This is a genomic window from Sulfoacidibacillus ferrooxidans (assembly GCF_022606465.1).
Lineage (GTDB): Bacteria > Bacillota > Bacilli > Alicyclobacillales > SLC66 > Sulfoacidibacillus > Sulfoacidibacillus ferrooxidans.
On sequence record NZ_JALBUF010000001.1, the window covers coordinates 1 to 115343 of the forward strand.

123 protein-coding genes, 13 tRNA genes, 1 other RNA gene and 2 pseudogenes (1 of these 139 running past the window's edge) are annotated in these 115343 nt (G+C 44.4%); 39 read left to right on the forward strand and 100 right to left on the reverse strand.

All coding sequences use genetic code 11. The features are described from left to right. Positions 1-97: 97 nt before the first annotated feature. The 17 genes from MM817_RS00005 to MM817_RS00085 all read right to left on the reverse strand — a co-directional run bounded on the left by MM817_RS00005 (position 98) and on the right by MM817_RS00085 (position 19501). The gene (locus MM817_RS00005) at positions 98-853 is read right to left on the reverse strand and encodes a DUF881 domain-containing protein (protein ID WP_241711402.1); all 756 of its coding nucleotides are present in this window, start codon (positions 851-853) and stop codon (positions 98-100) included. Further along, positions 850-1584 carry a DUF881 domain-containing protein gene (locus tag MM817_RS00010; RefSeq protein ID WP_241711403.1) on the reverse strand — a complete coding sequence of 245 codons (735 nt, stop codon included), beginning with the start codon at positions 1582-1584 and terminating at the stop codon, positions 850-852. Before MM817_RS00010 ends, MM817_RS00005 begins: the two co-directional genes overlap by 4 nt. A gap of 2 nt (positions 1585-1586) precedes the next feature. Beyond that, a complete protein-coding gene (locus MM817_RS00015) occupies positions 1587-2351 on the reverse strand; it encodes a cell division protein FtsQ/DivIB (protein ID WP_241711404.1) in 765 nt (254 codons plus the stop codon). 109 nt (positions 2352-2460) lie between these two features. Then, positions 2461-3750 carry a UDP-N-acetylglucosamine 1-carboxyvinyltransferase gene (gene murA, locus MM817_RS00020; RefSeq protein WP_241711405.1) on the reverse strand — a complete coding sequence of 430 codons (1290 nt, stop codon included), beginning with the start codon at positions 3748-3750 and terminating at the stop codon, positions 2461-2463. Positions 3751-3755: 5 nt separating this feature from the next. Further along, positions 3756-4676, reverse strand: a complete 921-nt coding sequence (murB, locus tag MM817_RS00025) for a UDP-N-acetylmuramate dehydrogenase (protein ID WP_241711406.1) — start codon at positions 4674-4676, stop codon at positions 3756-3758. Positions 4677-4773: 97 nt separating this feature from the next. After that, the gene (spoVE, locus tag MM817_RS00030; protein WP_241712247.1) at positions 4774-5844 is read right to left on the reverse strand and encodes a stage V sporulation protein E; all 1071 of its coding nucleotides are present in this window, start codon (positions 5842-5844) and stop codon (positions 4774-4776) included. 65 nt (positions 5845-5909) lie between these two features. Further along, on the reverse strand, positions 5910-7280 hold the full coding sequence (gene murD, locus MM817_RS00035; RefSeq protein WP_241711407.1) for a UDP-N-acetylmuramoyl-L-alanine--D-glutamate ligase: 1371 nt from the start codon (positions 7278-7280) through the stop codon (positions 5910-5912). A gap of 18 nt (positions 7281-7298) precedes the next feature. Then, positions 7299-8255 (reverse strand): phospho-N-acetylmuramoyl-pentapeptide-transferase, encoded by a 957-nt coding sequence (gene mraY, locus MM817_RS00040; protein ID WP_241711408.1) that lies wholly within the window; start codon positions 8253-8255, stop codon positions 7299-7301. Between the two features lie 42 nt (positions 8256-8297). Next, positions 8298-9686: a UDP-N-acetylmuramoyl-tripeptide--D-alanyl-D-alanine ligase gene (locus MM817_RS00045; RefSeq protein ID WP_241711409.1), complete on the reverse strand. Its 1389-nt coding sequence runs from the start codon at positions 9684-9686 to the stop codon at positions 8298-8300. Further along, positions 9683-11167, reverse strand: coding sequence for a UDP-N-acetylmuramoyl-L-alanyl-D-glutamate--2,6-diaminopimelate ligase (locus MM817_RS00050; protein WP_241711410.1), 1485 nt, complete (start codon positions 11165-11167; stop codon positions 9683-9685). Before MM817_RS00050 ends, MM817_RS00045 begins: the two co-directional genes overlap by 4 nt. Positions 11168-11239: 72 nt before the next feature. Further along, the gene (locus tag MM817_RS00055) at positions 11240-13195 is read right to left on the reverse strand and encodes a penicillin-binding transpeptidase domain-containing protein (protein WP_241711411.1); all 1956 of its coding nucleotides are present in this window, start codon (positions 13193-13195) and stop codon (positions 11240-11242) included. Positions 13196-13279: 84 nt separating this feature from the next. Then, positions 13280-15418 carry a penicillin-binding transpeptidase domain-containing protein gene (locus tag MM817_RS00060; RefSeq protein ID WP_241711412.1) on the reverse strand — a complete coding sequence of 713 codons (2139 nt, stop codon included), beginning with the start codon at positions 15416-15418 and terminating at the stop codon, positions 13280-13282. Between the two features lie 2 nt (positions 15419-15420). Beyond that, complete coding sequence (locus MM817_RS00065; protein ID WP_241711413.1) at positions 15421-15813, reverse strand: hypothetical protein; 393 nt, start codon at positions 15811-15813, stop codon at positions 15421-15423. A gap of 14 nt (positions 15814-15827) precedes the next feature. Further along, positions 15828-16778, reverse strand: a complete 951-nt coding sequence (gene rsmH, locus MM817_RS00070) for a 16S rRNA (cytosine(1402)-N(4))-methyltransferase RsmH (RefSeq protein ID WP_241711414.1) — start codon at positions 16776-16778, stop codon at positions 15828-15830. A gap of 37 nt (positions 16779-16815) precedes the next feature. Further along, positions 16816-17247: a division/cell wall cluster transcriptional repressor MraZ gene (gene mraZ, locus MM817_RS00075; protein WP_241711415.1), complete on the reverse strand. Its 432-nt coding sequence runs from the start codon at positions 17245-17247 to the stop codon at positions 16816-16818. Between the two features lie 174 nt (positions 17248-17421). Beyond that, positions 17422-19053, reverse strand: coding sequence for a bacillithiol biosynthesis cysteine-adding enzyme BshC (gene bshC / locus MM817_RS00080; protein ID WP_241711416.1), 1632 nt, complete (start codon positions 19051-19053; stop codon positions 17422-17424). 184 nt (positions 19054-19237) lie between these two features. After that, on the reverse strand, positions 19238-19501 hold the full coding sequence (locus MM817_RS00085; protein ID WP_241711417.1) for a late competence development ComFB family protein: 264 nt from the start codon (positions 19499-19501) through the stop codon (positions 19238-19240). Positions 19502-19678: 177 nt separating this feature from the next. Between MM817_RS00085 and MM817_RS00090 the strand changes: the two genes are divergently transcribed. Then, entirely contained in the window at positions 19679-21034 is a 1356-nt protein-coding gene (locus tag MM817_RS00090; RefSeq protein ID WP_241711418.1) for a hypothetical protein, read from the forward strand. 59 nt (positions 21035-21093) lie between these two features. Here MM817_RS00090 and MM817_RS00095 read toward each other — a convergent pair whose 3' ends face one another. Beyond that, positions 21094-21783 (reverse strand): hypothetical protein, encoded by a 690-nt coding sequence (locus tag MM817_RS00095; RefSeq protein ID WP_241711419.1) that lies wholly within the window; start codon positions 21781-21783, stop codon positions 21094-21096. A 160-nt stretch (positions 21784-21943) separates the two neighbouring features. Between MM817_RS00095 and MM817_RS00100 the strand changes: the two genes are divergently transcribed. Then, positions 21944-22222 carry a hypothetical protein gene (locus MM817_RS00100; protein WP_241711420.1) on the forward strand — a complete coding sequence of 93 codons (279 nt, stop codon included), beginning with the start codon at positions 21944-21946 and terminating at the stop codon, positions 22220-22222. Between the two features lie 76 nt (positions 22223-22298). Here MM817_RS00100 and MM817_RS00105 read toward each other — a convergent pair whose 3' ends face one another. Genes MM817_RS00105 through MM817_RS00125 form a run of 5 tightly spaced genes read right to left on the reverse strand, consistent with a single transcriptional unit; the run spans position 22299 to position 27133 of the window. Continuing rightward, entirely contained in the window at positions 22299-23834 is a 1536-nt protein-coding gene (locus tag MM817_RS00105) for an acyl-CoA carboxylase subunit beta (protein ID WP_241711421.1), read from the reverse strand. Positions 23835-23843: 9 nt separating this feature from the next. Continuing rightward, on the reverse strand, positions 23844-24599 hold the full coding sequence (locus MM817_RS00110) for an enoyl-CoA hydratase-related protein (protein ID WP_419723362.1): 756 nt from the start codon (positions 24597-24599) through the stop codon (positions 23844-23846). A gap of 7 nt (positions 24600-24606) precedes the next feature. After that, entirely contained in the window at positions 24607-25530 is a 924-nt protein-coding gene (locus MM817_RS00115; RefSeq protein WP_241711423.1) for a hydroxymethylglutaryl-CoA lyase, read from the reverse strand. Between the two features lie 3 nt (positions 25531-25533). After that, on the reverse strand, positions 25534-25746 hold the full coding sequence (locus MM817_RS00120; protein ID WP_241711424.1) for an acetyl-CoA carboxylase biotin carboxyl carrier protein subunit: 213 nt from the start codon (positions 25744-25746) through the stop codon (positions 25534-25536). Between the two features lie 46 nt (positions 25747-25792). After that, positions 25793-27133, reverse strand: coding sequence for an acetyl-CoA carboxylase biotin carboxylase subunit (locus MM817_RS00125; RefSeq protein WP_241711425.1), 1341 nt, complete (start codon positions 27131-27133; stop codon positions 25793-25795). A 160-nt stretch (positions 27134-27293) separates the two neighbouring features. Here MM817_RS00125 and ymfI point away from each other — a divergent pair, with 160 nt between their 5' ends. Further along, positions 27294-28067 (forward strand): elongation factor P 5-aminopentanone reductase, encoded by a 774-nt coding sequence (ymfI, locus tag MM817_RS00130; RefSeq protein ID WP_241711426.1) that lies wholly within the window; start codon positions 27294-27296, stop codon positions 28065-28067. On the opposite strand, the gene typA is transcribed toward ymfI, so the two are convergent. Then, positions 28064-29893: a translational GTPase TypA gene (gene typA / locus MM817_RS00135; RefSeq protein WP_241711427.1), complete on the reverse strand. Its 1830-nt coding sequence runs from the start codon at positions 29891-29893 to the stop codon at positions 28064-28066. The two genes, ymfI and typA, sit on opposite strands and share 4 nt — an antisense overlap. 253 nt (positions 29894-30146) lie before the next feature. On the opposite strand from typA, the gene MM817_RS00140 reads away from it, so the two are divergent. After that, the gene (locus MM817_RS00140; protein ID WP_241711428.1) at positions 30147-30596 is read left to right on the forward strand and encodes a hypothetical protein; all 450 of its coding nucleotides are present in this window, start codon (positions 30147-30149) and stop codon (positions 30594-30596) included. Between the two features lie 11 nt (positions 30597-30607). Here the strand turns inward: MM817_RS00140 and MM817_RS00145 are convergent, their stop codons facing one another. Further along, entirely contained in the window at positions 30608-31876 is a 1269-nt protein-coding gene (locus tag MM817_RS00145; protein ID WP_241711429.1) for a Ger(x)C family spore germination protein, read from the reverse strand. Between the two features lie 134 nt (positions 31877-32010). On the opposite strand from MM817_RS00145, the gene MM817_RS00150 reads away from it, so the two are divergent. Both MM817_RS00150 and MM817_RS00155 read left to right on the forward strand, forming a co-directional pair. Further along, positions 32011-32469, forward strand: a complete 459-nt coding sequence (locus MM817_RS00150) for an N-acetyltransferase (RefSeq protein WP_241711430.1) — start codon at positions 32011-32013, stop codon at positions 32467-32469. A 116-nt stretch (positions 32470-32585) separates the two neighbouring features. Further along, the gene (locus tag MM817_RS00155) at positions 32586-33197 is read left to right on the forward strand and encodes a superoxide dismutase (protein WP_241711431.1); all 612 of its coding nucleotides are present in this window, start codon (positions 32586-32588) and stop codon (positions 33195-33197) included. 50 nt (positions 33198-33247) lie between these two features. Here the strand turns inward: MM817_RS00155 and MM817_RS00160 are convergent, their stop codons facing one another. The 3 genes from MM817_RS00160 to clpP form a co-directional block, all read right to left on the reverse strand. After that, positions 33248-33844 (reverse strand): RsfA family transcriptional regulator, encoded by a 597-nt coding sequence (locus tag MM817_RS00160; RefSeq protein WP_241711432.1) that lies wholly within the window; start codon positions 33842-33844, stop codon positions 33248-33250. A gap of 117 nt (positions 33845-33961) precedes the next feature. Continuing rightward, positions 33962-35020 carry an SAM-dependent methyltransferase gene (locus tag MM817_RS00165; protein WP_241711433.1) on the reverse strand — a complete coding sequence of 353 codons (1059 nt, stop codon included), beginning with the start codon at positions 35018-35020 and terminating at the stop codon, positions 33962-33964. Positions 35021-35085: 65 nt separating this feature from the next. After that, a complete protein-coding gene (clpP, locus tag MM817_RS00170) occupies positions 35086-35682 on the reverse strand; it encodes an ATP-dependent Clp endopeptidase proteolytic subunit ClpP (protein ID WP_272879634.1) in 597 nt (198 codons plus the stop codon). A gap of 287 nt (positions 35683-35969) precedes the next feature. Here clpP and MM817_RS00175 point away from each other — a divergent pair, with 287 nt between their 5' ends. Then, a complete protein-coding gene (locus MM817_RS00175) occupies positions 35970-36434 on the forward strand; it encodes an IDEAL domain-containing protein (protein ID WP_241711435.1) in 465 nt (154 codons plus the stop codon). A 39-nt stretch (positions 36435-36473) separates the two neighbouring features. After that, a complete protein-coding gene (locus MM817_RS00180) occupies positions 36474-36740 on the forward strand; it encodes a DUF3055 domain-containing protein (RefSeq protein ID WP_241711436.1) in 267 nt (88 codons plus the stop codon). Between the two features lie 12 nt (positions 36741-36752). On the opposite strand, the gene MM817_RS00185 is transcribed toward MM817_RS00180, so the two are convergent. Further along, positions 36753-37208 (reverse strand): DUF1292 domain-containing protein, encoded by a 456-nt coding sequence (locus MM817_RS00185; protein ID WP_241711437.1) that lies wholly within the window; start codon positions 37206-37208, stop codon positions 36753-36755. Between the two features lie 189 nt (positions 37209-37397). Here MM817_RS00185 and MM817_RS00190 point away from each other — a divergent pair, with 189 nt between their 5' ends. Then, on the forward strand, positions 37398-37610 hold the full coding sequence (locus MM817_RS00190; protein WP_241711438.1) for a hypothetical protein: 213 nt from the start codon (positions 37398-37400) through the stop codon (positions 37608-37610). Between the two features lie 137 nt (positions 37611-37747). Here the strand turns inward: MM817_RS00190 and MM817_RS00195 are convergent, their stop codons facing one another. Together MM817_RS00195 and MM817_RS00200 are read right to left on the reverse strand one after the other, a co-directional pair. Then, entirely contained in the window at positions 37748-38755 is a 1008-nt protein-coding gene (locus MM817_RS00195; protein ID WP_241711439.1) for an alpha/beta hydrolase family protein, read from the reverse strand. Between the two features lie 158 nt (positions 38756-38913). Next, positions 38914-40053 carry a GerAB/ArcD/ProY family transporter gene (locus tag MM817_RS00200; RefSeq protein ID WP_241711440.1) on the reverse strand — a complete coding sequence of 380 codons (1140 nt, stop codon included), beginning with the start codon at positions 40051-40053 and terminating at the stop codon, positions 38914-38916. Positions 40054-40269: 216 nt separating this feature from the next. Here MM817_RS00200 and MM817_RS00205 point away from each other — a divergent pair, with 216 nt between their 5' ends. Further along, positions 40270-40593 carry a DUF1292 domain-containing protein gene (locus tag MM817_RS00205; RefSeq protein ID WP_241711441.1) on the forward strand — a complete coding sequence of 108 codons (324 nt, stop codon included), beginning with the start codon at positions 40270-40272 and terminating at the stop codon, positions 40591-40593. A gap of 263 nt (positions 40594-40856) precedes the next feature. Here MM817_RS00205 and MM817_RS00210 read toward each other — a convergent pair. From MM817_RS00210 to MM817_RS00275, 14 genes are all read right to left on the reverse strand, one after another. Beyond that, a tRNA-Thr gene (locus tag MM817_RS00210) sits at positions 40857-40931 on the reverse strand. 9 nt (positions 40932-40940) lie between these two features. Continuing rightward, positions 40941-41017 (reverse strand) — tRNA-Met (locus tag MM817_RS00215). A 3-nt stretch (positions 41018-41020) separates the two neighbouring features. Further along, positions 41021-41113: transfer RNA gene (locus MM817_RS00220), tRNA-Ser, on the reverse strand. 121 nt (positions 41114-41234) lie between these two features. Beyond that, positions 41235-41645, reverse strand: coding sequence for a hypothetical protein (locus MM817_RS00225; RefSeq protein ID WP_241711442.1), 411 nt, complete (start codon positions 41643-41645; stop codon positions 41235-41237). Between the two features lie 157 nt (positions 41646-41802). Further along, positions 41803-43233 carry an anthranilate synthase component I family protein gene (locus tag MM817_RS00230; protein ID WP_241711443.1) on the reverse strand — a complete coding sequence of 477 codons (1431 nt, stop codon included), beginning with the start codon at positions 43231-43233 and terminating at the stop codon, positions 41803-41805. Continuing rightward, positions 43230-43880 (reverse strand): anthranilate synthase component II, encoded by a 651-nt coding sequence (locus tag MM817_RS00235; RefSeq protein ID WP_241711444.1) that lies wholly within the window; start codon positions 43878-43880, stop codon positions 43230-43232. Before MM817_RS00235 ends, MM817_RS00230 begins: the two co-directional genes overlap by 4 nt. A gap of 304 nt (positions 43881-44184) precedes the next feature. Beyond that, a tRNA-Ile gene (locus tag MM817_RS00240) sits at positions 44185-44261 on the reverse strand. A gap of 1 nt (position 44262) precedes the next feature. Further along, positions 44263-44338: transfer RNA gene (locus MM817_RS00245), tRNA-Met, on the reverse strand. A 32-nt stretch (positions 44339-44370) separates the two neighbouring features. Then, positions 44371-44445 (reverse strand) — tRNA-Val (locus MM817_RS00250). A gap of 39 nt (positions 44446-44484) precedes the next feature. Beyond that, a tRNA-Glu gene (locus MM817_RS00255) sits at positions 44485-44559 on the reverse strand. Between the two features lie 4 nt (positions 44560-44563). After that, positions 44564-44638: transfer RNA gene (locus MM817_RS00260), tRNA-Asn, on the reverse strand. Between the two features lie 5 nt (positions 44639-44643). Beyond that, a tRNA-Ala gene (locus tag MM817_RS00265) sits at positions 44644-44719 on the reverse strand. Between the two features lie 26 nt (positions 44720-44745). Then, positions 44746-44831, reverse strand: a tRNA-Leu gene (locus MM817_RS00270). Between the two features lie 6 nt (positions 44832-44837). Then, positions 44838-44914, reverse strand: a tRNA-Arg gene (locus MM817_RS00275). Between the two features lie 239 nt (positions 44915-45153). Between MM817_RS00275 and MM817_RS00280 the strand changes: the two genes are divergently transcribed. After that, complete coding sequence (locus MM817_RS00280) at positions 45154-45720, forward strand: NAD(P)/FAD-dependent oxidoreductase (protein ID WP_241711445.1); 567 nt, start codon at positions 45154-45156, stop codon at positions 45718-45720. Between the two features lie 155 nt (positions 45721-45875). Here the strand turns inward: MM817_RS00280 and MM817_RS00285 are convergent, their stop codons facing one another. The 10 genes and pseudogenes from MM817_RS00285 to MM817_RS00330 all read right to left on the reverse strand — a co-directional run bounded on the left by MM817_RS00285 (position 45876) and on the right by MM817_RS00330 (position 51056). Beyond that, a complete protein-coding gene (locus tag MM817_RS00285; protein WP_241711446.1) occupies positions 45876-46442 on the reverse strand; it encodes a class I SAM-dependent methyltransferase in 567 nt (188 codons plus the stop codon). 51 nt (positions 46443-46493) lie between these two features. Beyond that, the gene (locus tag MM817_RS00290; RefSeq protein ID WP_241711447.1) at positions 46494-46781 is read right to left on the reverse strand and encodes a metal-sensitive transcriptional regulator; all 288 of its coding nucleotides are present in this window, start codon (positions 46779-46781) and stop codon (positions 46494-46496) included. A 185-nt stretch (positions 46782-46966) separates the two neighbouring features. Next, positions 46967-47227, reverse strand: coding sequence for a metal-sensitive transcriptional regulator (locus MM817_RS00295; protein WP_241712248.1), 261 nt, complete (start codon positions 47225-47227; stop codon positions 46967-46969). Positions 47228-47298: 71 nt separating this feature from the next. Continuing rightward, a complete protein-coding gene (locus tag MM817_RS00300; RefSeq protein WP_241711448.1) occupies positions 47299-47685 on the reverse strand; it encodes a rhodanese-like domain-containing protein in 387 nt (128 codons plus the stop codon). A gap of 90 nt (positions 47686-47775) precedes the next feature. Beyond that, a complete protein-coding gene (locus tag MM817_RS00305) occupies positions 47776-48066 on the reverse strand; it encodes a rhodanese-like domain-containing protein (RefSeq protein ID WP_241711449.1) in 291 nt (96 codons plus the stop codon). A 17-nt stretch (positions 48067-48083) separates the two neighbouring features. Further along, a pseudogene (locus tag MM817_RS00310) lies at positions 48084-48287 on the reverse strand (thioredoxin family protein); the annotation flags it as partial. A gap of 12 nt (positions 48288-48299) precedes the next feature. Next, positions 48300-48728: a thioredoxin family protein gene (locus MM817_RS00315; RefSeq protein WP_241711451.1), complete on the reverse strand. Its 429-nt coding sequence runs from the start codon at positions 48726-48728 to the stop codon at positions 48300-48302. 114 nt (positions 48729-48842) lie between these two features. After that, positions 48843-49148 (reverse strand): rhodanese-like domain-containing protein, encoded by a 306-nt coding sequence (locus tag MM817_RS00320; protein ID WP_241711452.1) that lies wholly within the window; start codon positions 49146-49148, stop codon positions 48843-48845. A gap of 79 nt (positions 49149-49227) precedes the next feature. Beyond that, positions 49228-49617 (reverse strand): PadR family transcriptional regulator, encoded by a 390-nt coding sequence (locus MM817_RS00325; RefSeq protein ID WP_241711453.1) that lies wholly within the window; start codon positions 49615-49617, stop codon positions 49228-49230. Next, on the reverse strand, positions 49614-51056 hold the full coding sequence (locus tag MM817_RS00330) for an MFS transporter (RefSeq protein ID WP_241711454.1): 1443 nt from the start codon (positions 51054-51056) through the stop codon (positions 49614-49616). The genes MM817_RS00325 and MM817_RS00330 overlap by 4 nt, the downstream gene beginning before the upstream one ends. A 152-nt stretch (positions 51057-51208) precedes the next feature. Between MM817_RS00330 and MM817_RS00335 the strand changes: the two genes are divergently transcribed. Continuing rightward, on the forward strand, positions 51209-51649 hold the full coding sequence (locus MM817_RS00335) for a hypothetical protein (RefSeq protein ID WP_241711455.1): 441 nt from the start codon (positions 51209-51211) through the stop codon (positions 51647-51649). A gap of 64 nt (positions 51650-51713) precedes the next feature. On the opposite strand, the gene MM817_RS00340 is transcribed toward MM817_RS00335, so the two are convergent. Then, positions 51714-51992 carry a hypothetical protein gene (locus MM817_RS00340; RefSeq protein ID WP_241711456.1) on the reverse strand — a complete coding sequence of 93 codons (279 nt, stop codon included), beginning with the start codon at positions 51990-51992 and terminating at the stop codon, positions 51714-51716. Positions 51993-52507: 515 nt separating this feature from the next. On the opposite strand from MM817_RS00340, the gene lysA reads away from it, so the two are divergent. Next, a complete protein-coding gene (lysA, locus tag MM817_RS00345) occupies positions 52508-53812 on the forward strand; it encodes a diaminopimelate decarboxylase (RefSeq protein ID WP_241711457.1) in 1305 nt (434 codons plus the stop codon). Positions 53813-53912: 100 nt separating this feature from the next. Here lysA and MM817_RS00350 read toward each other — a convergent pair whose 3' ends face one another. The 3 genes from MM817_RS00350 to MM817_RS00360 form a co-directional block, all read right to left on the reverse strand. Further along, positions 53913-54521: a DUF2231 domain-containing protein gene (locus MM817_RS00350; RefSeq protein WP_241711458.1), complete on the reverse strand. Its 609-nt coding sequence runs from the start codon at positions 54519-54521 to the stop codon at positions 53913-53915. A 129-nt stretch (positions 54522-54650) separates the two neighbouring features. Further along, positions 54651-55403, reverse strand: a complete 753-nt coding sequence (locus MM817_RS00355) for an SDR family oxidoreductase (protein WP_241711459.1) — start codon at positions 55401-55403, stop codon at positions 54651-54653. A gap of 102 nt (positions 55404-55505) precedes the next feature. Continuing rightward, positions 55506-55596 (reverse strand) — tRNA-Ser (locus MM817_RS00360). Positions 55597-55731: 135 nt separating this feature from the next. On the opposite strand from MM817_RS00360, the gene MM817_RS00365 reads away from it, so the two are divergent. Both MM817_RS00365 and MM817_RS00370 read left to right on the forward strand, forming a co-directional pair. Next, positions 55732-57258, forward strand: coding sequence for a hypothetical protein (locus MM817_RS00365; protein ID WP_241711460.1), 1527 nt, complete (start codon positions 55732-55734; stop codon positions 57256-57258). A 3-nt stretch (positions 57259-57261) separates the two neighbouring features. Next, entirely contained in the window at positions 57262-58557 is a 1296-nt protein-coding gene (locus MM817_RS00370; RefSeq protein WP_241711461.1) for a cation:proton antiporter domain-containing protein, read from the forward strand. 7 nt (positions 58558-58564) lie between these two features. Here the strand turns inward: MM817_RS00370 and MM817_RS00375 are convergent, their stop codons facing one another. From MM817_RS00375 to MM817_RS00390, 4 genes are all read right to left on the reverse strand, one after another. Then, positions 58565-58981 (reverse strand): GtrA family protein, encoded by a 417-nt coding sequence (locus MM817_RS00375; RefSeq protein ID WP_241711462.1) that lies wholly within the window; start codon positions 58979-58981, stop codon positions 58565-58567. Positions 58982-59066: 85 nt separating this feature from the next. Beyond that, positions 59067-60290 (reverse strand): molybdopterin molybdotransferase MoeA, encoded by a 1224-nt coding sequence (locus MM817_RS00380; protein ID WP_241711463.1) that lies wholly within the window; start codon positions 60288-60290, stop codon positions 59067-59069. Between the two features lie 111 nt (positions 60291-60401). Beyond that, positions 60402-61517, reverse strand: coding sequence for a glycosyltransferase (locus MM817_RS00385; protein ID WP_241712249.1), 1116 nt, complete (start codon positions 61515-61517; stop codon positions 60402-60404). A 178-nt stretch (positions 61518-61695) separates the two neighbouring features. Beyond that, positions 61696-61779, reverse strand: a tRNA-Leu gene (locus MM817_RS00390). A 136-nt stretch (positions 61780-61915) separates the two neighbouring features. On the opposite strand from MM817_RS00390, the gene acpS reads away from it, so the two are divergent. Further along, positions 61916-62314, forward strand: a complete 399-nt coding sequence (gene acpS / locus MM817_RS00395) for a holo-ACP synthase (protein WP_241711464.1) — start codon at positions 61916-61918, stop codon at positions 62312-62314. A 43-nt stretch (positions 62315-62357) separates the two neighbouring features. Here the strand turns inward: acpS and MM817_RS00400 are convergent, their stop codons facing one another. Both MM817_RS00400 and MM817_RS00405 read right to left on the reverse strand, forming a co-directional pair. Beyond that, positions 62358-62504 (reverse strand): hypothetical protein, encoded by a 147-nt coding sequence (locus MM817_RS00400; RefSeq protein ID WP_241711465.1) that lies wholly within the window; start codon positions 62502-62504, stop codon positions 62358-62360. A gap of 13 nt (positions 62505-62517) precedes the next feature. Continuing rightward, entirely contained in the window at positions 62518-63054 is a 537-nt protein-coding gene (locus MM817_RS00405; RefSeq protein ID WP_241711466.1) for a hypothetical protein, read from the reverse strand. Positions 63055-63250: 196 nt separating this feature from the next. On the opposite strand from MM817_RS00405, the gene MM817_RS00410 reads away from it, so the two are divergent. From MM817_RS00410 to moaA, 6 genes are all read left to right on the forward strand, one after another. Further along, positions 63251-65587 carry a spore germination protein gene (locus tag MM817_RS00410; protein ID WP_241711467.1) on the forward strand — a complete coding sequence of 779 codons (2337 nt, stop codon included), beginning with the start codon at positions 63251-63253 and terminating at the stop codon, positions 65585-65587. Positions 65588-65589: 2 nt separating this feature from the next. Then, the gene (locus tag MM817_RS00415; RefSeq protein WP_241711468.1) at positions 65590-66747 is read left to right on the forward strand and encodes a GerAB/ArcD/ProY family transporter; all 1158 of its coding nucleotides are present in this window, start codon (positions 65590-65592) and stop codon (positions 66745-66747) included. After that, entirely contained in the window at positions 66677-67972 is a 1296-nt protein-coding gene (locus MM817_RS00420; protein WP_241711469.1) for a Ger(x)C family spore germination protein, read from the forward strand. The genes MM817_RS00415 and MM817_RS00420 overlap by 71 nt, the downstream gene beginning before the upstream one ends. Positions 67973-68000: 28 nt before the next feature. Beyond that, positions 68001-68183: a hypothetical protein gene (locus MM817_RS00425; protein ID WP_241711470.1), complete on the forward strand. Its 183-nt coding sequence runs from the start codon at positions 68001-68003 to the stop codon at positions 68181-68183. 71 nt (positions 68184-68254) lie between these two features. Beyond that, the gene (locus MM817_RS00430; protein ID WP_241711471.1) at positions 68255-69460 is read left to right on the forward strand and encodes an MFS transporter; all 1206 of its coding nucleotides are present in this window, start codon (positions 68255-68257) and stop codon (positions 69458-69460) included. A gap of 193 nt (positions 69461-69653) precedes the next feature. Next, positions 69654-70679 (forward strand): GTP 3',8-cyclase MoaA, encoded by a 1026-nt coding sequence (moaA, locus tag MM817_RS00435; protein WP_419723363.1) that lies wholly within the window; start codon positions 69654-69656, stop codon positions 70677-70679. Here moaA and MM817_RS00440 read toward each other — a convergent pair. Both MM817_RS00440 and MM817_RS00445 read right to left on the reverse strand, forming a co-directional pair. Beyond that, positions 70662-72461 (reverse strand): ABC transporter ATP-binding protein, encoded by a 1800-nt coding sequence (locus MM817_RS00440; RefSeq protein WP_241711473.1) that lies wholly within the window; start codon positions 72459-72461, stop codon positions 70662-70664. The two genes, moaA and MM817_RS00440, sit on opposite strands and share 18 nt — an antisense overlap. Further along, the gene (locus MM817_RS00445) at positions 72458-74173 is read right to left on the reverse strand and encodes an ABC transporter ATP-binding protein (protein WP_241711474.1); all 1716 of its coding nucleotides are present in this window, start codon (positions 74171-74173) and stop codon (positions 72458-72460) included. The genes MM817_RS00440 and MM817_RS00445 overlap by 4 nt, the downstream gene beginning before the upstream one ends. Positions 74174-74288: 115 nt before the next feature. On the opposite strand from MM817_RS00445, the gene MM817_RS00450 reads away from it, so the two are divergent. Both MM817_RS00450 and MM817_RS00455 read left to right on the forward strand, forming a co-directional pair. Continuing rightward, a complete protein-coding gene (locus MM817_RS00450; protein ID WP_241711475.1) occupies positions 74289-75092 on the forward strand; it encodes an ABC transporter permease in 804 nt (267 codons plus the stop codon). A gap of 14 nt (positions 75093-75106) precedes the next feature. Then, positions 75107-75616 carry a hypothetical protein gene (locus MM817_RS00455; RefSeq protein WP_241711476.1) on the forward strand — a complete coding sequence of 170 codons (510 nt, stop codon included), beginning with the start codon at positions 75107-75109 and terminating at the stop codon, positions 75614-75616. On the opposite strand, the gene MM817_RS00460 is transcribed toward MM817_RS00455, so the two are convergent. Next, positions 75603-76091 carry a PaaI family thioesterase gene (locus MM817_RS00460; protein ID WP_241711477.1) on the reverse strand — a complete coding sequence of 163 codons (489 nt, stop codon included), beginning with the start codon at positions 76089-76091 and terminating at the stop codon, positions 75603-75605. The genes MM817_RS00455 and MM817_RS00460 overlap by 14 nt on opposite strands. A 112-nt stretch (positions 76092-76203) precedes the next feature. On the opposite strand from MM817_RS00460, the gene MM817_RS00465 reads away from it, so the two are divergent. The 3 genes from MM817_RS00465 to MM817_RS00475 all read left to right on the forward strand — a co-directional run bounded on the left by MM817_RS00465 (position 76204) and on the right by MM817_RS00475 (position 78940). After that, positions 76204-77289, forward strand: a complete 1086-nt coding sequence (locus MM817_RS00465) for a type III polyketide synthase (RefSeq protein WP_241711478.1) — start codon at positions 76204-76206, stop codon at positions 77287-77289. A gap of 69 nt (positions 77290-77358) precedes the next feature. Continuing rightward, entirely contained in the window at positions 77359-77928 is a 570-nt protein-coding gene (locus MM817_RS00470; protein WP_241711479.1) for an isoprenylcysteine carboxyl methyltransferase family protein, read from the forward strand. Between the two features lie 46 nt (positions 77929-77974). Continuing rightward, positions 77975-78940, forward strand: a complete 966-nt coding sequence (locus tag MM817_RS00475) for an inorganic phosphate transporter (RefSeq protein WP_241711480.1) — start codon at positions 77975-77977, stop codon at positions 78938-78940. Between the two features lie 3 nt (positions 78941-78943). Here MM817_RS00475 and MM817_RS00480 read toward each other — a convergent pair whose 3' ends face one another. Continuing rightward, the gene (locus MM817_RS00480; RefSeq protein ID WP_241711481.1) at positions 78944-79375 is read right to left on the reverse strand and encodes a DUF309 domain-containing protein; all 432 of its coding nucleotides are present in this window, start codon (positions 79373-79375) and stop codon (positions 78944-78946) included. A 91-nt stretch (positions 79376-79466) separates the two neighbouring features. Further along, positions 79467-79897: RNase P RNA component class A (gene rnpB / locus MM817_RS00485), an RNA gene on the reverse strand. Between the two features lie 189 nt (positions 79898-80086). Here rnpB and MM817_RS00490 point away from each other — a divergent pair. The 4 genes from MM817_RS00490 to MM817_RS00505 are packed head-to-tail and all read left to right on the forward strand — an operon-like array spanning position 80087 to position 82556. Then, entirely contained in the window at positions 80087-80686 is a 600-nt protein-coding gene (locus tag MM817_RS00490) for an undecaprenyl-diphosphatase (protein WP_241711482.1), read from the forward strand. 34 nt (positions 80687-80720) lie between these two features. Further along, the gene (locus tag MM817_RS00495) at positions 80721-81239 is read left to right on the forward strand and encodes an RNA polymerase sigma factor (protein ID WP_241711483.1); all 519 of its coding nucleotides are present in this window, start codon (positions 80721-80723) and stop codon (positions 81237-81239) included. Positions 81240-81283: 44 nt separating this feature from the next. Next, complete coding sequence (locus MM817_RS00500; RefSeq protein WP_241711484.1) at positions 81284-81694, forward strand: hypothetical protein; 411 nt, start codon at positions 81284-81286, stop codon at positions 81692-81694. Between the two features lie 4 nt (positions 81695-81698). Further along, positions 81699-82556 carry a hypothetical protein gene (locus tag MM817_RS00505; protein WP_241711485.1) on the forward strand — a complete coding sequence of 286 codons (858 nt, stop codon included), beginning with the start codon at positions 81699-81701 and terminating at the stop codon, positions 82554-82556. Between the two features lie 7 nt (positions 82557-82563). Here MM817_RS00505 and MM817_RS00510 read toward each other — a convergent pair whose 3' ends face one another. The 6 genes from MM817_RS00510 to MM817_RS00535 form a co-directional block, all read right to left on the reverse strand. Beyond that, positions 82564-83361 (reverse strand): tRNA (adenine(22)-N(1))-methyltransferase, encoded by a 798-nt coding sequence (locus MM817_RS00510; RefSeq protein WP_241711486.1) that lies wholly within the window; start codon positions 83359-83361, stop codon positions 82564-82566. 163 nt (positions 83362-83524) lie between these two features. Beyond that, positions 83525-84667: an acyl-CoA dehydrogenase family protein gene (locus MM817_RS00515; RefSeq protein ID WP_241711487.1), complete on the reverse strand. Its 1143-nt coding sequence runs from the start codon at positions 84665-84667 to the stop codon at positions 83525-83527. Between the two features lie 212 nt (positions 84668-84879). After that, positions 84880-86025, reverse strand: a complete 1146-nt coding sequence (gene rpoD, locus MM817_RS00520) for an RNA polymerase sigma factor RpoD (protein ID WP_241711488.1) — start codon at positions 86023-86025, stop codon at positions 84880-84882. Then, on the reverse strand, positions 86022-87932 hold the full coding sequence (dnaG, locus tag MM817_RS00525) for a DNA primase (RefSeq protein WP_241712250.1): 1911 nt from the start codon (positions 87930-87932) through the stop codon (positions 86022-86024). The genes rpoD and dnaG overlap by 4 nt, the downstream gene beginning before the upstream one ends. A gap of 326 nt (positions 87933-88258) precedes the next feature. Next, positions 88259-89071 carry a pyruvate, water dikinase regulatory protein gene (locus MM817_RS00530; protein ID WP_241711489.1) on the reverse strand — a complete coding sequence of 271 codons (813 nt, stop codon included), beginning with the start codon at positions 89069-89071 and terminating at the stop codon, positions 88259-88261. A gap of 18 nt (positions 89072-89089) precedes the next feature. After that, positions 89090-89728: a transcriptional regulator CcpN gene (locus MM817_RS00535; protein WP_241711490.1), complete on the reverse strand. Its 639-nt coding sequence runs from the start codon at positions 89726-89728 to the stop codon at positions 89090-89092. 124 nt (positions 89729-89852) lie between these two features. Here MM817_RS00535 and MM817_RS00540 point away from each other — a divergent pair, with 124 nt between their 5' ends. After that, positions 89853-90065, forward strand: a complete 213-nt coding sequence (locus tag MM817_RS00540) for a hypothetical protein (protein WP_241711491.1) — start codon at positions 89853-89855, stop codon at positions 90063-90065. Between the two features lie 77 nt (positions 90066-90142). Here the strand turns inward: MM817_RS00540 and recO are convergent, their stop codons facing one another. From recO to MM817_RS00615, 15 genes are all read right to left on the reverse strand, one after another. After that, the gene (gene recO / locus MM817_RS00545) at positions 90143-90910 is read right to left on the reverse strand and encodes a DNA repair protein RecO (RefSeq protein ID WP_241711492.1); all 768 of its coding nucleotides are present in this window, start codon (positions 90908-90910) and stop codon (positions 90143-90145) included. Between the two features lie 30 nt (positions 90911-90940). Then, the gene (locus tag MM817_RS00550) at positions 90941-91093 is read right to left on the reverse strand and encodes a YqzL family protein (RefSeq protein WP_241711493.1); all 153 of its coding nucleotides are present in this window, start codon (positions 91091-91093) and stop codon (positions 90941-90943) included. 120 nt (positions 91094-91213) lie between these two features. Next, a complete protein-coding gene (gene era / locus MM817_RS00555; RefSeq protein WP_241711494.1) occupies positions 91214-92116 on the reverse strand; it encodes a GTPase Era in 903 nt (300 codons plus the stop codon). Beyond that, a complete protein-coding gene (locus tag MM817_RS00560; protein ID WP_241711495.1) occupies positions 92106-92522 on the reverse strand; it encodes a cytidine deaminase in 417 nt (138 codons plus the stop codon). The genes era and MM817_RS00560 overlap by 11 nt, the downstream gene beginning before the upstream one ends. After that, positions 92512-93006, reverse strand: a complete 495-nt coding sequence (locus MM817_RS00565; protein WP_241711496.1) for a diacylglycerol kinase family protein — start codon at positions 93004-93006, stop codon at positions 92512-92514. Before MM817_RS00565 ends, MM817_RS00560 begins: the two co-directional genes overlap by 11 nt. Positions 93007-93009: 3 nt before the next feature. After that, the gene (gene ybeY, locus MM817_RS00570; RefSeq protein ID WP_241711497.1) at positions 93010-93495 is read right to left on the reverse strand and encodes an rRNA maturation RNase YbeY; all 486 of its coding nucleotides are present in this window, start codon (positions 93493-93495) and stop codon (positions 93010-93012) included. A gap of 51 nt (positions 93496-93546) precedes the next feature. After that, complete coding sequence (locus MM817_RS00575) at positions 93547-95670, reverse strand: HD family phosphohydrolase (RefSeq protein ID WP_241711498.1); 2124 nt, start codon at positions 95668-95670, stop codon at positions 93547-93549. After that, positions 95667-96626 carry a PhoH family protein gene (locus tag MM817_RS00580; protein ID WP_241712251.1) on the reverse strand — a complete coding sequence of 320 codons (960 nt, stop codon included), beginning with the start codon at positions 96624-96626 and terminating at the stop codon, positions 95667-95669. The genes MM817_RS00575 and MM817_RS00580 overlap by 4 nt, the downstream gene beginning before the upstream one ends. Before the next feature lie 56 nt (positions 96627-96682). Continuing rightward, positions 96683-97879 carry a sporulation protein YqfD gene (locus tag MM817_RS00585; RefSeq protein ID WP_241711499.1) on the reverse strand — a complete coding sequence of 399 codons (1197 nt, stop codon included), beginning with the start codon at positions 97877-97879 and terminating at the stop codon, positions 96683-96685. Positions 97880-97891: 12 nt separating this feature from the next. Then, positions 97892-98170, reverse strand: coding sequence for a sporulation protein YqfC (gene yqfC, locus MM817_RS00590; RefSeq protein ID WP_241711500.1), 279 nt, complete (start codon positions 98168-98170; stop codon positions 97892-97894). Between the two features lie 131 nt (positions 98171-98301). Continuing rightward, a complete protein-coding gene (locus tag MM817_RS00595; protein WP_241712252.1) occupies positions 98302-98748 on the reverse strand; it encodes a GatB/YqeY domain-containing protein in 447 nt (148 codons plus the stop codon). A 60-nt stretch (positions 98749-98808) separates the two neighbouring features. After that, complete coding sequence (rpsU, locus tag MM817_RS00600; RefSeq protein WP_241711501.1) at positions 98809-98988, reverse strand: 30S ribosomal protein S21; 180 nt, start codon at positions 98986-98988, stop codon at positions 98809-98811. A 95-nt stretch (positions 98989-99083) separates the two neighbouring features. Beyond that, entirely contained in the window at positions 99084-99362 is a 279-nt protein-coding gene (locus MM817_RS00605) for a Rossmann-fold NAD(P)-binding domain-containing protein (RefSeq protein ID WP_241711502.1), read from the reverse strand. Between the two features lie 59 nt (positions 99363-99421). Further along, positions 99422-100168, reverse strand: coding sequence for a 3'-5' exonuclease (locus MM817_RS00610; RefSeq protein ID WP_241711503.1), 747 nt, complete (start codon positions 100166-100168; stop codon positions 99422-99424). Continuing rightward, positions 100158-101189: a DUF294 nucleotidyltransferase-like domain-containing protein gene (locus MM817_RS00615; RefSeq protein ID WP_241711504.1), complete on the reverse strand. Its 1032-nt coding sequence runs from the start codon at positions 101187-101189 to the stop codon at positions 100158-100160. The genes MM817_RS00610 and MM817_RS00615 overlap by 11 nt, the downstream gene beginning before the upstream one ends. A gap of 65 nt (positions 101190-101254) precedes the next feature. Here MM817_RS00615 and MM817_RS00620 point away from each other — a divergent pair, with 65 nt between their 5' ends. Continuing rightward, a complete protein-coding gene (locus tag MM817_RS00620; RefSeq protein WP_241711505.1) occupies positions 101255-101686 on the forward strand; it encodes a hypothetical protein in 432 nt (143 codons plus the stop codon). Positions 101687-101752: 66 nt separating this feature from the next. On the opposite strand, the gene MM817_RS00625 is transcribed toward MM817_RS00620, so the two are convergent. The 5 genes from MM817_RS00625 to MM817_RS00645 form a co-directional block, all read right to left on the reverse strand. After that, positions 101753-102517 (reverse strand): TVP38/TMEM64 family protein, encoded by a 765-nt coding sequence (locus MM817_RS00625; RefSeq protein WP_241711506.1) that lies wholly within the window; start codon positions 102515-102517, stop codon positions 101753-101755. 33 nt (positions 102518-102550) lie between these two features. After that, positions 102551-103054: a peptide deformylase gene (gene def, locus MM817_RS00630; RefSeq protein WP_241711507.1), complete on the reverse strand. Its 504-nt coding sequence runs from the start codon at positions 103052-103054 to the stop codon at positions 102551-102553. Between the two features lie 24 nt (positions 103055-103078). Beyond that, entirely contained in the window at positions 103079-104383 is a 1305-nt protein-coding gene (locus MM817_RS00635) for a uracil/xanthine transporter (protein WP_241711508.1), read from the reverse strand. A gap of 240 nt (positions 104384-104623) precedes the next feature. Continuing rightward, positions 104624-105964 (reverse strand): ammonium transporter, encoded by a 1341-nt coding sequence (locus MM817_RS00640; protein WP_241711509.1) that lies wholly within the window; start codon positions 105962-105964, stop codon positions 104624-104626. 157 nt (positions 105965-106121) lie between these two features. Continuing rightward, positions 106122-107261, reverse strand: coding sequence for a glycosyltransferase family 4 protein (locus MM817_RS00645; protein WP_241711510.1), 1140 nt, complete (start codon positions 107259-107261; stop codon positions 106122-106124). Positions 107262-107351: 90 nt separating this feature from the next. Here MM817_RS00645 and MM817_RS00650 point away from each other — a divergent pair, with 90 nt between their 5' ends. The 5 genes from MM817_RS00650 to MM817_RS00670 all read left to right on the forward strand — a co-directional run bounded on the left by MM817_RS00650 (position 107352) and on the right by MM817_RS00670 (position 111478). Beyond that, positions 107352-108509, forward strand: coding sequence for a glycosyltransferase family 4 protein (locus MM817_RS00650; RefSeq protein WP_241711511.1), 1158 nt, complete (start codon positions 107352-107354; stop codon positions 108507-108509). Further along, entirely contained in the window at positions 108506-109291 is a 786-nt protein-coding gene (locus MM817_RS00655; protein WP_241711512.1) for a HipA family kinase, read from the forward strand. The genes MM817_RS00650 and MM817_RS00655 overlap by 4 nt, the downstream gene beginning before the upstream one ends. 27 nt (positions 109292-109318) lie before the next feature. Next, on the forward strand, positions 109319-110074 hold the full coding sequence (locus MM817_RS00660; RefSeq protein WP_241711513.1) for a YheC/YheD family protein: 756 nt from the start codon (positions 109319-109321) through the stop codon (positions 110072-110074). An 86-nt stretch (positions 110075-110160) separates the two neighbouring features. Continuing rightward, the gene (locus tag MM817_RS00665) at positions 110161-110349 is read left to right on the forward strand and encodes a hypothetical protein (protein WP_241711514.1); all 189 of its coding nucleotides are present in this window, start codon (positions 110161-110163) and stop codon (positions 110347-110349) included. 127 nt (positions 110350-110476) lie between these two features. Next, the gene (locus MM817_RS00670; RefSeq protein WP_241711515.1) at positions 110477-111478 is read left to right on the forward strand and encodes a beta-ketoacyl-ACP synthase III; all 1002 of its coding nucleotides are present in this window, start codon (positions 110477-110479) and stop codon (positions 111476-111478) included. Position 111479: 1 nt separating this feature from the next. Here MM817_RS00670 and MM817_RS00675 read toward each other — a convergent pair whose 3' ends face one another. Next, positions 111480-112754: a class I SAM-dependent rRNA methyltransferase gene (locus MM817_RS00675; protein WP_241711516.1), complete on the reverse strand. Its 1275-nt coding sequence runs from the start codon at positions 112752-112754 to the stop codon at positions 111480-111482. A 94-nt stretch (positions 112755-112848) separates the two neighbouring features. Between MM817_RS00675 and MM817_RS00680 the strand changes: the two genes are divergently transcribed. After that, positions 112849-113826, forward strand: a complete 978-nt coding sequence (locus tag MM817_RS00680; RefSeq protein ID WP_241711517.1) for a Na/Pi cotransporter family protein — start codon at positions 112849-112851, stop codon at positions 113824-113826. Here MM817_RS00680 and deoC read toward each other — a convergent pair. The 3 genes and pseudogenes from deoC to mtaB form a co-directional block, all read right to left on the reverse strand. After that, positions 113812-114501 (reverse strand): deoxyribose-phosphate aldolase, encoded by a 690-nt coding sequence (gene deoC / locus MM817_RS00685; RefSeq protein WP_241712253.1) that lies wholly within the window; start codon positions 114499-114501, stop codon positions 113812-113814. The two genes, MM817_RS00680 and deoC, sit on opposite strands and share 15 nt — an antisense overlap. 48 nt (positions 114502-114549) lie before the next feature. Beyond that, positions 114550-114909 (reverse strand): annotated as a pseudogene (locus tag MM817_RS00690) (NUDIX hydrolase); the annotation flags it as partial. Between the two features lie 46 nt (positions 114910-114955). After that, on the reverse strand, positions 114956-115343 hold the 3' portion of the coding sequence (gene mtaB / locus MM817_RS00695; RefSeq protein WP_241711518.1) for a tRNA (N(6)-L-threonylcarbamoyladenosine(37)-C(2))-methylthiotransferase MtaB. The gene runs 965 nt beyond the window's last position; 388 of the gene's 1353 nt are visible here — the last part of the coding sequence; its start codon lies beyond the right edge, outside the window; its stop codon occupies positions 114956-114958.

Genomic DNA, 115343 nt, shown 5'->3' on the forward strand with positions numbered 1-115343 from the left:
ACAGCATTTTATACTGAAAATTAAAAATATGTCTGTCTATGGCAGGCTTATATAGATGCGTCCAAAATCACTTCCCTTCATTGTTCTTAGAACTCAATTAAGTGCTTGACATTAGATAGCTGGTCTCTTGTGCTATTTGATTAGGCAATGCACCATCATAGGCAGGTAAATGTACACCATCATGCGCAAAGAATGGTTGTACAATAAATGACTGATCTAAAATGTTAAATTGTTGGCCTATACTTTCTGCCTCTAATGTGTTGACCAGATTATCTACAGGTCCCACGACAGAAATAACATACGGTGCCTTTACAGGTAAGTCATTGACTTCGATCACTCCAGAAAACGGGCCTGGCACATCATTAAAGCTCAAAATCGAACGTATGGCGGATGTTGTGACAAGCCTCTGCCCATTGATCACTATGCCTTTTGCACCAGCTGCCTGCAAATAATTAACAACCATTTGCAATTGTGTGGCTTCATCTACATAACGTAATCCAGGAATCAATGGGAGTGCCGGATCATAATTGATTGACACTGTGATGCCCGGACCCACAAGTTCCGTTAAGCCTGCCATTTGTTCGAGTTGATTTAGCTCCGCTTGGAGCGCCACTTGGCCTGCAGCATCATGCCCAGATGCCTCCAACAATACATTGCGTTGCTTTTCAACGCTTGCAAGCTGGCTTTCTAGCTGATTCGACGTAGCAAGTGCCACACTAAGTGCTTGCGACGCGGCTAAATAAGAGCTATACGTTCCTTTTGCAGAATGACGATCGACATGTGCATCTAATCCCACCATGACTCCTAAAGATAAGGTCACACCAAGAATAGCAACAAGTGATGATCGTTTCACGATGTACCACCCCCCGTTATCACCAAAGGGGTTTGATAGGCAGGTATACTGATCATTTTTTCTTGTATAGGATTCGATACACTGAGTCCGCGATTGGCTCCACGCAAAATATCAAGAGGACCGCCTGGTAAATTTAGCGCTGCACTGAGTACACCACTTTGCCCAATCGCGCGAATGATAAATGGTGGACCTATTTGCATAGTACCTACGCGCACTACTGGACCCACACAAAATATACCCGTTGTTTCAGTTACACGCGCTGAATTGATAGACACAGCATCAGCACCAGCTGCAAACAGTTCGTTAACAACCGAGCGCAAATCCCAATCGTGAGTAATAAATTGCGCCATGGCTACTTCATCCATTTTCCCGTCAGAGATCGTCACAGAAACACCTGGACCTACAAGTGGTACTGTACCTGCGAGAATTCGCGCTGCACGTAGTTCACGTTCAACGTGTGCCATTTCTCCTCCTTGCGCTAATGCCTGATCTTGTAACTGTAGAATTTGTTGCGTGATCTGTTTTGTTTTTTGATATACCTGTTTATTGTAATTTTGAACCGCCACTAGACGTGAATTGACACTAGCGACATCTGGCGAGCCAGCCCAAAGCGCTGCCCCTCCTAACTCCACATCATGGTACTGAACAGACATCATTGTTCCAAAAACAAACGCCACAATCGTCCATGCGATCATTTTGCGTTTAGCAGGGAGAAGCTGCTTCAGATCCACACTTAATTGCCACCCGCCTTAGGATAGGGTTGATAAACACCTTGTCCACTCGAAATAAAATCAATGATCCCTGGAGCTACTCCCATCGCAATTAGTTTTGCATGGATAGCTTGGTACAAATGTAATGCATGTACAAGTTGATGGAGTGGGATGAATAGTTCAAACCCATCTCGTGTAAAGGCAACTATTTCTTCTTGTGAATGAAGAGTTTGCACATGGAGCTCTGACAAACTGGCGCGTTCACTTTGTGGTACTTCAGGAAGTTGTGCACATAGTGCGAGTAATCCGGGATCTGTTACTTTACTCCCTAAACTGATGGACTGTGGTGCTGTAGTAGAAATTATAGGTCCTTGGATACCGGTGCCCGTCGTATCTTTTTGTAAAACCGTACCATCAGCTAATATCGTGTAAAAGCTACCATCTGCTTCTAGTAATCCGGCAAGCTTACGCTCTTTCACATCAATAATGACCTTTTGTTCCATGAAATTTCTTTTTATATTCACTCGATCCAACATTGGAAAATCAGTCAACAAGCGATTTTCTATAGATAAGATCGGCAACTGATACAGATTTTGACCAACTATGATTCCCGAATCGCGAATTAGAACAGTTGATTCTATATTCCCACTACCTATGATCGCGATTTGTTTTACTCTCGCTAACGGTGATTCCATATAAATAGCGAATAAAACGGCTAAAAAGAAGATCATAATAAGTATAGTATACGTAATTTTACGAATGGTAGATCGACTTGTTTCTGCTGACACGATGAGGAGTTGCTCCTTTCATCCACAAACTAATCAGGTAAGCATATAACAAGGGGCACAAGTCCGCGTTCGGTCCTTGTACCCCTTGTCTAGCAAAGATCAAGACGACCTACGCATCTGCTGACACACTTGCATCCTTGCCAGTCTCACGCACACGCCTGATATGTGCTCCTAGCTCGCGCAACTGCAGTTCAAAACCCTCATACCCTCGATCAATATGATGCACACGTTCAAGAATAGTCGAACCTTCAGCTGCCAATCCAGCGATTGCCAAAGCCGCACCTGCTCGCAGATCTGTTGCTTCCACTATAGCTCCTGTTAACTCCGTCACTCCGCGAATAAACGCTGTGCGAATATCGACCTTGATCGACGCTCCCATACGTTGCAATTCACTCACATGTTGAAAGCGATCCTCAAAGATCGTCTCTGAGATTACACTAACACCCTGTGCCATTGTCAAAAGTGACATAAAAGGAGCCTGTAAATCAGTTGGAAATCCTGGATAAGGGGAAGTTTGTATGCGTTCTACTGCATGAAGCGGACCCGTTCGTTTTATGTCAAGTATATCATGTAACCCAGTAACCTGCACACCTGCTTCGCGCAATTTAGTGGTTACAGCGGTCAAATCCATAGGGCGCACATTGCGCAATTGCACGTGTCCCCCTGTAATAGACGCTGCAATCATCAGCGTTCCTGCGACAATGCGATCGGGAGATACTTGATACTCACCACCATGTAGCTCATTAACACCTTCGATGACGATCGTATCTTCGCCAGCTCCGCGAATACGTGCACCAAGTTGCGTCAAAAGTGCTGCGAGATCGCGAATCTCTGGTTCGCGAGCAGCGTTACCGATGATCGTCTCACCTTTTGCAAGTACTGCTGCCATCATCAGATTCTCCGTAGCCCCAACACTAGGGAAGTCAAGGAAGATGGATGCACCTTGTAGTTGAGATGCTTGACACTCAATAAATCCATGTCGCTCCACAATGTTTGCCCCGAGTAGCTCTAGTCCCTTTAAATGTAGATCGATCGGTCTCGTACCAATCGAACATCCGCCTGGTTTTGAAATGCGCACCGAGCCAAAGCGAGCAAGCAGCGGTCCCATTAAGAAAATCGAGGAGCGCATCAATCGCATGAGATAATCTGGTACATTTGTAGTATGAATCGTACTTGAATCGACAATCACATCAGATTTATTACGTGTTACTCTCGCACCTAGTGAACGCAAGATGTCGAGCATTACAGCAATATCGTCCAAATTAGGCACATCGTGTATGATGGTTTCTTCCTTTGCCATAACCACTGCCGCCAAAATCGGCAATGCAGCATTCTTTGAACCGTGTACACGCACCGAGCCAGTGAGGCGATTACCGCCCTCAATGACCAATCGTTCCATGCTTGTCACCTCCGCGTATCGTCCTCTCCGACGATTCGCACCTCCGGTTCCAATCTCATCCCGAATCGTTGTTGCACCGTTTCTTGCGCACAGCGCATAAGCCACAGCACATCCGCCGCACGCGCCTGACCGACATTGACGATGAAATTTGCATGCAACTCAGAGATCATTGCATTGCCGTGGCGCAAACCCTTAAGTCCCGCGCTCTCAATCAAGCGCGCTGCAAAATCACCTGGAGGATTACGAAAAACACTTCCGCAATTTGGCATAGACAGCGGTTGTGTAGTCTGACGTCGCTTACTCCATATCCGAACCTGTTCTTGCAATTGTTTCGAATCGCCAAGTTGCAAGTCAAATTGCGCTTGCACAACAGTCAGTTGTTGTTCCCGCACAATACTGTGCCGATAGCGAAAGCCTAACTCATCCGGAAAAAGTTCGGTAATCGTTCCATCTGGGGTGATCGCAGTCACTTTGGCAAGCACATCTTTCACTTCTCCACCATGCGCGCCCGCATTCATAGTGACCGCTCCACCAACCGTCCCTGGAATACCGGTTGCGAATTCTAATCCGGAAAGACCATGCCGAATTGCGATGTGCGCTGCTGACACAATGGATCGCCCAGCTAAAGCAGTAAGAGAGTGACCGTTAACCTCGACTGCCGCCAATTCATCACCTAGTTTTAACACGGCACCGCGCATACCACCATCTTGAACTAACAGGTTACTCCCGCGACCAAGGATAAATAACGGAATGTTATGCGTATGTGCCGCTAGGACCACAGCTTTTACTTCCTCCATAGTTCTCGGAACAATGAATACATCAGCAGGTCCGCCTATGCGCCATGTGGTATGCTTAGACAGTGGTTCATCAAAGAGAACCGTAGGCGCTAAACCCGTAAAAACAGACGCTTGCAACAGCCGATCCATCAAAGTAACTCTCCCTTTTATCTGCTCTTCGCCTCATTGATGTCCGCTCGCGTAACACATCATATGTCGCGGTTCTATAGTGGTGACAAACGCCTAGTCAATAGTTTGTCGCTCGTGAAATATTCATCAAAACGCCAACTGCTGTCAACATGAGTGTCAATGATGAACCACCATAGCTGAGAAACGGCAATGTGATCCCCGTTACAGGCATCAGCCCTATAACTACGCCAATATTGATAAAAACCTGAACAGCAATGACCCCCGTTAGTCCAGTTGCTAAATAACTGCCAAACCGATCAGGCGCCCGCATCGCGGCGCGCAACCCTCGCCAAATTAACACTGTAAATAAGAGTATAACAAGTACCCCACCAATTAATCCAAGTTCCTCCGAAAGAATGGCAAAAATAAAATCTGTCTGAGGTTCCGGTAAGTACAAATGTTTTTGGGTGCTGTGACCGAGACCCACGCCAATTATGGCACCTTGTCCAAGTGCAATTAACGACATAATAATATGATAGCCAATGGTATCAGGATATTTCCACGGATCAAGAAAGGAAAGTACGCGCTGTAAGCGATAGGGAGCAGCCGCTATTAACCCTGCAAAGGCGACAAGTCCAACCATCCCCATGCCAACTAAATGCTCTATGCGCGCTCCTGCAACAAATACCATAATCATGGTTGAACCTGCAATAACGGCACTTTGACCAAGGTCTGGTTCTAACATGACGAGACCAATCACAAGGCCCATCATAAGAAGTGGTGGCACTAATCCTTTGCGAAACGAGCGCATGCGATCTGGCTCTTGACTTAAATACCAACTAAGAAAAATCAGCAGTCCAAATTTCGCAAACTCCGATGGTTGGATGCCAAACGTTCCAATACCAAGCCACGCTCGCGATCCACCGCGAACTTGACCAATGTGCGGAATGAGAACTAACCCGAGAAACAACAAACATAAGAGCAAGATCTGACGCGCATAGCGACTAAAAATGCGATAGTCTACCCGGCTCACCACATACATTGAGATGAGTCCTAGTGATGCCCACATTAACTGTCGCTTAAAATAATAAAACGCATCATGAAAATGCTCTTGCGAGAGAATCGTACTTGCACTATGCACCATGACAACGCCAATCGCTAGCAAAACGACTGTCACAAGCGGGATCATGAGATCAGGGGATGGGGATTTGGTATTTTGCACGCACAGACCTCCTACGCGGATACTTGTCCATGCTAAAGCATATGCACCGCCTCTTTGAAGATTCGCCCTCGCTCCTCAAAAGATGCAAACATGTCCCAACTTGCTGCCGCCGGAGATAACAACACTACATCGCCTGGTTGCGCCACTTCCGTTGCAAGCTTAACCGCTTGTAGTAGCGAATCGGCCACAAGCACCGTGGCAATACCAGCCGACTGCGCCATCTCAGCCATGCGTTTACCAGATTGACCAAGTACCACAACGGCCTTCATATGACTTGCCACAGCTGAGATCAGTGGTGTGAGATCATCTCCACGATCTAGTCCACCTAAAATACCGACAATAGGTTCTTCAAATGATTGGATCGCCTGCAGAGCCGCTTGTGGATTCGTTGCTTTTGAATCATTAATAAATGTAACACCTTCGTATTCACGCACAAATTCCATGCGATGTTCGACACCCGCAAACGCCCCTAGTGTTTTTGCAATCGCAGCAATGGATGCACCAGCTGCATACGATACTGCACATGCAAAAAGAGCATTCTGGACATTGTGCCGTCCACGCAGTGCGAGATCCGCAACTTTGATAACCGGTATACGATCACTAGTAAGCGATGTCGATGAAGGTGTCGCAAGCATCAGCCACTCATCGGAAAGATAAGCTCCAAGCGCAACCTCCTGCTCCATACTAACCCACCAGACTTGTGAGTGAAGCGTGTTAGCTATCTCCACGCATACCTGTTGATCGCGATTTAAAATGGCAATATCGCTTGCAGTTTGATTTTGAAATAGTTTAGATTTGGCATTGATATAGTTTTCTATAGTGCCATGATAGTCCAAATGCGCAGGATAGATATTGAGCAATGCAGCAATGTGCGGATGAAACTGCTGCGTGCCTTGTAACTGAAAACTAGACAACTCTACTACAAGTAAATCATCCGCCGTAACCTCTTTAGCTACAGCAGATAATGCAGTTCCAATATTGCCTGCAACCATCACTTTTTTATGGTCTTTACGTAAGATCTCACCTATCAGTGTGGTCGTCGTTGTCTTACCATTTGACCCGGTTATCCCAATAATCGAAGCTGTAATCACACGCGATGCAATTTCAACCTCTGTAAAAATCGGAATACCACGTGCTACAGCACGCGCAATGACTGGGCGATCATAAGAGATACCAGGGTTTTTGACCATTATTTCACATGCATCAACCAGTTCTAAAGGATGACCTCCCGTTACAACTGAAATGCCTAAACGTTCCAATTCTTCTACTTCTAGCGCCACTTGTTCCTTTGGATTTTGATCATTGACCACAACATGTGCGCCTAACTGATGAAGCAATTTAGCTACTGCCACACCACTTTTGGCAAGTCCTACAACGAGAACCGAACGATTCTCTACATCCATATCCATTCACCTCAGTCGTTACCTTACATATAAATAAAGCGCCGCAAGCGACATAGCTAAACCAAACAGCCAAAAAATCGTAACAACTCGCCATTCTGACCATCCAACTAATTCAAAATGATGGTGAAGTGGACTCATTCTAAATATACGTCGTCCAAATGATTGGAATGAGATCACCTGAATGATGACAGACAATGCTTCAATAACAAAAATTCCACCAACGAGAGCTAACCATATCTCTGAACGCGTGAGCACAGCGGCGGCTGCCAATCCTCCTCCTAGCGCTAGAGACCCCGTATCACCCATAAACACTTTAGCAGGGTGTCTGTTATATACTAGAAACCCCAATAGTGCACCCACTGTAGCCATAGCAAAGACGGAGACATTCCACTGACTTTCCCACCAAGCCATAGCAGCAAAAGCTCCAAAAGCGATGGCTGTAGTCCCTGTAGCTAACCCATCTAAGCCATCTGTAATATTGACTGCATTGGCCGTACCAATCATAAAAAATGTGAGGAACACCAAATAAAAAGGTCCTAATTGTAACGCTGTATTGAACCCTGGAATAAAGAGTTCAAAGTGCCACCCGCGAATATACAAGAACAAGTAAAACAATACCACAACGATGACCTGTAAGATAATTTTTTGTAGTGCAGTTAAACCTAAATTTCTATGTCGTATGACTTTAATACCATCATCTAAAAGTCCTATCACGCCAAACCCTACCATAGCAAACAGTAAGATATCTGTCGTTGGCGAATTAGAAAATCGCATAGCGGTAAAAACGACACTGATAATGATCATCAGTCCACCCATGGTCGGTGTTCCTGATTTTTTTTGATGACGGGCAGGACCCTCTGCACGAATCGCTTGGCCAAACTTAAATCTGTGTAATAACGGAATGACGATGGGCCCTAGCAACACCACAATAGCAAAAGCGACGACCAAAACCCAAGATAATGACTGTGCATCCACAGTGTCTCTCTCCTTAATTACTCGATCAATTTGTAAGGACGATTAGTGCATAAAAAAATCTTTTAATAAGATCACAAGTTGTTCAAATTGCATTTTTCGACTCGCCTTAAGGAGGATGACCGTTTTCCCTATACTTTGGTTAGACTGTATCAAGGATTGTAAAATGGGCCAAGCGTCCGTGATATTTGCTGCAGTTGCCACTTGAAAGGAAGCAGACTCGTTCACTTCCTGTACCATGTATTGCGCATAGTCCCCGACTGCAAGTAATGCATTTGTACCACTATGCATGACAGCTACTCCTACTTTAGCATGTAGACGCTCACTCTCTTGTCCGAGTTCCATCATATCGCCAAGCACTGCAATGCGATAGTCACAAGGTAGTTCTTGCAAAACCGTTAACGCCGCGTATGTTGAGGAAGGCGCAGCATTATACGCATCGTTAATCAGCGTGAGCGTATCTGACAACTCCACTACTTCCATGCGCATGTGTGTGAGTGATGATTTTCCTAACGCAGATGCCACGCTCGTGCCATCGATCGCAAAGAACTTTGCACACGCAAACGCACACAGTGCATTCCTCGCTTGATGTTTACCGTGGATAGGAAGGTTCACCGTGAGTTGATCAGGTAAAATCACAAAGCTACATCCACCATCTACCGGATGATAGCGGGAAATTTGTAACTGTGCTTCGGGAGATTCTCCAACATACCACACATCAACTCCAGGCGGTACGGTAAGATCCTGAATGAGCGGCTCATCATCTGGCAAGATAGCAAGCGCTCCAGGTTGCAAGGATTCAATCAATTCCCACTTTGCACGTGCAATATTTTCGCGCGATCCAAGCATACCAATGTGCGCTTCACCTATATTGGTAATCACACCTACGTCTGGTTGTGCAATCTCACACAATCTTGCAATCTCCAAAAGAGCATTCATACCCATCTCTAGAACGGCTATCTCTGTGTTTTCAGGCATACGCAAAATAGAGAGCGGCAAGCCAATATGATTATTCAAATTGCCTTCTGTTTTGTACGTGTTAAACTGCACAGAAAGAACTTGTGCAACAAGATCTTTCGTCGATGTTTTGCCATTGCTTCCAGTAATCGCAACAACCTTTACACCGAGTTCGCGGCGATAAAACAAAGCTATGCTCTGAAGTGCTTGCAGTGTGTCTGTAACAAGTACATGTGGTACATGGCTTACTTCCGTTGGCACAGGCAGCGATTGATCCCACAAAAAACTACTTGCTCCGTTATCTAGTGCCGCACGTACAAAGTCATGCCCATCAAAATGCTCTCCGCGTAAGGGGATATAAAGTGCCCTAGGAGAGACCTGACGCGAATCGGTGCTAACTCCGTGAAATTCAATATCTTGGGCTGGAGATAATGCATGCAATACGGCGGCGATTTGAGACAACGTAGCGCGAATCATAGATGCTCCACAACGATCTGAGCTGCGACCAGACGATCGTCAAAGTCATGTTTCACGGTACCTATAATTTGATACGTTTCATGTCCCTTCCCTGCAATCAGCACGACATCGCCAGACGTTGCATGTGTAAGCGCGTAGCGAATGCCATCCACGCGTGATGTATGCCGCACATACTCCACACCAGGTAGATGTCTGATGCCTTCCTCCATCTCATCAATAATGCACACAGGATCTTCAGTGCGCGGATTATCCGAAGTCAATACCGTCACATCGCTATACTTTGCCGCTACTTGTGCCATGAGAGGACGCTTTTTGCGATCGCGATCACCGCCACAACCTACAACAGTGAACACACGTCCAGTGCAGAATTCACGAATCGTAGTCAATGCATTTTCTAAACTATCCGGAGTATGCGAGTAATCCACTAAAATCGTGTAAGGTTGCCCTGCCTCGACTCGTTCAAAACGCCCAGGAACACCTGTCACTTGTTCTAGTGTCGAGACAATCGTGTCAACATCAATGCCAAGTGCAAGAGCACCGGCAGTTGCGGCGAGCGCATTGTACACACTAAAGCGACCCGTCATGTGCAGATGCACTTCCTTTTGAATATGGTGTGCACGCAGCATAAAACTCACACCATGTGCTGCAATGGAAACATCAGTCGCGCGGATGTCTGCCTCTTGATCAATGCCATACGTGAGTACCTGTTGCACCGTGTTTCCTGCATAGATGCGGCTCCACGGATCATCTGCATTTAAGACAGCTACAGGGAGTAACCCATCGGCCAGTGGTGTAAATACATTGCCAAGGCGACTAAATAGTTTTCCTTTTGCTTCTCCGTACGCTTGCATCGTCTCGTGAAAATCCAAATGATCTTGAGTCAAATTGGTAAACACTGCAACGCGATAGCCAATTCCTGCAACGCGCGCGAGTTCCAGCGCGTGTGAAGAGACCTCCATCACCACGTAGCGCGCACCGAGCTCACGCATTTCTTTTAGCGTTTGAACAAGTTGCACAGCTTCTGGAGTCGTCATACTGGAACTACGCAACTCGCCTTTACTCGTCCGCTGTTCAATCGTCCCAATCAAACCCGTAGCATGACCCGCTTGTTGAAGAATTTGCTCAATCAGCGTAACAGTCGTGGTCTTGCCATTCGTACCTGTCACCCCAACCATCAATAAGTCATCCGCTGGCCGTCCCAAGATCGTATGCGCAAATATGGGTGCCACACGCCGTGTCGATGGTACAATCACTTGCGTGCAGAGAACATCTACTGGCTCTTCTACTAACACTGCTACAGCACCTGCAGCAACTGCTTGTTGCACATATTGATGACCATCCACATGTCCTCCGCGATATGCAACAAATAAATCACCAGGTGATACGTGTCGTGAATCATCGCTAATTCCTGTCACGTTGATATCTAGTAGCCCTCTTACTTCTTTTAACACGATCTGATCGACAATATGACGCAATTGCATGATAATCCCTCCAAGTTACTCAACCCACAAACGTTATCTCAAGGTTCACTCTAGAAAATGTCGTATCCTATGTCAACTAGATCCGGCGGGCGTCGGTCCAAGGTAAAGTCGCACGACACTACCTTGTGGCACTTTTGTTCCCGCTTGTGGCGACTGCGCAATAACATAAGGGCCTTCACCAACAACCACAACGCGTAAAATGGTCCCACTCTCAATCATCGAACGAGTCGCATCTTTATACGTGCGCATAGCCAAATTTGGAATCGTCGTTTGCACTGGATCAATACCATAACGGTATTTTTTGGCGATCCCTTCAACCGACGGCGGCACATTGAGATACTGCAAACTATCGGCCATTAGATTGCCAATCACAGGTGCCGCGATTACGCCGCCAAACACAGGTGAATCTTTTGGGCGCGGGTAATCAATCGCGACATATGCTACAAGTTGCGGATTATTTGCCGGTGCCATACCAATAAAAGATACAATATAATGCGTCCCAGAATAGTGTCCATTCTCCGCAACCTGTGCTGTTCCCGTTTTCCCAGCAATGCGATAACCCTCACGAAACGCGCCGCCACCTGTTCCTTGCGCAACCACGCTTTCCAGCGCACCGCGCACTTGTGCAGCAACACTTGGAGAGATCACACGTCGAACAGTCACTGGAGAAAATGTTTTTACCGCTTGTCCTGTCGTAGGGTTAACATAGGCGCTTACAATCTCTGGTTTCATTAGCACTCCACCATTAGCAATAGCTGACATCGCCATAACTTGTTGAATCGGAGTGACGGAAACACCTTGCCCAAAAGCTGTTGTAGCAAGTTCTAATGGTCCCACTTTACTTTGATTAAATAAAATCCCTTTACTTTCTCCAGGTAGCGTAATACCTGTTTTCGCTCCAAATCCAAATGCTTTAATAAACGAAAACAATTGCGTTTTACCCAATCGTTCACCCAATTGAACAAAACCTGGATTGCAGGAATTTTCAACGACATTGAGATAGGATTGCGACCCGTGCCCGCCAGCTTTCCAACATTTGATCTTGTGACCTGCAACTTCGTAGTACCCAGGATCATAAAACCGTTCTTTTAAGTCCACTTTTTTCTCTTGCAGAGCTGCTGCCAGTGTCACGATTTTAAAAGTAGATCCTGGTTCAAAAGTTTGCCAAATTGCCAGATTGCGATTATAGACCTCTTGTGGAACATTGCGCCAGTTAGACGGATTAAATGTAGGATAATTCGCCATTGCTAAGATCGCGCCTGTTTTAGGGTCAGCGACAATAATCGTCACGCGATCAGGTGTGTACTTCGCTACGATATTTTGAATCTCACGCTGTGCAAATTGTTGGATTTGGCGATTAATCGTCAATTGAATGTCAAGCCCTGGCACAGGCGGGATATAGTCATCATCCGTCTTTGGAATTTCTTCTCCCCGTGCATTAGACACAAATTGCAGGGCGCCTTTTTGACCTTCTAACTCTTTATTAAACTGCAATTCAATACCACTTAAACCTTGGCCATCTCCACCCGTCACACCTAATACTTGTGCCGCAAGATCGCCATATGGGTATTCACGCTTACCTTCCTCTGTCAAATAAATGCCTGGCAGACGCAGTGCACGAATCGCTTTTACTTTCGCTTCATCCAGTCTTCGGCCACGCGGGCGGATGTACACCATCATTTCGCCAGGCCGTTTCAACAATTTATAGATGCCTTGCTCTGTGCCTCCGATAATTTTCCAAAGTAAAAATGCCGTGCGCTGTTTATCCTTAATCTGCCTTGGAACAGCTATTATACTCGCTGCACTCGCTGTGTAAACGAGCGGTTTCCCGTTTGAATCAAGAATTTCTCCCCGCACTGCAGGTAATGGGATGTTGCGACGAATAAGATGCACAGCTTTTTCATTGTAAAACTGAACAGCGATCACCTGTACATGTACGAGTCGACCGATAAGCAAAGATGCCCCGCAGACAAAGGCCAATAGCACTAGAAAAATGCGTCTGCGCACTTTCGTTTGCGTAATTCGCATAGGGACTCCCCTCACCACTTTGCAAGTCTTGTCCCTGAAAATCTATGCGAACGCAGAAAAAAGTAGACGTGCTATTGATCTGATTTAGTGATATGCCACAAAAGTAACATTCATTTCTGATCCAAGTGGTACGGACTGACCTGCCGGAACACTTTGCGAAAAAGCGTATCCATCGCCGCTAGGGATAAGCGAAAGCCCTAACTCTGAACATATGCTCACAGCATCAACCATCGATAACCCATGAAGGTCAGGAACGGTTACTCGTCCGTTTGCTGTGCTTTGAGGACCTTGTGCGTCGAGTATAACTCGACTAGAAAGCGGTACATCCGTTCCACTTTGAGGCCACTGATAAGCGACGACGCCCGGCGCTGAAATCCATTGTTCTCGAATACCTGTAGTTTGTAGTGCAGATGTTGCTGCTCCGTAGGAATCCCCAATAAGATTAGGAATGACTGTATACGTAGTTTTTTGATATTGGTTTTGCATAGAACTTGCCGCAACCCCGTGTGGCGGGATATTTAAATAACGCAATGATTTCTCTAATACAAACTGCGCTGCAGGCGATGCCACATCATTGCCAAACTGAATCGCATGCAGCGGCTCGTTTACTGTCACATAGATTTCCAAAACAGGATGATGAGCAGGTACAAAACCGATAAATGATAAATTATACTTATGCGGTACATACCCACCATTTGGACTCGGAATTTGTGCGGTTCCTGTTTTACCTGCTACGTTGTATCCTGGAACGTATGCCATTAAGCCCGGATCTTGGTTCACATCTTGAATCATCACATTGGTAATTTCATTCATAATGGCAGATGAAGCCACCCGACGTACGATGTGTGGTTTTCGAAAATATACAACTTGGCCATCTGGCGCAACGATTTTTTGTACCAGATAAGGCGTCAATAAATCACCACCGTTGGCAACAGCCCCGACCTCTGCCACTTGTTGTATGGGGGTAACAGCTAATCCTTGCCCAAATGTCATGGTAGCAAAATCCACAGGGTTCAAATGGTTAGGATCAAACAAAATCGAATTACTCTCGCCTGGCAAATCAATACCCGTGGGCTGATCCATGCCGTATAAGTGGATATAATGATATAGCGTCTGCACGCCCTCCGCCTGCCCGATATGAATAAACCCTGTATTACTGGAATAAATCATCGCCATGCGGTATGTGATTCTACCCCATCCCCACAAATTCCAATCCCGAATAGGCACGCCATTGACGTAATCGACACCAGACATATACGTCTGGTTCAAGTTAATTGCATGAGTTGCCAAGGCACCTGTTAAAGTGACAATCTTAAAAGTTGACCCAGGTTCAAATGGATCAGAGATCGCCCAGTTCGTATCGAGTGTACTAGCAGGATATGCATAATATTGATTGGGATCAAATGTTGGCAAGGTTGCCATCGCAAGAATAGCGCCCGTATTTGGATCCGCTACAATAATGGCAGCATGTGCCGGTGTAAATCGCTTTTGGATCGTCGCTAGTGCTTCTTGTGCATAGTTTTGAATGGCTGCATCAATTGTCAAATACACACGATCACCATTTTGTACAGGTTTGGTTAAAACGCTGTCAAAAGGTAGCGGCTGTCCTAGATCATCTTGCATAAATTGTACAGACCCAGACTGTCCAGCTAAATACTGATTGTACTCCCTTTCGATTCCTCCTGCACCATTACCAGTCTGATCAACAAAACCCACTACTTGTGATGCAAAATCCCCATCTGGATATACGCGTTCATATGTTTTATACGGATTGATATCGTTACCTATATTCATCTGATGAAACACATGTACTACTTGTTCTTTTTTTGCAAGCGATACATGTACAAAGTATGGATATAAACGCAACCATACAACATCTTTCCGAGTGAGTGCCTGTTCAATGACACTCGTTGGGGCACCCACAATCTGACCAAGCTCACTCGACAATTGTTGAATTTTCACAGATCCTACTTGCTGTATTCCCGGCAAGTATAAATCGAGATCATAGGCAGGCATAGAAAAAGCCAATTGATCGCCATTTGCATCGTAGATCGTCCCGCGAATAGGTGCGATCTTCTCTTCTGAAGACCACTGATTTTGTTCAATACCTGCTAAAAAGTGATCTGATGCTTGTACATACCCAATTCTAACAAGAACGATAGACAAAAATCCTACCAATGTCACGCGAAGAATTCCGAGTCTAGACATGCGCTGCTTTTTCACTATCAAGGAGCGCTCGTTCCGACTTCAACAGGTGTGGCTGGTTGCATATCTAACACATGCTCAGCAATATGTAAGATGCGCGTAGGCGAAGATAATTCATACACGGTAGACTGGAGTGCTGCATCGCGAGCCACTTCATGTGAAAGTGTGACTTGCATACCTTGTACTTGATAATTTGTCACAATCAAGTTCGCATACTGGCCAACAAGAAAAATAGCAATGCCTGCACAAAAAAACAAGGATACGATCAAGCCAAACCGATCCTTTATTTTCGGATCAGCTGCAGTACGGATCCGCTTTGATGGGGAAGTTTGGTGCAGCTCTTGCGATACAGCATCCTGTGTCCGCATGTGATAAGTCAGCGAGGTATCGCGAATAGGGTTTGTTGCACTCATTGATTTCTCTCCTTTTAATTAGGTAACCTCTCTGCTACTCGCAACTTTGCGGAGCGGGCACGGGGATTCAATTCGATATCCACGTCACTAGGTACCACCGGTTTTCTTGTTATTACTTGCATGGTCGCTCGATGATCACATATGCATTGTGGAAAATCAGGTGGACAAATACAGTCTTTAGCAGCATCAATCAATGCCTTTTTCACGATGCGATCCTCAAGTGAATGAAATGTAATAAAAGCAGCTCTACCATAACTATCCAATAACTGTGGTATAGTGACAAGAAGATCCTGTAATGATGTCATTTCTTCATTCACAGCAATACGCAATGCTTGAAACACACGTTTCGCTGGATGGGGTCCGTCTTTACGCGCTGCAGCAGGAATAGCCGCCTTAATAATGGCAACAAGTTGCTCTGTAGTTTCAATCGGTGCCACTTTTCTTGATGCTACAATAAACTGCGCAATGCGTTTCCCCCAACGTTCTTCCCCATATTCAAAGAAATAATCTGCCAATTCTCGCTCTGAGCAGGTGTTTACTAGTTTTTTTGCAGTTACGGTTTGCCGATGATCCATCCGCATATCAAGTGGTGCATCCTGTTGATAGGAAAACCCTCGCCAAGCATCGTCTAACTGCGGAGAGGACACACCTAAATCACACAAAATGCCTTGCACTTTTGGGATGGCAAGTCGCTGTAAATGATTTCCTATCATCCTGAAGTTATCATGTACGACGATCAATCGGTCGTGATATCCTTCCCGCCATGTTTCAGCGTTTGTAACAGCTTCAAGATCTTGATCAAATGCAATGACACGCCCTAATGGTGCACTTGCCTCAAGCAATGCTCTGGTATGCCCACCACCACCCATCGTCCCATCAACATAAATACCTCCCGAACGAGGATTCAACATATCTACCGCTTCTGACAGCAATACTGTGTGATGAACAAATCCTTCAATGGACAAAAAGCACATCCCCCATCATCATGCGTTTTAACGAAGTTTACAGATCGAGATCGACAAGTCCACTCGCCAAATCACTAAACTGATCTGCAGCACTTGAAGAATAGGTTTTCCAAGTCTCAAGATCCCAAATCTCCACTCGTGCACCCACTCCAATTACAACGCATTCGCGAGCAATATGCGCATATTCACGCAAATTACCAGGTAAAAGTACACGTCCTTGTTTATCCAGTTCAGACTCTGCAGCACCGCTGAAAAAAAAGCGCATAAATTGTCTGGCATCAGCTCTAGACAGCGGCATCGCCCGCAATTTGCTTTCTAAAACTTCCCAATCCTTGCGAGCATAAACGAATAAACAATGATCAAGTCCACGTGTAACTACAAAAGAAGTACCTAATTCATCGCGAAATTTTGCAGGAATGGTAATACGCCCTTTATCGTCTAGGGCATGTTGAAACTCACCCATAAACATCAGCGCATCCCCACTTTCTCTGCAAGATTCCCCACTTCACTCCACTTCACACCACTTAGTTAGTATAATTCGCCCCAAACAACAAAAATCCTGCCTCTATTCCATCAGAGACAGGATTTTTTATAAAGAAAATTGTGGAATGGTAAAACCTTTTACAGGCATGAAGCTTTGATTTTAAAATCGCACATAGGTCATCGCTGTTGGTGAATGGGCAAGCTCCAATAAAGCAGGTAGCCAAGAGCTTCCATATTTTGCAACAAGCGAGAGAGGTGATAATATCCTTTCTTGCTCAGTGCCATGAGGGCGCAACCATGCAGAAACCACCGCAGCTGCGTACACTGTTTCTTGATCTTTTCGCATAAGTGCGCGAATACTGCGGTTTTCAATATGCCTTAGACTTCGCGTTACCATCTCTTCTGCACGTTCCAATGAAGGTCGCAATGTCTTATCTATGCCGAGAAAATAATCTTCGTATTCGTGTAACACATTGCGCAGTTTATCTTGCATTTCTTTTGTAACTGTAGCAAGCGGTGGCATTAAATCTTTCACCAATGATTCTTTGAGTAAATCGCGCTTAATTCCATCTTCTAACTCCATCCCCAAATGGTCAAGAGCTCTGGATACTGCAGTAGGAACTGCCATCACGCGCATACGCAATTGTAAGATCGGTAAATGCCGACCTGCTGCCGTAAAAATCTCCTTCATCATCCCGTGATAAGCAATCTCCGCAGCGCCACCCACATAAGTCAAAACAGGTAGCAAAAAGTCTTGCACTACTGGTCTATACAAGACACCCGAAGAAAAATCAGATGGATGTTCTTCCAAACGCAGCAATAATTCCTCTTTACTAAAATAAAGATCACTATCGCGCAAAATAAAGTCATGTCCATGAGAGCGATCAACATCCAATGCATAGCGATGTCCACGATCTACAAGAAAGAGCAGTGAGTGATCGGGATGAACGTCCACTTGCGGAGAAAATCCCCGTTTCACAAGTGCCTCTGTCCCCATTTGAGCAGCTTTAATAAAAGCGTTCGGATTGTGAATGACACGTGCAAAAGCATCTTTAACTAGACTGCGAAAACTTGGGCGAATCGGATTGACAAATAATATGGGAACATCACGTAAAAGTAGAGCCATGAAACGCGCAAAACCATCGCCCATATTAGAAACATTACTATACGCTTGTAGCAGATCCTGAAGTAATTGTTCCTTATATGTGCCCGCAGGCAAATCAATCTCTAATTGTGTCAATAACCTATCTAATTCATCACGTGATACCTCATGCATACCAACAGGCACGCGACCATTTGGGCGATCGTGCAAGTGTACATGGCTAACTTTTGCTTCTTTATTCACATAATAAGCCGATGCTACTTCATCAAAATCGTGATCCTCAGTCGCAATCCAAAATATGGGTACAATTGGACGACACATCTCTTGCTCGTACTGTTTTGCGAGCACAACAGTAGACACTGCTTTATAGACAGTATACAGGGGTCCAGAAAATAACCCTGCCTGTTGTCCTGTGACAACAACCATACTGCGCTCGTCAGACAATTTATCTAACAAGGCCGCTGTATGAGCTCCCTTTTGTCCTAATTCTAATGCATATTCCCTCATAGCTTTGACAAGTGCACTTCTATGTTTACGGTCCATCACATGATCTACGGTATGACATCGCCGTTTTAATGCGTCCGGTTGATGAAGCGAAAATTCAAAGCGGTCACTCATTCTTGGATCGCCCTGTAGATACGCATCCGTGAGCGCATTGCCTGTTAACCTCTCCGTTTGCCAGATCTCCATGGTATTGCAAACCCCTCGCATCTCTCATCCATAATAAAAATGCATGATCTCTACTAACAGAAACCTCATGTTGATGATACCCATGAGAATAATACATTACGCTTATTCATCATGTGAAACCAATCATCTCACTCATCATAAACTATAGCTGTTTCACTTAATAAAGTAAAGTATCTAACATCTGTCAAGCATGTCTGCGATGTTGCTTTACAATGGTAGTCGCTCTAATGATCTCCTGCATCACATCAACCATGGCTTGATCATCTAACATTTTTGCCTTTATATACACTTCACCAGTATCGCTAGCGCTATACTGCGGTTTTAGATGATTTAAAGTGATGGCTAAAATATCGTTTTGACATAGTTCACACGAGCACCCATCATACCCATTTTCAATAAAAGATTGTAAAGCTCGTCTCGCAACGTTTTCCATTACATTAGTTAACACGCCATCGCCTCACTTCACAACCGCAAATTACGCTTGTTTCATTCACAGTATCATAAACAAGTAAATTCAAGCAACTAGTGGATGAACATGTGCCCGATAGGTCAACTCAACCTTACCTGAATCCTCGAAACACTTTTGCACTGCTTGGGCATACTACAGTTTCAAGGAGGAATGAGAATGACAGATCTACATTGTTTACGACGCACACGCATTCATATGAATGGATTGTCCGACTTTAAAAATAGAGAATTATACCAATCACTATTACAAATGATTGATGGCGTAGTTTCAGTGACTGCAAACCCCACATCTGGTCGATTACTGATCGTGTATGATGATCGCAAAATTGCTAGCTGGCAATTAGTAGCACTAGCAGGACGGTTAGAACATTCACCTATGTCATTCCTGCCTGCAACTGAATACACCTTACGCAGACATCAGATGTATCTTACTGTGCCGCTTATTCTGCTGGCGGGCATTGGCGTGAAACGATTGATTGCTGGTAAACCAGCATTTGCAGATAGCCTTTTTGCATACCAATTGGCAACCATAGTCGCAGTCTTTACAGGATATCCCGTTTTGCGAGAGCGTGTGAATCGTCTAGCTGAAAAAATAGGAATTAGCGATCATATTCTCCTTAGTTTTGCAGCCCTTTTTGTTGCTGTCATACGCGAATCTCTGCTTGTTTTTAGCGCGTTATTTCTACTTAGCTATAATGCTTATCGCAAGCGCAATAACACCTTAACTGCCGCTGCCAAAGCGGGTGAAGTAGTAGCACTGATTGACAGTGAAAACCATGAACCTAAAAATGTAAAGCGTTTTGCAGATGTAGGGTCAAAAATTGGTCTTGTTGTCGCATTGGGTACATTTATCATCACAGGTAACCCACTACTTTTTAGCACTCTTCTCGTCGCTGCCAATCCACGTCCAGCAGTCATAGGAGCACGCTATGGACTCAATCACGCAGAAATCATGACACATGAGGATTGTCGATATATTCCTATGCACACAGGAATGGATCTTTATGATTTGCTTGATGCAAAAGAAATTACGATTTTACATGCGAAAACAAATGAGCATATTCCTACCATTTATCCCCCACTTGAACAATTTGCAAAACGCCAAGGCATAGCAGTCATTCGCACAACTCATATACACGAATTTAAAGAACCTGTCCCAACACAACGAAAAAGAAGAGCAGAACATCAACTCACCCATATCATACTGCTTTCTGAAGAAGTAGCTTATCCAGCTGTCCATCAACGTCAAGACCATTTAATCTATCTGCGCCAAAATCAAGAAGCATTATTTGAAACACTGCAATTAAGCGAACGATTGCATCGCAATATTCAAAAGAGCATGATTCGAACAGGAGCATTCAATGTATTCCTCACTGTACTCGCATTTGCCATGGTAGCTCCAGGGCGAATCAATTTGCTTGCGGATAGTTTTGCGATTGCTACACTTGGACTTTCTGAAGGGAAGGACCTTATCGGCTCGCACTCTTTGCAAGAACAACTCACAGCCATGTAATCACGATAAAAGCGCGGGATGGGAAAGCCCATCTCGCGCTTTTTATGAAACAGTACAAGCTAATGATACGTGCCTAGATCATCATCGTTTGTCTGGTTACTCTCTTTTTGAACAAGATCTACCATCCGTTCATATTCTGGTTTAAACCCTGCGCCCACTTGCTTCATATCATTTGCGAATTGCACCAATGCATCCGCATTCTTAACGGCAAAATCAGGTGGCATTTGTCCCCCATGTGTATGTTTTACCGCTCTAGCATCGTGTGATTGTGGCATCAAATGATCAGGTAAACGGTGGGGTAGATCGTCATCGATTTGTCCAATTTGACCAATCTCAACTGCCTGTGCGCGATTGGCACCTGCAAATCGCACTTTGCGACTAAAAAAATCCTTTGTCCCCTCGATCACTCCATCAGTAGCATTCATCGCTGTCGCCAAACCTCCCACGACCGCTTTGCGCACAAATGGCTGTTGCTTTTCGTTCTGCTCATGCCATTCATGTGTCTGTGCACTTTCTACCGTATCGTCAAGATGCTCACGGTTTCCTGTAGGTTCATGACTCTCCTCAGGCTGTTGTGCCCATTGTTTCACGCGATCACTTATGGCCATGACCCCAACTGCCGTTTGCACAGTCGTTTTGCGTATAAAATTTCGCACTGAAGGCACTGTGAGTAACACAGCAACACCTACAGTCACCCACCCTACTGGATAATCTGTTTTCAGCACTTTGCCAAAGTCTTTCATCGCCATGACTTCCCCTCCTTTATCCTCTCCTCCTATAGCATCCCCAAGTCAGATAAGTGCATGCGAAAAGTGCGGACTACATGCATGAATCAGGCTCATCTGTGGAAGGGTATTTCATACATCCACAGATTTTGGTATAGAAGAGGATACTAGGAGGATCAATACATTGAGGAAAGCACATAGTATGGAGAGTATCGTCATTGGCATTGGCATTGGTTTGTTTGCAACTATTATCATACCCGTATTAAAAAAACAACTTAAACCAGCTTCCGCCGCAGTCGCAACAGGTGCTTTAGCCATGTCAGAAAGTGCGCGCAAATGGATTGAGGTAGCAAAAGAAGAAGTCGAGGATGTTGTAGCAGAAGCACAATTTGAACGTATGAAACGCAAAATTGGACAAGAATTAGAAAACATCGAGGAGAATCAACAATATCCTTTAATGTAAATATACAGCACCTCTTAAAGGACACTGACAGTTGTCCGATCAAGAGGTGCTCATGCATGCATCATCTATATGCTTTTTACACTGGGTACACGGAGTGCTTGCGTCGCGCGAATACGACATTCTTCGCTTCGTATTCTTGTAACCGCACGACAAGTTCATGCCGCAAATCATCAGGCGCAATAATAGCATCAACGACAAGTTCCGACGCTAAGCGATAAACGTCGATATCCGCACGATACTCTTCTCTTTTTTGTTCCACAAACTCTGATTTTTCAGGCTCAGCTAACTCTGCAATTTTGTTGGAGTACACAGCATTTACTGCTGCCTCAGGACCCATTACTGCAATTTGAGCACTCGGTAAAGCAATACAGACATCTGGATCAAATGCGGGACCAGCCATTGCATACAGACCTGCACCATACGCTTTACGCACAATGACTGAAATTTTAGTAGTGGTGACTTCCGCCATCGCTGCGATCATTTTCGCACCATGACGAATCATGCCGGCACGTTCAACTTTCGTCCCAATCATAAATCCTGGAACGTCTGCAAGAAAGATCAGAGGGATATTAAAAGCATCACAAAGTGTCACAAATCTCGCTGCTTTATCGGCAGAATCCACAAATAAGACGCCACCTTTTACACGTGGTTGATTGGCCACAATACCTACGGAGCGCCCATCAATCCGCGCCAACCCAGTAATTAACTCACCGGCAAAAAGGCGCTTGATTTCAAAGAAGCTACCTTCATCAATTAACTGATCAATAAGGTCATACATATTGAATGGAGCATTTTGATTTTGGGGAATCAGCTCCGATACTGCTTTTTTACCCGACACCACATCAAGCGCTGGAACACGCGGTACAGGTGCCAAATAGTTTGCTGGAAAATACGATAAGTACGTACGAGCCGCCATAATGGCATGTGGCTCATCTGGTGCTAATACATCGCCACACCCACTGACAGAACAGTGCATCCGTGCTCCGCCCATCTCTTCTAGCGTGACTTTCTCCCCGATCACCATCTCTGCCATCCGCGGTGATCCTAGATACATGCTCGCATTTCCTTCAACCATAATGACAATGTCACAAAATGCAGGAATATAGGCGCCACCTGCAGCCGAGGGTCCAAACAACACACAGACTTGAGGGATCATCCCAGACATTTTTACTTGATTGTAAAAGATCCGTCCAGCGCCACGACGCCCCGGAAACATGTCAATTTGATCGGTAATTCGAGCACCCGCCGAGTCCACTAAGTACACCAACGGAATTTGCATTTTCATCGCCGTTTCCTGAATGCGGATGATTTTCTCTACCGTGCGAAAACCCCATGATCCTGCTTTCACAGTAGAATCATTGGCCATCACTGCAACTGTTTGTCCATGGATACGCCCTAGCCCTGTCACAACTCCATCAGCCGGCAAGTCACCTGCAAGTGCATTTGCAAACATACCGTCTTCTGCATCTAAGTCCTCATCAAACAATAAACGCAAACGCTCTCGAACAAATAATTTTCCTACTTCAGCGTTTTTTTCGTGATATTTCTGCGCGCCACCTGTTGTGATCGCTTGTGTCCATTCATTCAGTGATCGATTCTCTGTGTTGCTCACTACTCCACCTCATTGTCCTGTATACTGTGGTTTACGTTTTTGTGCAAACGCTTGTAGACCTTCTAAACGATCTTGTGTTCCCAATACCTCTTCATAAGCTGACATTTCAATGTGCAATCCCTCTTCAAGTGATACATCTGCCCCACTTTGTATAGCCCGCTTTGCAGCTCGCAAAGCCACTGGTCCACCCTCGCCTATCTGTTGCGCCACTGCTGTCGCTGTTTTTAGCACATCTGTAACGGCAACTACGTATTCTGCTAACCCAAATGAAAATGCCTCAGTTCCTGTAAATCGCCGACCTGTAAAAATCAATTCTTTTGCGCGTCCAAGTCCCACGATGCGTGCGAGACGTTGCGTTCCACCAGCTCCAGGAATGATCGCAAGTCTCGTCTCCGTGAGTCCAAGTAGTGCGGTATCCGCGACAACGCGCACATCACAAGCAAGCATCAATTCAAGCCCACCGCCTAGCGCTACACCTCTTACAGCTGCGATAGTTGGCATTTTTAGTGCAGCTACTGCTTCGATCACCGAACGAATGCGAGTAACAGCAGTCCTAACCTGCTCTTCGTTCATTCCACGCCGTTCTTTTAAATCAGCTCCAGCGCAAAATGCGCGCTCTGATCCTGAAGTGATCACCACACAACGCACCGTTTCATCTTGATCTATCGCCTGTAGGTGTACGAGCATTTCTTCCAATAGCACTTCAGACAATGCGTTCATGGCTTCCTCACGCTGTAAAGTAAGTGTCGCAACATGGTCATTCATAGTCAGTTCACACAGTGCCACAACTATCCCCTCCTTGCGCTTGAAAGATCTTACTCGCATGACTATGTAAAGGATGTCCCACACTGTTTTGCAAAAGGACGAGCGACGAAAGCAATGCAGCTTGATCGATCCCCGTGTTTACTTTACATCCTTCTAGTAAATACAAGAGATCATCTGTAGCCACGTTGCCGGAAGCGCCTGGTGCATATGGACAACCACCTAAACCACCTAAAGCACTATCGATTTTTGTAATGCCCATAGTGAGCCCAACTAAGATATTGGCAAGAGCTGTACCGCGCGTATCATGCATATGTAATGCCAACCGGTCTTGAGGAATCTCCTTTAGTAAACGTTCAAGTACGCGCTCCGTTTGAAGTGGCGTTGCCACTCCGATCGTATCGCCAAGTGAAATTTCATCAACGCCATCTTCCAGTAACGAGAGTGCGATCTGCAACACCTGATCTACGTCAACTTCCCCTTCATACGGACACCCAAAGACAGTCGAGACATACCCTCGCACATATGCACGCTGAGCTTTTGCCATTTGTGTCACAGAGTGTAATACCGGCAAAGTTTGCGCGATTGTTTTATTAATATTTTTTTTATTGTGCGATTCGCTCGCTGACATGAAAACAGCTACCGCTTCCATTCCTACTTCTAGAGCACGTTCTAACCCTTGTTGATTAGGAACAAGAGCACTGTACACCACACCTGGTTTCTTTTTTATACCAGCAAATACCTCTGCCGCATCAGCCAGTTGCGGAATCCAGCGCGGACTGACAAAACTAGTCACTTCAATATGCGTCAATCCCGTATCGGTCAAACTATCGATCCAGGCAATTTTCTCCTCCGTGGATAAGCGAGTAGGTTCATTTTGCAAACCATCTCGCGGTCCTACTTCCCAAATAGTCACTTCCTGTGGTAGCCTCATCGGTTATTCCAACTCCACAAGTGCATCGCCCTCATTGACAAAATCCCCTTCTCCGATGAGAACCTTTGCTACTTTTCCCGAAAACTCTGCAGACACTGGAACTTCCATCTTCATGGATTCTAAGATGATGACATCATCCCCTTCATGCACATCCTGACCAACTGATACTACAAGCTTAAACACCGTTCCAGCCATAGTAGATACAATCGTTTTCATGATGTAATCCCCTTCTCATATTCAAATAAGTGCCAACAAGCCATCACTACAACCCAAATTGTTCGTGAATAAACGCAGTATTGGTATCTCCCTGTGCAAACGCGTCATTCTCAAGTACCCGTTGTAAAAGAGGGATATTAGTCTTAATACCAGCCACTTGATATGCTGCAAGCGCATGGATCATCTTGTTGCGAGCGTCTAGACGATCGGTTCCATATACGATGAGTTTTGCAAACATGGGGTCATAAAATGGCGTAATAGTGTCTCCTAGTCTTACACCGATCTCATTTCGCACGCCAATTCCCTCAGGTATATGCAACTCGGTGATCGTTCCAGGCGAAGGAAAAAAACGCGTGGGATCTTCTGCACAGATGCGGCATTCCATGGCATGTCCTTGCGGTTTTCGATCCATCACGCGATGATCGAGCGCTTCTCCCATCGCAACTCGCAATTGCCACAAAACGAGATCAACGCCCATCACTTCCTCAGTTACAGGGTGTTCCACTTGCAAACGCGTATTCATCTCTAAAAAATAAAAATTGCCTACTTGATCTAATAAGAACTCCACAGTTCCTACTCCAGTATAATGCAATGCGTGAACCAGTGCTAAAGCCGCAGTTCCCATACGCTCTCGCAATGCATGATCGACAACAGGTGAAGGTGATTCCTCCACAATCTTTTGATGACGCCGCTGAATGCTGCACTCCCTTTCTCCAAGGTGAACTGCATGCCCGTATTGATCAGCTAATACTTGGATTTCCACATGACGAGGACGCTCAATGTACTTCTCAATGTACATGGTACCATCACCAAAATAAGAAAGCACTCGCTTTGAAGAGGAAGCAAAGGCAACACGTAAAGCAGCTTCATCATGGGCAACGACCATACCAATGCCACCACCGCCAGCTGATGCTTTTAACATCACTGGATATCCCATAGAAGAAGCCATCGAAGCAGCCTCATCTTCATCTGCGACAGCTCCCGGTGATCCGGGCACAACAGGAACTCCTGCTTCAAGAGCCACTTGTCGTGCTTCTACTTTACTACCCATGCGTGCAATGGCATCAGGACTAGGCCCGATAAAAACAAGTTTTGCATCGATACAAGCGCTTGCAAAGGATGCATTTTCAGAGAGCAAACCATACCCTGGATGAATAGCATCCGCTCCACATGCTTTTGCGATCTCTACAATCTTTGCACTTTGCAAATAACTTTGTGCCACAGGACTCGGTCCAACTAAGTGCGCTTCATCGGCTAACTGCACATGCAAGGCATTGGCATCCGCCTCACTATAAATAACAGCTGCTTGTATCCCCATCTCATGACAGGCACGAATGATGCGACAAGCAATTTCACCGCGGTTTGCAATCAATATTTTCTTAAACAAAAACAGCATCTCCTAACCATCGAGATCTAATAAACAACAAGGTATTGGATGGAGAATAAGTGCTCTGCACTACAGAAGAGTATAAAATAGTGCTATGATCATGCACAGTACTATTTTACCATGACGGAAACAAAAAGTAATTGTATAGGTGGGATTAACCATGTCACTGGATCAATCGTTTTCCACAACACGCCCTTTATTTGGACAAGTAGCATTAGTTACAGGCGCATCGCGCGGGATTGGTGCTGAGATCGCTCGCACTCTCGCTAAGGCAGGAGCGGCGGTTGCGATTAACTATCTTGTACAACGCGATGCCGCATTAGAGGTAGCTGCACAATGTCAATCTTACGGGTCAAAAGCAATTGCCATTCAAGCCAATGTTACTAATCAACAAGCAATTAACCAGTTGGTCACAGACACAAACGTACTACTTGGCACGCCTTCCATTTTGGTAAATAACGCTGGTCTTGCACATGCAGAATTATTTCTCGACACAAAAGAAAAAACATTTGATGAACTGATGAATGCAAATGTAAAAGCACCATTTTTCTGCGCTCAAGCAGTTTTACCTGCCATGATCCGCGCACAGTATGGGCGCATTGTCAATATAGGATCTATTTGGGGGATATCTGGAGGGTCTCTTGAAGTCGCTTATTCAGCTTCAAAAGGGGGATTACTCGCGCTTACTAAGGCATTAGCAAAAGAAGTGGCGCCATCTGGCGTAACTGTCAATGCAGTTGCACCTGGCGCCATCGAAACAGATATGTTAAGCCATTTAACAGAAGAAGACCTAGACCAACTAACTCGGGAAACACCCGTTGGTCGTTTAGGAACTCCCATTGATGTTGCGACTGCCGTACTCTTTCTCGTCAGTCCTAACGCTTCTTTTATCACAGGCCAAGTCATTAGTCCAAATGGTGGTCTTGTAATTTAAGATTGCACATCTTGAAAATTAGACTGCTTTTGTGCCCGTTCACGCTCACTCTTATTTAACTTCTTCTTGCGCAAGCGAATGGTTTTAGGCGTCACTTCACAGTACTCATCATCAGCCAAATATTCCAGAGCAGCTTCAAGTGAAAGAATACGCGGCGCTTTAAGGCGCGAGGTATCATCTTTGGTCGCCGAACGCACGTTGCTCATATGCTTTTCACGACAAACATTGACCACAAGATCATTGTCGCGAGAGTGCTCTCCAACGATCATACCTGCATACACTTGCGCACCTGGTGTAATAAAGAGCACACCGCGCTCTTCCACTGAGGCAATCGCATATGCCGTAGAAGTACCAGCTTCACTTGCAACTAACACGCCGCTTTGACGATCTGAAATATCACCTTTATACGGCTCATAGTGTAAGAACGTGTGATGCATCGTCCCATAGCCACGCGTCGCAGTTAGCAGTTCAGAACGAAAGCCTATCAATCCTCGTGCAGGAACATGAAACTCTAAGCGTGTGGAAGATGTTCCTTGAATCATCTGTACCAACTCGCCTCGACGTCCACCGAGTCGCTCCATCACAGTGCCTACGTGTTCTTCTGGAACATCGATAATCACATGCTCTATAGGCTCAAGGAGTTTATTGTTTTCATCCCTCTTGAAGATAACGCGCGGTTTAGACACTTGCATTTCATATCCTTCACGGCGCATCGTTTCAATCAAAATCGACAAGTGCAATTCGCCTCGACCAGAAACCAAGAACGCATCTGGAGACTCCGTGTCTTCAACGCGTAAACTAACATCCTTTTCAAGCTCCGCATATAAGCGCGAACGCAATTTGCGCGACGTCACGTGCGTTCCTTCAAGACCTGCAAAAGGACTGTCGTTGACAACAAACGTCATCTGCAACGACGGTTCTTCAATCGGAATCGTTGGCAGTGCTTCTGGTGCGTTGATATCAGCCACAGTCTCGCCAACAGTCAGATCACCAAGACCTGCCACAGCGACGATCTCCCCTGCGCTTGCCGTTTCCAATTCAACGCGACGCAATCCGCGAAATCCATACAACTTCGTGACTCGCTGTTGCGATAATTCACCATTTTGTTTCATAACAACCACTTGTTGACCCAGTTTAATCGTACCGCGAACAATCCGTCCAATGCCAATCCGGCCTAAAAATTCGCTGTAATCCAAAATGCTAGCTTGCCATTGTAGTGGACCTTCTGCATCGTCAGTTGGTTCAGGAATAGTCTCGATAATCGACTCAAACAACGGGCGAAAATCAGGACTTGGCTGCTCAACATCAAGTGTCGCAGTTCCATTGACAGCAGATGCATAGACGACAGGAAAATTAATTTGTTCATCTGACGCCCCAAGATCCATAAATAATTCCAGGACCTCATCTACTACTTCAAGTGGGCGCGCCATCGGGCGATCAATCTTATTAATGACGACAATCGGCACTAATTTTTGGTCGAGTGCCTTACGCAACACAAAGCGCGTTTGTGGCATACACCCTTCAAACGCATCGACGACTAACAACACACCGTCGACCATCTGCATAATGCGCTCTACTTCTCCGCCAAAATCAGCATGACCAGGTGTATCTACAATGTTAATCAAGTAATCTTGATATTGAATGGCTGTATTTTTTGCAAGAATGGTAATCCCGCGTTCCCGTTCGAGGTCACTAGAATCCATGGCTCGTTCAGTAACCGCTTCATTACTTCGATAAACTCCTGATTGGCGTAGCAATTGGTCAACCAATGTCGTCTTACCATGGTCAACGTGAGCGATAATAGCTATATTACGAAGATGTTTCACTTAAAAATCCGTCCCTCTCCGTCTATCTCATTTTGTTTGACAGTTTATTGTAGCACAGTTAAGTTGGTAACGGCTAATTTTATTAAAATTTTCTTTTAACCTATCCTGCACCGTAACCATACTTAATGGCAAACCATAAGATACATGCAAAGCCGAATGCAATGGATGCCAAATACACAACTTGTAGCCACCCTTTTTTTCTACTGCCTTGCATTCCAATTTCCCTTTCTAAAACAAGTATAGGTGTGATGACATGAAGCCAAAGAAAAAACGCTTATGGAATGTTCCACCGAATATTAGACAACGCGTCGTTACTGAGAGCCGTGCATTACATGTAACACCAGAAGAATACCTCGTTTTGATAACTCAAGTAGCTGAATCTATTCGCGGAGCTGTTTTGCCAGACGGCATCAAAGATAGCACTGCACTTCAATCTATTTTACAAAATCCTCTGATGTTACAAATGGCGTCAGCACTTGCAGGAACTTTGTGGAAGCAAATGCAGCAGTCACAGCAAAACGATAGTGAACCTACAATTGAAGCGGAGGTCACAGATGTACCTGATACACCGGCTTCGCAAACGTCACCTTCTGTACATCAAATTCCAAAAGATCCTCCAGCAACCACTCCACCACCTGGCATGATTGTCATCGATCCGATCACAGGTCAAATGATTCGCCTACCCCGCCATGTGCCATTTTAGTACGAACAGACTTATTCGGGCGGATCTAACTGTGTACCTAATCGACGCACAATCACTTTTACATGTAGCCTTGTCACTATTTTTGGCAACTGCTTATGCCAATCATAGTTTTCCATTGCATCAAACGTAGGAAATTGACCTCGCGCATAGCGAAAGAACTCAAATGGATCAACGTCATAGCGCGTGTACATCTCCTTTATTAATGCAAGTTCCTGTCTGGACAAATCCGCAGCTATTTTTTGCTCAAGCAAATGTCTTGCCGCAGGATTCACATAAGACGCATTGGTTTGATCACCAATTAATGTCCCTTCAAAAACTTGCGTAATATCTAACGTCTTCTTTTTCCCGGAAAGTGACAACGACACCTTCTCTGGCTGTGCATCATGAAGCATAAGACTAACTGAACTTTTTACGCCAATAGGCGAATCGACAACAACTAGCGCCCTATGCAAGCGACCAGATAACAATTGCATATATCGCGAGTGTTCCCCATCTAATATCAGTACCATACGGTCGTTGCGAAAGACGGCCGTTCCCACACACTCAATAGGATTACCACCAGCTCTGTTCAAGTGACCAGGCTCTGTTGTCGCACTATTTTCACGCAAATCGTCTGTCGATCCAGAGGTTTTTTTTGACTCTTTCGCTACCTGTTCATTTTCACTTAATACAGGAAGCACAGGATCAACATTTGGCATCTCCAGCGCATTCATCAATTCATGCACTTGTATCGAAGGCGCAAACCCCGTTCGTTGACTGGATTCCTGTAAATCTTCTATCACTCGTGTAGCCGATGTTTCAAGTACTGGCTTATCATGCAAAAATAGTTCTCCCAGACTCCCTTTTACTACATAGAGATACAGTGTTCTGCGAAATTCCCGATACCGCACAAGTGCACGCATGTACGGGAGAATTCCTTGTCTTGCAGCACGCTCGCCAAACATAATAGCTGATAGGTGCGATAAATTGATCGTGCGCTCTACACCTGCATTCATCACATCAAATGCCTCATGAATACTTTTCCCAGTTGCTGATACCACAGGAGTTGTGGATAAAAAATCACCTCCACCCCCACCTCCTCCACTACTTGATCCAGACAATTTACTTGGCACGGCAACGCGTCCAGTGACCACGAGATCATTGCCTTTTTTTTGCTTGTCAATCCCCATCGTGACAAGAAAGGCTTGCTCTTCAAGCTCCGCTCGATCGTAACAACCAGTTAACAATATACTTCCGACGAGAAATGTCGTTACAAATCCAACCCATTTTTTATACGCCATGCATGTAACTCCTTCCATCATTCTCTATAACCTGTTTAAGAAGGGGTCAGCTTATGTATGACAAGCAAAGAGAATACACAAAATTTTGTTTTGCATTTGTGTATAATAATGAAGAAGGTAAAGGAGGGGAGCTTATGTTTGACGTCGTTCGTTTACAAATCAATTATCATACACTAGAACAATTTAAACGTTTTACAGAAAACGGTCTTGAAGAACTCTCAATGTTAGATGAATTACATGAAAACATGGTAGAAAATCAAGTGGATAGCCCGTTTTATGGCATATACGAAGATGGTACATTAGTTGCTCGAATGAGCTTGTATCCCATTAACGCGAAGTACGACCGATACTTCGATCCTCCAAGAGATTATCTAGAGCTTTGGAAACTTGAAGTACTCCCAGGTTCAAAAGGAAGAGGACTCGGCACACAACTTGTGACCTATGCTAAATCCCTAGGACATGCTATTAAAGTCAATGTGCGCGGTCAATCTCACCCATTCTTTTTACAACTTGGATTTACCCCGGTGAAATACGATGCGCAAAGAGACCGTGGCGAAAATCCCTACGTATGGATTCCAAATGATGAAAGATAAGTACACGTAACAAATGTACATCACGTCTTTTCTGCTGATTGTGCTATAATGGAAATGAGTTAAGTCGCCTCGTAGCAGTCGACAAGCTACATATTCAAGGGAAAGAAGGGACTTTTATGGCATTTGAAACACCAGCACTTCCATACGCTGCAGATGCACTAGAACCGCACATTGATGCCAAAACAATGACCGTCCATCACGATGGTCATCATGTTGCATACACAAACAACTTGAACGTTGCACTTGAAAAGCATCCTGACTTACAAGCAAAAACTGCAATTGATCTCTTAAAACATATTAATGATGTACCAGAATCCATTCGCGCCACAGTTCGTAACAACGGTGGCGGCCACGTCAATCACACTATGTTTTGGAAATTGCTGAGTCCAAATGGTGGCGGCGAACCAACAGGCGCATTGGCAGAAGCAATCAATAAAGAATTTGGTAGCTTTGCTAAATTCAAAGAAGACTTTGTAAAAGCTGCAGCCACTCGTTTTGGTAGCGGTTGGGCATGGCTTGTTGTCGATCAGTCTGGCAAACTCTCCATTATAAGTACGGCTAACCAAGATAGCCCATACATGGATGGTCTCACGCCGATACTTGGACTAGACGTCTGGGAGCATGCGTATTACCTAAAGTATCAAAATAAGCGTGCAGATTATATCGGCGCTTTCTGGAATGTTATCAATTGGCCACAAGCTGATGAAAACTACGCAAACGCGAAGTAAGTGATCGCATAAAGAAGAGGCAAACGGGGATAACCTCGCTTGCCTCTTCTTTATGCGTCTTCTTCGTGATCAGTAATATGTACTGCCACATCGTGAACTGCACGCGCTTCACCCAATTGACGTTTGCGCGCTCGATCCACAATCTCAAGAAGGGCTTTGTAGTCCTCATTGATCATCTGGTACTCAGTAGATAAATCGTGTAATCGTTGCAACAAATCAACTTTATCTTTGCGCAACTTATCTACCTCTTGGCGTGCTGTATCTACATCGCGCTCCAATTGTTTGACGCGCGTCTGTAGCGACATAAAATCTCGCCGATATTGCCTTAAAAACCGTAAAACCGCATTCCATGTCAGAGCGTGGCTTTGCGCCTCTTCCCCCTCATCCGCTTGTTGTAGCGGATGTCTTAGCCGTTCATCACGATGCTCTCTTCGCTCGAGTTTAGCAAAGTCAATCGCAGCTAAAAATTGTTTTCGTACGCAAGCATTCCAGCGATATCCACAGGCTGCCGACGTGCGTTTTAGGGCTTGCGCACCTTCCTCGAATGCGGCTAATTGGGTACTGCCCTCACGAATGTGGCGCAAAATAATTTCGGCCAGTTCGGCGTCATCTTCAGGAGTCCACGCATCCTGTCTTATCGTTTTCATGCCCGTTATACCCCTCCAAATACGAGGCTTCTACGGGTATATATATGCAAGCACTACAACAAACCATCACTATGAATTGAATAACTTTGTCAGAAGATATTTAACAACTATTTTTCCCTATTTTCGCGTCGCAAGTGCAACCATGAATCGATCTCCAAAGCCCCCTGGCAAGACAAGTTGTTTTAACTTTTGACTTATCATCGGATCTGTGTCCTGCATAGCACCATACACGTCTTGCAAGGAAGATATGTTCATCAAAAATGCACCTTGTCGCACAACACGATCCATGTGGTACCCACACTTCTCCATTACATCCACCACTGCAGTAAAATCAATATCGTAGGTCAAATCCACTTCTCCAGATCGATCCATCCATGCATCGACAAACTGATGGTGCTCATAAGCACGTAGTGAACCATGCGGCCGATCTAACCCCACAACATCCCTTGTCCATCCACCGTAATCGATAAACGCTATCTGCTTTGGCGCAATGGCCTCTACGATTTCTTCAAGAAAACGAGCGAGATTGGATTGAACTTCTGTCACTACTACTTCTGCATCTTGTTCTAAAACAACCGGTAGCAGATAGTGAATAGCGTAGTCATACAAGGGTCCGTCTGTCACTTGTTCAAAAACAGTGGCATATAGTTTCCCTTGAAATGGACCCTCTAGATAACCTAGCGATTCTAGAGATGAAGGTCTATCACTACTGACCATTAAACGCCAAACACGACCCTCTTGATCCACGCGAACAATATCACAAGGTAGCGCATCTAATACTTCATTCCCAATGACAAATCCATCTTGCACGCGCGGATCTAATCTTTCCTTCAGTGCAGTAACAGATGGTTCTACATAGATCGTCATGGTATTGGCATGTTCTTCACCTACAAGTTCGTTCAACCGTTTAGTTGTACGCGCACGCGCTACAGCAGACACATCGATAGCCACATACACTATATCTCGCCACCTTGTAGCCCCAATACGCAACCACTCAGCGATAACAGCCGCCGCAAAATCACCATCACCACAGCCCAATTCCACCACGCATAAGGGAACGTCGTTCATTTTGTGTTCTTCTAAGATAAAACGAGCCCACAGGGCACCAAATAGCGGTGACACCTGAGCGCTCGTATAAAAGTCACCTGAACGGCCGAAGCGACTACGTTTTGTCATGTAGTAGCCTTGATCTCCATACAATGCATTGTGCATATACGAAGAAAACGGATATACAGAAGAACTCATGAAATCAATACCTGGTCAATGATTCCGTATTCTTTAGCTTCTTGTGCTGACATAAAGAAATCCCTGTCTGTATCTTTATCAATCTGCTCTAAAGGTTGACCAGAATGATCTGCAAGAATACGATTCAACCGATCGCGTGTACGCAAGATATGATCAGCCGCAATTTTAATATCGCTCGCCTGTCCACGTTGGCCTCCAAGTGGTTGGTGAATCATAATCTCGCTATTTGGCAATGCTGAGCGCTTCCCTTTTGCGCCACCAACAAGTAAAATAGCTCCCATTGAAGCTGCTAATCCTACACAGATCGTCGCGACGTCAGGTTTAATCAGGTTCATCGTGTCATAAATCGCAAGCCCTGCCGAAACAGACCCACCTGGGCTATTAATATATAAAAATATGTCTTTCTCTGCATCTTCTGACGCTAAAAAAAGTAATTGTGCGACAATCGCATTGGCCACATCATCATCAATTTCTGAACCCAAAAATATAATGCGGTCTTTTAACAAGCGTGAATATAAATCATAAGCTCTTTCTCCACGGCTTGTTTGTTCGATAACTGTCGGGATGACGCTCATCTCATATTCCTCCTTCAGGTGATTCTTCTTCCCTATATCATGAGTATGTAAAAAGGATCGGCCACTTCCGATCCTTTTTATTTCAGTGGTATCATATCACATTTTGCGAGCTAATAAAATGCTCACAACAATTGCTCAATGGATATTCATCCTTCCCTGCAGGAACCCCGTTATTTTTAAGTTGGGTGAAATAACGGGGTTGTGAGATCCAGTAAAAATTCGTATGATAAAAGAAAAGGAATGTCATCATTTATCGTTTGCACGATTGACCCGAAAAGCCACTTTCTTTTCAGGGAGCGATAAACATGATTACCCAAACCGAATTAGATGCTCTGCGCGTAAAACTACTGCCATCTGGAGCACAGCGCGTGATTAAAGTCTTAGACTCACATCGCGACCATGTCGAAATAATTACCATCGTCATGGATAAAGTGCCTTTACTGATTATCGGCCGCCATGGAATGATCGCTCGTCTACCAGTTGACGGAGTTTTGCAAAAGGTTTCCGAATCTAAAAACATTGTCACTTTACTTGATCTGTTTTTTAAACAAGATCAAACGCTGTATTTATTTGTGAATATCCCTCATATCCAAGTGCCAGCTCACATTAAAGAGATGTTAGCGCACATTGAGGCGCAGTACAACGACAAAAACACGCTTCGTGCCGCTATAGATGATGCATTGGACCGTAAGGATCGCGCAGCATTTATGGCATATACAGCGGAATTGCAACAGATCTTAGATGCAGGAAGCATACACATTTCGCCCTAGTAAGCATCTCTATGAGCGAATCACGACTGGAGTTTAGATATGGAATCATTAGACATCATGTACGACGAAACCGAAGATTGCGCGGTACGCTATGTAGGTTTTATCGGGGAGAATTCTCACTACGATTTGATTATCGTCACTACACAGCACTTTTTTGGAAAAAAGCTAGTGATTTCAACACAGACTGGTCGTATGGCTATTTTAACAGCACAAGAGGCAGAAGACAGCGACTACATCGCTACATCATTTTCTATTGATGTAACTGAAGCAACTGAACTATCTGCCTTTCTTAGTACAAATCTTTAACGAAGTGACTCGTTACTGACCTACAGAAAAGAAATTTCCGTACCGCTCCATAAATGCATCCGATACACGCGCGTGTTCGCTCGGATCAACTACTGCTTCGAGCGAGGCCGTGTCTCCTTCGCCAACAATCTGCATAAAAAATAAAGTTTGCTCATCCGTGCCGCGCTCGTAGTAAGCGCCGTACGTATCGTCATCCACAGGGAAATATGTACCTAAAGCTAGGTGCTTTGGTTCTCCCCCATCCTCTGACATCTCAACTAATAATACTCGATCCACAGCATCGCGCACTTTTTCCTCAAATAACGCCCCCGGATAATCTAACTGTAAACTCGCGTCTTCCGTATCGCGAATTAAATAAAGTTCCCGATGTGATTCCCGTTGAAAAATAATATATAAAAGATGCGTATCTTCATAGAAAAAAGGCAAATATTCGGCACGCGGAAACTGTATCTGTGGCGAAGTAGCCATGCTCCACTCATCCCCTCACATAAACTAGATCAAAAACACAAAATAACCATCATTCTCACGATGATTATATCACAAGTAGACCGTCCATCATTTTACGAAAAGCATGACTCAGCACGGTTTTTCAGCTATAATAAAAAGAAATATAAACTGCAAGCATTGAAATATTGTTCAAAAAGGAGTTTGAAATTTATGCCACGCGGTATTCGCTATCTGTTTTATGCACTTATTTTTGCATTTGCACTCGCTGGGCTTGTGCTTGGACAACAGATCATACTTGGCATCTGCCTCGCGCTTAGTATTATCATCGGGGTAATTGCTGATGGATTTGATAATAAACGCGATGAACCGTTTAAAAAATACAATGTAAAACACAAACATCATAAGCCAACCAACGCATCTTGACATCACCCTACACACGGTCGTTTCTTTAGTCCAGATGTCCACATACAGAGTGATGTCAACAGCCATTTTACAGGCGATATCCTGCATGCTGATGTGAAGAAGTTTTTTACGATCAAATAACTATGGCTGCTTCTTGTTTAAAAAGCACCATTTTCCATGACTTTTTTCATCCATGGACCGGGCAGACCATACCGCTCTAACCAATTAAACGTCTCGCGCATCGACGCATAGTAATGATGATTTTCCAGTGTGTGATGTCCCGTTGCATAGAGTCTGATATCAACAACTTTCGATTGCATGCGCATTTTATCATAAAACAATTGCACTGCTTGCCACATAACGTGATGGTCTTCTTCTCCTTGAAGTAACAAGACAGGGGCTTTTATACCCGATATGTGATCGATAGGAGAACGGACTAGATACTTTGCAGGTTCTGATCCTTTAGGTCCATATGCATCCTCGATATAACTGATGTCATACACTCGACTTTCGTGCAATTGTTGCGCTAGCGAAACGGTGACATCATACCCAACGAAAGGACTTGTAGCAACTACTGCGCGAATGTCACTCATTGTAGAGGCAAGCATCAGCGCAACGCCACCTCCCATAGAAACACCCCATAAATAAATGTCATCTGGTTTCACTTCGCCAAGGGATAGCACCGCCCGAATCGCATTTTGTGCATCTACTGTGTCACCGAGCATACCTGCAACGCTTCCCCCGCTCTCCATATACCCTCTGTATTCGGGAGTGATCGTGATAATCTTAGAAGAATATACGCCAATAGCTGGTTGACCGTACTTCGCGTGTTGAATCCTTGCATCAGCTACAACATAACCTCCATGTAAAAACACAAGAAGTGGATAGTGCCCTTTGCGCTTTGGTTCCGTAAGAAATGCCTCTACCTTCTGTTGATCGCTCCAATAAAAAAGCTTATAAACATTGATATGGGGATTATCTATTTCACCCTTTAGGTTGACTAACGACATCGATGCAATTTCTCCATTTTTTTCACTGTAATTCATCGCATCTGTATGAATAATAGGAATAAAATAAAAACTAACGAGTACACATGTAACGATATATATGGCCACGATGCGGACACGTCTGTGCACTCCACTTAGAAATGGTGTCATCCGCGCCATGATCGTCACCCTCACAGTTATCTATATCAATCGTACTCTTCATCGCATGCCTATAAAATAAGCAAATAATTGAAATATCTACTTATTTATAGTATACTATCAGAAGACATAAAATCAATATAAGATTCTGTATGCCACTTTATGATATGCACTCACCATCAGTAGTCAGGTTTTGCATGAGAAGTAGACGGCACCTTCGTTTTTTTCTTCGCCCTCCATTGTTTAAACAGTTGAAAGTACTTGACCAAAGCAAGTAAAACAACCACTCCACCATATACAGGTTGCATTTTTTGCGATAAGACCACATCCTTAAAGTCAATGGCATCCGATAATGTAGGAGGGATAAGTGCTCCATAAAAAATAAGCGCTGCTATACTAGGCGCAAACCGGCGATAATTATGAGCACGTGCAATTGAAGCTGCCATCAGTGCGAGCAAGTACATCATTAACCCAAGTCTCGCAAGTGCAACCACCAACCATATGACAGCATACACTGCCTCCACGTGCTGAATGTACCTACCAAAATAGATGAGTTTCACCGCCTCCATAAACGGGAAAAATAAATAATCATCTGTTGGATAAGGAAATTTCATTTGCACGATGGCCAATCGGATCATGCCGATAATCAGTGTTGCAAAAGCAACGATGTAAAAAGATCGACGATAACTCGTATAACTGCGAACATACGGTCTTAACATTAAATAATCTATAAATTCACCTAAAAATCCAACGTGTAACACGCCTGATTGTAACAGCGTAGGAATGCCTGGACCTAATATCGGAGGTAAATTATGTATACTGCAACTTTTTAAAGTTAACATATCCCATACGATTAATATGCCAAACAGCATCCCAAACACGATAAGATTAGCTCGTCCTAACACCTCAACTCCATAGTAAACTGGAATAATCATCGCTAAAATACAAACGAATAAGGTAACTGCTACTGGTGTCGTCGGCAAAAAAACAGATCGTATTTGTTCACTATCAAATGTGACACTCATCGATACATCCATTAATAACGGAATAAATAACATCATTCCAAAGATTGTCCCTAATATTGGGCCGAAAGTTTCAGCGATATGGTCAATCAAATTTTTAGATGGGTCTTTAAAGAGAGGCAGCAAAATAGTCATTAATGCAATGATGCCAAGTTGACTGATCATAAGCAATAGATCAGCAGCACTATGACCCCAGTGAATGAGAACAAGGATAGCAGGATCCATTTCCTTAGCCATGACTAAAATAAAGAAGATAGCTATTAACTGATTTGGGCTAATATGACCATCTTTAATCACTAAGAAAATCTCCTCACAAAGTACCATGCTTTTTTACAGATCATTATTCTTTGTCTTTCCCCAATTGCAGGCTAATTATCACATCTATCACCAAATCTTCACAAATAGGATGCGCAGATTGAAAGTGATCTCCTCTACTTTGAAAAACCATGATCTAATGATAAGATGGGTATGCAGAGAATGCGCAGATGCGCAGAGAGAAAGAGGGGCCTCCCATTGTCAAACCACGACGAACACGATGATGAACACCAACACGATCATGAGCATGAATTCGTTGATGAAGAAGTCGTCATACTAGAAGATGAAGACGGCAATGAACATGAATTTCTGATCGCTGAAACATTTGAAGTTGAAACGCGAATTTATGCAGTACTTGTATCTGCAGATGGCACGACAGAAGAAGGATTTATTTTCCGTGTAGAAGAAAAGGATGTTGATGGGGAACAATTTTTGGACTTCATCGCCATTGAAGACGATGCAGAGTGGACAAATGTAGAACGCGTGTATAACGAGATGCTTGAGGAAGATGAACAAGAATAGTGAGCAGTACTAGCACATGGCGCAAGAGTAGGCAAAAAGCTAATCACCTCTCTATGCATCCCATAAAAAATGCTTCCCGCATGTACTAACAGTGCGCAGGAAGCATTTTTTATGGGATGCGTGTAGAATATCATGAAGAAAATCGCTCCAACCATCGATCATCGCTTAGCAAAACCAGAAAAACACACGCAGTTTTACGACAACAAATCATAAACACAAAAAAGATGCTTCTCATTATCGAAAAAGCATCTTTTACTACTTCATGGAGCCACTTCCCGGATTCGAACCGGGGACCTGCTCATTACGAGTGAGCTGCTCTACCCCTGAGCCAAAGTGGCAATAATTCATGGTGGCGGAGAAGGGACTCGAACCCCCGACACTGCGGGTATGAACCGCATGCTCTAACCAGCTGAGCTACTCCGCCGTCTGGCGGAGAGAGTGGGATTCGAACCCACGAGACGGTTAAAGCCGCCTACACGATTTCCAATCGTGCTCCTTCGACCAACTCGGACATCTCTCCGTGCGACAAGAGATAATATACCACAAATCCTTGGGACAGGCAACTAATATCATGCAAATATAGTCTAAAATTAATTGCACACATCTTCCTTATACTGCCTATACATGATGATCAACATCAACTATTTTGATTTTGGCAATTGCGCAAGTTGAATCTTGTATGCACGTAATAGTCCGAGTAAATCATGAAACCAAGGACCACCATACGCAACCAACACTCCTGCAGATAAGTAATCCATACCATCACCTACCCACTCAGGCGATATATTTGCCCAGATTGGCGTAAGCTTTAGCATTTCTAAGGGATGAATTTGTGCAACACCCGCCAACACGGTGCCATTTAAACCTGCGAGAAAGTGAATATTGACGTTACGCAGTGCATCCTCATAGAGTTCATCCCACTTACTATCGTTTGGCTCTGCCTTTGCCTGTAAATGCAAAAAATGTAGGCGTTTTTTCATTTGTTGCGTAATCGCTTGTGCACCTGTTGATACGGCTGCCATGACGGCAACAAATTGCATCAATTCATCCACATGATTCACGCCCCTTTTCATCTGCCCCTCTCTCACATTACTCCACACAATTTGTCCGTTAGAACATAAAAACAGTGTGGATGAACACCCACACTGTTTTTATGCAAGATTCTTCTCTCACCAACCATCATGCAGGAATCCATACGCTTAATAACTCCTAATAAATTGTTGCACGTAAAGCACCTAGCTTATGGTCGCATTCCTTCCATTCTTGGTCTGCATCTGAATCAGCTACAATACCAGCTCCTGCTTGCAAATAACACACGTTATCTTGATAGACCACAGTGCGAATAATAATTGCCGTATCCACGTTACCAAGCACATCAAACATACCAATAATTCCACCATAAGGTCCTCGGTGAACATCTTCTAATTCATCAATAATTTCCATCGCCCGCACTTTAGGAGCACCAGACAACGTCCCAGCTGGAAATGTAGATAAAAACACATCAAAAGGACTTATGCCATCGAGAATTTTTGCAGATACCCGCGAAACCAAATGATACACATGTGAATATTCCTCAATTTCAAGTAACTGCTCTACTTGTACAGTACCTGGAACTGCGATGCGACCAATGTCATTTCTACAGAGATCGACTAACATCACATGCTCTGCGCGCTCTTTTGGATCATGTTGCAAATCATCAATCAACCGCTGATTTTCTTCAGGTGTACTACCTTTGCCTTTTGATGTTCCTGCAATAGGTCGCATTTGCACATCTTTTCCCTCGATACGCAATTGCATTTCTGGACTGGCACCAAAGATGAGATACGATCCATAGTGAGCGTAAAACATATAGGGAGATGGATTCATCTTGCGTAAACGTCCATACACTTCGAGTGTATCAACGTCTCCCATTACACGTAACCGCTTAGAAATGACACATTGAAAGACATCTCCAGCACGAACATACTCCTTAATACGCTCTACACGTTGACGATATACTTCAAGTGAAACGTCCTCATGGGAAGTCAGTTTCGTTTGATCATATCCTCTAAAGAAAAGTGGCTGTGTTCTAGCCGTCTCCATAATACGCTCAACGTCTTCAATTAAAGGACCATCAACACCGTCTATATCATGCACATAAACAACCGTCATCTCCGGTGTGATATGCATCACGATGCGATGAATCTGCAAATGAAAGTCGTCAATTTCGCGATCATCGTGTGTTGACACAGGAATTTTTTCAAAATAACGTATCGCATCATAGCCAAAAAATCCAAGATACCCAAAAGCGTATGCTGGTAACTGTACCTCTACAGCAAACGAATGTAAGATTTCATCTAAACGTGTCGAGAGATCACCACAGATCGTTTGCGAAGAATCCATATGAAGTCGTTCTACTACCGATTTGTGACCACTCAGTGAAAGCTGATTTCCTTTCCCCTTGACAGCTATCATTGGGAAAAGACCAATCATCGACGAGCAATATGATTTATTAGCATCCGTAACAGAGTCGAGCAAAAACGCTTGATCTTCCCCATATTCACGAACAAATGCAACAAAAAATGCAAATGCCTCTGCTTGTGTTTTCAATTCATAACGCGTCGTCCGCACTCGTAACTCTTCATCTACATGTGTAGTCATACTTGAACCTCCTCAGAGACTGAAGTTTTCCTACCTGTAGTTGAGGATGAATCGGTTTGTTGATGCTTTGCCCATTCATCCGCGATCAAAAGGAAATTCTCGATTAATTCATGCCCATACTCCGTTAAAACAGCTTCCGGATGAAACTGGACACCAAAAACCGGATATGTTGCGTGTGAAAGAGCCATGATCACACCGTCATCTGTTGTCGCTATAACGCGAAGCTCTTGTGGTAGAGAATTTGGCTCAACAACTAATGAGTGATATCTAGCTGCGGTATATCGTGCCGGGATACGTGTAAACAACTCTGACTCTCCATTGTGTTCAATGATTGACGTTTTTCCATGCATCAGTGTCTTAGCTCGCACAATTTGTGCACCAAATGCTTGACCGATCGATTGATGTCCCAAGCACACCCCTAACATAGGAATAGAAGTATATAATTGTTGAACAACGTGAACTGAGATCCCCGCTTCAAGCGGTGTGCATGGCCCAGGAGACAGTACAATCCCATGAGGATTGAGTGCTTTGACCTGCTCAACCGTTATCTCATCGTTGCGAAATACACGAACATCCGCTCCAGCCATCTTCATATATTGCACTAAATTAAACGTAAATGAATCATAATTATCAATCACAACAATCACGCCGGGAACCCCCCTCATAAAATTGGCAACAAAAAAACCGCGCCGGTTCCGTCGTGGTTAAGGTTATCTTTGCATGCTAAATAAACATGCTGCTTAACATATACAAAAACGCTAAGCTCTCCTCAACTCAAACGACTCTAGTCTAACGCCGAAAAACGGCGACTCTTCTCTTGGCTCATTGCAAGCATACTGCGTATCCAGCATTGCGTCAATACTCAATCGAAACCTTCATGATGATAAAAAGAGTTTACTAAGTAACGATGACTTAGTAAACTCTTTTTATCACTTACTCGTTTTTTGACTATGGTGGGCCTAAGTGGACTTGAACCACTGACCTCACGATTATCAGTCGTGCGCTCTAGCCAGCTGAGCTATAGGCCCATGGTTGCGGGGGCAGGACTCGAACCTGCGACCTTCGGGTTATGAGCCCGACGAGCTGCCAACTGCTCCACCCCGCGACGAGTGTACATCCAATTTAACAGTGAATTTATGGTGGGCGGTGGCAGGATCGAACTGCCGACCCCTCGCGTGTGAGGCGAGTGCTCTCCCGCTGAGCTAACCACCCATCCTATCACAATAATCTTCGTGTCACAATAAACTTTCATGGTGACCCCAAGGGGATTCGAACCCCTGTTCCCACCGTGAAAGGGTGGTGTCTTAACCGCTTGACCATGGGGCCTTTATGGCTCCCCGAGTAGGATTCGAACCTACGACCCTCCGGTTAACAGCCGGATGCTCTACCGCTGAGCTATCGAGGAATATCTGGTGGAGCTAAGCGGATTCGAACCGCTGACCTCTTGAGTGCGATTCAAGCGCTCTACCAACTGAGCTATAGCCCCCGATATGAACTACACATTCAAGAGAGTGGTGCCGAAGGCCGGACTCGAACCGGCACGGGGGTTACCCGCGCGCTTTTGAGGCGCGTGCGTCTGCCAATTCCGCCACTTCGGCAACTAATGGTGTGCCCGGAGAGATTCGAACTCCCGGCCTTTTGATTCGTAGTCAAACGCTCTATCCAGCTGAGCTACGGGCACTTGTCTTAGCGACACGAGTAGAATATCATTTTCGCCTATATGAAGTCAAGTCTAGATGCTTATTTTTTTAATGTTCCCGATAGTATCGATGAACTACTAGAGATGAACTACTCTCTTACTAAACAATCATTGTATATGAACATCCTACTACAATTGATCCAATATGTTTGACAACACCTGCCCTCACCTATACCATTAGGGGTATATATGAAGTAGTTTACATGTAGGAGTGTTGAACGATGGATGTTATTATTATCGGCGGCGGAGTTGCTGGCCTTAGTTGCGCACTGTATACGAGCAAGGCAGGGATGGAGACTGTGGTTATCGATCAGCAGACCTCTCAACTCGGTTCAGTAAAAGCAGTATTTAATTTCCCTGGCTTTGCACAAGGCATCGCTGGTGAAGACTGGTTGTTAGCTGCACGAGAACAAGTAACGACAGCAGGCGCTACGCTAACTTTAGGAAAAGCTACAGAGCTTAAAACAACAAATAGACCCTATACCGTCATCACAGAGGATGGTCGCAGCTTCACTGCTCCTTATGTCGTATTGGCTGTCAATCTTGGATTTGAATTACTCACAAAGCACGACTATGCTTTACTTGTAAACGAGCATGTACCTAGTCGAAAAATCCGTCATATTGAAGGTATCGGTTATGATGGGAAGACTGCACAGCCGGGAATATATGCAGCAGGTCTCATCGCTAATGTTCCAAGTCAATCAGTGATCGCAGCAGGCCAAGGAGCCTTTGTTGGTGTTCAAATTGCTAGTGAATTTTTACAAAAGCCTTTTATGTGGCACGACTAATCGCTACAAGACGTACTCATGGCTACCCTTCTATAGGCATACTTAGTCGTCTATAGAAGGGTAGCCATGAGTGTTTCAGAAAGCAACTTTGAACAAGTAAGCTACACTCTTCTCACCACTACGTGCGCTAGTTATAGCGTAAACATTGCGTTGAATTATAACTGAACGATCAGCATGTACTGATCCTCATTGGGTTCCCACTCGTCAATATGTACAGCATGTAATGTCTGGAGCTGTTCAAGAAGATCCTCTTTCGCCAGCCGTTCAGAAACAGGAGGCCCATAAGAAGTAGGCTTTTTCTCCCATTCAATAATCCCGATTCTGCCACCTGCTTTTGTAATGCGTTTTAACTCTGCAAGCGCATTCGGAAGCCGCTCGACTTCATGAAGAACCAAAGCGCATAATGTACAATCGACTAAGCCTGCATCTAAAGGAATCTCGTCCGCACTACCTAGTACCGTTTTTACATTGTGTAACTCTAATTGAGCTGCGCGCTCCTTAAGTGCAATAAGCATCTCTGGTTGCACATCAACGCCATAGACAGTAGCTTGTGATCTTTTTGCAGCTGGCAACGCAAAATAGCCAGGTCCTACACCCACATCAGCAAAGGAAGTTTCTTGCGTGTGCCCGATGCGATCTAAAATTTGCTCTGTCGGCAACATTTTTTGCCGTTCTGGTGAAAGTAATCGTTCTAAATGTGCAGGATTAAATCTGTGTCCCATCTAATTTCCCCCAAATCATAAAATCATACGGTGTTTGCACCGATCAGTGCTCTACGTAGTCTTCATCAACGCTCGAATAGCTTCTTCAATGGCTTCAGTAGACGGTTGTCCACTAGTCACTTCTTCCCGTATGCAACGCTCCATGTTGGTTGCAATCACATACATTTGCACTCGTTCTACCCCAGCGCGAATGGCAGAAAGTTGAGTCATGACATCGCGACACCCTTGCTCACGCTCCATCATATTCAAAACCCCGCGCAATTGTCCTTCTATGCGCCGTAATCGATTCTTGATTGGCTTTGGATAGGTCGTGCTATTATTCAAGGTATCGCTCTCCATTCAACTCGCTCTCCTTTTTGTTTACTCCATATGAATTATACGCTGATTTTGCGCACTTAGGGAGTGCGAAACAAAAAAACTCCTAAAAGAAGGTGCATAGTTAGATCAGGATGTCTCATATCCTTCTCTACATTACACTTTCTATAGGAGTTAAGAAACACTTGAAATATAATCGTGCTGATCCACTAGCGACTGCGCATCAATGCCTCTATCGCTAGCCGAATGACTTCATCAGCTGGAGCACCTTCATCCATTTCTTGGCGAATACAGCGCTCCATATTTGCACCAACGATATACATTAGTACGCGATCGACAGCAGTTCGAACAGCAGTCAATTGCGTAATCACATCTTGACAGCCGCGTTCGCTTTCCATCATACCGAGAACACCACGCACTTGGCCTTCTATGCGACGCAAACGATTTTTGATGTCTGCTGGATATTCCATCTCCTCGTTAAAACGTTGCATGTCGTCCATAGGTCACTCCACCTCTTCGCGCTTGCCCCTTTAATCTTCCGTTATTTTTTAATAGGACCATGCCATGCGCTAATGCCGCCGGACACATTGATCACATTTACATATCCTGCTTTTTTTAATATGTTAGCTGCCTGCATACTGCGATGGCCACTGCGACACATCACATACACTTCGTGATCCTTAGGTACTTCACTGAGGCGGCTAGACAACTGACTTAACGGGAGATTTTTCATGCCAGCCACATGTCCACCTCTATATTCTCCCGGCTCCCGCACATCAAGAAAACTCTTCCCGTTTTTGGATTTCATCGCTTCTTCCAGTTGACTAGCAGGAATCGATCGCACACCCGCTCCTCCCCTGCGTTTCATGGCAGTATATACAATCAAAAAAACAATGACGGCTAAAATAATAAGGGTTGTTGAATGCATATGTCTATCCCCATTCATATACTCAAATACAGCAGAGGCCTCGCCCAATAAAAGAAGACAAGGCCATCTCATACAACGTCATCAAAATCTTTAACTAGAAAGTCCTCCCACTAAAGATCGTACATTGGTAAATCCACGTTGTTGTAAAATCGTGCAAGCTTGTGAACTGCGATTACCTGATTTGCATACGACTACAATCTCATCATGTGGTTCTATCTCATGTAATCGATAGGGCAATTCGTCTAGAGGAATGAGTACAGATCCTTCGATATGACCTTCTCTATACTCTGATATCTCACGTACATCAATCACCTTCACCTTATCGTGAGCATACAATTTACTTTTCAATTCAGGAAATGTAATTGTCGTGCGCGTAGCCACTATGTGCGATCTCCTCTCTAATCAATTGTTTGTAAGATTTTCTCCAAAAATGCCGTTTCAGGAACTGCACCTTCCATACTTCCCGTATCATTGATCACTGTCTTCGGAACTCCATATACGTCAAATCGCTCAGAAAGTTCCGGGAACTCCGAGGCTTCAACCATATCTCCGACCACTTGATCACTAACAAATGCTGCCATATGCGCAAGCCGCACCGCGGCTGGACAGTAAGGTCAGGTAGGAGTTACAAAAACCTGAAGATGTACCTTTTGTTTCAAATTCTTAAGTACTTCCACCGTCTTTTCAGTGAGCGATGTTTTTCCGGTCGACACCATCATAATATCTTCAATCAGCGTAGAGAATTCGTACCCTGATGGAATTCCATAAAACCGAATGCCATAATCTTTGTCTTGATCATCAAGCAGTACAATCGCTGGAATTTTTGTGATGCCATACTTTCTAACCGCAACTTCATCTGTATGGTAGTTGTAAATTTCTACATCAATGTGCGGTGACAACGCAGCCACTTCTGTAACTAATTCTTTTGTTTGTGCACAATACGGGCAATCCATAGCAGCTTCAAACAAGACCATGCGAACTTTACCAGTCAGTGCCTGAAAGTGAGATGAAATGGCTTCTTGATCTTTCTTGCCTATTAGCATACGCACACCCCCCTAATTCAACAACATCATCACATATGAGAAACCCACGCGTAGCCTTATAACCTGCTGCGCGTGGATCAACGTCACACTGCCATTATTGCAACAGTGTAAAACTTAAATAACATCGCCGTCCCAACCGGACATGCCACCCATAAGATTATAGATATTTTTAAAGCCCGCGCTTTGCAAAAAGTTGCAAGCAGAAGAGCTACGACCGCCACTCAAACATACGATCACTGCTTCTGAATTCTTATCGATCTCACCATGACGCTCTTGCAATTGACCAAGGGGTATCGAAATCGCGCCAGGAATATGTCCCGAATTATACTCATATGGTTCACGCACATCAATAATCTGTAAATTTTTATTCTCTTTTAAGCGTTCTTTTACATCAATCGGCATCCACTGCGGCACTGCCATATCAAAATCCCTCCTGCATTCTTAGGTCGTCAACACTTAGCCTGCTGACACCGTTATTATATACCCTATAGGGTATATGTCAAGCGTCTATACCTGGATTTTGAGACTCCCACTCGCGGTACATCTCTACAAATAAATCAAGACCCCGCTTACGCGCTAGAATGTCCTCATGCCACTGATTTAATTCATGTCTTCCTGCGTCAGTTAGGCTATATACGCGTCTGGGTGCCCCACCATCTGGAGTATCCCATGTAGAAAGAAGAAGTTTATGTTCCTCCATATCCCGCAAAATACGGTAAATCCCACCGCTATCAATGGTCCAATCAGGTAATAATTCACTCAGCTCTGCCATGAGTGCTCCACCGTGTCCTTTATGTTTTGCGATCAATAGTAAAAGGAATGCTGGTAGGTGCTTGCCTGTTTGACGTTTTTGTTTCGAATCTGCCGATAAGCTCTCCGTAAAGGTCACTCTCCTTTTATCATAGTTAATTCTTGTGCTATTTTGTGCCGCAAAAAATGCGGTAATACTACGAGTACGATCGCTATAATGGCAATTCCTGTAGCGACCCAAAATGCAAAATCAAAAGCAGAAGTAAAGACGTGACTAGGAACTAATCTCATGGCAACATCATGTCCACGGCTGTGACTTCCGAACATTTCAATGCCAAGCGATAGAGCAAGAGCCGCAGAAGTAACACCAAGTGAACGACCAAAATTGCGTTCGGAGGCAATCAACCCTCCCACGATCCCCGTTAACTCCGCATCTGCTCGATTAAAAATTTCTGCGTTATTTGGAGAGCTAAACATGCCAGCTGCGATTCCTTGCAGTGTCATTGCTCCAATCGCAAATAAAATGCTTGTATGCGCACCGAGTCGAGTAAATAAAAGATCCGCTGCGACAAACAACACCATCCCCACAGTTGCCGGGCCAATCGTGCCATACCGATCGCTAAAATAGCCGCCTATTGGCGAAACGATAAGCATTGCAACACTTTGCGGTACCATCAGTAATCCAATCTCCCATACGGGTACATGCAATATTTCCTGCAAATAAAGAGGCATTAAAAAGGCCGGGAATAACATGAGAATCCAATATAAAAGACCTGCACCCATCGCTGCACTAAACAGCGGACGACGAAAGACGGATAAAACAACCAATGGTTCTTCGCGACGTAATTCGACGCGAATAAAAGCATATAACAACGCCACCGAGGCTATCGCAAGTATTCCATCTTTTAAGGATACTGCAGAATGTGACAGATCTGCAAACAGCGTTAAAAAAACTACAACAAAGGCTGCGAATAATCCCCCGCCTAAAGTATCAAATCGCCGTCGCAAAGGTTTACCTGGAAATTTGGGCACATAGCGTAACACGCCAATGATTCCTATGATCCCAACTGGTACATTGACAAAGAAAATGCTTGGCCATCCAAACCACGCGATCAATAGCCCACCCAAAATAGGCCCCATGAGCGTTCCACCTGCAACTACGCTCCCAATCGTGCCAAGCGCTCTACCGCGCATATCTTCTGGAAACATAAGCGTGACAATCGACATGACATTGGCTTGCATAATCGAACCCCCAATGCCTTGCACCCCGCGCGCCGCAACCAGTTCCCAAAAATGCTGTGATAATCCACACGCAAGTGAGCTCACGATAAAGATGGCGAGACCAATTGCAAAAATACGCCGCCGCCCCAATACATCAGCTAACTTGGCAACAATCGGGAGAATGGCTGTAATCACTAGAAGATACATAGTCACAACCCACTGCAATGATGCAACACCTAGATGAAATTGATGCGCTAAAGTAGGCAAAGCAACATTGACAATACTGCTATCCACATTGACCATAAAAGTCGATGTTGTTACAAAGGCAAATGCGAGCCATAACTGTCGTTTCGTCATACGATTCCTCCTACCATTACAGATTATCACATTATACTGTATTAGTCATTATATCATTCAGTAAACAATCTCATAAAAGTCAGAGACGACTAGTCGATCTTCTGCATATCATAATGACCATATAAGGGCAAGTAAAGAGGGGTCGAATACATGTGAAGAAACTTTCAAAACTCCGCTGGGTACCCATGATTGTCAAAGCATATATCGATGCGCGAACTCAGACATTGTTAGAAAATGAAAAACGGATACAAACAGAACCAGTCACGATGCCCCATCTTACAGAAAGCATCACTAATTCTAACCATCATCCAACAACGCCTTTACTTGCACCGCTTCCAGCGACTCGGAAAAAAAGAGCTCGTTCTACTACTCAGCATTCGCAAGTTCTTTCAACTGTCACTCCAAAATCTAAAGGTTCATATGATCTTTTATATAAAGAACTGTTAGAAGCCAAACGAAAAATCCATCATTTAGAGTCTCTCCATCGTGAAATCGGTCACGTTCAAAGTGACCTTGACCACCGGTTATTAGAAATTGCAGGTCACCTTCGTAAACATACCACAAAACACCATTCCACTAAACGTCATCGTTAATATTATTACTAAGCAAGATCAACTTCCCCTCATAAAAAAAGGGGGCATATGCGCCCCTTTTTATTTATCCGTATACATAATGCCACATACGCCAGTGATGATTCGGGTTTTGCGGATTTAAACGCTGTGCTGCTAACCATTGAATGGCTCCTGCTCGTTGTGCAGGAGTAATCGATACCCCGAGCACACCACATAAATGATCTACTAGGCCAGCACATCCATCCGGTGTTGCCACCGCATCTGGTGGTAGTGCGCGCAAACAACTATGCACGCGCCGCCAGTATACTGGATTCGCCATTTTTGCACGAAAAACATGAAGCAACCGCGGATCAAGTGTGTTCATGTACATTGTCACCTCCTTGATTACACTTCTTATCAAGATGACTTCGTGACCAATCAATACCCAGTCACGTATCACAATAAGTTCATCTACTATTTACTACGCTACTGGAACTGTCTGACATACCTCACGATAAGCCGGTACTAATAGGAAAAATAGTACAAAGATAATAAGGAAAACAACTGCCCACTGTGTATACGCTCCAAATACCCCGTACATTGAACATCCCCCTCTCTCAGTTAGCCATACTTCAACGTATGAACCAGCGCTGCTATCCTCAAATGACACACACCTATAAAATAGCCTATTTTTTACATTTATTATCGTTCTTGTTGCCACGCTAAAACCACAGTCATCGTATTGCATATTTAATCTAATTTAAGTATATTTATTCTGTATGAATGCTTTTCAATATAAATCACACAATCAAATTGCTGGTTTTTGCATACGATACGATGACATCCACCCTCACAGGGTGTATCCTTGCACAAACGCACGATGACGAGAGGGGCTTATCAATGCAACTGTATGGAACCAGTAAAATAACAGAAAATGGAGAGCTATCCATTGGAGGTTGTCCAGTATCACAACTTACAGAAACGTATGGCACACCTCTCTATGTTTACGATGAGGATTTTATTAGAGAACAAATGCGTGCATATAAAAGACCTTTTGAACGCGCTCATCTACCTCATCGGATTGCTTATGCATGTAAAGCATTTTGCACAATAGGCATGTGTCAACTAGCTGATTCGGAAGGTCTATGGCTTGATATTGTCTCTGAAGGAGAATTATATACTGCGATACGCGCCGGAATTCATCCAAGCCATATGTGCATGAACGGCAATAATAAGAGTGACCATGAGTTGCGCTATGCAGTTGAAGTTGGCGTCGGGCTGATTGTTGTTGATAATTTTTATGAAATTGATCTTCTGGCCTCTATTTTGCATGAGCAAAACCGCTCTATGGATATTCTCTTGCGTGTAGCACCGGGCGTAGAGGCTCATACACACGAGTTTATTTCTACAGGACAACAAGATTCTAAATTTGGATTTGATTTAAAAAGTGGTCAAGTACAACAAGCAGTTAAACAAGTAAAAGAACATAAAGAATTACAACTTGTGGGCCTTCATTCGCATATTGGATCGCAAATTTTTGATGTGGAAGGATTCCGACTAGCTGCCCACAGACTTGCGGAACAATATGCGTGGCTCTTGCAAAACTACGAGTTGCATTTGCATGTGCTCAATTTAGGTGGAGGGCTTGGTGTACGATATACAGAAGAAGATACCCCCACTCCCATTGAAACGCTTACAGAAGAGTTAATTGCAGTTACAAAAGAAGCTTTTTTGACACATGGTATGGATTTACCACTGCTCATGCTAGAACCTGGACGTAGCATCGTTGCGCAAGCAGGAACCACACTCTACACAGTGGGAAGCCGCAAAGAAATCCCCCACGTTCGCACCTATGTCGCAGTCGATGGGGGCATGACAGATAACCCTCGTCTCGCTCTATATGGAGCAAAGTATGAAGCGGCATTAGCTATGCGCATGCATGAACAACCAACAGAAAGCATTGCAATCGCAGGAAAATGCTGTGAAAGTGGAGATATGCTAATCTGGGATGCACCTTTACCACAATCACACCCCGGAGATCTGCTCGCTATTACCTGTACCGGTGCCTACAATTATTCGATGGCAAGTCACTATAATCGCATCCCAAACCCTGCAGCCATCCTTGTCAAAGACGGCACAGCACGTACTATAGTCAAAAGAGAGACAGTAGAAGACCTATGTCGTTTCGATGTTCGTTTAGAATGATCGATGAGCATCAACTACATACACATGGCAATCGCCTATACGAGCTGAAATTTTAGCTCGTATAGGCGATTGCCATAGAAAACATGATTCTCTGCACTATTTACCTTTCATGCCCTTGTGGATACTTTGCAGATAGGGCTGCTGCATACTGCGGTTTTAACGTACTTGGCGTGCCTACACCATAGTGATACACCATGGATCCACCGAGCGATCCCGTGATACTTACCATGATCACAGCACCTAATAATAACAAGGTTGAAAGTAATGACGACTTTCCTCTTCCAGTTTTAAACAAAGACCAACCTTGTTCTCTGCCCTTCACTTCACGCATCGGATATTTCTTAATGACGCGTACAACCCACGCAGCAAGCGCAAAAACACCTGTCAATACAGCATCCCTTTGATGCGCAGAAAGTAGTGCCGATGTCGTAGGTGTAAACCTTACATACTGTTCTGCGAGAATCCCTGCAAGTGCAGTGGCCACTAACGCAAACAGCGACAACGTCAGAATCCAAAAACTAGCGCGATCAAAAAATCGATCGCCTCTGCTTTTTGTCACAAATCGAATGATCTCGACCAATAAAGCGAGATAGAGTAATGCAATAGGAAAATGAACTAGCATTGGATGAATCGTATGCGGGAAGAGATGCGTTCCAATTGCAATCCATCCCGATAAGAGTCCATTCCAAAGCCCTTGCAAGAATGACACGTTGACCAGCCGTCCTTTCAAAGGCGTATTCTCTAACCTTGCTACCATAATACAATAGAAGTCCTGAAATCAACCTGGAGATGACGACAATGATTTCAAAACGCGGATTTACTAGACTTAAGTAAACATCTACTCCATAGATAAGCCGCCATTAACAGGTATGTACGTCCCAGTCACAAACCGCGTATCCTCACCCACATACATAGCAATGGCATGCGCCACATCTTCAGGTGTTGCTACATGTTCAAGGGGAGTCATGTCTGCTGTTCGCATGACATACTCTTGTGGTTGAAAACGTGTTGCATCCGTCATCACAAGACCAGGTGAAATGACATTGGCTGTGATTCCAAAAGGCCCATACTCTTGTGCTACATAGCGTGCAAACTGTGTTAATGCAGCTTTTGCAGTTCCGTGTGCAGCCATTCGTAGTCCTGGACGCTTGGCAAGACCACTTGCAATATAAACGATACGTCCGTATTGATGTTCCACCATCTTTCTCGTCACATGCTGTGTAAGAAGGAATGCTGCACTCATCTCGTCATTTAGCTTTTGCGAAAATTCTTCCCAAGTCATTTCAGCGAGCGGCTTCATAGCAAATGACATATTGGCGTTATTGACGAGAATATCGATTGTGCCCCATGTTCTTACGACTTGCTCTACCATGTGTTCCACTTGCAAAGCGTCACGCACGTCAGCCTGTACAGCAAACGCAGCGCCTCCATGACTTTGAATGGTAGTGACTACTTCTTGTGCACTCGCTTGATTGCCAACATAGTTGACAGCCACCTTTGCACCACGTTCTGCAAGCAATGCACACGTTGCAGCTCCAATCCCACGACCACCACCAGTAACCAATGCTACTTTTCCATTTAAATCTTTCATCGTAATACCTCCTGACACTCTGAATCTTCTCTGTAAGATCTCTCTTATGATAGCACAATAAAATGGGTAGTTATCTTTAACGTACAAGATAACTACCCATATTGGCGGAGAGGGTGGGATTCGAACCCACGAACGGTTCTTAGCCGTTGCTCGTTTTCAAGACGAGTGCCTTCAACCACTCGGCCACCTCTCCAAGCGAACAAAATGTATTATACCACAATAAAAGTATTTGTCCAATGTAATCTGCCTATAGGCGTCTTCATGTGATAGTGAACATGATAGCCGCGCATACTAAACAACAAAATATCTCTGAAGGAGGACACATACGGTGAGCATACGGCGCATGGTCACAGGCACGATCGCACTGCTTACTGGAATGGTCTTCATCGATTTGACCCTCTTTCCAAGTGTGCAAAAACAACTTTTTTCATACCTATCACTACATCATAAACAGGCATTTGGACACCGTGCAGTACATGCATCAGAAGGGCGAAAACAACATGGAATACATGTCGTACAAAACATTGTGTATCCTGTAATCCCATCATTTATTGCATTAAGAAAATTCCCTTATCCCTATGATGCGATGTTAGCCATTACATCAGATGCAGATGGACTAACGCTCGACAAATTTAACATCATTCACCGCTTTTTAAACACCAACGAAAAGACGATCATGGGCACAGGCCTTGGTCTTGATATCAGTGACTCCTGTTTTTTCTTTGTGGGAAATGATCGTCCAGGTTACCTAGATGCTCATAAACACATTACTTGGCAAGATCAGATGAGCTATTTTTATCGCTTATCAACGAGCGATCTTCACGATGCATCACCCATTATTTACTATAGTAAAGTTGGTTGGATTGATTCACTACACGGATTTGGCGATTTTTCATTACTAAATAAAAAGGATACGTTATTTCACCGCGTTTTTGCACAAGCAGCGGTCAATGCTATCAAGGAAAATAACCTGTTGTATCGCGTCTGGATTAACCATGGCAATGAAAGTAATGTAGGCAATTTCGGAAATATCAAATCCTCTTATCAACAAGGAGATCTACCCTCATCGCCCTACTATATTGCAGATCTTGCAAGGAGTGCTGGTGTTCAGTTTATTTGGACAGGAAGAGATGATCATTTTGGTCGTGATAGTTTGATCTACCCAATTAAGTTGCGTGATGGATATCGTTGCTTTGGATTCCATCGTTATACAGACGATGGTTATACGACTTCTCACGGTGTTCTTTGGAATTGGAATCCAAGATTCTTAAGCCGCCAGCTATCAATTGCGCATTTACATGAAGTAGAGAAAAAACATGAGTATGTATGTATCGCACAACACTTAGGTGGTAATCCAAGCTATCCTCCTTTTTATGGAGACAACCTCACAGCACTCTTACGGTTAAAACAGGAGTACCAGCACGGTCATATCCTTGTTACTCGAACAAGCAGACTACTACAATATAACGAAATACAGCAATACATCCATATACATAGCTATATTAAAAACGGAATGACTACCATCGTCATTGACCAAATTCGCGATCCTGTGCTAGGCTACTATCGCCCAACTTTGGAGCAGCTACGTGGAATCACGTTCTATACATCAAACCCACAAGCGACAACACTGAAGGTTGGCCGCTTTACCATACCGAAGGAGCAACTCGTATCCAATCAACCAGATTATACAGGCCAACCCAGTATTGAAATCAAATGGTTCCCTGCTAATACGAACGATTACACAAAAAAATTCAGCCATCTTGAACAAAAAAATGGTGATACGCAGCAACAAACAGCACACATGACAGAAGATACACCTCATCCTTCATGGATGTATCAAGAAGACCCGCTATAATATATGATTGGACTGATACATGTGATTTCTGCGTCTATGACTGCGCTTCTTAGCATAACTGTACTAAGTACCATCGCTTTTTTCATCCCGCGATTGCCGTGGTTTAGACGTTATTTTATACCTGATGTCGCAGTCCTTCTCTTGCTTGGTGTCATCTCAAATATCCTGTTTCCATCACTTCATACGCTCGTACTAACGATCACTCATCGCTTTTGGCTCACAATGGCCGCATCGCTGCTCATTTTTTATGGCGGTGCAGAATTAACACATCAGACCATGCGCTTGATATGGAAGCCTGTCGCTTTACTTGCAGTACTTGGCGTGCTAGTTAGTGCGCTGATGCTAGGCATTTTGCTGTTTACTTTCTCTGTTGCACATCTACCCTTGGCAGTCGATATACTCATCGGTGCAATACTTGCTGGCACAGATCCAACTGTATTGATCTCACTACTTGATGTAGTATCCCTACAGGCACGCATGAAAGAACTGCTCATCGCAGAATCTGCACTAAATGATCCCGTCTCAGCACTGCTTGCAACCAGTCTGCTTACAGCGCTAACACCACATGCATCTCTTACTACAGCCGTACTTCTTTTGCTATGGCAAGTTGGTAGCGCCATTTTTGCAAGTATGCTACTTAGCTATTTGATAAAAAAAATTCAGTCGACATCATCTCTGTTTTTTTATCGACATCAGCAACCATCTGCAACACGCATACAGATAGATTCTCTGTCATTACGTGTCCTTAGCATCTTTATCTTCACAAGCTTGACTAGCTCCATCTTACACAGCAGCCCTTTTTTAATGGCTTTCTTCATGGGGTTTATGACACAACCACTAGTCCAAACTCATTCTACGGCTCCACAGCGCGTGCCTATAAACCACACTACTGTAGTACAAAGTGACAATCACTCCGCATTACCAATCATTTTATTTGCAGTGCGCAGTTACCTATTTCTTTCGTTGGGATTGTCATTCCCATTACATGCGTCACTACAAGAATGGCTTTATGCCGTCGTCACTGCAATACTTCTGATTACTGTGGCGCGGCCGCTCTCCGTATTGGCAGTTAAAGGTGTACTTGTTCGAGACTTTCCACTTCGTGAAGCAGGATTTTGTGCATGTAATCGACAAACCGGAGTCATTCCAGCACTTTTTGCAAGTGAACTGCTTCGTACTCATATGGCACATAGCCATTACATCGACCTTGTCGTAACTATTGCCATACTAGCCACATCTGTTTTCTTACTACCTGCTTTTTTACCTCTCGCACGACTATTTCGTGTCACTGATGAGTAATATAATTTCATTTGGTTTGCCATTCTCTACGATCTTGTCCTACGCTTCCCGACCATATCCACAAGTGGTTCATAGGACCTGTAAATAACATACTGCTAAATACTGCAGAGGCATTCGCTATGTGCGGTGTACATCCAAGCATGTGACCAAATAAATGAACACCCGCTACCTCTATACACAGACCCATGGTATAAACGAGATAGTATCGTAATGCGCGCATTTTTCGTGAAACTGTAGTCATCCACGTTAGCTGTTCACCAGCCAACCAATTAATCGGCATCGCAATACACGCTGCAAAAATAGTCGCTGACTCATATGACCAATCAAAAGCGAGTAACGTCATGCGAAAAACTAGAAGTGTTACACTCACACTAATCATGCTTGCTATTAAATAACGCGGCCAAAAATGCCTTGCAGAAATCATCAGGTAATCTCCTAAGATGTCGTCAAGCGCAAGCGCTTATGTATTACCATTGTCACCCTAGGAGTTCGAATCATACCTCACATGCTTACAAAAGAATTACGGAAACAAGTTCTCCTTCTCGCAATTCATCTTCTCCGCCAATTTGTGCTAGCGCCATTTTCCCTATAAAATTAGTCATGACACCAGAAGAATGTTCGCCACTCACATCAATCCATAGTTCATTTTCTATAAAAATAAGCTGTCCCGCAAAAAAACGAGTGTGTTTAACACGCCTTTTTTGTGGAGGATTTTTTAATCGAGCCTTAACGTCTACTTGTTCGTTTTTTTGACCTGATAGTACTCGTAAAAGAGGAACTAAGAAAACGATCGCATTGATAAATGCGGCAGCAGGATTACCCGATAGCGCTAATACTAGACGCCCGTCAAACGTTCCTGCATAAACAGGGGTACCTGGACGCATCCAAACCCCCCAAAATAACCGCTTCACACCAATTGCTTCAAGAATAGAAGGTGTTAAATCGTAATCCCCAACAGAAACTCCACCCGTTGTCACAAGAATATCACAAGTTTTAAGGGCTTCCATAAATCGCTCCGTTAACTCCTCCTTATGATCGCTTGCAGGTGAAAAGGAGATTGCCTGTGCACCTGCTTGTGTAACAAGCGCCGTGAGCATTGGAGTATTGCTGTTATAGAGTTGACCAAGTTGAAGCGCTTGTCCAAGTGGTACCACTTCGCTGCCCGTTGCTACGATAGCCACTCTAGGTTGACGCGTAACGGTCACAGTATGATAGCCGTGCGCCGCAAGTACTGCGATTTCCATCGGCTGCAAAACCGTGCCTGACGTGAGCAAAGTGTGTCCTGCCAGGATATCATGACCTCGTTCTTGAATCGCCTCATGTTCATCTACTGCACGATAGATACGCACAATCCGCTCATTGTCACGAGTCAACTCTTCTGCATATTCGATTCTTACGATAGCATCTGCTCCTGTGACAATAGGTGCACCTGTCATTGTACGCACGGCTGTCCCAGCCTCCACATGAACATGCGGAACATGCCCTGCACCGACAGTCTCTAAGACTCGTAGTTCAACCGGCTGATCTTTAGTAGCTGCCACAATGTCGGCCGCCTTCACAGCGAATCCGTCTAGCATCGCTCGATCAAAATGTGGAACGTCTAATAACGCTTGCACATCAACTGCTACCACACGCCCTAAGGCACGATCGAGCGCCACTTGTTCTACTTGACACACTGTAGCCGCTTCCTGCAACCGACGACTTGCCTCTTCAATTGAAATGAGTACATCCATCATAATCCCCCTACAGATACCTATATTGTCAGACAAAAATAACAGATGGCGTTCGCAAACTTGCGTTCACCATCTGCATCTTACCACGATTCACTCGTTATCTGATCATCCCTAACTCACACTTTCGCATCCCTCCACGAGTGCAACCTCGTGAAGAATGCGCTTTATGACAGCTAGCCCTTCCGCGTTGATCATGGCTACCGATTCTATAAAACGCGTGGCACAGGCAATGTGTGCTGATATATCCATGCTTCCGTCAACAATACGCGATAAGATGTCCACTGCATCCTCCACAGATTCGTATACATAGACTGCGTCACTCGGCAGTGCATGGGGAGAAAGTGTTCGTTGATGCACAAGTACAGGTTTTTTAAACCACATCGCTTCATAAATCGATGCAGATACTTCAACGCTCTGGCTTGAATCCACAACGACCGTTGACATTTCATAGAGCACAGGCATCCATGCGCGATCGACTGCACCAATATATGCAATGCCTGCTCTTTCCATCTGTTCTATCCAATTTCTTGCTACCTCTACATCACCAATGGGGCCCACTACTACTCCACGCACATCAGGACGTATTTGCTGTAGTCTGTCTACTGTTTCTATAAAGACTGGCAATGATTGCGTTGCATCTAAACGTCCTGCAAACAACACCATCTTTTTTTTAGCGATTGCATATGCAATACGCCGTTTCGTTGCATCTTGTCTTTCGAGTATCTCACCATCGTCTTTAGCACCTACTGAAGACTGTACAAATTCCTCTATTTCAATACCAACAGGCAGTTCTTCTAATTTAAGTTCTATGCGCGGATCAAACAAAACCCATTGTTTGGCCAACTTTCTGCTAGTTACAAAAATCACACGCGCTTCGCTAAAAATAGCCTTTAAAAAAACATCCATGTGAGAACTTTGCCCATATTTGTGATCATAAAGAGTATTTTTGAAACTTGTCAGTGTCACGCTGATCCCTTTGTGTGATCGCATCCACACAAGAAATGTTTCTACATCACAGGTTTGTTCGTTCATCCACTGCATGACAACACCTACTGGATCGATCAGATGTACCCATGATCCTACACTATAAAATATTTCTTCCTGTAGTGGGGCCATTGCCGTCGTTGTTAAGCCACACGTACGAAAGGCGCTCTCATAACGACGCAAACGAGTGACTATTCCTTGCTCTTCACGCGTTGCAGGCGCAATCAATAGCACGTGATCCATCAATACATACCCTCCCCTAGTACAAAACAAACTCTACCAGAGCATTATCTCCGAATCTCAGTAGAAATATGTCTAACACGTCCCACATGGTTGCACAGCACTGTACTCAACAGATAAAGAAAAGACCCTCGGGTTAATCCCGAAGGTCTATTTCCTATATCACATATACGTTTTCAAATGCGGTCAAGAGGACTTGAACCTCCACGGGGTTACCCCCACAAGAACCTGAATCTTGCGCGTCTGCCAATTCCGCCATGACCGCTTAACAGATTATATCTTATCGACTCATAGATCATTTGTCAACTTATCCTCCGTATGCTATCGTTCACTTCATACTATCATGTTGACCTCATGGCCAACATGATAGTAACCAATCCTACGTTAAAAGGTGTGACTACATGGTAACTGGCGTTGATATAGTAGAGATCGCACGAATTGGTCGTCTGTCTTTACGGCCTAGATTTTGTGAGCGCATCTATACGCACCATGAATATGCTTTAACACAGCATGTAACGTTAACTCGAAGGAACGAACTGCTGGCCGGGCGCTTTGCTGTAAAAGAAGCTGTCATTAAAGCCCTTTACTCCATCGATGCAAACCGCATGTGTTCTGCTCAATCACGCGAAAAAGGGATTGCATTTTTAGAGATTGAAACACTATCACACGCGTCAGGTGCCCCATGTCTCTTGTTGCATGGACAAGCACAGCAAGTGGCACAAAGCTATCAACTCACTCAGTTTCACGTAAGCTTGTCTCACACAAAAGAACTGGCTATCGCGTTTGTCGTTCTCACTTAACCAACTGGGCTATACCTGCACGTATCTTGATATTTTGTAAGTGCTACGTTTGCGCCGTGTTGGCGCTAGATTCTTTTCCTTCATCATCATTTGCTGGCGCAGGACGGGTGAAAAAGAAGAAGAACACGGCAAGAAACGCTAAGAGATAAAATGTGGCACCTTCACTCAACTTCCATTTACCTTTGCTCAATACCGACCCTCCTCTATGTCACTCCCCTTCCTCTCTTTCGCTTCCGTGTGCGTTTCGATTTTGGAATAGGGGGCCGACCTGATTTTTTTATCTTTCCTCCCGTTTTGATAAGACCAAAATGTTTCATGGTCATCGTTTCATATTGGTTAAGAATCGATGCAGGTACACCTGGTAGATTGGCAACAGAAGGCTTACTGCCAAAAGGTGGGCCTGCCACTACGATTGAAAAACGATGAGAGGTTACATAGATCCCTGTCGTCCCAAACACTTGTGCAATTAGCAGCACCGCAGTAATCACCTCAAGACCATCCATCACAAAAGCGGCACCCGTAGTGGTGGTGGTAATTTCCGTGGCTCCTATGATCGGTCCTGAAAAAGAGAGCATAAATCCTTCCGGTACAACAAACATACCCACAGGCTGTAATTGACCCGTTAAAATCAGTGCTGCTGTAAGTAAATCAATCCCATAGTGTATTGACTTTACTGCGAGAAATCGGGAATACAGGTCTACTTTCGTCCCCTTAGTAAACGATCGTATCCATTCATTCAAAGTCCCCCCTCCCTTAACCAACAAACAACGTGATGATCATTGACACGTCAAACTATTCTATGCGCTTTTGTCCGAAATGGTATGGTGGTGTGCGGATGTCCTATTTTTTCCCATGCCTTATACATAGCTCAACCACAAATTGGGGAACGATAACATGTATAAGACGAGAAGTACATTCTCACGAGGAGGGCGCACAGTGGGCTTTATTAAAGGTACACTCGACTGGATAGTAGATTTAGCTGAGCGTGATACAACATACCGCACCCGCTTTAGCTTAAGTCCCTCTGCGACTCACCGCGAGGGTGTTCAAAACACAGACGAACAACAGGCGAACCAACAACAACAGGCTAATCAGCAACCACAAGCTAACCAGCAACCACAAGCTAACCAGCAACCACAAGCTAACCAGCAACCACAAGCAAGCCAGCAGCAACAAGCTAACCAGCAACAACAGGCTAACCAGCAACAACAAGCTAACAAGCAACAACAGGCTAATCAGCAACAACAAGCTAACCAGACTGTATCCATTAACGATATTAAGCGCATGAGCATCATCCAAAGGCGAGAAAAACAAGTGGGCGAAGAGCGTGGGTCAAATGAAAATATTATGCGTCATCTTGATGATGATGTGAAAACCCACTATCTACCACTCACTTTTTCTGAGCAAGTTGAATATTTACAACGGCTTTTACACTATCCACGCAACGGCGATATACAATTTGTTACCCATTATACGAAAGCGCATCAAAAAGTCGTTACTGTTTTTTCGCAAGTTGCCATCGATACGAAAGAATTCGAAAACTTCATTCTTACTACTGTCGTCAACATAGATTTCGAACTACATCGCATGGAAGATCTATCGGAGCGCTTACCTGCACGCAACTATGCCCTTGTGGACAATGTTCACACACTCGCAAACGCAGTCATCGAAGGTAACGTTATTATTTTAATGGGTATGGCCCAAGCATTAGTGTGCTCTTTTTCAAAATTCCACGCCCGCTCCATCTCTACACCAATTAATGAGACGGTGATTCGCGGATCACAAGAAGCGTTTACTGAGAGCATTGAGAGCAATATGTCACAACTGCGCCGCATTTTACGATGTCCTGACCTGGTCATGGAGATGGTCACTTTGCGCGATTTGGCACGCACTCGCCTGTGCGTATGCTCGATGGCACATGTCACAAACCCGCGACTACTGTCTGAAATGCATCGACGCATTACAAATATTGGTCCAATTGCACATGTGATTCCTGGAATGGTCGAACAGCATTTAGAAGACCACTGGCGTTCAATCTTTCCAACACTGATCTACACCGAACGTCCAGACATCACCACACGCTCCATCGCACAAGGACAAGTAGCCGTTCTCATCGACAATCTCCCAATGGCAATTATAGGGCCAGCTACTTTTTGGATGCAGTTAGCGACGGCAGAAGATCCTAATTTACGCCCTTGGTATGCGAATTTTTTGCGCATGATACGACTACTGGCACTCTTTGTGGCACTAGTATTACCTGCATTATATGTGGGACTTACTAATTTTCAACAAGAAATGATTCCGTCTGACTTATTGCTAGCAATGACTGTATCTAGACAAAATTTGCCATTCCCGACAGTTGTCGAGGTTCTCATTCTCGAATTGGCATTTGAGTTGATTCGAGAAGCAAGTATACGAGTACCCCACGTCATCGGTTCTACAATTGGAATCGTTGGAGCACTGATTCTCGGTCAATCTGCAGTGGATGCCAATCTAGTCAGTCCAGTCGTTGTCATTGTCGTGGCTCTAACGGGTCTTGGCTCTTTTGCGATCCCCAATCAATCTATTGGCTATGCGTTTCGCATTTTACGGTACTCGTATACTCTAATCAGTTTCATTTTAGGTTTTTTTGGAATTGCAGTTCTGTTTAGCGTCATGACTGTATACATGAGTTCACTGCAATCCGTAGGAGTACCTTATCTCACACCAATTGCACCACTGCGCAGTAAAGAAGAAGGATTTTTTCGTAAAACAGTGCTCGCATACTCTTCTCGCCCGGGATCATTGCGCTCCTTACCTGTAGAGAATCCAGAGATTCAAAAGAAAGATGATATGGGTGGCGATTCACCTGATGCACAACCGGATACAGGTGCAAAGTCATCGTCGGAAGTGATTAACCAATCACATATTAGCGCAAGTAATAATGCCACCACAGACAAAATGGCAGAGGGAAACAATGATCAATCGAAACCAGCGCAGCCTATGCAAGACACTGCAAGCCAAGGAACGGAAGCGCCAGAAAGTACTTCTCAACAAGGTACTTCTCAACAAGGTACTTCTCAACAAGGTACTTCTCAACAAGGTACTTCTCAACAAGGTTCAAGCACACAAGATACAGCTTCGCAAACCAACTCACAGTCATCCTTTACTGGAGCAAGTAATTCATCAGATCAAATGCAAAATGCAAGTTCAACTGCCGATACCTCGAATCAACAAAGCAGCAGACCATGGCGTAAACCACGCCCGTGGCGCTCAAAAACAAAGGGGATTTAGCTGTGATTAAAGACGGTCACATTAGTCCTTCACAACTTCTGGCGCTGATGACAATCATCATCATGGGTAAAGGGTTTGACTCATCCTTGCTGATTTTAATTCACTGGGGTCATAATGCAGCAGAATTACTTCTCATCATCAGTGAAGGATTAATGATTGGGCTCATCGCACTCCTATTACCACTTATGCACGATCAACAGAAAAATCTAGTCGATTTATTTTACGAGACACTCGGGCCCATCATTGGTTCTTTATGCTGTCTCATCTTGTTCATTTCTTTGTTATTAGATTTTTCGATGAATGTGCGATACGACCTAGATCAGATTCGAGTAGCCTTTTTACCTACCACACCGCCCATGGTTATTTTATTCATAACGATCATAGCTGTGATTATCCCTGTATATTATGGGATCGAAGTATTGGCACGTTTTAATCTACTCATGTTCACTGTGTTTATGTTCATGTTACTCACGTTAATTTTTGTATCTTCCAAGCTAACTCATATTTCCTATTTGCCGCCTGTCTTAGGACCAGGATTACCCACCCTCATAAAAAATGGCGTGCAACATACAGGGTATTTTGGTGAGTATCTTGTATTTCTTATGCTGCGCCCTTATGTCCGTAGTTACGTAAGCTATCGTCGCACCTTTTATCTTACTTCTAGTTTATCCATTGTGCTTGGCGTAATAGCTCTTTTAATCAATCAAATGATCTTTCCCTATCCAAATAACGATATGCTCTTTTTCCCATTTCTTGAAATGGTGAAACTCATCTACTTTGGACGCTTTATTCAACATATCGAGGCGATCTATGCCGTTACATGGCTTGTCGTTACATTTGCACGCCTTAGCCTTCTGATGTATATCCTCTCACTCATGGCAGGGAGCATCGCGCGTGCACACAACTATCGGCGATTTGCACCATCGATCGGCGCAATGGTGTTTTATATAGCCATTCTACCCGCGACATTATCAGATGCCATTGATTTTAAAGACATCGTTTTAGAAAAACGCGGCATCCTCCTCTATGGGGGTATTCCAATTTTATTGTTGATTGTGGCCTACTGGAAGAAATGGAGGGGTAAATATCATGCACACAAACCACCTACAAGTGGACAAAAGAAAAGTAAAAAAGAAACCAATCCACAACCACAAACGTAGTCATGTCAAGTCATCCATCATACGCTTAATGGCCGTTACTAGTCTCACGACACTTTTACTCACAGGATGCTGGGACAATCATGAATTAGAGAGCTTAGCTTTTGTCACTGTTCTAGGCATCGATGAGGGAAAACATGATAACCTAAAAATCACCTACCAATACTTTACGCCTACGACGGAAGCGCCAAAGGTACATGGTGCACCACTCATTACCACATTTGAAGCACCTTCATTTGGCGTAGCAGAAAACATCGCCAATGTGACAACTGATCGCATGATCACATCACAACAGTTAAAAGTAACCATGATCGGAGAAAAATTCGGAAAGAAGAACGACGTGGCACGAGTATTAGAAGGAATGGTGCGCTCACGTACCTATCGGCGCGACATTATGCTCATCACAAGCATCGAATCTGCAAATACTACCATCCGTGCCAATCGCAGCAAACTGGGCTCAACTAGTCTTGACTTTATCGAAAATATGCGCAACCAGCACTCCTTTACTGGACTTATGCCTGTCGAAACTTTAAACGATTTTTTAGTTGCAAATGAGAGCGGCGATCGTCTTGCCTATACTGCACTTGTTGCGATCAATAAACCGGCACCTCTTAGCAAAATGGCTGGAGAAGATGTCAACCGCGAAGCTGGGCAATTTTCACGTCAAGGAGGCGACGACAAAGTCGAGTTTGCTGGTGCAGAAATATACCGCGCAGACCGTGCTGCAGGGAGGTTGACTGGACAAGAAGCTCGCATCTTACTCATGCTAAAACATGAAGTAAAAACGTTTCTCGTCGGTTTGCGTGATCCCATCCATAAAGAGCGGCGCAATACACTGCTCATACATCAATTTTTATCTCCGCGAGTCAGTGCCCATTTAGACAAAGGGCGATTGCACTTTATCATCAATGTCCCACTTGATGCAACACTGGATAGTTCGACGGCTGAATTAAACTACGTTCAAGATGTCACATTGCGTCACAAATTAGAGAAACAGTTTAACCACAGCTTTGAACAAGAAACCATTGATTTAATTAAACGTTGTCAAACGGAGTTTAAAGGCGATCCATTCGGACTTGCCTATGCGATTAAATGGAGATTTTTAACGGAAAATGATTGGAAAAAATTTAACTATACTAAACACTTTAATGAAGCCCGCTTTACTGTGTACTACGATGTACAAATTAGTAACTTTGGAAAACAACGCGCTCCCTATGGAAGTGACTGAACATACATCCGTCAGAGGTGAATCATCCATGTCAGCTTTTTTGAGTTATATCATGCCAGGTTTACTTGCCATGATCCTTACAGAACCAATTTTCCCTATCTTGTGGAAAAAACGCGAGTTTTCTTCTATTGCTTTGCTGTCATTTTTTTCACTTGCCATCATCGCAGGAGCGATCGCTACGTGGATAGAGTACGTCATATCGCCACAATAGTGTTAGTTTATGATATACTTTATATTGTTCTATATGTTTCGGATACCGAAATAAAAAGGAGTGTCTTCATCATGTCAAAGCGTCTCCCTGCCGCCGTACTGGCGACAGCCTTTGCTACACTGATCGCCTTTATGGGTATTGGTGTAGTTGACCCACTATTACCACTCATAGGACGTGCAATGGGTGCAACACCTTTTCAAGTCGAGTGGCTTTTTACAAGTTATATTGCAGTAATGGCGCTGACCATGCTCATCTCAGGCGTGCTTGCAACACGTCTTGGCGGACGTAAAGTCATGCTGCTCGGCCTATCATTAGTGGTGTTTTTTTCCACATTAAGCGGACTATCACCGAGTATAGAGTTTCTTGCGTTCGTGCGAGCTGGCTGGGGACTTGGCAACGCATTTTTTACCTCCACAGCACTATCGATTATCGTTGGGGCATCTACAGGTGGAATAGCCTCAGCCATCACACTCTATGAGGCGGCGCTAGGACTTGGTATTGCATCCGGCCCATTGATTGGCGGATTCCTTGGAAACATCACATGGCGCTTGCCGTTTTTCGGAACGGCAACGCTCATGTTAATCGCTGTTATTTTTTCGTATTTTCTTGTTCGAGAACCAAAGCGCGAAGCTCCTCGCTCTGCAAAAGATTTGTTTCGTGCAATGCGATATCCAGCTATTTTGATTAATGCACTCATCGGGCTAGCCTATAGTTATGCTTTCTTTACGATTTTGGCCTATTCTCCGTTAACACTACAAGGTCTAAGTAGTATTGATCTTGGCATCACGTATTTTATCTGGGGCATACTCGTTGGTATTTCATCTGTTTTTGTCGTCAACTGGTTGCGGCCAAAACTAGGTCCAGTTCGCCTTTTGCAATATAATTTATTTGGACTGATCGCTATTTTTATTGCAGCTGGACTCGTTCGCGGATCTTCTTTACTTGTTGTGATCGTATTGTCAGGCTTTTTTTGTGGCATTTCAAACGCGCTATTCACGACACTTGCAATGGAAGTATCTCCTTATTCGCGATCCATCTCTTCAGGAACGTATAACTTTTTGCGTTGGTCAGGTGCTGCACTTGCTCCTATTATGAGTGGTCTTATTGGACAACAACTGGGTATGCAGATACCTTTTTTTATTGCCGCCTTATTACTCGTAGTAGGAGTCATTGCTCTATTTGTTGCACGTCCAATCTTAGAACGAGCTTTATTAGAAAATGGTGAACCAGAAGCATCACACAGTCATCACTTGGCGACTACTACACAAAGTATATAGGTATAAATATCCTAAGTTTTACAACATAGCATCTCCCTCCTTGACGACTGCCTCCTTCGATCATTATCATGAAGAGTAGACAAGTGCCCTATGAGTGTCGACAAGGAGGGGTTTCACAATGTCAACAGCCCAGTATTCTGACCACGATAGCCATCAAAAAGACGATCAGGTCTCTCAAAAACCCTCCACTACCCTGACAACAACTACAACCACAGTTCTAGACACACTTGCGCGTCCTTTGCGCGATCTACGCATCTCTGTGACAGACCGTTGCAATTTTCGTTGCACGTACTGTATGCCAAAAGAACTATTTGGACCAAACTTTGCATTTTTACCACAGAACGCATTACTTTCATTTGAGGAAATCACACAATTAGTTCGTCTTTTTGCACAACTTGGTGTGACAAAAGTACGTCTCACAGGCGGAGAACCACTCTTGAGACGAGATCTATATAAACTGGTCGAGATGATCCACCATGTTCATGGTATAGACGATATCGCACTTACGACCAATGGTTCCCTGCTTACGCCAAAACTTGCGCATACATTAAAAGAAGCTGGACTACAGCGCGTTACGATCAGCCTGGATTCACTTGACGATGAGATTTTTATGCGCATGAACGATGTATCTTTTCCTGTCCAAAAGGTGTTAGATGCCATCGCCGTGGCAGACGATGCAGGTCTCTCTCCCGTAAAAGTGAACATGGTCGTGAAACGTGGCGTGAACGACAAAGGGATTCTTGCGATGGCCGAACATTTCCGCAATACTCCTTATGTGCTGCGCTTTATCGAATATATGGACGTTGGCAACAGCAACGGTTGGAGAATGGATGACGTGGTAACAGCAAGTGAGATTTTGTCTACCATCGGAGATGTTTGGCCACTTACACCCATTGATGCTTCACGCCATGGCGAAGTAGCCACGCGCTACCGGTATGCAGATGGACTCGGAGAAATCGGGGTGATTGCCTCCGTGACGCGCGCCTTTTGTGGCGGCTGTACGCGCGCAAGGCTATCATCTGAAGGGCAATTGTACACTTGTTTATTTGCAGGAAAAGGTCGAGATCTGCGTACGCTTCTGCGTAGCGGTGCAAGTGAGCAAGAGATTGTCGAAGTGTTAGAGAATATCTGGCACATACGCAACGACCGCTATTCACAGCTACGAACAGAAGCGACACCACATCTCCCTAAAGTTGAAATGTCACACATTGGTGGATAGTGCATACTTGTTTTCTACAAAAGACTTTTCATATAGTTGACTGTACATGCCACCTTGCGCGAGCAATGTTTCGTGCGTTCCTGTCTCGACGATGCGGCCACGATCTAACACAATGATCTGATCCGCATCGCGTACGGTGGATAGACGATGAGCGATGACAAGCGTCGTACGATGGGTGGCTAGTTTTGCAAGGCCCTGCTGCACCAATACTTCTGTCTGACTATCCAGACTGGCTGTCGCCTCATCGAGGATCAACACACGTGGATTTTGTACGGCGATGCGCGCAAACGAGAGTAGTTGCCGCTGTCCCATCGATAGATTGGCACCCTTTGCGAGAATCTTCGTATGATATCCTTCTGCTAAGTGCAGAATAAATTCCTCTGCCCCAACAGTTTGCGCCGCTTTGATGACCTCATCTTCAGTTATTTCCTTGCGAAATAATCGAATATTATCGATCACCGTGCCGCTAAACAAATGAACATCTTGTTGCACAATGCCGATCATGCGCCGCAAGTCCTGCTGACGATACTGTTTGATGTTTACGTCGTCAAGCAGTATATTGCCTTCATCCACCTCATAAAAGCGAGTCAACAAACTCATGATGGAACTTTTCCCAGCCCCTGTCGCCCCGACAAATCCGATTAGCGATCCTGGTTGAATACTAAATGACAGATCTTGTAGGACATATTCATCCTTTTTATAGCCAAATGTCACATGGTCAAATTCAATTTTCCCATTCCCTGATCCAATCGCTACAGGTTGATCCACATCACCTATCGCAGGTGTTGTAGCAAGCAAGCGTCCAATGCGATCTGCTGCAACGATTGACGATTGAAGCGTGTTCCACTGCTGCGTAATGGAGTTAATTGGCGTGAAGAACTGTCGTACATAACTGATAAATGCGTACAACGTGCCAAACAAGATGGCTTTATGAAGTACTTCCCCGCCACCAATCCACACAACAAATGCAACTGCAACATTGCCAAGGAGTTCAAGTACACGGTTAAATTGCACAGAAACTTGGTACTCGTGAATATTCGCTTTGCGGTGACTTTGGTTTAGCGTGTCATAGCGTGCTGATTGACGACTTTCTTGATGAAAAATCTGCGTAATACGCATACCCGCCAAATTTTCAGCCAAAAACGCTACGATATTGGAAAGTCGCGTCCTTGTCGTTTGATATGCCGTACGCAGTCGTTTACGAAAGAGGATCGATATCATAAAGATCAGTGGAATCAAGATCATTGCAAATGATGCGATGCGCACGTTGAGTGCAAACATCATAAAAATAATCATGAGCAGTGACAATCCGTCACGGACCATACTCAAGAAAAATTGTGTAAAAAACTGACTAATCGTCTCTGTATCACTCGACACATTGGTCACAAGGCGTCCAATCGCGTTGTTATCAAAAAAACTCATAGCTTGGCGCTCAATATGTGAAAACAACTCCAGTCTAATCTTTCGAATAATGCTCTGCCCAGCATATTGTAAGATGATGAGTTGCAAGTAGTTTGTTATCAATCCAAGCAACACCGCACCTACGTAGACTGCAGTAATCACATATAGTCCATGAACATTGATGTGACTACCTGAGATATCGCGATCAATGGCGATCTTCACAAGATATGGTTGCAGTACGGAGGTTGCACTAAAGATCACAACAAGTACAAATACAACAGAAAACTGCAGCACATACGGGCGTGCAAATGGCAATAAGCGCAACAGACTACTCATGCCCTCACGTGGTTTGCGTTTCGTCGCACCTATGTCTATACTCACCCGGAAACCTCCCCATCTCCTTGTTGTAACTCATACAAGTTACGATACATCCCGCCTTTTCGCAGCAACTCCTCATGGGATCCTTTTTCCACTAAGCGCCCCGCATCTAGCACAATAATTTGATCAGCATGGCGTACAGCCGATAAGCGATGGGCGATGATGATCGTCGTCTTTTTTGCGCGCAATTTTTGTAAACGTGTGATCAATTGCTTTTCAGTATTCATATCCACTGCAGATAAACTGTCGTCTAGAATCATAATTGGGGCATTTTTTAACAGTGCTCGCGCAATGGCAACGCGTTGTTTTTGACCACCTGATAATGCGACGCCGCGCTCTCCTATCTGTGTATTCATCCCATCTTTAAACCGCATAATATCGTCGTATACTGCAGCATCTTTTGCTGCTTGTTCGAGCGCCTCCGTAGTAACTTCTGTCTCAGAAAATCCGATATTCTCCGCTATAGTCGTTGAAAAAAGAAACCCATCTTGCGGTACATAGGCGATCGCTTCGCGCAAATCCTGCACACATATCTTACGTACATCGACTCCATCCACAAACAGCGATCCAAACGGCGGATCGAATATGCGTGGGAATAAGTTAGCAAGCGTCGTCTTACCTGATCCCGTACGACCGACTATACCTACTGTCTGCCCAGGCAAAACTGTAAAGGAGATGTCCGATAGAGCCGGATGATCGCTATCTGCATACTGAAAGGTAGTCAATTGCACGTCGATTGCTCCGCGCACAGACGGCATAGCCACAGCGTCTTTATCGTCTACAATCTCAGGTTGCGCCCCAAGCAATATGCTAAGGCGCGTGAGAGAAGCAGATGCGCGTTGGAAATTATTTATTACAAATCCTATTTGCTGCAAAGGTGTAATAATCATAGCTAAATATAGGGTAAACGCAACGAATTCGCCCAATCTAATTTCATGATACACTGTTAGATAACCGCCATATAAAAGTGCAATAGCAAAACTTAATGAACCTAACAGCGGAATAAATGATTGAAACATCGCACTGCGCTTAATCATCTGCATCTGCGTGTGAACAATCTGCTCAATTTGTGTAGAAAATCGATTGGCTTCCACTTCTTCACTTGCAGTCGCCTTAATGAGACGGATGGCAGATAAGCTTTCTTCTGTGAATTCCGCCATATCAGATAGTGATTCTTGCACTTCGCGCGAAGCTACGCGAATCTTTGGACCCCACCAGATCACTAAAAGTGGCACAAAAAGAATGGGGATGATACTAACGAGTGTCAATTTTACACTGATCGTCGTAAATGTCATATACAAAGTTGCAATCAGTAAAAAAATAGCGTTGGTAAGAATATTGGCGCCACCTGAGAGTGCTTCGCGAACAGCCCTGACATCATTCATCGCGTGATTAAGCAAATCTCCAATACTGCGCTGACGATAATAACTTGTAGATAGTGATTCCCAATGCAAGAACAGTTTTTGGCGCAACTGGTATTCAAATATTCGACCACTGCGACCATTTAACAACTGACCTACACCGTATAAGAGTACATACGTCACGCCAATGACGAGAAGCTCTAGGGCATAGCGCATGACGAGCGACATACTGAGCGCACCCCGGGATAACGAATCAGTAAACTGACCAAGGACGTTTGGAAACTGTACGGAGACAATTTCTGATAAAATAATAGACGATATCGCAATGACATACGTCCATCGTTTGTCTATCAAGAATTGCCGTAACAGGTGCTTAGGATCTTCGATGGCAACTCCCTCCCGAAATGTTTTTGTCTTTTGCGATTATAACATAATTAAACGTTTACGTTAGATTTGGACGGTGAAGTTCGTGACAATCCATTGTTTACCCTACAGAGCTCGCAGCATACGAGCGCTGCTCACATTACTGGCGTTGTTGGCACTCGCTTTTTTACTGCTTCCATTTCTTGCGTTGTTGACGCATACATCATTTTCTTCCCTTGCGCAAACGTTTAATCAAGGCACCGGACAAGCCATTGAAACGTCTGTCTTTTCTACACTGATTGCGGTCGTTGTCATTGTTAGTTTTGGAACGCCACTTGGTTGGTTGCTTTCACGTCGCAAGAGTGTCTTTTGGCGCCTCATTGAATTTTTCCTTTACATACCTTTACTTATGCCACCACTGGTGATCGGCTTACTACTCGTCTACTTTTATGGTCCATATGGATGGATAGGACATTTTTTAGAAAATTATCAGATTTCCGCCACCAATAGTTTCTTAGCTATTGTGATTGCAGAAATATATGAAGCTATGCCGTACTTTGTCTTCTCTGCTATCGCCGCCTTTTCTCAAGTCGATCATCGCTTAGAGCAGACTGCAATGGCGCTAGGATTGACACCTTTCCATACTTTTAGGCGCGTCACACTTCCCTTATCCTTTCCTGGTCTAACCGTTGGGATCGCGATGGCATTTGCGCGTGCGCTCGGCGCATTTGGAGCCGTCATCATCGTGGCGTATGATCCCCATACGTTACCTGTGCAAATCTGGATTGCACTAGAGGAGCAAGGACTTCCTACCGCGCTACCAATCGCTCTCATCCTGATGTTCATCGCTTTACCACTTCCATTACTCGCCGTCTTTTGGCGTATCATCAGAGGTACTACTACCAAGTAAAGGAGACTTCCACCATGTGGTCACTACCTGTCCAAACGCTTGTCCCAGTAGATGAAGTTGCAGCCAAAACTCAGGATGTGTACGGCACATTGTATGAAGCCAATACGGTCGTCGGCAAAGCACTGGCTATTCTTTTAACGCACGATGAAGTGGCCAATCTACTGATCTGGCAACGCCATGTCTTTGCGATTGGGCATGAATTTTCAAGTGGAGCACCATTTGGATCAGGGGGTGAATTAGAGTGGTTAAGTGCTCATGTCAAGCGTTTACAAGTAACTGTCCCATTGGCTCAATTTATCTTACCAAACGGCACACAAGCCGCATGCGAACTTCGCCATGCAGCTGCAGTGTTGCAACGTGCAAGTCGCGAGATTTATCGCCTAAGTCGCATGCGGCCTGTTGGCAGTGTCAGTGTGAGTTATGTCGATCTTTCATCTGCATATCTCTTTTATCTAAGTTTAGTTATAAATGAAGAAGCCGGTTTTAATGAGATTCCTGCTCACTCTGCACCTATCCCTGAGTAACAGCCTGGTGCGAAGATTTGTAAAAATGACCTGTTGCAGTCGCAATGACATCTCCCTCTTCATCCGTAACAAGTGCCGTAAACAACGCTAACCGATAGCTATTTTGAGTTGGAACCACTTGACAGTGTAACATCCCAGAAACGGCTTGTTTGACAAAATTCACTGTCAGGTTTAGCGTCACTGCTTTTTTTAACTCACCATCAAGCAAAAAGGCTGTTTCCGCCATCGCCGTGTCAATGAAGGTCGTAATAACTCCACCGTGTACAATTCCATAGCGATTGAGTAATTCATCCCCAATTTGCATTTGATACATGTACTTATCTGCACCATCTCCTACAACTCGAAACTGCATGACTTCGAGCAAAAAAGCTAATGGTTGATGATATGTACGTTTTTTAGCTTCAATTAATCGATAAATCTGCTCTAATTCACCCTCACTCATCGTATCTAATTGAGCATTAATTTGATCGCGCATGGTCCTCTTCCCTTCTCTCTACCTTTTTGTCCTCTATGTAGCATATGCCTTGTATGAAAACAATGCCAGTTGTACAAACTACCCTAACATTAAATATTAGGAGATTGAGGTAATGGGAACCATTGTAGCTGTCGAAACGGCTGTACCTTCTTATACAGTGACAAGGGAAGAAGGAAAAGAAGTTGCACGCCGCCTCTTTGCAGATCGCTTTCGCGATATTGATCGCCTACTAGCCGTTTTTGATCATGCAGAGATTGAAAAACGACATTTTTGTGTCCCTTTAGATTGGTTTACTACACCACGAACATTTAAAGAGAAAAATGAACAGTATCAACATTCTGCAGTAGAACTTAGTGTTCAATCTGCACAAGCTGTGTTGTTAACTGCAGGAATTGCTGCCAAAGACATCGATGCCATCGTCTTTGTGTCTTCCACAGGCATTGCAACACCTAGTCTCGATACGCGCATCGCACAAATTCTTGGTATGCGCGAAGACATTGCGCGCATTCCACTGTGGGGGTTAGGTTGTGCCGGTGGTGCATCTGGTTTAGCTCGTGCAGATGACTATGTACAGGCACATCCAGAAGCCATTGTCCTACTTGTAGCAGTAGAATTGTGTGGCCTCACATTTGTGTATGGCGATGGATCGAAAAGCAATCTCATCGGCACAGCGTTATTTAGCGATGGAGCTGCATCCGTCATCGTAGTCGGAGAACAGCGCACACAAGATAGCGGTCAGCCATTTCACGGGCCGCGCATCGTTTCTTCAAAATCTCAACTGTGGCCTGCTAGTGAGGATGTGATGGGCTGGGATGTTCGAGATGAGGGCCTATCCGTAATTTTTTCACGCGATATTCCTTCACTCGTGCGCAAAGAAATGGACGATCAAATAAGCCAACTATTAGACGCCAATCAATTGACACGTCATGAACTCACTCAATTCATCGCACATCCGGGTGGAGCTAAAGTGTTACAAGCTTATCAACAAGCACTCGATCTTCCAGCAGACTGGTTAGATGAGGCACGGCTTGTCCTGCGTGAATATGGCAATATGTCCTCACCTACTGTCCTGTTTGTTTTACGACTTGTGATGGCTCATCTACGACATGATGCTATCGCCAATCACGGTTATGGCGTATTAGCAGCCCTTGGCCCTGGTTTTTCCTGTGAACAAGTCTTGCTTCACTTTGGTTCATAACATACGTTCACCATCTTTACGAGACTCATGGGATGGCACAAACACGTTAACATACGAGGAGGAGCCATTTTGATTGAACGTTTCGGTGTCATATTGATCGTTCTTATCATTGCACAACGTCTGCTAGAACTACGATTAGCTGCTAAGCATACAAAAAACGCGCGTCATGCTGGTGCGATAGAAGTTGATGCAAAAAATTTTTATTGGTTCTATCTTTTACATGCAGGTTTTTTTGCGTCCCTTCTCACTGAGATTTGGTTATCACGCTTTTCCTTGACAAATATCTGGATCCCAGCGTTAATCGTCTTTATAGGGGCACAATTATTGCGTATTTGGAGCATCGCTACGCTTGGTGGCAACTGGAATATTCGCATTTTTGTAATTCCCGGCACCACTCCAGTAACTCGTGGCCCCTACCGATATGTGCGCCATCCAAATTACCTTGCGGTGACGCTTGAAATACTTAGTCTTCCGCTCGTATTTCACGCATATGTGACAGCCATCGTCTTTTCAGTTTTAAACTTCTTCATTTTACGCAGACGCATCAGCATCGAGGAAGCGGCATGGATGCAACAGTCAGAGTATGCTACTCTGATGCACACACAAAAACGCAGTTGGTTCTCTCGTCACACTTCGTAGATGAGAGAGCAGTTGTTGTTACACGGAAGTGAGGTACAGACAGCCATTGTGGTTAGCATTTGTATTGATTGCCATCTTTCAAGGAATCTCAGGTTGGAATGATGGTGGGAATTTACTTGGATTATTCGAACATGCAGGAACAAAAACGCGCTTCTCACTCACGTTACTTATAATCGGTATCCTGTTTGGCCCCTTCATTCTAGGTTCACATGTAGCAAAAACAGTGGGTCAAGATATTATTCATTTGCACCACGGCGATATCCATGTTTTAAATGAGGCGTTGATTGCAACGCTTACCACGTTGCTCTTAACATGGCTTATTAAATTGCCCACTAGCACGTCTCTCGCTTTAATCGGAGGATTAATCGGTGCAGCATGGGCATCGCTCGGAATCCATGCCATTCATTGGACTGGTTTTTGGATGACCATACTATCCGTATTGCTATCTGTTGTATTTGGATTTATCGCAGGCTATCTCGGTTATCGCATAGAGCGCCATTTTAGACATCGCACACCTGGTTCACTTGTTTGGCTATGGCCGCGACTATCGTACATATTAACAGTTGTACAGGGAATTGCTTACGGTGCCAATGATGCAGAAAAGGCCATCGGGCTAGCTGCACTACTTCTGCTGATCGGACATGAAACGGCTCATTTTGCTGTAACCCCGATCATTGTATTTTGTTCTAGTGTTGTGTGGTTAGCAGGATGTCTCATCGGTGGGAAACGGATTGCAAAAACGGTAGGGAGCGCCTTTTTTACATTGAAGCCAAAGCATGTCGTAGCGATTCAAGGTGCTTCGGCTATTGTGGTGGTGGCAGCCGCAACACTTGGTGGACCTGTAAGCACAACGCAGACCAGTGACAGCGCATTATTTGGAGTCGGCCACGATCTGCACCATCAACACATCAATGCACGCAAAGTTGCTCGTATTTTTATCGCATGGGGACTTACGCTTCCTGTCGCATTGGTGCTTGGAGTGCTCACCGCACTGATCGCAAAAGTCATATAAGTATTACTTTCGATCCTCCAATGGTGCAGGTGTATGTAACTGCAGTGCAGTCTGCAACAAAGGATCGGTCAGTTGTATATACACATCTGGCAAGTGGAGATCTGTGATCGTTTCTGGTGCAACGATGAGGTCGTGAAAAGCGGTCGGAACGCGCGCAAATACTTGATCGATATCTTTGCACAATTGAGACAAATCTATATGCTCATAGACTGGCAAAGAGGGCGCAAGGTAACTTCGCGCACGCAACCACATAGCATATCCCCCTCTCACGTTGCCATTATGTAGATGATACAAACACACTGCGGCTTGAATGAGACCTTTTAGAACGATCGGCCGCCCCGTATCTAACCACAGAGATTCCCCGTACTCATGGCACTCATAATAGTCTTGCTTCTGATTAAAAAAATAAAGATAACTCATTAACCGATCATCCATGTCACATTGCCTCCACGTATGATTGTGCGTACGCATAACGTAACACATAACACAGCAAGCCCGCCAGGTATTCCCTAGCGGGCTTGCTGTGTCAAAGAAGCAATCGATAAGCCGAGTTCTGTTCCTCTCGTGCTACAAGCGGTGTCATTCGCAAAAAACAAAAAGCGTGTATCACCTCGCACTCTTGAGGTGGTAATCATCTATCTAGGCGACGTGTTACCACGCCACTCAAGCAACCTACCCGAGTGCGTGACGGGCCGCCACAATGCACTCCTATGCGGTCTTGCTCCAGGTGGGGTTTACCTAGCCGATGCGTCTTCGCACCGCTGGTGCGCTCTTACCGCACCGTTGCATCCTTGCCTGTGCGCTCACGTGAGAGCGCCATCGGCGGTCATCATGTCTGTGGCACTTTCCTTAGGATTACTCCCACTGGGGGTTACCCAGCACCCTGCCCGATGGAGCTCGGACTTTCCTCCCGCGCGACCTTTCGGCACTGCGCCGGCGATTACCTTGATTACTTCTTCGAAAATATATTAAATCACAGATTGGCCACTTTGCGCAACTATTTCCTTTGCGAACCTTTTGCGCTTAGGTGAATGGGATGATGGTAAGACGATGCTAGCTTTCGTGAGCATCGAACAAAGCTCTTCTGAACAAAACACTTAGTACGTGCGTCCTATATCATGAGCAAACATTCAAGGAGTGATATAATTGAATTGGGATGTGCAATTGTATTTTTTGATTTACCATATGCATAATTACACGCCGTGGCTAAATGGATTGATGATTGGCCTAGCTAAAGATGGCATTTATATGTATGCACTACTTCTCATTATCTATTGGTTTATTGGCCATACACATGATCAGCGGATAATCCATCGCGAAGCAGGATTATCCGCTGTAATCGTCGGTGTTTTGGGCTTACTAATCAACATCGTGATCTCACATATCTGGTTTCGACCGCGGCCATTTGTTACATTACACACAGTGCCGCTCATCCACCATGCAGCTGACGCGTCATTTCCAAGTGATCACGCCACAGGATCTGCAGGACTAGCCGGTGGAGCGTACTTAAGGGATCATACGATGGGCAAATTTTTTGCTGTCTTAGCTTTATTTATTGGTTTCTCCCGCGTATATGTCGGCGTTCATTATCCAACAGATATACTTGGTGGATTTATCGTTGGATTACTTTCGACATTTATGATAGCTTTGGCCAAGAAAAATGTAGACAAGCTTATTTATGCACTCATTGGCGTTTGGGAAACCATCGCTGCTGCATTTGTCAAGAAAAATACCTCACAAAAGTAACGATGTACACGAGCAAGAAGGGGCGTATGAGCATTTGACGGGGGACGACGAACTCCTTATCACTCTCGTTCGCCAAGCACAACTTGGAGAGGAATCGGCGTTTGCTAAGCTAGTTACACTCCGTCATCGCCATGCATACCAAACGGCATATGCGATCGTTCGTTCGTCACACGATGCTGAAGAAGTTACTCAGGATGCCTTTATTAAAGCCTTTCGTAAACTTCATACCCTAAAGGATCCAAGTGCTTTTTTAGCGTGGTTGACGACGATTGTAACGCGCCTTGCGATCGATCATGTGAGAACTAAAAAGCGCCATATAGCTGAACCGATCGAGAATATAGCAGATGTACCCGCGCGCGCTATTGATCCAACTTTGCGAACGATTCTTGAAGAAGCACTTGATCAGTTGACGCCCGCACACCGTGCCATCTTGATTTTACGTGAGCGAGATGGCTACGACTACGCGGAAATCGCCCGTATGTTAAATATTCCTATAGGCACTGTAAAATCTCGGTTAGCCTATGCAAAACAGTCTCTTCGCAACTTATTATAGTTACGTACATGCATCTTAGTAACAACATCTAAAGGAGGATCGCCATGCAAAACGATGATGATAAAAAGATAGATGAACAGCTCGATATCGCCATTTCAACTGCTCTATTATCCGCCTTTTTAGTTGAACCAAGCCACGATCTTTGCGCACGTATTCTAACAGCTACATCGCAAACACAAGTACAAAGGCGCAATCGACTAGCCATAGCCACTATGCTTTTTATCCTTATCGGCATCTCATCACCCCTTGTCCTACTCCTTCTCTTCACACCGGGGCGCACATTGGGATATGCTTTTTGGCGTTTGTCTATCAGTCTACAGGGCATGATGTTACAATACTCTGCACACAGTTCCTATGTGCCCTCCTTGCAGGCATTACTTACCACGGCTGTTTTACTGTTCATAGCTATGCTGTTAGCCTTATCTGCTACGCGTTTAGCACGCACAAGTAGGTGATGGGATGAAACGACAAATCACCATACCACAGCTCACAATCGTTAGTGTTCTGCTTATGCTAGTACTCATGCTGTCACCTATAGTGCCTGTCCACTTCGCTCATGCTGCAACAGGTAGCGAACGTCCTGTAACTAGCACCATATATATTCCTAAAAAAGAAAATATCGATACAGTAATCTCCATTCAACATCCTGTAATTGTCGATGGAATTGTGACCAATTCCATCATTGCAGTAGGTGGAAATATCTTGCTACGCCCCGGATCGTATTCTGCATTTGTGTTATCTATTGGGGGCAATGTGACTCAGGAACCTGGAGCTGTCGTATCTGAGGGGCTATTTGCAATCGGTCCAGATAAACGGATATTTACTACATTGACACTGGCTAGTTTTTTAAGTATTGGCTTGTACTTTATCAACACCAGTCTTGCTGCAGTTTTATTTGTCACCTTCGCAGCTGGCGGAAGTATCATTTTTAGACGAGATGAACGCATAAGTGCTTTTATTGGAAGGAAGTACATTCGATTGTTTGCGACGGGTATCACCATCACGATCATTCCTGCTATTCTAATCATCGCTAGCTTTGTGTCTCCAAGTATTTGGATGGCTACGATCGCGATCTTTTTACTGTATGCGCTATTAGGACTGTCTGGCATGATACTTGTCACCAATAAGATTGGACGAACCATTATCGACTTTACAGGGAGAAAAACGGGGCGCATTGCAGCTCTTTACGGAGCGATTGCCATTCTCTTAGTCACCAATTTACCGTTAGTGGGTATTCTTTCATTTCTTGCGCTATGGATTCTCGGGGTTGGAAGTATGTGGACTCTAATTCTACGCCCAAGTATTATTCGTATATAAAAAACACCTAAAGGCGAGCGGCTTTAGGTGAAAGATCGCTATAATAAGTCATGAGCAAGTGATTGAGCGCCATGCGATCCATATCCATACATTCCATGCGCTGTTTCGCACGAAGTGTATCACTCTCTTTAAGACTGTGTATAATCCATTCCAACTTCTTCAACTCTTCTTTTATCTGCGCCAAAACGTGAGGACACTGCATAGTTAGTCCTTGTAGACCAAATGTATACATCCATTGATCATGTGGAGCTAACTTCTGATAAGCCTCTCGCAAACGATTGGCATTTGGTTGCATGTTGCGCCTATCGACTTCCTGACTAAGGTCAAGTCGCATCACTTCATACCGCATCTGATTGTCTATCACGCGCTGATCTTCACTCAGGATATACCCTGCCTGCTCTGCGTAATAGCGCATGAGCCCACCATTTGCCATCGGCTGCAAAACAAGGCTCACATGACGATCAGATGCCAGAATTGTATCTGCATGCGCTGTTGTAAGTATATCCCACATCGTTTCAGCGCCCATCCCTGCAATGACAATCTGATCGACCTCATCCGGCTGTAACGGGGCTACACCATCGCCAAGTCGTGCCTCAATCTTATCTTGCATATGAGCTGCCATAATCGCTTGGCGCGTAACAGCGTAGGGACCTTCCACTACTTCTACTGCAATCGCAGCGTCTGCCTGGCCAGATGCAACGAGAGCGATAGGCAGTAGTCCATGATCACTCCCAATATCGGCGAAACAAGTGACTTTACCCATTTGTTTAGCTATCATCTGCAACCGCGTTGAAAGTTCTTTCATTCTCACACCACCACTTATCTCTCATGATACACATGCATATCCAAAAGTCATATAAAAAACTACCCTCTCACAGACACAAATAAAAGGCAAATGCCAAATATCTGTGTCGTGAAAGTGGCAGTCGGTATTATTTCTTACACATATAACACGGAGTTCATCTGATTTAACATCCAATTTGCCTTGCGATGACAAGACGTTGTACCTCTGATGTACCCTCACCGATTTCCATCAGTTTAGCATCGCGCATAATACGTTCCACAGGAAAATCCTGTACGTAACCAGCACCACCGTGAATTTGTACTGCTTGATCTGCAGCACGCATACATATTTCCGAGGCAAACAACTTAGCCATAGCTGATTCTTTCGTAAAAGGGCGATGCTGATCTTTTAACCATGCTGATTTTAACACCATATCACGTGCCAATTCAATGTGCATCGCCATATCAGCCAGCTTAAATTGTATAGCTTGAAACTTAGAGATAGACTGCCCAAACTGAACGCGTTCTTTTGCGTACTTTAATGCTGCCTCATAAGCTGACCGCGCAATGCCCACGCTTAGTGCACCGATACTTATTCTCCCACCATCAAGAGTATAGAGAAATTGCTTAAATCCTTCAGATTCACTGCCAAGTAAGTTTTCTGCTGGTATACGAACATCCTCTAACGATAATTCAGTTGTATTACTTCCGCGCAAACCCATTTTTTCATACGTGCGGACGATAGAAAATCCTTTACTATCGGTAGGAACAATAAAAGCGCCTATACGATTTTTACCGCGTTCATCTTTACCAACGACTGCAGTCACTACAATCGTTTTTGCATACCCTGCGTTGGTAATATACGCTTTACTTCCGTTAATCACATAAGTATCGCCATCACGCACAGCTCTTGTCTGCGTTCCACCCGCATCTGATCCTGCGTTTGGCTCAGTGAGTCCAAATGCTCCAAGTTCTTTTCCACTCGCAAGCGGGACAAGATACTTCTCCTTTTGCTCATGTGTTCCAAAATAGTTGATAGGTCCACAACCAAGCGAAACATGAGCGGCATAACTTAATCCCGTACTTCCACAAGCCCGACCGATTTCCTCAACAGCTAAAGCATAGGATATCGTGTCACCACCTGCGCCTCCATACTCTTCACTAATGGGTAAACCAAGTAACCCTAAAGCGCCAAGCTTTTCAAATGTCTCCACTGGAAATCGAGCGTTACGATCCACTTCTGCGGCTTTTGGCGCAATCTCACCCTCAGCAAATTCGCGTACCATTTTCACGATCATCGACTGTTCTTGCGATAAATCAAAGTCCATACATGTCACCCCAAACATAAAGTATCCGGATATCGGTCCGACTGAACGATCAGTCAGATGAAGTAATGAAACCCCTTACGCACTAACTTCTATGATTATATCGTTTCTCACATCAAAATGACAAACTACTAGCATTTCTTTTTAAATAAGAGTAGATCATGTACACTGCACATGATCTACTCTTTTCAATTACATAGGGTTGATGTTTCCCATTACTCTAGGAAATCCTTTAACCGCTTACTACGGCTAGGATGACGTAATTTGCGCAATGCTTTTGCTTCTATTTGGCGAATCCGCTCACGTGTTACCCCAAAGACTTTTCCTACTTCTTCCAAAGTCCTTGTGCGCCCATCATCTAGTCCAAAACGCAAGCGCAACACATTTTCCTCGCGCTCTGTCAGCGTATCGAGCACATCTTCAAGCTGCTCTTTTAACAATTCATACGCCGCTGCATCAGCTGGTGCAAGTGCATCATCATCGGGAATAAAATCACCTAGATGTGAATCGTCCTCTTCGCCAATTGGAGTTTCGAGCGACACTGGTTCCTGTGCAATCTTTTGGATTTCCCGAACCTTTTCAGGACTCATATCCATCTCGATAGCGATCTCTTCTGCACTGGGTTCGCGTCCTAGTTCCTGCAATAATTGCCGCGAAATACGAATCAATTTATTAATCGTTTCTACCATGTGCACAGGGATCCGAATCGTACGCGCTTGATCGGCAATAGCCCGCGTAATGGCTTGACGAATCCACCATGTCGCATAAGTACTAAACTTATATCCTTTGAGATAGTCAAACTTCTCAACGGCTTTAATCAAACCCATGTTGCCTTCTTGAATAAGATCAAGAAACAACATACCGCGACCCACATAACGTTTAGCAATACTCACTACTAAGCGCAAGTTTGCCTCAGCCAAACGCCTTTTTGCTGCCTCGTCGCCTTCTTCAATGCGTTTGGCAAGCTCGATCTCTTCCTCAGCAGATAGGAGTTGAACACGTCCAATTTCTTTGAGGTACATCCGCACAGGATCGTTAATCTTAATGCCAGGTGGCATGCTAAGATCGTTTAAATCAAACTCATCGCGACGTACATCTTCATCCGCCAACTCCATCTCGGAAGGCATGTCACCATTGATCCGTGGATCGTCATCACCTTCGTTAATAACTTCGATGCCTAATTCGTTAACCTGATCAAAAAAATCTTCGATTTGATCACTATCTTGATCAAAAGGAGATAATCGTTCCATGATCTCGGTGTATGCCAAGGCGCCCCGTTTTTTCCCAGAAGCAAGTAAATGCTCCCTCACATCCTCTAGCGATCGTCCTGAGCGCACATCATCTTGCAACTCCTTGTTCATCGTCCGCTCCTCCTTCCAAATATGGGCGCCTGCGTCGAGCCTGCAGCCTGATTACTCTGTACTAATGCAGCACGCAATCTCCATAGTTCTTCTTGTGATTGGTTCATTGCTGATGTATCACCTTGTTCAATGGCATGCTTGAGTGCTTCTGACACCCGTTGCATATCACGTTCTAATTCGTAGCCTATAAGACACTGTATATAATCACGAACACCTTGCGGATCGGGAAGTTTCCCAGGTTCCAGAAGAGAAACTGCTTCATGCAACAACTTCGCTGCAAATTGTAAAACAGCAGGATCGTCTATTGTTGCTAGCAGTAGTTCCGGATCCGCATGCTCGTGTTCTGCATAAAAGGTGTACACATACGCTTGCAATGCACTATGCAATGGTAAAGAAAATTCAGAGTGGACACTCATTTGTACTTGTTTAACCACGTCTGAATCGAGTAACATATAAACCAGAAGTTGCCGTTCTGCCACAATGTGTTTCAGAGGTATACGTTCACCAAGATCGGATCCCGTTTTATTCGATCCATGATCTATATGCACACGTGAGCTAGTATCCCACTTTTTTACACGAACATTCGTCTCTTTACGTTGACTTTTTAGACGAACTTGTGTATTTAAGTCGTCCTTGAGTGCCGCAAGAGAGATGGCGTATGTCTTGCTGAGCCACTCAGCCATTGCCTCACGTTCAATCGAACTCTCTTCCAAGGCAAGAATAGAGATCGCATCACGTAGATAGTCGATTCGATCTGTGGTCATATGTTGCGGATGCTTATGTGTCAACTGAATCAACTGATATTCAAGTGCACTGACTGCCTTATCTAATACATCCGATCGAAAAGCATCTACACCTTGTTTTCGAATTGCCTCATCAGGATCAACGTCTTGTGGCATTTGTGCTACGCGAATTGGTATGTCCATATCGCGTAAAATTTCAATGCTTTTTTGTGTAGCCTTTTGTCCCGCGCTATCACCATCGTAAAGTAAGATGACTTCATCGGCCACAGCACGGCGTAAAATGGCAGCTTGCTCCGTAGTAAGAGCTGTACCTAAAGATGCAATAGCATGGGTGATTCCGTGCTGATGAAGTGCAATCACATCCATGTAGCCTTCAAGCAAAACTGCCTTACCTGTTTTTCGAATTCCTTGGCGCGCAAGTGCATAGCCATACAGGATATTGCCTTTTCGAAAGATCGGAGTTTCTTGGGTATTGATATACTTTGGATCATCACCTGTGAGTGTCCGCGCGCCAAACCCGATCGTGCGACCTTGCAGATCAGCAATTGGAAACATCACTCGATTGCGAAAACGATCAAATAATTCGCCATCAGAACTGATTAATCCTAGTCCAGCCTGTACGATCAGATCGACAGAGAATCCGCGTTTGCGCAAAAATTGAACTAAGTCACGTCCATTTGCTGGCGAATAGCCTAACTGGAACTGAGCTATCGTTTTTTTTGTCAATCCCCGCTCTAAAAGATAAGAAAGTCCTTGCGCTCCAGCAGGGTGATTCATTAAAATATGATTGTAAAGCTTAGTTGCAAGTGCATTAACTTCATAAAGTTGTGCCCGCAATTTGCGGTCTTCACTTTCTAATAGATCGTCTTCCATCTTTGGGATGGGTAAGCCCGACTTCTCTGCAAGCCTTTCAATCGCTTGCACGAAAGTCAATTGCTCAATCTCCATAACAAAGGTTATCGCTGTTCCACCTGCCCCGCATCCAAAGCAATGATAGAAGCCTTTTTCAGGAGTTACGTGAAATGATGGTGTTCGCTCAGAATGGAACGGACAAAGCCCGACCAGGGAACGACCGACCCTCTTTAACCTTACATACTCAGAAACCACATCCACAATGTCGACTTTTTGGCGTAATAGTGAAAGAAATTCCTCAGGGATTCGCATGCTCACAGAATAAAATCCCCTTTCGCAAATGCGACGTTTTACTCTGAGTATCATGCTATAGGTTTTCTTTTATTTCATACGTAACTTTATTCGTCAAAATTCTACACTTTCCTGCTATCGGAGCAGAGAAATTTATCGACAAAACGTCTTCGTCCACAAACTGTTCGACATTTGACTATTGTAACTCTTGACGGCCAGATCTAAACCTGCATACGTCATCCTTGTATATAGATGTACGCGATAAAACGCAAATAATCCTTCTCATTTACTGCAATTTGTTCAATAGACACAAAAAATACGCAATTGCCTATGGAAATGTTCCTTTTCTATCTTGGCTCAATAAGGCTTAAAATAATACTTGCTGTTTCCTCTACCGCTCTCCTAGATACATCAATCACCGGACAGCCTAATTGTTTCATCACATAGTCCGCATATTTTAGTTCCTCAAGTATGCGTTGTTCACTCGCATAATGCGCTTCTTCATGTAATCCGAGATGACGCAGCCGTTCCTGCCGTATAATATTTAGCTCTTTTGGACTAATCGTCAGTCCAATGACTCGGTTTTTAGGTAGTTCAGATAATTCATCAGGCGGCTGCACTTCTGGAACTAATGGCACATTGGCTACACGTACTCGCTTGTGTGCCAAATACATACTAAGTGGTGTTTTGGAAGTTCGCGATACGCCTACCAATACGACGTCTGCACGCAATAAGCCACGCACATCGCGCCCATCATCATACTTAACTGCAAACTCGATCGCTTCCACACGCCTGAAGTAGTCATCGTCCAATTGATGGAGTAGCCCTGGCCTCAGTTTGGGGGTAGCGGTAAATACATCTTCAAACGCAGCCATCATCGGTCCCATGATATCTACCGCGCGGACAGACATCCGTTTTGCTTCTGTGCGCATCGCCTCACGCAGTGCCGGCAAGATTAATGTATATGCAATAAATCCCCCAACTTCGTCAGCCGCTATAATAATTTCTTGGATGGTTTGTACCGAATCCACATAAGACATTCTTCTGATCTCAAAATGTCCATGATCAAACTGACTTGCAGCCGCACGAACAACAAATTCTGCCGTTTCTCCCACAGAGTCAGACACCACATAAACAATTGCTGGTAAATTATATTCCATGTCCATGCCCCCAACATTTTAGATGTTTCGCAGCGAATCAAGTTCAACGACAAGTCGCGTGATCGTTGTCTTTGTAATCCGTCCGACCACTTCAAATTGTTGATCTGCAACCATTTTAACGACAGGGAGCGAATCTACTTCTGCCTCGATCAATTTGCGAGCTGCATCATACATCGTCGCTTCAAGTTCAATTGTAGTAATATTTGGCATACGCGTCATAGCCACATACACTGGAAATTCATGTAAGTTTGATTGACCAATGGCTACTTTTAAGAGGTCTTTGCGCGATACAACCCCCACTAAAATACCTTCTTCACGAACGACAAAAAGTGTGCCAACATCCTCTAAAAACATCGTCACGACTGCATCATACACAGTGGTTTGTTCCTGTACGACGACAGGTAGTGATTTATAATCCTTGACGAGGTATTTGCGAAATAAATCGGCAAGCATATCCTTTGCACGGTGGTCGCCAATATAAAAATATCCTACTCGTGGTCTTGCATCCAAAATCCCAGCCATGGTTAAAATAGTTAGGTCCGGGCGTAATGTCGCTCGCGTTAAGGATAATTCGTCAGCTATGCGCTCCCCTGTTATTGGGCCGCGATCGCGCACAATCGCGACAATCTGAAGTTGTCGTTTTGATAGTTCGATCATTACTCACCTCGCTGACCTTCTCAATCATCCTTGGCGTGAATCAAATCGACATGGTACAATCACTCTATTAAAAACTGATTCAAATTTATTTGATTACAGACATCAGAAAGGTAGGTTCCATTATTTGCATACTATAATAAAGATGGTTGCTCGTCTTGTCCTCATCATTGTGTGTGGTTTAGTCTCAGCCCGTTTTTTCTCTTATGAAAAGGGTAGTCCGTTTGGCATGAGCAAGGCGATGTTTAAGAGTCGCTATTTTTGGATGGGTGCCGTCACTGGCATGATCTTTGTCTTTTCAGACTATCGTTTTGCCCACTTCTTTGCACTTCCAGCATAACGAACTTCAAGAGTTTCTATCTTGCCATTCAATGACAAGCCACTGGTACATGCCAAGTGGCTTGTCATTTGTATGATTTACTCCAGTTGCTCAATTACTTCTAGAGAACGCAGTGATATACCTGCATATTCGCGAAAATAAAGAGTAAGAAAGGTACGAATTTCTTTTTCTACATCTGCTTTTACGCGCACATCACCAACAAGTGACACTGGTATCTGACTTAATTTTTGCATGATGGAACGCGCCTTGTAGTGGAAGACTACCGCCTTTTTATCAGCGCCTTTAGCCGCACAAGACGCACAAAGAAAGCCACCATATATAAAACTATAGTGGTTTGCATCAAACTGTAGTTCTTGCTGACAGGATGCGCAGATAGAGTAAGAAGGAATGATACCAAGTGGCACAAGCGCTAATACTTGTAAATGTACGAGTGCCATAGAAGGAGACCGTTGCATGCGTAAACGCGCAAGGCTTGCTATTAAATGATCGTACAACGAATACCCAATAATCATCGAATCCATCGTGCCTCGCGCGTTATGCTGTACCCGCAAACACAATTCAAGCATGGCTTGCGCATATGCCAGGGTCATCACATCCACACGCAAATCCCCATAGCTATCAATCATCGACGCCTGTCTCATCACGTTTACAGTTATACCCTGTTGTAAAATGTAATCTCCCACTACAAGTACCTGTGTCACTGCAGAATAGGAGGTTGTTTGTTTTTTAGCACGAGGGGAAAGCACACGTAAAAGGCCTGCTTGTTTTGTCATAAGCTCAAGTATGAGATCATCCTCACCCTGCGCATACGTTTTTAACACAATGCCCTGAACGCGGCTTAGCATCTGCGTGCTTTCCAATCAATGGATGAGATTTTATGGAACTGCGTCACTTTCCGCCTCCGTCAAAAGTGCGTTCGCAATAGTCAATCCTTCTGACTTTACTGCGATCTCCTCATGTTCTTTGTACAGCAGGTAAGCGTCGATCTCTCCTGTCTTGGCAAAATAGCTCCACAAGAAATCTCGCATCGCGATCATCCTTTCTGTACCGGCAAAGCAGGACCAGTTACCTATAGGATGAATCGCAACTCCACAACTATACGATGTAAGAGTTGGAAGTCATTTTTAAACGCGTACACAAGCAGTGAACTACTCTTTCTCAAAACCTAATGACCGCAACACATGTTCTCGATTGCGCCAGTCCTTTTTCACTTTAATCCATAGTTCTAAATACACTTTAGAACCGAATATACTTTCAATGTCTTGACGCGCTAGCACGCCCACACGTTTCATTAGATCTCCGTTTTTCCCAATCAAAATAGCTTTCTGTGAATCTCTTTCGGTGTAAATAAGCGCATGAATATGCAAAATATTTCTATCTTCGTGCATTTCTAATTGTTCAATGACCACAGCTACGGAATGCGGAATTTCTTCACGCGTTAATAGAAGGACCTTTTCGCGGATTAATTCCGCCATAATGAACCGCTCCGGATGATCTGTGATCGCATCTTCTGGGTAGTACATTGGGCCAATTGGCATGAATCGATACACGACTTGCGTCAACAGTTCAACTTGATCGCCTGTTTTTGCGGAAATAGGTAAAATCTCAATAAATGGATAGGCTGCTTGATACTCCTCAATTAAGTGCAGCAGTTGTGATTTATCAGAGATGCGATCTACTTTATTTAATACGAGTATAACAGGTACACGCGATTCTTTAATTTTCTCTAGCACATATTCATCTTTATCGGTTCCGCCACGCGATGCATCTGTCACACAGATCACAAGATCAACTTCACGAATCGAGTTTTCCGCAATCTCCATCATATATTGACCCAATTGATGCTTTGGTTTATGCATCCCCGGTGTATCAAGAAACACAACTTGTCCCTCTGGTCGCGTTAAGATTCCGCGAATACGAGTACGTGTTGTTTGTGGTTTATCAGACATAATAGCAATTTTTTGCCCAACTAAGCGATTTAATAGTGTGGATTTTCCTGCATTTGGTCGTCCTACAAGTGCGACGAAACCGGATTTGCGGTCATTGTTCAAGCTCACTCATATCTCCTTTTACAAATGCATATGGCAATAATTCTCCAAGCGTTGTTAGCATCTTTTGACCCTGTACATTTGCTAGAATGACAGGTGTGTTTTCCTCGCCAAACTCCGCCAATACCTGCCGACAGGCTCCACACGGAGAGATCGGACGCGAAGTATCAGCAACCACTGCAATGGCGCGAATCCTTTGTTGACCATGTGCTACCATCTGAAAAACAGCGGTACGCTCCGCACAATTTGTTAAACCATATGAGGCATTTTCAATATTGCATCCAGTAAACATGTCGCCATGATCTGTTTGAATCGCTGCGCCAACGGCAAAGTGAGAATAGGGCACATATGCCTTTAGACGTGCTTGTTCTGCAAGCTGTAACAATTTCTCTTCCTCTTCATGAGCCACTAGGATGAACATCCTTCCCGCGTAATCGAATGCGCACAGCATACCCTGACACAGCAACCATTAAACAAAGTACGCTAATCAGCAATACCCCAATAAAAGGCGGTTGCACAAGCGTATCCATAGAGCGCCACTGCACAGGATTTAATTTATCATAAAATATCAAATATGCGACTGCAACCGCATTGACCGCAGCCACCAGCACTGCGGCAGCGGCTACATCTTTTGCGATTTTAGCTAGTGGGTGGAAATCTTCAGTAACCATATCGACAACATGTTCAATCGCAGTATTGACCATCTCAAGAGTAATCACAAGTGCAATGGAAAATAAAACGGTCGTAATTTGCAAAATAGGAATAGATACTACCGTTGCAAGAAAAATCACAACAAACGCAGCCAAAAAATGAATTCTCATGTTGCGCTGTGTGGCAAGTGCATACGCCATTCCATCAAACGCATAGTGAAAACTTCGAAGTAGTCCTTTCATGGGCTAACGCAAGAAACCAAGTGCAGTTAATACAGACTCTTGCAGTCCGAACATCGCTTGTTCTGTCTCCTTTGTTTGGTGATCATATCCAAGTAAGTGGTAAAATCCATGGGCGGTCAAAAACGCTAATTCACGCTGGATGCTGTGCCCATATTCACTTGCCTGCTCACACAAACGAGGAAAACTGATCACAATGTCCCCTAGTGTTTGAACGCCTTCTTCAGCTTCGATGATTGGCTCATCATCACCTTCAAGCATTGCAAATGACAATACATCTGTCACTTGATCAAGTCCACGATAATCGCGATTAAGTTCCTGTATCGTCGTATTGTCAACTATTGTGATAGACACTTCCGATTCTGACAAATCTTCGCGCAAAGCAATTTCTCTACAAACAGTAGTAACAATCCGCTCCATTTCACTTTCATCAGGAGATGTGTCTGCAAGCTCACAAACAAATTGAACCACTACTTGCTCATCGTATTCCACATGCTATGCCCCCTTTCATAAAAGCAACCGATATGCCTGCTATTTCATCACTTATGATTTAATGCGGTTTTGAGCAATTTTAGCAGGATCCGGGTATTCGATTCGCTCATGATAAATTCCCTGTAATGTGCGTAAAAAAGCCTCAACCATGAGTTCTAAATCCTTAAATGTGATATCACAATGATCAAGTTGTCCATCTTGTAGGCGATCTTTCATGATTTTTCTAATAAGCGCTTCAATGCGCGAAGGGGTCGGTTTCCCCATCGACCGCACGGAAGCTTCAACCGCATCGCACATCATGACAATAGCTGCTTCTTTTGACTGTGGCCGAGGACCTGGATACCGATACTGATCGACATCAGGCGTGTGATGCTTGTCCTCTTCTAACGCTTTATTATAGAAATACCAAAGCACAGTGGTACCGTGATGCTCTGCACAGATATCGCGTATAGGAGCTGGAAGTTTATACTCTTCTAACATCTTTAATCCATCAGATACATGCGAAGTAATAATTAAATATGATAGATTAGGAGATACCTTATCGTGAGGATTATCCCCAGAAACCTGGTTTTCCACAAAAAATAATGGCCGCTTCATCTTCCCTACATCATGATAATACGCACCTACACGGCAAATGAGCGGATCCGCACCGATCGCTTCTGCAGCTGACTCTGCCAAGTTCCCAACAATTAAGCTATGATGATACGTCCCAGGTGCTTCTAACAATAACCTGCGCAATAAAGGATGCGTAGGATTGGCGAGTTCAAGTAAGCCCATATGTGTCACGACACCAAATGCCGTTTCTAAAAACGGCATTAATCCTATCGTCAATACAGAGGACAATAAGCCACCCACCACACCATAGATCACTTCATACGTCAGTTCATGTAATCCAGAGTCAGTCGATGTTAATAGAAAATGCATGATGATAATCGTACAAGCATTTAACAGTGCTGTCAAAAAACCTGCCCTCATAAAAACACTGCGGTGCTGTACGCGAGTCATCGCCATGACGGCACCAAGAGATCCTAACAACGGAGTAAAAAAGTGTTGAAAATCAAATCCAAAAACTGCACTACTTAAAATAGCTAGTAATAAAGATGACAATACAGCAAGTGAAGAGCCGAAAAACATAGTCAACATCATACTGGCCATAGCTACAGGTACCGCATACGAAACATCTTGTGGCACGCCTACATCAATCGCTGATTTTGCAAGTAATATAAATCCTGCAGAAAAAATAACGATGATGGCATGTAAGAGTAAATAGAGATTATCTCGCGAAATTCGCGCTCTTCGCAATTGAATAAACGCAGCGGTAGCAAGTACTAAAATAGCGATGAAAAAGAAAAACGCAATGACTATACCGTAGTCTGGCTCTGTTTTAAGTAACTTTAAATCTTGCAGTTCACTCATAATCGTCGACGTGATGAGTTGACCTCGACGCACAATCACGTCTCCACGGTTGATCCATACATCGGGGACACTATGTTCTGCGGCAAGTCTAGCGGACTGTGTCAGTACTTCATTGTAAACAAGATTAGGTGCTAATACAGACTCCACAATCTGACCAATGATCACTCGAACTTGTTCATCGACTTGCAATGTCACTAACTGCTGATCGACGATAAGTGACGCCCGATCCATGTCTCGCGCCGAAAAATTGCTCTGCAATAATTGTTGTACAATGCGCACTGCGTTACTACTCACAACTGTGAGTTCACTACTTTGCATTTGCAAAAGTGCAGAAATCGCTGCAGGTGGTAGTTTGTGCGGAGCGGACTGGCGCACCTGACTTAATGCTGCAGCAGCGCTTAATCCCTGCTCTCCGCGAACAATGTTAAGCGAATTAAATAAGCGATCTAATGCTGCTAGCGAATCTTGCTCGGTTGCTGGATTCACATCATAGCGTGCTGGAACGAGCGCTGCTGCAGCTTGTTTTGCTGCCTGTGTGGCATACGTATCTACAGCATCAATTGGAGCGCGAATGGTCACTTGACTAACTTGGCCTATGGAAAGGTCATACCGCTCCGGCAATACAGTTCCTACGAGCATGAAAAATAATGCGAGAGTTAAAAAGAGATAAATCGCCACTCGAAATCTCGTGCCAAACCGTACATTATAGTCTTTAACAAACCGGGTCAGGGTAGACTTCGAGGTCTTTTTATTCTTCATTCCCGTTCAACCTCATCTTTTGCATACGCGCGAATAATTTTTTGCACCAATTGATGTCGAATGACATCCGACTCTTCTAATAGCACAAATTCTACCCCGTCAACATCAGACAAAATGCGCATCGCTTCACGTAAACCAGATCGTTTCCCGCGAGGCAAGTCAATCTGCGTAATATCTCCCGTAATAACCATCTTGGATCCAAATCCTAGCCTAGTTAAAAACATCTTCATCTGCTCTGGTGTGGTGTTTTGCGCCTCATCTAAAATCACAAAGGCATCCTCTAATGTGCGTCCACGCATATAGGCAAGTGGTGCCACTTCAACCGAGCCACGCTCCATCGAGCGCGCCAGATGCTCAGAGCCCATGACGTCATGCAAAGCATCATAGAGAGGCCGCAGATATGGGTCAACCTTTTCTTGTAAGTCGCCAGGTAAGAATCCTAAGTTCTCACCGGCTTCGACTGCGGGACGTGTCAATACGATTCGCTTGACTTGTCCATGTTTTAAAGCTAAGTGAGCGAGTACCACCGCAAGATAGGTTTTCCCAGTTCCTGCAGGACCCACACCAAAAACAATGTCGCGCTTACGGATTGCATCCACATACGCACGTTGCCCGAGCGTCTTCACTCGTATGGTTTTACCTTTAAAGCTTTGCGCCAGGTCCTCTTGATAGAGATCAAGGAGATGTGCTAAGTCCCCTTTCTTTTGCAACTCCAAGGCATATTGCACATCTCGTTCAGACAGTTGATGACCCTTACGCAATAACTGCTTACATACTTCAACTAGTTCGACCACTTGCCCTACGTCTGTTGCCATCCCTTGAACACTCAATTCATTGCCCCGATTAATCAGCGTACATGGGAATGCCTGATCTAATAGACGCACATACGCATCTTGCGGCCCAAAGATCGCGCGCGCTTCTTCATTATCACGCAAGAGAATCTTTTGCGACACCATGCTGTTTTCGTCCAATCGCGTCCCCATCTCCTCTGGCTACTCGCTATCCACTATCATCACGTTGTTTTCTTGTTAGGTACTATGAGGGGAGGGGAAATCGGTTGATTGACCCCAATATCCTGAAGTACTTCTGTCCATATAGTCATATATAGCTTACCATGCTCCAGTTTACGCTGTAAAACATTTTGACGAAGAACTTTGCCATCTCCCTTGCACTGACTTAGCACATCCACTGCAGCAAAGTGCAATCCACGGTTAGTTAACTCTGCCTCAGTTACATTCTGTGTATACGGCATGGCTTCATACACAGTTTCTGTGCGCACGTCAATTGGCAATGTAAAATCCCCTATTTTTAAGTGGTGATCGACATTTTGAATGGCAACATGCTCATACGGAGGATGAGAAAATCCCCAAAATTGAAGTGCAAACTTCCCAAATACAAGATAATCGTGTTGTACGTGATTGCCTAAGAGCAACTCAGTGGTCGTTTTTTGAGGCAACGTAAGATCAGAACGATACCATACTATTCCTCGCACGATACCATCTGCATGAACAGTTTTTCCGTCCTCAAGTGCCCCTGAGATCAGCACGGTACCTGGGGTGACATATTGACCTGGCTTCACTGAAGCATGTCCATTATCAGCCAAAATCGTTGCGATGACAGCTGGCACTCTCGCTACGATATTTTGCGGATTAGACGGCAATACTGTTGCACCAGGAATACGTGGAATCACACGAACATAGATCGATGTACCATGGATTCTCACACCGACCCACGATAGGTCTGGTAGAGCATCTAACAAAGCTAATTGAATAGTATCTTGATCGAGCACCTTATAGATCAGCCCGCCAGGATAGACATGCATCTTTTCAAGTGCCATTTGTACTGCTTCTGGCTGATCTGTCCCTTCAATATTCACATGCCAAATAAATCCTGACAATGTATAGAGCGCAACAACAAAAAAAATAGCGCCCACAACAAACGCTTTTCTTCTTTTAGCTCGCCATATGATAAATGGCATTCCCCACTTACGTATAAAACGCACTTTTACGAATGATTGACGAGCCGCTTGCACAAGCGCCGGCACATGAGCAAGGCCTACAGTCAGTTCATACTGGTCTGCCGCAATGTACTTAACGTCATATAGGGGGAAGCCCCGCGCGACCAACGCCTTTAATACAACGTGACTATGGTCCTTCACGACAAGCACGCGAACAGAACCGCTCAAAAACTCTGCGATGCGTATCGCCACTTTTCTTCCCCCTTATTGAAAGTCCACACTAGACACAGTACCTTCAATGACTAGTTGCTCTGGAACAATCACTTTTAGGACTAACCCATTCCCTTTAATCGCTACCTCACCTTTCACAAGTGCGATGCGAATCAGTTCCGGTTCAAAGGAGAGGATAGCCTTATAGTTGTCCACAACGACTTGTTCATTGCCAACCAACATCACTCGTGGCACATGCAATAAGGTGTCTTTTGGCACTTCAAGAAGATCGGCCGCCATGTGTTCCGTTTTATCTCGCCATCGGCGCTTCATGGACATCCCTCCTCGAAAGACGTTTATGCAAAAAAACGGAGAGATATGCCGATATAGCAAAAGGCGACCTAATATAGGTCGCCTTTTGCTTTCAACTACACTATGTGATTTAAACGATACTTTGACTCACTCTAGGTTAAGTTAGCAAGTACTTCTTGAACGACTTGGCTGACTGTCTTTCCTTCCGCACGCGAACCTACTCGTTTCATCACTACAGGTATGACTTTCCCCATGTCTGCTCGCGATGTAGCTCCCGTTTCATGAACAACCTCAACGACTACGCCATGAAGCTCGTCTAGGGATAGTTGCGCCGGCAAATAGGAGTATAAGACCTCAAGTTCGGCTTCAATAGAAGTAATAAAATCCGCACGATCAGACCCTTTAACAGTCTCTAGCGCATCCTTGCGTTGCTTGATCTCTTTGCGAATAACGGCCATCACTTCTTCGTCAGTTAACGCTTGATGAGCTTCAATCTCTTGATACTTCATCGCAGCTTTAATCATTCGCAAAACGGACAAACGTACCTTATCCTTGTCCCTCATAGCCTGTTTTAACTCATCAGATAGGCGATCGGCCATTCCCACGCGCCAGTTCGCTCCCTTTTCGTAAGCTGATTCATCTAATCACAGTTGACATCTTTAAAATTTCTTTTTATTTTTACGTGCAGCTTCCGATTTCTTTTTGCGAGCCACACTTGGCTTGTCGTATTGCTTCCGTTTCTTAACTTCGGCGAGGATGCCGTCCTTTGCAGTAGCACGCTTAAAGCGACGTAACGCGCTATCCAAAGATTCGTTCTTACGGATCTTGATCTCGGACATACAGGTTTCCCTCCCTCCACCGAACACTTGCAAGACTAACTCATGTTAGTCACATACATATCACAGTAGATTATATTCCACGATAACAAACACTGTCAACCCAAGCCGTGTTGCAACATCCATTGATAGGTTTTCTGGAGTCCATCACATAGTTCTGTATAAGCAGTGAACCCAAAGAGTTCTTTGGCCAATTGAGGAGACAAGGCACTTTTTCTAATATCCCCTGATCGCTCTACTTCACGCATAATGGGAACTTCTCGCAATGTGATCTGTTCGAAAGCATGAATCAACGAGCCTGTCGTGGTTTCAATTCCCGTACTCACATTGCACAAAATATTGCTATGGTGGTCTGCAGCTAAAAGGTTGGCGCGCACAATATCCCCTACTCCTCATACACATCTTACTATGACGCATGATACGAGCGACACATCTGCTAATTGAGCTTTTTTTGTCGTTCTCTGATAAATATTTCCCACAGCGAACCAAGCGTCTCGACATTTTCTTTTAAAAGTAACTCTAACTGCTTTTGCCATACAAGTGTCGTCATCCATGCATCCCCTAAGGCTGTATGTCGTTCTAAAACGGCTATATCATATAAATGCAATAGCATATCTAACGTTGGATATTTGTGAAATTCATGTAAATGCAATGCCACTTCCCCTGTATCAATCACAGGTACGGTTAACTCCATCCCCCACGTTTTACGCAAACCGGCATTTAAAAAACCCATATCGTGACCTGCATGGTGAGCCACTACGACACGGTCGTCAATGAAAACGACTAGCTGTTGTAACACGTCTACAAGCGATGGTGCATTCTCCACATGTTTCCTTGTGATTCCTGTCAACTCTTGAACCGTGTCTGAGATATCCATGCCTTGCTGCAGTTTTATAAAGGAACAATAATGAGATGCCACTTGATGATCGTCTATTTGCGGAAAAGCGACAGCCGCAACAGAAAGTAACACATCTAGTTGCAATGAGAACCCAGTCGATTCTGTATCAATAACAACATATTGCAAATCTTTTAATTTTTTTTCAAAATAACCTTGTTCACGCATCGCATGAATCATGTTGCGCAGTTCCACTTGCCCCTGAAAAGTTTCGAACTGATCGACTCGGCCGTAATCACTGCTTCCTCCAAATAAATGACGCCATACTCGAATTCGTTCAAACCCCATCTGCGCTCCCCCGTTCGCGGAAACTTTTCACAGTAAGAAGTTGAAGCTTGCGCACAAAGCGTATCGCCATTTTCAAGCGTTCCCATTCTTCAGGCGTTAGTTTTGTCACATTAAGCATATCAGTAATATCTGTTTTACGAAGTAGACACTCGACGTGTATGCGCACCCTCCAATCGAGTACTTGCATAAATACTTGCTTAGCTTCTGCTCCGAACGCCTCCGTCCAAGCATGTTGTTTCACTAGGAGAGTCATACGCTCTAGGGTAGAAGGTTCCTCAATACTCATGCTATGCGCCCACAGACGGACACTATTTACAAGCGGAGTATACAATGTCTCTTTGATCGAAAGAGAGCCTCGCTTCCATAAGGGAACCACCAATTTATCTACTCGGCCCTGATCTGCAATCTTCCACCGCATAAAAGGTGAAGTGGCAATCGCATGTACAGCTTGTTTTCGCATGGTGACAAGAAGTTGCCAGTCCCCGATAATTGGCACTGAGTCCGCAGCTATGAGCAAAAAACGGATATTCTCCCACGTGGGCTCAGCTTGATAATTGATAAGACGAATAGACCATTCTTGCGCCATACCACGCCATCTTGGGTTACTAGCCATCACATTACCAGTACACAGTGCATATCCAATCTCGTACAAATAAGCAGCAATTAACTCTGTCAATTTAGCTACATAGATCTGTGCAAGTGACTCTGAACTGTGCTTTGCCATCACAAAGATTAGTGCGTGATCTTGATCTACTCGCAGCGCCTGTTCACTTCTAGCACCGCTCCCTAGCATCACAAAACAAAAGGCTTCCCATGGAGGCAACAACCCTTCGAACTCTAATTGCTGTTTAGCAAGTAAAAAAGCCTGTTGATGCATGGTATGGTGATGTATAGAAAGGAGACTGTATGTCGTTTCAAGCAAATCGGTTTGCAAGCTTGTGATGATTTGTTTTGGTAACATAGCATGCTGTTCACGCAATGCTGAAAGATTGTAAATGATTTCATCTCCAAAGGTCAGCATCCGTCCATCCCCTGTCCGCTCCTATGACATACGATACACTATAAGTTTAAAATGGGGTGGGAAAAATGAAATTTAATACACTATTAAAAGCAGGAACATTGGCGTTCGATATCATGAACCACCAATCAACACAAGCATTGAGTGGTCTCGTGAAAAATGGGGTTAAACGACGTGCTCCACATCTTGGTTCATCTGCGTTAAAAACTGAAGATAAAGCTGGCGCACAAAAAGAACCTTCATTACTTGACCATTTCCTCGGAGCTTCTGCACCGCATCATCCTACTACACATATGAGCGGACATTCCGCTATGCGAGCCAATTATCCTTTCTCACATCAAGGACATGGCGCAACATCCAATCGATCCATCTATCACGTACCACAACAACCACTTCCAACTGAGCATATTAAAAAAGCACTAAAGTATGTAACACCAGAAAATATGGAAAAAGCCATGCAGTGGCATGGCATCATTAAAAGTTTTATCAGCAAAGAATAGTGAAACAACACAAGAGCGCGGTGAGCTCCCCTCTTTCTATAGAGCTCACCGCTAAGAATGCACGCCTCAATGTATCTCCTCTTCTGTAGAAGTACCTTTGACGGCTGCAAACCATTTTTTCCGAAAAATCACACCTAGAACAAGCAAAATAGCAAATGGCACTGCTGCACCTACAAACCAAATGGCAGCCCCGTGACTAACCCCCATAAATAATGCTCCCATAACTAAATCAAACGGAACAATACCAAGTGCAGTTGTCCATACGAATGGCCAAAGATCTACATCTAGTAATCCTGCAATGTAGTTGAGTGCATGAAATGGAACAAATGGAACAAAACGTAAAGCAAACAAACCAAGCGTGCCTCTTTGTAAAACCCATTCATTAACTTGTTGTTGACGCTTATCAGGAAGTAATCGGCGCACATAAGGCTGTCCAAAAAAACGTGTCAAATACATAGCAAAAACAGCACCAATCACGGCTCCAACCCACGAGTAAAAGAGCCCCCATCCTACACCATAAATAATCATGTTAGCCACAATTAAAAACTCTGATGGGACCGGTAGAATACATAAGATAGCCATCAACAAAATGGCTACTAAAATCCCATACACACCAGCAGACTGAATCACAATAATCGCATGGTGAATAGAGAGTGAATGCCGATAGTGAAAATACAGCCACCCTACTCCAGCCAATAGCAATACGCCAATAAAGACAGGAATCGGTTTTAACTCGAACGGCCGCTCTCGTTCATCAAATCGATCTTTCTTGATTGCGGCCCACCTCCCACGCCAAAATAAGTGGTTGCAAAACATGTAGCCATTGTACAAGAAAGGGCATATCCCTTTTTATAGAAACCACTTCTATTGCCCATTCTTTTTCCTTTTTCCTGTGGGTGTAGGTTCTGCCTCTTCCCGGTACAGGCGTACAGCTCTTGACGTAAACAAAATTCCATCTAAATGATCGATCTCGTGTTGGATGCAACGAGCTCGAAAATCAGTCTCTTCAAATTCAATCACTTCACCTGCTGTATTCCACATCTGCACTCGAATATAGCGATAACGTGGTGTATCACCAAATAATCCAGGAATAGATAGACATCCATCAGGCCCAATTTCTTCATCGCGTCCTTCTAGTATCACCGGATTGATTAAATCAAGACGCCCTTTCCCATCCTCCACATCGACGACTGCAATGCGCTTCAAAATATTCACTTGTGGTGCCGCAAGTCCAATACCGTTCGCAAATTTCATTGTTTCATACATGTTATTTAAAACTCGCAAAACATTTGGCGTCACCTTTTCAACAGGCTTTGCAGGTGTGGTCAGTACACTGTTTGGAAACTTGACTATTTCATAAATCGCCATAATGATCCTCCATACGTTAATTACTTATGAACTTGTGATCAGATCCCATTTTACGAGATTTTCTAAAGCAATGGAAATCGCAACACCTACAAGTAATCCATTTCCAAGAAATGTTCGCCATTCACTGGGCACAGATAGAAATGCTGTACCAGGTATTGACAGTAGTGCGATCCCCACGAGAGTGGGTAGTGCGATGCGATAAATAGATTGTGAAGTAAACACAATGCCATCTAATTTTTGTAAGGCAGATCCAAACAGTTGTAAATAGGCAACCAAAAGAACGGCGTCTCCAACACTGACAGGTAACGTGGAGAAGAACGAACTAAGTGGAGACACCATTCCTAGAATCATAAACATGATAGCACCAAGTGCAAACGGTAAGCGTCCGTATATCTGCGTTGAACGTAAAAAACCAATAGAGGATGTATACGGTGCGTAAGGTACTAAACCAAAGACACCCGAGATGACCGTATGAAACCCGGTTACAAGAAGCGATCTCCTGTACATCTGGTCGGTTGCTCGAATTCCAAATAATGGTTCAATACTTTCTAGCGTTGCCACAGTATTGGTCGAATTGATTAGACCTGTACATATAGCAGTAATAACAATACCCGTATCAAAGTGCATCGGTCCCCACGCAAAGGGGAGAAATAATTGTGTGAATCGAGCTGCAGGAGCAAAGTGTACTGGTTCAATACCCACTTGAAACACTACCCAACCCATTGCGATGCCAATCAAAATCGAAAAATTGCGGATCAACCGACTTCCTTTTACACTAATCCACACGACGACCACAATCAATACAATCGAAAGTGCAGCTACTTTTAAGTTAATCACTGATTGGCTTTCTAATCCCAACATTCCGCGAAAAAATATGGAGATCAGTTCCGTCGCCAATAGCATCAAAAACACAGATGTTGCAACTGGAGTAAACCATGTGCGTAAAACACGTCCAAGCCCAAGTGCACCTAGTAACATAATGAGGACACCTGATAGTATGATCCCAGTCTCAAGACTGCCTCCTGCGACAAGAAGTGGTATTCCTGCCGCCTTAGCACCTATGAGTACGCTAAGTACAACACCCCACCATACTCCAGATTGACCTTCGAGAATCGGAAGTCTGTGTCCAAAGAATAATTGAACCACACATGCAAATCCAGTGTAAAGAAAAGACCGTTGTGTGAAAGCGGCAATTTGCAACGGCCCCATATGTAGTGCGGCACCAACTGAAATCGGTATGACTACAGTATTGGCAAACATAAAAAGTAACCATTGGCTTCCAGCCAACCATGGCCTAACGAATAAAAGAGGTGATACAATTGATTTCATTGATGGATCCTCAGAGACGAGTGAGTATAGATATGCAAGATCACAGCCATGAAAGTGCTACCCCTCTCTATATATGCAAATCATTTCAATGGTAAGGTAACATTATAGTAGCATAATCAGAAGCATCAATAACATAGATTTTTTATCACGCAAATGATTGGGTAGTCTCTCCTAGCGGAGAAACTACCCAATCATTTAGACGTTACACCATTTGTACTCTCATGTCATATCTACACTATGCTAAACAGATGCTTCTGAAGGAGGTGACGCTACTTCTGCGTGTAACTCCGAAGGAATATTGGGTCGTTTTAAACTTCCTAGTATACTTGATGCCACATCCCAAGTCAGTGTTTCAGGATAGGCATTTTCATTATGCAAAGCTACATCTAACCCGATTTTTTCTTCTTCTGCTGTCACTCGTAAGCCCATAACCACATCGACTAGCTTTAATAGGATAAATGTACCGATGGCCGAGAATGCCCATGTGGCTGCAACGCCAATAAGTTGTACAACTGCTTGATGTGGATTGCCGTAAAACAGGCCGTTTCCCCCACCTGAATTCACTGATACTGTTGCAAAGAGCCCTGTTGCAATGGCACCCCATGTTCCGCCTATCCCATGTCCACCAAATGCGTCAAGAGCATCGTCATAACCAAAATGCCCTTTTAACAATGTCGAGGAAAAGTAACAAATGACCCCGCCGAGTGCTCCAATGATAAGAGATCCTTCAATATTTACATATCCACAAGCAGGCGTAATCGCTACAAGTCCTGTAACCGCTCCTGCACTTGCTCCAACGAGCGTTGCATGACCTGTCATCAAGCGTTCCACTAGCATCCAAGCCAGTGCTGCGGCGGCAGTTGCCGTATTGGTAACTAAAAACGCATTGACAGCTAGTTGGTTTGCGCCAACGGCACTTCCTGCATTAAATCCAAACCATCCAAACCACAGTAGCGATACACCAAGTAATACCATTGGCACATTATGCGCTTTTATGGATGAAGATCCATGCTCAGCTCGCTTACCTAAATACATCGCACAAATCAATCCAGAAATTCCGGAGCTAATATGCACGACTGTACCACCCGCAAAATCGAGAATCCCCATATTATGAAGCCACCCACCAACACCCCAGACCCAGTGTGCAAGCGGATCATAGATAAATGTTGCCCACAAGGTGATAAACACGAGGAAGGAAGAAAACTTTACACGTTCTGCTAACCCACCAACAATGAGTGCAGGAGTTATAATAGCGAACATCATCTGAAATGTTCCATATAGTTCATTTGGAATGGTGGGAGCGTAGTTTGGATCAGGTGCCGCTCCTACATGATTGAAAAATGCCCATTGTAAATCGCCAATCACATGAAACACATCTGGACCAAATGCTAAGCTATACCCAAACACAACCCACTGTACAGACACAATTAACATCACTGCAAATACTTGATACAGCGTGGTGATCACATTTTTATTGCGAACCAGTCCTCCGTAAAAAAATGCAAGCCCCGGCGTCATCACAAGGACAAGCGCTGATGAAGCAAGAATCCAGGCGATATCTCCTGAGTTTAATATTGGCATTGGCTTCCCCTCCGTTATATTCAATGACGCCTGGCGTCATGTTTATTTACATGTCATATTACATGGGGTCAAATTATCTGTCAATACAAAATTATCAATGGATACAAAGTTTGCAAATCCCTTATGAAAACAGATCTCCCAACCTGTTGTTTAAGGATTACAAACGTTCGTACAACTCTACATAGTTCGCTGCTGTATGCCGCCATGTACAGTGTGTCTCCGCATGCATTCGTCCAGCCTGCCCCATGCTCTCTCGCACTGCCTGCTCACTCGCTAGTTTTGACAGCTGTTTTGCAAAGGACTTAGGATTTTTATAATCCTTCACTAAAATACCTGTTACATTTGGCACAAGAGACTCCTTGATTCCCCAAGCTCCGCTTGCAATGACAGGTAGACCGCTTGCTTGTGCTTCAAGATTGACTAATCCAAAAGCTTCGGCTTTTTGTGATGGGCACAACAGGATATCACTTGCACGAAATAGTCCGGCTAACTCATTTCGACTTTTATACCCTAAAAACGATACGGGTAGGCCACGCGCAAGACGCCTGAGTTGCTGTATATACCCATCTGTACCTTTAGGGGTACTCCCTACAATCCATAGCGCCACTTTAGCACCATAGCGTTCTCTCGCTAGACTTAGTGCTCGAATGGCCACATCCACACCTTTGCGGGAAATAACGCGTCCAACAAAAAGGGCAACCATCTCTTTTCCCTTGACATGGAGGCTACGTCGCACGCGTTCGCGCTCCCTTGCCTCACTAATCGAATGTAATGGATGAAACAGTTTTGTATCTACTCCTGGATGAATCACACTGATCTGCGATGTTGAGACCGCAAAGCGCTCGTGTAACTCAGATTTAATAAACTCACTATTCACGACAATATGGTCTGCAAAAGTTAAGGCCTCTAGTGCCTTATCAAAGCTTATCCTCTGCGGCTCTAAGAAGGTCAATGAATGCAAACTAAGTACGATGTGCGCCTTTGGTAATGTGGTTTTTACCTTTTGTAGGTATTTGGGGCGATTATCAATCTGAATAATATGTTTCATCCTTACTGATAATTGTCGATCATGCAAAACACAGTCGCGCATAACAACTGGAAGAAAGTGTTCACCGTACGCCCCTGGTAGTCGCGTTTTTTGTTTCTGTCGCTGCTTACTTCGCAAAACCGTTTCTTTTGCATATAGGCTCACGTCGACACCTCGCGCCATGGCACGCCATAGATCATATAGATAGATTTCCACAGAGGTAGATGGACGTGGCGGTAAATAGGCTCCGCCTGGAGCGATAAGGCTCACTATTAGAGATTCCAGTGCACTGACCTCCTCTGTATAACATACCCATAACTACTATACACAGCGCGTTACACCCGAAAGTGAGTGAGGTACATGGTTATTGCCGTTATTGCTACAGAGTATGAACCCACGATCATCGGAGGTCTTGGGATCGTTGCTACACGGCTGTCTGAAGCACTGGCAGCCAGAGGGCATGAAGTCATTGTTTTAACCAGAGGCTCGTCAAGACACATCGAAGAAATAAGAAAACGCCATCTGCGCGTATTTCGTTATCCACGCGAATCACAATACTTTTCAAAGCGTACACAGACATTCTATGCAGACCCTATTCTTAAACATTTAAAAAAAATGAATATTCGCCCAGACCTCATTCATCTTCACAGTGTGCAAGGTGATCAATTAGCAGAAGCCATGGCTCGATATTACGGTATTTCAACCATGTACACCTGCCACTCACTACTCGCACAAGAAACCATTCAATCATCATTTGCACGCCGCATGGAACAGCGGCAGTGCCACATTATAGAACGGTCTGATGCAATCATTTCTCCAAGCCGCTGGCAGGCACTATTACTCACGTCACAATATCCAACAGCAGCAGAAAAAATATTTGTCGTACCAAACGGTACTCGAGTAACACGTAATCCTCGCATTTGGAATGACCGATCCATGCAACACATTCTCTTTGTTGGACGGTTGATTCGATCAAAATGTGCACTTGAAACAATTACGGCCATCTCTACTTTACGAAAAATCGATCGCAACGTTCATCTCGATCTTATCGGGCAAGGCGGCCGTGATTATACAGCTTTATTGCACAAAGAAACTGCACGCCTACACCTTACACCGCATGTTCAATTTCTTGGCTCCTTATCGCACAAAGACGTGTTAAAACGCATGCAACGAACAGGTATTGTTGTGGTACCTAGTCGTAACGAATCATTTGGCCTTGTTGCATTAGAGGCAATGGGGACAGGTACACCACTTGTTGCCACCCGAGCAGGTGGATTATCAGACTTTGTATCAAACGACACAGCAAGTATCATCACAAACGTAACTGCACAAGACATTTCAAAAGCCATACAACACGTTTGGAATCATCCAGATCAAACATTAAAACGGCGTTATCTTGGATACTCCTTAGCAAAACAATACAGTTGGGAGGAAATTGCACGGAGCTATGAGAAAGTAGGCACCGGAAAAGGGGACTTATTTAAGCCACAAATTGAAAGTGAGGGGCACATAGAGTGACTTCTAGCTTATGGATCATCGAAGATAAATGGAAAAACAAACCTCAGGGTCAGGTCTGGCGTGTCATCAACGAACAAGGAGAACAAGGATTTTTCAAGTTTGCCTATCCCTCTCAGTGGTATGACGCAGGTCCTATTGTAGGAAACGAGTGGATCGCGAAGAAACTCGCCGATCTGCTCCATCTCCCATGTGCCAATCTCCAAATTGCAGACATACAAGATGGAGCGGACACGCTGCACGGTATCGTATCACTCCCAAGACACGGCGTGCATATAACAAGTTGGAATCGCGCTCCTACAATTGTACATGCCGATCCCTTTCGCTACGTCAAACACTTTGATCGCTTGTTATCTGTAATCGTATTTGATATTTGGCTCACCAATATTGATCGAGGGTCTGGGAAAAACATCATGATCTATGAACACAAGCAACATTTTCACTGGTATCTCATCGATCATGCCTACTGTGCTTACGGGTGTGATAGAAAATGGAAACCAGGTCCATGGACAAATCCGTACTGGAAAGAAGCTTGGAAGTTTTACCACATCCCCAAAGGATGGCTGCGCTATGTTCAGTTAGAACATTTACTTAGTATGGCAAAACAAATTACAGCCATCCCAGACCACACGATCTCTGAGTTGCTTCATAGCGTTCCCGATCCGCTTTATACGAAAGAACTAAAAAAGCAGATGACTGCTATGCTCACTTCGAGAAAGCGTGATTTACCTGCCTTATTAAGTGAGTGGTTTTTCTACAATGGAATAAAAGAATCTCAATTGTAGTCCATCAGTTAGAGGAGGTCATAGTAGATGGGAGATCCACGCCCTATACCCATTAGCAAATGGACCAAATACTGTATCCTTAAACAGGATGCCAAACTTTCGCCCTATTTACCAGAAACACATCCATATTCACCTGCAACGCTTGCAACCATGTTACAAGCGCATGGGCGTGCGGTCATTAAGTCAGAAATGGGTGAAGGCGGTAACCAGGTTGTATTTGTTCATAAACGACACCGCGGATTTACTTGGCACGATAAGCAAAAACGCTATCGCGTCGCGCATTTTCGTGAGTTGAGCTCACAACTACCTGATTTCACCAAACGCGAGCGATGCATTGTACAGCGCTATGTTCCATTACAGCGAATGCATGGACATGCAACCGATATTCGTATGATTATACAGAAAAACGAACGTGAACTGTTCGAGGTATCTGGTGCGTTTGTTAAAATTGCACCCTCGCATACATTGATTACAAATGTAAAACAAGGTGGTACTATAGATACCCTGAGTCATTATTTGGAGTATTGCTACAGCAATAATCTCAAAAAAGCTTCACGTGTTCGTCGTGAATTATATGTTGTTAGTTTGTCTATTGGAGAAAGTGTACATTCCACCTATAGCAATACAGTATATGGAATTGATTTTGGAATAAGTCCAAGTGGTCATCCTTTTATTTTAGAGATAAATACAAAGCCTAGTCTCAATATTTTACAAGAAGTGGATACAGGAATGTTTAAACGCGCTGTAGAATTACGCACGTATAACCAACTACTGCATACATAAGGAGGTCCAAGTTTGAAAATGCTATAGAAGTTATAAAAAAAAGCCGCAAGAAGCTGTAACGCGGCTATAAAAGGGAGTGATGGCGTGTGGCTGAATACCATACAGAACACGAGCAGCCAGAGCATGTGTTAGGTATTGACCCCAAATACACTCATCGCGCTAATGATCTTCCGTCTGCATTGCGTATGGATAAAACTAAGCAGGTAAATTTTGAAGCCATTCGTTCGCGGCAGTCGGAAGATTTCATAATCAATCCTACACGTCAGAAGAGATAAATATGGACATGAATTAAAGGTTCGCACTGAATTCTATGTGCGAACCTTTTTTTATACTTTGCAAAACTCTCTTATCCATGTACAATAGTCGCAAACCCTATTATGAAGTATTAGGAGCTGATACTAAATGGAGTTGTATGATGTCTCCATCATTGGTACAGGATCTGCTTTACCTGACCAAGTAATTACAAACTCTGATTTAGAAGCATTAGTTGACACGAATGATGAATGGATTTTTTCACGCACTGGTATTCGTGAACGCAGAAAATTAAGCGACGATCAACCCGTATCCGACATTGCAATCCAAGCAGCCAAAAAGGCGATTGAACACGCTGGTATTGATCCACAGGAGATCGACTTAATTATTGCAGCTTCCATCACACCAGACCTTATCTTCCCTCCTTTAGCATGTATGGTTCAACGCGAGATTGGCGCAACCAGAGCGGCCGCATTTGATACAAACGCCGTTTGTGCAGGATTTCTTTTTGCACTTGTGCAAGGCTCACAGTTCTTACAAACGGGCGCTTATAAAACGGCCTTGATCATCGGAGCAGAAGGAATTACGCGATACGTGGATTACACCGATCGCAACTCTTGTATCTTATTTGGAGATGGAGCAGGAGCCGCCATCTTGCGCGCAACTCCAAACGAAGGAGAACGCAAAGGATTGATCGACTTTGACCTTGGCTCCGATGGAACTCGTGTTAATGTTGCTATTTGCCCACGTGTACACGCACCTAAAGAGTGGCTTGACACGCTTACAGATCGCGACGAAGTCACCCCTTATATTTGGCAGGATGGACGAGCAATGTTTAAAGCAGCCATTAATGGTATGTCTGAAAGTGTAAAGCGTATCCTAGCCAGACAAGAAATCTCCGCGCAAGAGATCGATTGGCTCGTTCCACACCAAGCTAATTTGCGTATTATTGAAGCCGTAGGCGAACGCGTCGGCATACCCTCAGATCGTGTAGCGCTATGCCTTGAGGAGTATGGAAATACATCTGCCGCCTCCATGGCCATTGCACTTGATAAATGGATGCGGCTTGGCCTGATTAAGCCTGGAAACCGCATCATGTTTACAGCATTTGCAGGTGGTCTATCGTGGGGATCTGCACTCTTTACGATGTAAGTTATCTCGGTCGCACTTCAAAAATAGCAAATTTCAAGTAATCATTTTCGGCCATCCCCACTAGTTGTGGATGGTCTTTTGCTGCACTGCGATATTCTACTAAGCGCAAGACTTTACGAGCATCTAACGCCGCCTCAACAATCACTTCGCGCCATTCTTCAGGTGCTACGTGCGAAGAGCATGATGCTGTCACAAGAAAGCCACCCTCACGGACAAGCTTTAACCCGCGTAGATTAATTTCCTTATATCCACGCAGTGCACTCTCCACAGCATCACGATTTTTTGCAAACGCCGGAGGATCAAGAATGACCACATCAAATTGTCTGCGATCGCGCTCGTATTCACGTAACAGATCAAACGCATTACCTACAACAAACTCACAACGGTCGCTAAAACCATTGCGGGCTGCATTTTTTTGTGCTTGCTCCATCGCCCGTTCAGATGAATCTACAAGCGTTACTTGTTGTGCTCCATAACGAATGGCATTTAATGCAAATGCTCCCGTGTGTGAGAAACAGTCTAAAACTTGAGCACCAATGCGTGTAGACTGTACGGATGTGGCTTGTATAATGTCCGCTTGTTCTTCACGAAAGCGCTGATCTGGACGAGGCTTCTCTTTTGCTCCGAAGCGAACGACAGGTGCAATCGCTGCCCTGTTTTCACGTTGATCAAAAAAATGACCAGTTTTTTGTCCATCTTTAATATCCACGTGATAATAAATACCATTTTCTTGAATTTCTACTTCAGCAGGGCAATCCCCAAACAAACACTGTTCAATTGGTTCGAGTCCCTCAAGCAATCTAGTCGGGGCATCACTTCGCTCGTAAATAGCTGTCACACCAAGAACATCCTGAAGTACGGGTGCAATCCAATCACGCCGTATGTCCATGGCAAGTGAGGTGATCTGAATAACTGCCACACTGCTGTATTTATCTACGATCAGACCTGGTATGCCATCTGCCTCACCGTAAACGACTCGACAAGCATCCGTATTTGATAAAAAACGCTTGCGATAAGACCATGCCTGCACCACTTTGCGTTTTAACCAGTGACGATCCACTCGTTCAGAAGCATCATACGATATGATTCGCACCGCAATTTGGGATGTTGGATGCCATAATCCAACCGCTAACTCGTGACCTTGGTGATTTTTAACCATAACCATTGCACCAGGTTCTGGTTCGCCACGCACTTCTTCAATTTCATTGCGATAAATCCAAGGATGTCCTGACTCAAGACGGCGTTTACGTTTTTGTTTTAAAATGATTTGTCCCATAATTTTTTCCTCTCTTTTACCCACAGCATGCAAAATGTGCAGCCTGTCCGCATAAACATCATCTATGATCGCGAAATGCGGGGGGCAATATACCATGTCTTATTCGATAATGAAGACTGCAGTGCTCATTGTCATAGGTCTCTGCGTCTTTATCGTCGGCCTGCTCACCATGCGCCACGGTCTAGCGCAGGCGACTTCAAAAAAAATGGAACTTTTGATTGCACGTCTAGTAAAAACGCCTACGAGGGGTCTACTCACGGGTATCATTGCTACACTTTTTACGCAATCTAGCGCCGCTGTCACCATTATATCCATGGGGCTTGTCGCGGCAGATGTTTTACAATTTACAGACACGATTGGAATTATACTTGGTACGAACATCGGAAGCACCTTTACAGTAGGATTACTATCATTAGATGTTGCCAGATTTGGTCCGTACGTGATTTTACTTGGCGTTATTCTTTATTTACTCAGTCAAACCTTACAAAAAAGTCAAGCCACTCGCGACCGTTTGAAATACCTTGCCATTGGTATCATCGGTTTTGGCACACTTTTTGTTGGCTTTCATCTCATGACAGCCGCAGCTACACCACTTGTGTCATTACCTATTTTTGCCCACTGGCTACTACTTGCCAAGATTCATCCAATACTTGGTTTGCTCACAGGAACCCTTATTACTGCGATGATCGGGAGCAGTTCAGCGACTACAGCACTCACCCTGACTCTTGCGAAGACCGGTATGCTATCACTACTTGGCGCAACCGCTATTGTTTTTGGCAATAATATTGGAACTTGTACCACTGCTATTCTTGCAAGTATTGGCGGAACGAAACCAGTACAACGCGTAGCTGCCACACATGTTTTTTTAAATGTCACAGGCGCTACTCTCTTTATGTTATTTCTTCACCCATTTGTAGTAGCCATACAAGAACTATCTGGAGACATCGGTACGCAAGTTGCACTTGCTCATTTTTTGTTTAATGTGATCTCATCTTTACTTGCATTACCTTTTGTGGCGCAAATCGTATGGCTACTAGAAAAATGGATGCCCGATCGGTTAGAATCCAAGTGACAGTGCGGAAATAACCAGCTTTGCACCAGAACTCGTCCCAATCCGTGACGCTCCTGCTACAATCATCTCATCTGCAGTCTGGCGCGTTCTTATGCCACCAGCCGCTTTTACGCCAAGTCGATCTCCAACCGTTTCGCGCATGGTCCGCACAGCCTCTACAGTGGCACCTCCACTCGCAAAACCAGTTGATGTTTTGACAAATTGTGCGCCAGCGCGAATAGCCGCTTGTGCTGCATCTTTGATCTCAGATGGAGATAACAGGCACGTTTCTAAAATAACTTTAACCAACGCACGGTCGCCTGCTACATCGACTACTGCGCGAATGTCAGCTTCGACGCGCGGTAAATCATTTGCTTTCAAATAACCCATAGCAATCACCATATCTAATTCTTCTGCACCCTCTGCAACTGCACGCAAAGCTTCTGCCACTTTAATCTCTGTTTTTGTAGCGCCTAGCGGAAACCCGATAACGGTGCACACCTTAACAGGACTACCACCGAGTATTTCAGCAGCTAATCGCACAAAAAGCGGATTGATGCATACGCTTGCAAACTGATACGTGCGCGCTTCCCGACACAATCGCACGATCTCTTCAGGTGTAGCTGTAGGGGCTAACAGTGTAGAGTCAATCATCGAAGCAAGTAGTGTGCCAGACAGCGCTTCTTGCTCCACCATGTTTAATCCTGCTTCAACCACAGCACGATTATTTTCATAGCCTTTTTCAGTCATTAATCGCCGAGCCTCATCCAGCGAGACAAAACGCGCCTGAACGATTTCTTCTACCTGAGGGATAATTTCCCCGGCAATCGCTTCAACAAGGTAGTAATATGCTGTTTTATTGATGTCCTGTCCCTCATACGCGAAGGAATAACTAACTGTACCAATTGGAGAGATAATACGACCGACTACACCTGTCTCCTCCTCAATCTCTCGAAGAGCTGTCTCCTCCAACAGTTCGTCCTCTTCCACATGGCCTTTGGGTAAAGAAACATGTCCAAAGCGGTCTTCGATGATCAACACTTGTGGTTCCCCGTCTATCAATTGATACACCAATCCACCAGCTACACGAACAAATGTAGTCATCACAATCCCTCCCTAAGGTCTACTATATCGACTCAGATCCATCTAACTAACTATTGCATGCAAGCTCTTCATTTTGTGTGAGTACAGACTGAAGTACACCCATCGAAAACTCCGTTCCAGTATCGGTCACCTGCACATTGCAAATTTCTCCATGTAACGCTTCGCTTCCTGTAAAAGCAATTTTCATATAGTTATCTGCATGGCCGATGAGATACTCCTGACCGTTAATCCACTTTTTTTCTTCCGGGATCACTGGCAGCATTCGCCCGCTAAAATGACTGTGATAGTCGCGTGAAAGTTCTTTTGACAAGGCGATGAGACGTGTTACGCGGTTCTCTTTCACAGCATGATCAATTTGATCCACAAATTTTGCAGCAGGCGTACCAACACGCTTCGAGTAAGGAAAAACATGTAATTCAGAGAATTTTTGCTGA

Coding starts and splice junctions, on each gene's coding strand:
- MM817_RS00575 (WP_241711498.1), bottom strand. CDS start 95,670: ATGAAGAATAAAAAGACCTCGAAGTCTACCCTGACCCGGTTTGTTAAA.
- MM817_RS00230 (WP_241711443.1), bottom strand. CDS start 43,233: ATGACTACACATGTAGATGAAGAGTTACGAGTGCGGACGACGCGTTAT.
- MM817_RS00145 (WP_241711429.1), bottom strand. CDS start 31,876: ATGGCGTATAAAAAATGGGTTGGATTTGTAACGACATTTCTCGTCGGA.
- MM817_RS00160 (WP_241711432.1), bottom strand. CDS start 33,844: ATGAAAACGATAAGACAGGATGCGTGGACTCCTGAAGATGACGCCGAA.
- bshC (WP_241711416.1), bottom strand. CDS start 19,053: ATGGAGATCTGGCAAACGGAGAGGTTAACAGGCAATGCGCTCACGGAT.
- MM817_RS00315 (WP_241711451.1), bottom strand. CDS start 48,728: ATGCTAATAGGCAAGAAAGATCAAGAAGCCATTTCATCTCACTTTCAG.
- MM817_RS00110 (WP_419723362.1), bottom strand. CDS start 24,599: ATGAATGACCATGTTGCGACACTTACTTTACAGCGTGAGGAAGCCATG.
- MM817_RS00580 (WP_241712251.1), bottom strand. CDS start 96,626: ATGGTGTCGCAAAAGATTCTCTTGCGTGATAATGAAGAAGCGCGCGCG.
- murD (WP_241711407.1), bottom strand. CDS start 7,280: ATGGATGTAGAGAATCGTTCGGTTCTCGTTGTAGGACTTGCCAAAAGT.
- ymfI (WP_241711426.1), top strand. CDS start 27,294: ATGTCACTGGATCAATCGTTTTCCACAACACGCCCTTTATTTGGACAA.
- MM817_RS00370 (WP_241711461.1), top strand. CDS start 57,262: ATGATTGGACTGATACATGTGATTTCTGCGTCTATGACTGCGCTTCTT.
- MM817_RS00300 (WP_241711448.1), bottom strand. CDS start 47,685: ATGCATTCAACAACCCTTATTATTTTAGCCGTCATTGTTTTTTTGATT.
- acpS (WP_241711464.1), top strand. CDS start 61,916: ATGGTAACTGGCGTTGATATAGTAGAGATCGCACGAATTGGTCGTCTG.
- MM817_RS00280 (WP_241711445.1), top strand. CDS start 45,154: ATGGATGTTATTATTATCGGCGGCGGAGTTGCTGGCCTTAGTTGCGCA.
- MM817_RS00640 (WP_241711509.1), bottom strand. CDS start 105,964: ATGCCAATATTAAACTCAGGAGATATCGCCTGGATTCTTGCTTCATCA.
- MM817_RS00285 (WP_241711446.1), bottom strand. CDS start 46,442: ATGGGACACAGATTTAATCCTGCACATTTAGAACGATTACTTTCACCA.
- MM817_RS00045 (WP_241711409.1), bottom strand. CDS start 9,686: ATGATTCGCGCTACGTTGTCTCAAATCGCCGCCGTATTGCATGCATTA.
- MM817_RS00150 (WP_241711430.1), top strand. CDS start 32,011: ATGTTTGACGTCGTTCGTTTACAAATCAATTATCATACACTAGAACAA.
- murB (WP_241711406.1), bottom strand. CDS start 4,676: ATGGATCGGCTGTTGCAAGCGTCTGTTTTTACGGGTTTAGCGCCTACG.
- MM817_RS00190 (WP_241711438.1), top strand. CDS start 37,398: ATGCCACGCGGTATTCGCTATCTGTTTTATGCACTTATTTTTGCATTT.
- MM817_RS00385 (WP_241712249.1), bottom strand. CDS start 61,517: ATGGATCACGTGCTATTGATTGCGCCTGCAACGCGTGAAGAGCAAGGA.
- MM817_RS00115 (WP_241711423.1), bottom strand. CDS start 25,530: ATGAGGCTACCACAGGAAGTGACTATTTGGGAAGTAGGACCGCGAGAT.
- MM817_RS00615 (WP_241711504.1), bottom strand. CDS start 101,189: ATGCTGACCTTTGGAGATGAAATCATTTACAATCTTTCAGCATTGCGT.
- MM817_RS00095 (WP_241711419.1), bottom strand. CDS start 21,783: ATGGCGATGAAAGACTTTGGCAAAGTGCTGAAAACAGATTATCCAGTA.
- MM817_RS00140 (WP_241711428.1), top strand. CDS start 30,147: ATGAAGCCAAAGAAAAAACGCTTATGGAATGTTCCACCGAATATTAGA.
- MM817_RS00515 (WP_241711487.1), bottom strand. CDS start 84,667: ATGGACTTTGATTTATCGCAAGAACAGTCGATGATCGTGAAAATGGTA.
- MM817_RS00430 (WP_241711471.1), top strand. CDS start 68,255: ATGTCAAAGCGTCTCCCTGCCGCCGTACTGGCGACAGCCTTTGCTACA.
- MM817_RS00500 (WP_241711484.1), top strand. CDS start 81,284: ATGCAAAACGATGATGATAAAAAGATAGATGAACAGCTCGATATCGCC.
- yqfC (WP_241711500.1), bottom strand. CDS start 98,170: ATGAAGCGCCGATGGCGAGATAAAACGGAACACATGGCGGCCGATCTT.
- MM817_RS00165 (WP_241711433.1), bottom strand. CDS start 35,020: ATGACAAAACGTAGTCGCTTCGGCCGTTCAGGTGACTTTTATACGAGC.
- MM817_RS00090 (WP_241711418.1), top strand. CDS start 19,679: ATGACAGATCTACATTGTTTACGACGCACACGCATTCATATGAATGGA.
- MM817_RS00195 (WP_241711439.1), bottom strand. CDS start 38,755: ATGGCGCGGATGACACCATTTCTAAGTGGAGTGCACAGACGTGTCCGC.
- recO (WP_241711492.1), bottom strand. CDS start 90,910: ATGCTAAGCCGCGTTCAGGGCATTGTGTTAAAAACGTATGCGCAGGGT.
- MM817_RS00565 (WP_241711496.1), bottom strand. CDS start 93,006: ATGAAAGGACTACTTCGAAGTTTTCACTATGCGTTTGATGGAATGGCG.
- MM817_RS00465 (WP_241711478.1), top strand. CDS start 76,204: ATGGGAACCATTGTAGCTGTCGAAACGGCTGTACCTTCTTATACAGTG.
- MM817_RS00510 (WP_241711486.1), bottom strand. CDS start 83,361: ATGAAAGAACTTTCAACGCGGTTGCAGATGATAGCTAAACAAATGGGT.
- MM817_RS00380 (WP_241711463.1), bottom strand. CDS start 60,290: ATGGATGTACTCATTTCAATTGAAGAGGCAAGTCGTCGGTTGCAGGAA.
- mraZ (WP_241711415.1), bottom strand. CDS start 17,247: ATGTTTATGGGTGAGTTTCAACATGCCCTAGACGATAAAGGGCGTATT.
- MM817_RS00505 (WP_241711485.1), top strand. CDS start 81,699: ATGAAACGACAAATCACCATACCACAGCTCACAATCGTTAGTGTTCTG.
- MM817_RS00175 (WP_241711435.1), top strand. CDS start 35,970: ATGATTACCCAAACCGAATTAGATGCTCTGCGCGTAAAACTACTGCCA.
- MM817_RS00185 (WP_241711437.1), bottom strand. CDS start 37,208: ATGGCTACTTCGCCACAGATACAGTTTCCGCGTGCCGAATATTTGCCT.
- MM817_RS00620 (WP_241711505.1), top strand. CDS start 101,255: ATGAAATTTAATACACTATTAAAAGCAGGAACATTGGCGTTCGATATC.
- MM817_RS00460 (WP_241711477.1), bottom strand. CDS start 76,091: ATGCGCGATCAAATTAATGCTCAATTAGATACGATGAGTGAGGGTGAA.
- MM817_RS00425 (WP_241711470.1), top strand. CDS start 68,001: ATGTCAGCTTTTTTGAGTTATATCATGCCAGGTTTACTTGCCATGATC.
- MM817_RS00155 (WP_241711431.1), top strand. CDS start 32,586: ATGGCATTTGAAACACCAGCACTTCCATACGCTGCAGATGCACTAGAA.
- MM817_RS00530 (WP_241711489.1), bottom strand. CDS start 89,071: ATGGAATATAATTTACCAGCAATTGTTTATGTGGTGTCTGACTCTGTG.
- MM817_RS00055 (WP_241711411.1), bottom strand. CDS start 13,195: ATGCGAATTACGCAAACGAAAGTGCGCAGACGCATTTTTCTAGTGCTA.
- MM817_RS00650 (WP_241711511.1), top strand. CDS start 107,352: ATGGTTATTGCCGTTATTGCTACAGAGTATGAACCCACGATCATCGGA.
- MM817_RS00675 (WP_241711516.1), bottom strand. CDS start 112,754: ATGGGACAAATCATTTTAAAACAAAAACGTAAACGCCGTCTTGAGTCA.
- MM817_RS00420 (WP_241711469.1), top strand. CDS start 66,677: ATGCACACAAACCACCTACAAGTGGACAAAAGAAAAGTAAAAAAGAAA.
- MM817_RS00550 (WP_241711493.1), bottom strand. CDS start 91,093: ATGCGAGATTTCTTGTGGAGCTATTTTGCCAAGACAGGAGAGATCGAC.
- MM817_RS00660 (WP_241711513.1), top strand. CDS start 109,319: ATGGGAGATCCACGCCCTATACCCATTAGCAAATGGACCAAATACTGT.
- dnaG (WP_241712250.1), bottom strand. CDS start 87,932: ATGCGAATCCCTGAGGAATTTCTTTCACTATTACGCCAAAAAGTCGAC.
- MM817_RS00065 (WP_241711413.1), bottom strand. CDS start 15,813: ATGAGTGCAACAAACCCTATTCGCGATACCTCGCTGACTTATCACATG.
- MM817_RS00330 (WP_241711454.1), bottom strand. CDS start 51,056: ATGACGAAACGACAGTTATGGCTCGCATTTGCCTTTGTAACAACATCG.
- spoVE (WP_241712247.1), bottom strand. CDS start 5,844: ATGATCCCGCTTGTGACAGTCGTTTTGCTAGCGATTGGCGTTGTCATG.
- MM817_RS00480 (WP_241711481.1), bottom strand. CDS start 79,375: ATGGATGATCGGTTAATGAGTTATCTTTATTTTTTTAATCAGAAGCAA.
- rpoD (WP_241711488.1), bottom strand. CDS start 86,025: ATGAACAAGGAGTTGCAAGATGATGTGCGCTCAGGACGATCGCTAGAG.
- MM817_RS00120 (WP_241711424.1), bottom strand. CDS start 25,746: ATGAAAACGATTGTATCTACTATGGCTGGAACGGTGTTTAAGCTTGTA.
- MM817_RS00180 (WP_241711436.1), top strand. CDS start 36,474: ATGGAATCATTAGACATCATGTACGACGAAACCGAAGATTGCGCGGTA.
- murA (WP_241711405.1), bottom strand. CDS start 3,750: ATGGAACGATTGGTCATTGAGGGCGGTAATCGCCTCACTGGCTCGGTG.
- MM817_RS00635 (WP_241711508.1), bottom strand. CDS start 104,383: ATGAAATCAATTGTATCACCTCTTTTATTCGTTAGGCCATGGTTGGCT.
- MM817_RS00295 (WP_241712248.1), bottom strand. CDS start 47,227: ATGGAATATCCAGCAGACATCAAAAATCGTTTGCGTCGCATAGAAGGC.
- MM817_RS00680 (WP_241711517.1), top strand. CDS start 112,849: ATGTCTTATTCGATAATGAAGACTGCAGTGCTCATTGTCATAGGTCTC.
- MM817_RS00320 (WP_241711452.1), bottom strand. CDS start 49,148: ATGGCAGTGCCGCAGTGGATGCCGATTGATGTAAAAGAACGCTTAAAA.
- def (WP_241711507.1), bottom strand. CDS start 103,054: ATGGCGATTTATGAAATAGTCAAGTTTCCAAACAGTGTACTGACCACA.
- MM817_RS00535 (WP_241711490.1), bottom strand. CDS start 89,728: ATGATCGAACTATCAAAACGACAACTTCAGATTGTCGCGATTGTGCGC.
- MM817_RS00050 (WP_241711410.1), bottom strand. CDS start 11,167: ATGCAATTGCGTCATATTGTCGATCAGATCGTGTTAAAAGAAGTAAGA.
- MM817_RS00375 (WP_241711462.1), bottom strand. CDS start 58,981: ATGATTTCTGCAAGGCATTTTTGGCCGCGTTATTTAATAGCAAGCATG.
- MM817_RS00610 (WP_241711503.1), bottom strand. CDS start 100,168: ATGGGGTTTGAACGAATTCGAGTATGGCGTCATTTATTTGGAGGAAGC.
- lysA (WP_241711457.1), top strand. CDS start 52,508: ATGCAACTGTATGGAACCAGTAAAATAACAGAAAATGGAGAGCTATCC.
- MM817_RS00455 (WP_241711476.1), top strand. CDS start 75,107: ATGTGGTCACTACCTGTCCAAACGCTTGTCCCAGTAGATGAAGTTGCA.
- rpsU (WP_241711501.1), bottom strand. CDS start 98,988: ATGTCCGAGATCAAGATCCGTAAGAACGAATCTTTGGATAGCGCGTTA.
- MM817_RS00670 (WP_241711515.1), top strand. CDS start 110,477: ATGGAGTTGTATGATGTCTCCATCATTGGTACAGGATCTGCTTTACCT.
- MM817_RS00340 (WP_241711456.1), bottom strand. CDS start 51,992: ATGAACACACTTGATCCGCGGTTGCTTCATGTTTTTCGTGCAAAAATG.
- MM817_RS00290 (WP_241711447.1), bottom strand. CDS start 46,781: ATGGAGAGCGATACCTTGAATAATAGCACGACCTATCCAAAGCCAATC.
- MM817_RS00595 (WP_241712252.1), bottom strand. CDS start 98,748: ATGGCCGATCGCCTATCTGATGAGTTAAAACAGGCTATGAGGGACAAG.
- MM817_RS00355 (WP_241711459.1), bottom strand. CDS start 55,403: ATGAAAGATTTAAATGGAAAAGTAGCATTGGTTACTGGTGGTGGTCGT.
- deoC (WP_241712253.1), bottom strand. CDS start 114,501: ATGGTGGAGCAAGAAGCGCTGTCTGGCACACTACTTGCTTCGATGATT.